Annotated in this window: 106 protein-coding genes and 2 tRNA genes (1 of these 108 running past the window's edge); 55 read left to right on the top strand and 53 right to left on the bottom strand. The window is 39.9% G+C overall.

Annotated features, from left to right (window positions below; translation table 11 throughout):
• From CBW18_RS14935 to CBW18_RS14910, 6 genes are all read right to left on the bottom strand, one after another.
• Window positions 1–1,985: the 5' portion of a hypothetical protein gene (locus CBW18_RS14935; protein WP_088302121.1), read on the bottom strand. 1,654 nt of this gene lie to the left of the window's left edge; the window shows 1,985 of its 3,639 coding nt (coding positions 1–1,985); its start codon is at window positions 1,983–1,985; its stop codon lies off the left edge, out of view.
• 6 nt (window positions 1,986–1,991) lie between these two features.
• The gene (locus tag CBW18_RS14930) at window positions 1,992–3,521 is read right to left on the bottom strand and encodes a tubulin-like doman-containing protein (protein WP_088302120.1); all 1,530 of its coding nucleotides are present in this window, start codon (window positions 3,519–3,521) and stop codon (window positions 1,992–1,994) included.
• A gap of 9 nt (window positions 3,522–3,530) precedes the next feature.
• Window positions 3,531–3,914, bottom strand: coding sequence for a hypothetical protein (locus tag CBW18_RS14925; RefSeq protein WP_088302119.1), 384 nt, complete (start codon window positions 3,912–3,914; stop codon window positions 3,531–3,533).
• A 5-nt stretch (window positions 3,915–3,919) separates the two neighbouring features.
• Window positions 3,920–5,269 carry a hypothetical protein gene (locus CBW18_RS14920; RefSeq protein WP_088302118.1) on the bottom strand — a complete coding sequence of 450 codons (1,350 nt, stop codon included), beginning with the start codon at window positions 5,267–5,269 and terminating at the stop codon, window positions 3,920–3,922.
• Between the two features lie 199 nt (window positions 5,270–5,468).
• Complete coding sequence (locus tag CBW18_RS14915; RefSeq protein WP_088302117.1) at window positions 5,469–6,533, bottom strand: type I restriction endonuclease; 1,065 nt, start codon at window positions 6,531–6,533, stop codon at window positions 5,469–5,471.
• A 277-nt stretch (window positions 6,534–6,810) separates the two neighbouring features.
• Window positions 6,811–7,086, bottom strand: coding sequence for a hypothetical protein (locus CBW18_RS14910; RefSeq protein ID WP_088302176.1), 276 nt, complete (start codon window positions 7,084–7,086; stop codon window positions 6,811–6,813).
• Between the two features lie 238 nt (window positions 7,087–7,324).
• Between CBW18_RS14910 and CBW18_RS14905 the strand changes: the two genes are divergently transcribed.
• Together CBW18_RS14905 and CBW18_RS14900 are read left to right on the top strand one after the other, a co-directional pair.
• Window positions 7,325–7,681: a response regulator transcription factor gene (locus CBW18_RS14905; RefSeq protein ID WP_088302116.1), complete on the top strand. Its 357-nt coding sequence runs from the start codon at window positions 7,325–7,327 to the stop codon at window positions 7,679–7,681.
• 173 nt (window positions 7,682–7,854) lie between these two features.
• Window positions 7,855–8,964, top strand: coding sequence for an ATP-binding protein (locus CBW18_RS14900; RefSeq protein WP_088302115.1), 1,110 nt, complete (start codon window positions 7,855–7,857; stop codon window positions 8,962–8,964).
• A 29-nt stretch (window positions 8,965–8,993) separates the two neighbouring features.
• On the opposite strand, the gene CBW18_RS14895 is transcribed toward CBW18_RS14900, so the two are convergent.
• The gene (locus CBW18_RS14895; RefSeq protein ID WP_088302114.1) at window positions 8,994–10,178 is read right to left on the bottom strand and encodes a GAF domain-containing sensor histidine kinase; all 1,185 of its coding nucleotides are present in this window, start codon (window positions 10,176–10,178) and stop codon (window positions 8,994–8,996) included.
• Between the two features lie 160 nt (window positions 10,179–10,338).
• On the opposite strand from CBW18_RS14895, the gene CBW18_RS14890 reads away from it, so the two are divergent.
• On the top strand, window positions 10,339–10,926 hold the full coding sequence (locus tag CBW18_RS14890; protein ID WP_253249051.1) for a Crp/Fnr family transcriptional regulator: 588 nt from the start codon (window positions 10,339–10,341) through the stop codon (window positions 10,924–10,926).
• 54 nt (window positions 10,927–10,980) lie between these two features.
• The gene (locus CBW18_RS14885; RefSeq protein WP_088302112.1) at window positions 10,981–11,439 is read left to right on the top strand and encodes a hypothetical protein; all 459 of its coding nucleotides are present in this window, start codon (window positions 10,981–10,983) and stop codon (window positions 11,437–11,439) included.
• A gap of 142 nt (window positions 11,440–11,581) precedes the next feature.
• Here the strand turns inward: CBW18_RS14885 and CBW18_RS14880 are convergent, their stop codons facing one another.
• From CBW18_RS14880 to CBW18_RS14850, 6 genes are all read right to left on the bottom strand, one after another.
• The gene (locus CBW18_RS14880; protein WP_088302111.1) at window positions 11,582–14,050 is read right to left on the bottom strand and encodes a PAS domain S-box protein; all 2,469 of its coding nucleotides are present in this window, start codon (window positions 14,048–14,050) and stop codon (window positions 11,582–11,584) included.
• A 131-nt stretch (window positions 14,051–14,181) separates the two neighbouring features.
• Window positions 14,182–15,516: a HAMP domain-containing sensor histidine kinase gene (locus CBW18_RS14875; protein ID WP_088302110.1), complete on the bottom strand. Its 1,335-nt coding sequence runs from the start codon at window positions 15,514–15,516 to the stop codon at window positions 14,182–14,184.
• A complete protein-coding gene (locus tag CBW18_RS14870) occupies window positions 15,513–16,196 on the bottom strand; it encodes a response regulator transcription factor (RefSeq protein ID WP_088302109.1) in 684 nt (227 codons plus the stop codon). The genes CBW18_RS14875 and CBW18_RS14870 overlap by 4 nt, the downstream gene beginning before the upstream one ends.
• A gap of 60 nt (window positions 16,197–16,256) precedes the next feature.
• Window positions 16,257–17,006, bottom strand: coding sequence for a hypothetical protein (locus CBW18_RS14865; RefSeq protein WP_088302108.1), 750 nt, complete (start codon window positions 17,004–17,006; stop codon window positions 16,257–16,259).
• 243 nt (window positions 17,007–17,249) lie between these two features.
• Window positions 17,250–18,494, bottom strand: a complete 1,245-nt coding sequence (locus CBW18_RS14855; RefSeq protein ID WP_088302106.1) for an arsenic transporter — start codon at window positions 18,492–18,494, stop codon at window positions 17,250–17,252.
• 115 nt (window positions 18,495–18,609) lie between these two features.
• A complete protein-coding gene (locus CBW18_RS14850; protein ID WP_140418688.1) occupies window positions 18,610–19,827 on the bottom strand; it encodes an MFS transporter in 1,218 nt (405 codons plus the stop codon).
• Between the two features lie 345 nt (window positions 19,828–20,172).
• On the opposite strand from CBW18_RS14850, the gene CBW18_RS14845 reads away from it, so the two are divergent.
• The 6 genes from CBW18_RS14845 to CBW18_RS14820 all read left to right on the top strand — a co-directional run bounded on the left by CBW18_RS14845 (window position 20,173) and on the right by CBW18_RS14820 (window position 28,640).
• Window positions 20,173–21,234: an efflux RND transporter periplasmic adaptor subunit gene (locus tag CBW18_RS14845; RefSeq protein WP_088302105.1), complete on the top strand. Its 1,062-nt coding sequence runs from the start codon at window positions 20,173–20,175 to the stop codon at window positions 21,232–21,234.
• Between the two features lie 4 nt (window positions 21,235–21,238).
• On the top strand, window positions 21,239–24,355 hold the full coding sequence (locus tag CBW18_RS14840; protein ID WP_088302174.1) for an efflux RND transporter permease subunit: 3,117 nt from the start codon (window positions 21,239–21,241) through the stop codon (window positions 24,353–24,355).
• On the top strand, window positions 24,348–25,694 hold the full coding sequence (locus CBW18_RS14835) for a TolC family protein (protein ID WP_088302104.1): 1,347 nt from the start codon (window positions 24,348–24,350) through the stop codon (window positions 25,692–25,694). The genes CBW18_RS14840 and CBW18_RS14835 overlap by 8 nt, the downstream gene beginning before the upstream one ends.
• A 40-nt stretch (window positions 25,695–25,734) precedes the next feature.
• Window positions 25,735–26,781 carry a sensor histidine kinase gene (locus CBW18_RS14830; protein ID WP_140418687.1) on the top strand — a complete coding sequence of 349 codons (1,047 nt, stop codon included), beginning with the start codon at window positions 25,735–25,737 and terminating at the stop codon, window positions 26,779–26,781.
• A gap of 10 nt (window positions 26,782–26,791) precedes the next feature.
• On the top strand, window positions 26,792–27,565 hold the full coding sequence (locus CBW18_RS14825; RefSeq protein WP_088302102.1) for a LytTR family DNA-binding domain-containing protein: 774 nt from the start codon (window positions 26,792–26,794) through the stop codon (window positions 27,563–27,565).
• Between the two features lie 436 nt (window positions 27,566–28,001).
• Window positions 28,002–28,640, top strand: a complete 639-nt coding sequence (locus CBW18_RS14820; protein ID WP_088302101.1) for an outer membrane beta-barrel protein — start codon at window positions 28,002–28,004, stop codon at window positions 28,638–28,640.
• Window positions 28,641–28,770: 130 nt separating this feature from the next.
• Here CBW18_RS14820 and CBW18_RS14815 read toward each other — a convergent pair whose 3' ends face one another.
• The gene (locus tag CBW18_RS14815) at window positions 28,771–31,143 is read right to left on the bottom strand and encodes a glycoside hydrolase family 3 N-terminal domain-containing protein (protein ID WP_172406541.1); all 2,373 of its coding nucleotides are present in this window, start codon (window positions 31,141–31,143) and stop codon (window positions 28,771–28,773) included.
• Window positions 31,144–31,725: 582 nt separating this feature from the next.
• Window positions 31,726–33,075 (bottom strand): glycoside hydrolase family 43 protein, encoded by a 1,350-nt coding sequence (locus tag CBW18_RS14805; protein WP_088302098.1) that lies wholly within the window; start codon window positions 33,073–33,075, stop codon window positions 31,726–31,728.
• Between the two features lie 819 nt (window positions 33,076–33,894).
• On the opposite strand from CBW18_RS14805, the gene CBW18_RS14795 reads away from it, so the two are divergent.
• Window positions 33,895–34,914 (top strand): hypothetical protein, encoded by a 1,020-nt coding sequence (locus CBW18_RS14795; RefSeq protein ID WP_088302096.1) that lies wholly within the window; start codon window positions 33,895–33,897, stop codon window positions 34,912–34,914.
• A 272-nt stretch (window positions 34,915–35,186) separates the two neighbouring features.
• Here the strand turns inward: CBW18_RS14795 and CBW18_RS14790 are convergent, their stop codons facing one another.
• On the bottom strand, window positions 35,187–36,485 hold the full coding sequence (locus tag CBW18_RS14790) for an esterase-like activity of phytase family protein (RefSeq protein WP_088302095.1): 1,299 nt from the start codon (window positions 36,483–36,485) through the stop codon (window positions 35,187–35,189).
• A 154-nt stretch (window positions 36,486–36,639) separates the two neighbouring features.
• On the opposite strand from CBW18_RS14790, the gene CBW18_RS14785 reads away from it, so the two are divergent.
• From CBW18_RS14785 to CBW18_RS14770, 4 genes are all read left to right on the top strand, one after another.
• Window positions 36,640–37,227, top strand: coding sequence for a GDSL-type esterase/lipase family protein (locus CBW18_RS14785; protein WP_088302094.1), 588 nt, complete (start codon window positions 36,640–36,642; stop codon window positions 37,225–37,227).
• A gap of 60 nt (window positions 37,228–37,287) precedes the next feature.
• Window positions 37,288–38,016 (top strand): esterase family protein, encoded by a 729-nt coding sequence (locus tag CBW18_RS14780; protein ID WP_172406540.1) that lies wholly within the window; start codon window positions 37,288–37,290, stop codon window positions 38,014–38,016.
• A 132-nt stretch (window positions 38,017–38,148) separates the two neighbouring features.
• Complete coding sequence (locus CBW18_RS14775; protein ID WP_088302093.1) at window positions 38,149–39,567, top strand: inorganic phosphate transporter; 1,419 nt, start codon at window positions 38,149–38,151, stop codon at window positions 39,565–39,567.
• Window positions 39,568–39,591: 24 nt separating this feature from the next.
• Entirely contained in the window at window positions 39,592–40,413 is an 822-nt protein-coding gene (locus CBW18_RS14770) for a universal stress protein (protein WP_088302092.1), read from the top strand.
• Window positions 40,414–40,485: 72 nt separating this feature from the next.
• On the opposite strand, the gene CBW18_RS14765 is transcribed toward CBW18_RS14770, so the two are convergent.
• Both CBW18_RS14765 and CBW18_RS14760 read right to left on the bottom strand, forming a co-directional pair.
• A complete protein-coding gene (locus CBW18_RS14765) occupies window positions 40,486–41,223 on the bottom strand; it encodes an SDR family oxidoreductase (protein ID WP_088302091.1) in 738 nt (245 codons plus the stop codon).
• Window positions 41,224–41,300: 77 nt separating this feature from the next.
• The gene (locus CBW18_RS14760; protein ID WP_088302090.1) at window positions 41,301–41,870 is read right to left on the bottom strand and encodes a Crp/Fnr family transcriptional regulator; all 570 of its coding nucleotides are present in this window, start codon (window positions 41,868–41,870) and stop codon (window positions 41,301–41,303) included.
• A 169-nt stretch (window positions 41,871–42,039) separates the two neighbouring features.
• Between CBW18_RS14760 and CBW18_RS14755 the strand changes: the two genes are divergently transcribed.
• The 3 genes from CBW18_RS14755 to CBW18_RS14745 all read left to right on the top strand — a co-directional run bounded on the left by CBW18_RS14755 (window position 42,040) and on the right by CBW18_RS14745 (window position 44,417).
• A complete protein-coding gene (locus tag CBW18_RS14755; protein WP_088302089.1) occupies window positions 42,040–42,642 on the top strand; it encodes a Crp/Fnr family transcriptional regulator in 603 nt (200 codons plus the stop codon).
• 90 nt (window positions 42,643–42,732) lie between these two features.
• Entirely contained in the window at window positions 42,733–43,539 is an 807-nt protein-coding gene (locus tag CBW18_RS14750) for a sterol desaturase family protein (RefSeq protein ID WP_088302088.1), read from the top strand.
• Between the two features lie 194 nt (window positions 43,540–43,733).
• Window positions 43,734–44,417: a phosphatase PAP2 family protein gene (locus CBW18_RS14745; protein WP_088302087.1), complete on the top strand. Its 684-nt coding sequence runs from the start codon at window positions 43,734–43,736 to the stop codon at window positions 44,415–44,417.
• A gap of 38 nt (window positions 44,418–44,455) precedes the next feature.
• On the opposite strand, the gene CBW18_RS14740 is transcribed toward CBW18_RS14745, so the two are convergent.
• From CBW18_RS14740 to CBW18_RS14730, 3 genes are all read right to left on the bottom strand, one after another.
• Window positions 44,456–44,890, bottom strand: coding sequence for a VOC family protein (locus CBW18_RS14740; RefSeq protein WP_088302086.1), 435 nt, complete (start codon window positions 44,888–44,890; stop codon window positions 44,456–44,458).
• A 242-nt stretch (window positions 44,891–45,132) separates the two neighbouring features.
• Entirely contained in the window at window positions 45,133–47,577 is a 2,445-nt protein-coding gene (locus CBW18_RS14735; RefSeq protein ID WP_216359247.1) for a TIM-barrel domain-containing protein, read from the bottom strand.
• Window positions 47,578–47,991: 414 nt separating this feature from the next.
• Window positions 47,992–48,351 (bottom strand): hypothetical protein, encoded by a 360-nt coding sequence (locus tag CBW18_RS14730; RefSeq protein WP_088302084.1) that lies wholly within the window; start codon window positions 48,349–48,351, stop codon window positions 47,992–47,994.
• A gap of 546 nt (window positions 48,352–48,897) precedes the next feature.
• Here CBW18_RS14730 and CBW18_RS14725 point away from each other — a divergent pair.
• On the top strand, window positions 48,898–50,229 hold the full coding sequence (locus CBW18_RS14725) for a Gfo/Idh/MocA family protein (protein ID WP_088302083.1): 1,332 nt from the start codon (window positions 48,898–48,900) through the stop codon (window positions 50,227–50,229).
• Between the two features lie 285 nt (window positions 50,230–50,514).
• Here CBW18_RS14725 and CBW18_RS14720 read toward each other — a convergent pair.
• The 22 genes from CBW18_RS14720 to CBW18_RS14615 form a co-directional block, all read right to left on the bottom strand.
• Window positions 50,515–50,594, bottom strand: a tRNA-Leu gene (locus CBW18_RS14720).
• A gap of 80 nt (window positions 50,595–50,674) precedes the next feature.
• Window positions 50,675–51,049 carry a DUF3817 domain-containing protein gene (locus tag CBW18_RS14715; protein WP_253249050.1) on the bottom strand — a complete coding sequence of 125 codons (375 nt, stop codon included), beginning with the start codon at window positions 51,047–51,049 and terminating at the stop codon, window positions 50,675–50,677.
• Between the two features lie 56 nt (window positions 51,050–51,105).
• Window positions 51,106–51,642: a Fe-S protein assembly co-chaperone HscB gene (gene hscB, locus CBW18_RS14710; protein ID WP_088302082.1), complete on the bottom strand. Its 537-nt coding sequence runs from the start codon at window positions 51,640–51,642 to the stop codon at window positions 51,106–51,108.
• 75 nt (window positions 51,643–51,717) lie between these two features.
• Window positions 51,718–53,106: an RIP metalloprotease RseP gene (gene rseP / locus CBW18_RS14705; protein ID WP_088302081.1), complete on the bottom strand. Its 1,389-nt coding sequence runs from the start codon at window positions 53,104–53,106 to the stop codon at window positions 51,718–51,720.
• Window positions 53,107–53,135: 29 nt separating this feature from the next.
• Complete coding sequence (locus CBW18_RS14700) at window positions 53,136–54,323, bottom strand: 1-deoxy-D-xylulose-5-phosphate reductoisomerase (RefSeq protein WP_253249049.1); 1,188 nt, start codon at window positions 54,321–54,323, stop codon at window positions 53,136–53,138.
• 94 nt (window positions 54,324–54,417) lie between these two features.
• On the bottom strand, window positions 54,418–54,795 hold the full coding sequence (locus tag CBW18_RS14695; RefSeq protein ID WP_088302080.1) for a four helix bundle protein: 378 nt from the start codon (window positions 54,793–54,795) through the stop codon (window positions 54,418–54,420).
• A 124-nt stretch (window positions 54,796–54,919) separates the two neighbouring features.
• Window positions 54,920–56,419, bottom strand: coding sequence for a GH3 auxin-responsive promoter family protein (locus CBW18_RS14690; RefSeq protein WP_088302079.1), 1,500 nt, complete (start codon window positions 56,417–56,419; stop codon window positions 54,920–54,922).
• A gap of 47 nt (window positions 56,420–56,466) precedes the next feature.
• Window positions 56,467–57,294 carry a hypothetical protein gene (locus CBW18_RS14685; RefSeq protein ID WP_088302078.1) on the bottom strand — a complete coding sequence of 276 codons (828 nt, stop codon included), beginning with the start codon at window positions 57,292–57,294 and terminating at the stop codon, window positions 56,467–56,469.
• 127 nt (window positions 57,295–57,421) lie between these two features.
• Window positions 57,422–58,390, bottom strand: a complete 969-nt coding sequence (locus CBW18_RS14680) for a glycosyltransferase family 2 protein (protein WP_088302077.1) — start codon at window positions 58,388–58,390, stop codon at window positions 57,422–57,424.
• Window positions 58,391–58,462: 72 nt separating this feature from the next.
• Window positions 58,463–59,413 carry a glycosyltransferase family 2 protein gene (locus CBW18_RS14675; RefSeq protein WP_088302076.1) on the bottom strand — a complete coding sequence of 317 codons (951 nt, stop codon included), beginning with the start codon at window positions 59,411–59,413 and terminating at the stop codon, window positions 58,463–58,465.
• 171 nt (window positions 59,414–59,584) lie between these two features.
• Complete coding sequence (locus CBW18_RS14670; RefSeq protein WP_088302075.1) at window positions 59,585–60,154, bottom strand: DUF4199 domain-containing protein; 570 nt, start codon at window positions 60,152–60,154, stop codon at window positions 59,585–59,587.
• Window positions 60,155–60,170: 16 nt separating this feature from the next.
• The gene (locus tag CBW18_RS14665; RefSeq protein WP_088302074.1) at window positions 60,171–60,839 is read right to left on the bottom strand and encodes a hypothetical protein; all 669 of its coding nucleotides are present in this window, start codon (window positions 60,837–60,839) and stop codon (window positions 60,171–60,173) included.
• A gap of 162 nt (window positions 60,840–61,001) precedes the next feature.
• A complete protein-coding gene (locus CBW18_RS14660) occupies window positions 61,002–62,258 on the bottom strand; it encodes a dihydroorotase (RefSeq protein ID WP_088302073.1) in 1,257 nt (418 codons plus the stop codon).
• Window positions 62,255–64,294 carry a BatA and WFA domain-containing protein gene (locus CBW18_RS14655; protein ID WP_088302072.1) on the bottom strand — a complete coding sequence of 680 codons (2,040 nt, stop codon included), beginning with the start codon at window positions 64,292–64,294 and terminating at the stop codon, window positions 62,255–62,257. The genes CBW18_RS14660 and CBW18_RS14655 overlap by 4 nt, the downstream gene beginning before the upstream one ends.
• Before the next feature lie 55 nt (window positions 64,295–64,349).
• Window positions 64,350–64,916, bottom strand: a complete 567-nt coding sequence (locus CBW18_RS14650; protein WP_088302071.1) for a TlpA disulfide reductase family protein — start codon at window positions 64,914–64,916, stop codon at window positions 64,350–64,352.
• 334 nt (window positions 64,917–65,250) lie between these two features.
• Window positions 65,251–65,655 (bottom strand): hypothetical protein, encoded by a 405-nt coding sequence (locus CBW18_RS14645; RefSeq protein ID WP_088302070.1) that lies wholly within the window; start codon window positions 65,653–65,655, stop codon window positions 65,251–65,253.
• Window positions 65,656–65,722: 67 nt separating this feature from the next.
• Window positions 65,723–67,180: a nicotinate phosphoribosyltransferase gene (locus CBW18_RS14640; RefSeq protein WP_088302069.1), complete on the bottom strand. Its 1,458-nt coding sequence runs from the start codon at window positions 67,178–67,180 to the stop codon at window positions 65,723–65,725.
• 33 nt (window positions 67,181–67,213) lie between these two features.
• Entirely contained in the window at window positions 67,214–67,963 is a 750-nt protein-coding gene (locus CBW18_RS14635) for a metallophosphoesterase family protein (protein ID WP_253249048.1), read from the bottom strand.
• A gap of 19 nt (window positions 67,964–67,982) precedes the next feature.
• The gene (locus tag CBW18_RS21680) at window positions 67,983–69,497 is read right to left on the bottom strand and encodes an ADP-ribosylglycohydrolase family protein (RefSeq protein ID WP_253249047.1); all 1,515 of its coding nucleotides are present in this window, start codon (window positions 69,495–69,497) and stop codon (window positions 67,983–67,985) included.
• A gap of 17 nt (window positions 69,498–69,514) precedes the next feature.
• On the bottom strand, window positions 69,515–70,357 hold the full coding sequence (gene prs, locus CBW18_RS14625; RefSeq protein ID WP_088302068.1) for a ribose-phosphate diphosphokinase: 843 nt from the start codon (window positions 70,355–70,357) through the stop codon (window positions 69,515–69,517).
• A 68-nt stretch (window positions 70,358–70,425) separates the two neighbouring features.
• A complete protein-coding gene (locus CBW18_RS14620; protein WP_172406539.1) occupies window positions 70,426–71,118 on the bottom strand; it encodes an NUDIX domain-containing protein in 693 nt (230 codons plus the stop codon).
• A 144-nt stretch (window positions 71,119–71,262) separates the two neighbouring features.
• Entirely contained in the window at window positions 71,263–72,828 is a 1,566-nt protein-coding gene (locus tag CBW18_RS14615) for a L,D-transpeptidase family protein (protein ID WP_088302067.1), read from the bottom strand.
• A 269-nt stretch (window positions 72,829–73,097) separates the two neighbouring features.
• Between CBW18_RS14615 and hisG the strand changes: the two genes are divergently transcribed.
• From hisG to CBW18_RS14565, 10 genes are all read left to right on the top strand, one after another.
• Complete coding sequence (gene hisG / locus CBW18_RS14610) at window positions 73,098–73,949, top strand: ATP phosphoribosyltransferase (RefSeq protein WP_088302066.1); 852 nt, start codon at window positions 73,098–73,100, stop codon at window positions 73,947–73,949.
• A 59-nt stretch (window positions 73,950–74,008) separates the two neighbouring features.
• Window positions 74,009–75,331, top strand: a complete 1,323-nt coding sequence (gene hisD, locus CBW18_RS14605; protein ID WP_088302065.1) for a histidinol dehydrogenase — start codon at window positions 74,009–74,011, stop codon at window positions 75,329–75,331.
• 56 nt (window positions 75,332–75,387) lie between these two features.
• Window positions 75,388–76,428, top strand: a complete 1,041-nt coding sequence (hisC, locus tag CBW18_RS14600) for a histidinol-phosphate transaminase (protein ID WP_088302064.1) — start codon at window positions 75,388–75,390, stop codon at window positions 76,426–76,428.
• A complete protein-coding gene (hisB, locus tag CBW18_RS14595; RefSeq protein WP_088302063.1) occupies window positions 76,428–77,561 on the top strand; it encodes a bifunctional histidinol-phosphatase/imidazoleglycerol-phosphate dehydratase HisB in 1,134 nt (377 codons plus the stop codon). Before hisC ends, hisB begins: the two co-directional genes overlap by 1 nt.
• Window positions 77,562–77,638: 77 nt before the next feature.
• Window positions 77,639–78,247: an imidazole glycerol phosphate synthase subunit HisH gene (hisH, locus tag CBW18_RS14590; RefSeq protein WP_088302062.1), complete on the top strand. Its 609-nt coding sequence runs from the start codon at window positions 77,639–77,641 to the stop codon at window positions 78,245–78,247.
• A 66-nt stretch (window positions 78,248–78,313) separates the two neighbouring features.
• Entirely contained in the window at window positions 78,314–79,063 is a 750-nt protein-coding gene (gene hisA / locus CBW18_RS14585) for a 1-(5-phosphoribosyl)-5-[(5-phosphoribosylamino)methylideneamino]imidazole-4-carboxamide isomerase (protein WP_088302061.1), read from the top strand.
• Window positions 79,064–79,287: 224 nt separating this feature from the next.
• Window positions 79,288–79,620, top strand: a complete 333-nt coding sequence (locus tag CBW18_RS14580; protein ID WP_216359246.1) for an endonuclease domain-containing protein — start codon at window positions 79,288–79,290, stop codon at window positions 79,618–79,620.
• A gap of 29 nt (window positions 79,621–79,649) precedes the next feature.
• The gene (hisF, locus tag CBW18_RS14575; RefSeq protein WP_088302059.1) at window positions 79,650–80,450 is read left to right on the top strand and encodes an imidazole glycerol phosphate synthase subunit HisF; all 801 of its coding nucleotides are present in this window, start codon (window positions 79,650–79,652) and stop codon (window positions 80,448–80,450) included.
• A gap of 41 nt (window positions 80,451–80,491) precedes the next feature.
• Entirely contained in the window at window positions 80,492–81,094 is a 603-nt protein-coding gene (gene hisIE, locus CBW18_RS14570; RefSeq protein WP_088302058.1) for a bifunctional phosphoribosyl-AMP cyclohydrolase/phosphoribosyl-ATP diphosphatase HisIE, read from the top strand.
• 113 nt (window positions 81,095–81,207) lie between these two features.
• A complete protein-coding gene (locus CBW18_RS14565) occupies window positions 81,208–82,107 on the top strand; it encodes a WD40 repeat domain-containing protein (protein WP_088302057.1) in 900 nt (299 codons plus the stop codon).
• A 225-nt stretch (window positions 82,108–82,332) separates the two neighbouring features.
• Here the strand turns inward: CBW18_RS14565 and CBW18_RS14560 are convergent, their stop codons facing one another.
• Complete coding sequence (locus CBW18_RS14560; RefSeq protein ID WP_088302056.1) at window positions 82,333–83,118, bottom strand: C40 family peptidase; 786 nt, start codon at window positions 83,116–83,118, stop codon at window positions 82,333–82,335.
• A 106-nt stretch (window positions 83,119–83,224) separates the two neighbouring features.
• Between CBW18_RS14560 and CBW18_RS14555 the strand changes: the two genes are divergently transcribed.
• From CBW18_RS14555 to CBW18_RS14545, 3 genes are all read left to right on the top strand, one after another.
• A complete protein-coding gene (locus tag CBW18_RS14555; RefSeq protein ID WP_088302055.1) occupies window positions 83,225–83,683 on the top strand; it encodes a universal stress protein in 459 nt (152 codons plus the stop codon).
• A 10-nt stretch (window positions 83,684–83,693) separates the two neighbouring features.
• Window positions 83,694–84,947, top strand: coding sequence for a serine hydrolase (locus CBW18_RS14550; protein WP_088302054.1), 1,254 nt, complete (start codon window positions 83,694–83,696; stop codon window positions 84,945–84,947).
• 138 nt (window positions 84,948–85,085) lie between these two features.
• Complete coding sequence (locus CBW18_RS14545) at window positions 85,086–85,628, top strand: adenylate kinase (RefSeq protein WP_088302053.1); 543 nt, start codon at window positions 85,086–85,088, stop codon at window positions 85,626–85,628.
• 51 nt (window positions 85,629–85,679) lie between these two features.
• On the opposite strand, the gene CBW18_RS14540 is transcribed toward CBW18_RS14545, so the two are convergent.
• Window positions 85,680–86,030 carry a 4Fe-4S dicluster domain-containing protein gene (locus CBW18_RS14540; RefSeq protein WP_088302052.1) on the bottom strand — a complete coding sequence of 117 codons (351 nt, stop codon included), beginning with the start codon at window positions 86,028–86,030 and terminating at the stop codon, window positions 85,680–85,682.
• Between the two features lie 78 nt (window positions 86,031–86,108).
• On the opposite strand from CBW18_RS14540, the gene CBW18_RS14535 reads away from it, so the two are divergent.
• From CBW18_RS14535 to dnaJ, 5 genes are all read left to right on the top strand, one after another.
• Window positions 86,109–87,125 carry an acyl-CoA reductase gene (locus CBW18_RS14535; protein WP_088302051.1) on the top strand — a complete coding sequence of 339 codons (1,017 nt, stop codon included), beginning with the start codon at window positions 86,109–86,111 and terminating at the stop codon, window positions 87,123–87,125.
• Window positions 87,126–87,210: 85 nt separating this feature from the next.
• Entirely contained in the window at window positions 87,211–87,414 is a 204-nt protein-coding gene (locus CBW18_RS14530) for a fructose-6-phosphate aldolase (RefSeq protein ID WP_088302050.1), read from the top strand.
• Between the two features lies 1 nt (window position 87,415).
• Window positions 87,416–88,108 (top strand): cell division ATP-binding protein FtsE, encoded by a 693-nt coding sequence (locus tag CBW18_RS14525; protein ID WP_088302049.1) that lies wholly within the window; start codon window positions 87,416–87,418, stop codon window positions 88,106–88,108.
• A 201-nt stretch (window positions 88,109–88,309) separates the two neighbouring features.
• Window positions 88,310–88,891, top strand: coding sequence for a nucleotide exchange factor GrpE (locus CBW18_RS14520; RefSeq protein WP_088302048.1), 582 nt, complete (start codon window positions 88,310–88,312; stop codon window positions 88,889–88,891).
• Window positions 88,892–88,984: 93 nt separating this feature from the next.
• Window positions 88,985–90,151, top strand: coding sequence for a molecular chaperone DnaJ (dnaJ, locus tag CBW18_RS14515; RefSeq protein ID WP_088302047.1), 1,167 nt, complete (start codon window positions 88,985–88,987; stop codon window positions 90,149–90,151).
• A gap of 143 nt (window positions 90,152–90,294) precedes the next feature.
• Here the strand turns inward: dnaJ and CBW18_RS14510 are convergent, their stop codons facing one another.
• Window positions 90,295–91,248 carry a DUF3829 domain-containing protein gene (locus tag CBW18_RS14510; protein WP_088302046.1) on the bottom strand — a complete coding sequence of 318 codons (954 nt, stop codon included), beginning with the start codon at window positions 91,246–91,248 and terminating at the stop codon, window positions 90,295–90,297.
• Between the two features lie 209 nt (window positions 91,249–91,457).
• On the opposite strand from CBW18_RS14510, the gene CBW18_RS14505 reads away from it, so the two are divergent.
• Window positions 91,458–92,033, top strand: coding sequence for a 2'-5' RNA ligase family protein (locus CBW18_RS14505; RefSeq protein ID WP_088302045.1), 576 nt, complete (start codon window positions 91,458–91,460; stop codon window positions 92,031–92,033).
• Here CBW18_RS14505 and CBW18_RS14500 read toward each other — a convergent pair whose 3' ends face one another.
• The gene (locus CBW18_RS14500; RefSeq protein WP_253249046.1) at window positions 92,034–94,454 is read right to left on the bottom strand and encodes a BamA/TamA family outer membrane protein; all 2,421 of its coding nucleotides are present in this window, start codon (window positions 94,452–94,454) and stop codon (window positions 92,034–92,036) included.
• Here CBW18_RS14500 and CBW18_RS14495 point away from each other — a divergent pair.
• The 4 genes from CBW18_RS14495 (at window position 94,439) to CBW18_RS14480 (ending at window position 96,356) form a co-directional block, all read left to right on the top strand.
• The gene (locus CBW18_RS14495) at window positions 94,439–95,185 is read left to right on the top strand and encodes an RNA methyltransferase (RefSeq protein ID WP_088302043.1); all 747 of its coding nucleotides are present in this window, start codon (window positions 94,439–94,441) and stop codon (window positions 95,183–95,185) included. The genes CBW18_RS14500 and CBW18_RS14495 overlap by 16 nt on opposite strands.
• Before the next feature lie 69 nt (window positions 95,186–95,254).
• Window positions 95,255–95,328, top strand: a tRNA-Cys gene (locus tag CBW18_RS14490).
• Between the two features lie 34 nt (window positions 95,329–95,362).
• Window positions 95,363–95,533, top strand: a complete 171-nt coding sequence (locus CBW18_RS14485) for a hypothetical protein (RefSeq protein WP_010602219.1) — start codon at window positions 95,363–95,365, stop codon at window positions 95,531–95,533.
• A gap of 106 nt (window positions 95,534–95,639) precedes the next feature.
• Window positions 95,640–96,356, top strand: coding sequence for a YoaK family protein (locus CBW18_RS14480; protein WP_088302042.1), 717 nt, complete (start codon window positions 95,640–95,642; stop codon window positions 96,354–96,356).
• 132 nt (window positions 96,357–96,488) lie between these two features.
• Here CBW18_RS14480 and CBW18_RS14475 read toward each other — a convergent pair whose 3' ends face one another.
• The 4 genes from CBW18_RS14475 to nudK form a co-directional block, all read right to left on the bottom strand.
• Window positions 96,489–97,520: a quinone-dependent dihydroorotate dehydrogenase gene (locus CBW18_RS14475; protein ID WP_088302041.1), complete on the bottom strand. Its 1,032-nt coding sequence runs from the start codon at window positions 97,518–97,520 to the stop codon at window positions 96,489–96,491.
• Between the two features lie 112 nt (window positions 97,521–97,632).
• Entirely contained in the window at window positions 97,633–98,310 is a 678-nt protein-coding gene (locus tag CBW18_RS14470; RefSeq protein WP_322974955.1) for an NAD(P)H-binding protein, read from the bottom strand.
• A 38-nt stretch (window positions 98,311–98,348) separates the two neighbouring features.
• The gene (locus CBW18_RS14465; RefSeq protein WP_088302039.1) at window positions 98,349–98,756 is read right to left on the bottom strand and encodes an Rrf2 family transcriptional regulator; all 408 of its coding nucleotides are present in this window, start codon (window positions 98,754–98,756) and stop codon (window positions 98,349–98,351) included.
• 105 nt (window positions 98,757–98,861) lie between these two features.
• Entirely contained in the window at window positions 98,862–99,446 is a 585-nt protein-coding gene (gene nudK, locus CBW18_RS14460; RefSeq protein WP_088302038.1) for a GDP-mannose pyrophosphatase NudK, read from the bottom strand.
• 286 nt (window positions 99,447–99,732) lie between these two features.
• Here nudK and CBW18_RS14455 point away from each other — a divergent pair, with 286 nt between their 5' ends.
• From CBW18_RS14455 to CBW18_RS14425, 6 genes are all read left to right on the top strand, one after another.
• Window positions 99,733–101,640 carry an ABC-F family ATP-binding cassette domain-containing protein gene (locus tag CBW18_RS14455; RefSeq protein ID WP_088302168.1) on the top strand — a complete coding sequence of 636 codons (1,908 nt, stop codon included), beginning with the start codon at window positions 99,733–99,735 and terminating at the stop codon, window positions 101,638–101,640.
• A 217-nt stretch (window positions 101,641–101,857) separates the two neighbouring features.
• Window positions 101,858–103,135, top strand: coding sequence for a DUF5103 domain-containing protein (locus CBW18_RS14445; RefSeq protein ID WP_088302036.1), 1,278 nt, complete (start codon window positions 101,858–101,860; stop codon window positions 103,133–103,135).
• Window positions 103,136–103,280: 145 nt separating this feature from the next.
• Complete coding sequence (locus CBW18_RS14440; protein WP_088302035.1) at window positions 103,281–104,243, top strand: SUMF1/EgtB/PvdO family nonheme iron enzyme; 963 nt, start codon at window positions 103,281–103,283, stop codon at window positions 104,241–104,243.
• A 31-nt stretch (window positions 104,244–104,274) separates the two neighbouring features.
• Window positions 104,275–105,594 carry a Gfo/Idh/MocA family oxidoreductase gene (locus CBW18_RS14435; RefSeq protein ID WP_088302034.1) on the top strand — a complete coding sequence of 440 codons (1,320 nt, stop codon included), beginning with the start codon at window positions 104,275–104,277 and terminating at the stop codon, window positions 105,592–105,594.
• A 6-nt stretch (window positions 105,595–105,600) separates the two neighbouring features.
• The gene (locus CBW18_RS14430) at window positions 105,601–106,593 is read left to right on the top strand and encodes an FAD:protein FMN transferase (RefSeq protein WP_088302033.1); all 993 of its coding nucleotides are present in this window, start codon (window positions 105,601–105,603) and stop codon (window positions 106,591–106,593) included.
• A gap of 30 nt (window positions 106,594–106,623) precedes the next feature.
• Window positions 106,624–107,550, top strand: coding sequence for a hydroxypyruvate isomerase family protein (locus CBW18_RS14425; RefSeq protein ID WP_088302032.1), 927 nt, complete (start codon window positions 106,624–106,626; stop codon window positions 107,548–107,550).
• Between the two features lie 310 nt (window positions 107,551–107,860).
• Here the strand turns inward: CBW18_RS14425 and amyA are convergent, their stop codons facing one another.
• Window positions 107,861–109,351, bottom strand: coding sequence for an alpha-amylase (amyA, locus tag CBW18_RS14420; RefSeq protein ID WP_088302031.1), 1,491 nt, complete (start codon window positions 109,349–109,351; stop codon window positions 107,861–107,863).
• 243 nt (window positions 109,352–109,594) lie between these two features.
• Between amyA and CBW18_RS14415 the strand changes: the two genes are divergently transcribed.
• The gene (locus CBW18_RS14415; RefSeq protein WP_029283387.1) at window positions 109,595–110,116 is read left to right on the top strand and encodes an acyl-CoA thioesterase; all 522 of its coding nucleotides are present in this window, start codon (window positions 109,595–109,597) and stop codon (window positions 110,114–110,116) included.
• A 69-nt stretch (window positions 110,117–110,185) separates the two neighbouring features.
• On the top strand, window positions 110,186–111,376 hold the full coding sequence (locus tag CBW18_RS14410; RefSeq protein ID WP_088302030.1) for a cation:proton antiporter: 1,191 nt from the start codon (window positions 110,186–110,188) through the stop codon (window positions 111,374–111,376).
• Here CBW18_RS14410 and CBW18_RS14405 read toward each other — a convergent pair.
• Window positions 111,373–111,777 (bottom strand): EVE domain-containing protein, encoded by a 405-nt coding sequence (locus CBW18_RS14405; RefSeq protein WP_088302029.1) that lies wholly within the window; start codon window positions 111,775–111,777, stop codon window positions 111,373–111,375. The genes CBW18_RS14410 and CBW18_RS14405 overlap by 4 nt on opposite strands.
• 228 nt (window positions 111,778–112,005) lie before the next feature.
• On the opposite strand from CBW18_RS14405, the gene CBW18_RS14400 reads away from it, so the two are divergent.
• From CBW18_RS14400 to CBW18_RS14380, 5 genes are all read left to right on the top strand, one after another.
• Window positions 112,006–112,335 (top strand): hypothetical protein, encoded by a 330-nt coding sequence (locus tag CBW18_RS14400; RefSeq protein WP_088302028.1) that lies wholly within the window; start codon window positions 112,006–112,008, stop codon window positions 112,333–112,335.
• Window positions 112,336–112,796: 461 nt separating this feature from the next.
• Window positions 112,797–113,510, top strand: coding sequence for a hypothetical protein (locus CBW18_RS14395; protein ID WP_088302027.1), 714 nt, complete (start codon window positions 112,797–112,799; stop codon window positions 113,508–113,510).
• 227 nt (window positions 113,511–113,737) lie between these two features.
• Entirely contained in the window at window positions 113,738–114,127 is a 390-nt protein-coding gene (locus CBW18_RS14390; protein ID WP_088302026.1) for a hypothetical protein, read from the top strand.
• 325 nt (window positions 114,128–114,452) lie between these two features.
• Entirely contained in the window at window positions 114,453–115,001 is a 549-nt protein-coding gene (locus tag CBW18_RS14385) for a transposase (protein WP_088302025.1), read from the top strand.
• A gap of 26 nt (window positions 115,002–115,027) precedes the next feature.
• The coding region (locus CBW18_RS14380) for a hypothetical protein (protein ID WP_140418686.1) at window positions 115,028–115,343 on the top strand (316 nt) is incomplete at its 3' end.

Below are 115,343 nucleotides of genomic sequence, written 5' to 3'. Positions count from 1 at the left end.
AAGTGATCGTACCTGGTCCCTAAATCTGCAGATGCCAAAGGCTCATTAAGCATGACCATTTGTTGATCGGCCTCATCAATTTCAAAAGGCAATGGGAGTGGTGAACTCTTTTCCTTGAAAGCGATGTGGGTATTGGAGGTACCAAAATCAATGGCGAAAGTGATGGCTTTATTTAGGTTAAGCTTATTAAATACTCTTCCTTCAAAGTTTGGAATGACGATCCCCGAGACTTCAAGTCCATTATCCTGGTAGCGAAGTTCCATATAATCAAAAGATTCTTTTAACTTATAAAATCTCGATTCTGTTAATGCCGCTCCATCTATATCCGCAGCGGTTGTGCGTTCAACTACAGTGGCTCTTAGGTGCTCTGGCTGACTATTATCGGGATATACCAGATGATCATAGTTGTAGAAATTTAAGGATTCGAGTTGAAGTTCATCATTTTTTTCTGCCAGCAGTATGGTAAAGTCGTTCAGGTAGTGATAGGCCGGATCTTTTTCGCTGATCTTGTAAAAAGGAAAAATCCCGATATCAGCCTTGCACATTTTGATCTGATTTCCTGAATAGGTTTTGGTAAACGTAATTTCCTTTACCCCTTTTTTATTTTTTATCGGCACTTTTAAGGTAACCACTACCTGGCCCGGGCTGGCATTGATCTCCAGGTTACGTTTCAAATCTTCAAAATCGAAGAAATTAAAATATTCCTTTTTAACCGGCAGCAGGAATTTAAAATCGCCCCCAACGCCAGTAAAAAACTTATTCCGGTTAATCTTAAAAGGCATTTCCATTAAATAATCCTCCAGAAAATCACCAGTGGTTAAGAATGGATAAGTCACCGTAAGTGAATCGCCTTGGGGCAATCTACGTTCAAATAGCGGGGTATGTTGCTGCAGGAAATAATTGATTCTGGTGGTTGCATCCCAAGCGGCACGCTCTTCCATGTAATCGCCAGGAAAGTTCATGCCTTCTACCAATACCAGTGGTGCTTCTACGCGGATTTGATTTCCATCTTTATCATGTTGCAGGGCATATTTCTGATTAGAAGCCTGGATCACGAAATCGCTTACATTTTTAATTTTTCTGCGTTTTACTTCCTCACTCTGGTGGTAGAAAAAAATCTCATTTACTTTGAGCAGTTTGGACCCGATTTCGGTTTTAAATGGAGAATATTCATCTCCCAGCTTTTTTGTTCCATTTGGTCCCCAATCTGCAAATTGATGTGTAAAATCAGGAAAATAACGTTCAACGGTTTTGTTAATGTATTGTCTGAGACCTGCACAATGAGCAAATCCTGCCGGATTACTCAATAGTAATTGATAAAGGTATTCTACGAAAGAACGGTCGCGTTCAAAAAGTGCACGGTGTTTATCTCCAAAAAATGGAACGCCATCACTTCCCTTTGGTACATTGGCAATTTGTTTATCGGCGATGTAACGATCCCAGTTGGGTGAAGTAAAAAACAAGGTTAGCGGAGAAGTTCCACCCATTAGCCTGTTTTCGTAATAAATAAGGTAAATGCTTTCCATTCCCGAAAAGCCCGAAGAAGTAGCTTGCGCATCAAATATCAGTGAAAAGGCTTTACCCAATAGCTGGTGAGGATGATCTGCAGGTTTACTTTTTAGGCGGTTCAGGCTTTCCTGCACCCGCCATTCTTTAAACCATATTTTTCTGCCTGTGCCAATATCAGATGAATTGGTATTGAAAAGTAGCTGGATCATGTCCAAACAATCGGAAACCAATTGATGATACACAGAAGAGCCATCCAGCCCATTCCTTTGGCTATCTGATGAAACCATTTGAAAGGCCGTATCAAAAAGTTCCATCCTGGCCATGGGCGATGGAATTGAGGTTCCGATTTTGGATGCACCGCGTTTAGACTGTGTATCGCTTATTTCGAAATTATCTACTCTGATCAATCCTGTTGGCGACCAGCATTTAATTTCGTTGGCATTATAGCCACTGTATTTTCTAAATGTATATGGCATATCCTTTTATTCAGTCATGGTTGGTAAGGCACCTAAAACGCTAAAGCATTCTGCTGCAATCTGGTTTAGTAATTGTAAAAATCTTCGTTCTTTTTCAGGGTCAGGGATGGTTTTTCTAAGCTCATCCTCCATTTTGCCCATTTTTTCGCTAATGAATGCCTGACTTAAGCCTGCATCACGCACAATACCCAAAATCTTTTTAATTGGAATGGGCTTCCCGGTTATAAATCCATTCAATGTTTCATCAAGTTGAACAGGTTGAAAACTGCGTTCGTTTAAGGCCATTTCTTTCAGCCATCCTTTAAAATGCGTACCAAAAAAGGAAGAAAGGGTTTGATAAAACAGGTCGGTATGAATATGATCTTTCAACAGGTCTTTATAGAATACTTCGCCTTGCAGTTGAGGGATACTATCCAGATAAATTTTCATGGCATAGGCAAAATGTGCCAAAGGCTTCATGACCTGTTGGCCAGACCAATTGTAGAAATGCCTGAAATCAACAGTGGCACTATCCTGAATAATACCATAATCGAAATATTTGGTTACACCGTTCAGGGCAAGTGTTTCATCTGGTTTGTTAATAAAATCGATAATAGCCGTTGCCCCGATCATCTCTACCAAATGTGCCGGATCTAGCTGTTGATCTCCACCTGCATGGTACTCATATTGCTTGGTTGGCTTATCCCATACATGGTATAGTGCATTAAGTTGCCCGGCCATGTGCTTGGCATAGTAACTTAAGGCAGCCTCTGTTTTGGCATCAAAGCTTTCTGAACTGATTTTTCCATCACCGCCTGCCTTTTTCTTCGCTTCTATTTTATAATAAGGCATTACGGTTAAGGCACCCAGTTTAATATTCCGAAGCCGGTCATCACCTTTAATGAGCTTGATCAGTTGAGGAAAACCAGAAGATCCAGTACCTCCAAAGATAGAGCTGACGATAAAAATACGATCCTGAGGATTGATGCTTTTCGCCACAAACTGATATTCTTTAAGTGAAGATAAACCATTGAAAACCACACATCCAATATTTGGATTTCCTTTAAAGCCTTCATCAAGGCGAAGGTTTAGTTCTGTATTTTCGTAACGTGGATGATCGGATGGGGTATCATCATAAAGTGCCCGCAGCATATCCATGGTCACATCACTCACCAGTTCTTCATGAGGATCAACGTATTTAATGAACGAAGTTTCCAGGTTATCAAATTTCAGCTGAAAGGAATCATCAATTTTTTCTGCTCCTTCGGTTTGTAATGAACTTAACGTGTTTAAATTGGTATTGAAAAAGCCATTAGAAAGGTCTGATCCATCTGCACCGCGTTGTGGTGAATAAGCTGTTTTACGGATCAACTTATAAGCTTCCAGTGCTTTCAGCGTTCTGGTGGTATCTGCATTTTTAGCATCTACATCAATAATCACCGGGATGACCTTGTTCGTATCGTTTAGCTTGGAACCTGCTGCCAAAAGCATGGTGAGTGCCCGTACTACCCTTGCACCAGTACCACCTATTCCGAATATAAATGTGTTTCTTATCATATCTAAAAATTAAAAGGGTGTTCTTTTGGAAAAAACAGACATTGGCTTAAGGACTATAGATAGCATGATGAATACAATTGCAGCAAATACGGCGTTCATTAGGCAGAAGCGATACATGTAACTGTCTATTTCGCCTATAATATCTTTAGCAGAAATAAAGGCGATGGCAAAGGCTGCACACATGGTCAGGATTAAGGTAAATATCCAGTGCCCGAATTTGTGAAAAATAGGTTTCCATCTGCCTAAGCATAAATAAAAGATGAGCACCACGGCTGAAACGACTATCAAGGTAATCTGCCCAACGGTTTGGTAAACCTCATCATCATATTCTGGAACTGCAGGATTGGCACCTGCAATGAGCTCATAAAGCCCTGAGAAAATAGTTAAAATCATCGCTATTATTGGTTAATTTGAAATTTTAGATCAACAAGGTTTTTACCTTCGTTATGATATGCCTCCATTACGCCATTAACCAGGTGTTCGAAGGCAAATGTTTTTTTGCCTAATTTTTTAACGCTCTTATCGTTCATGGTTGACCAGGCCTGGTACCAGGAATCATATGTTAAGGGTACACGGAGATTAAGCGTTGCCTGATCCAGGCGAAGCTGTGTGATATTCACTTTTATCACATGAGTTGCCCTTTCATAGTAAGCAATTTGATTTTTGCTTTTTAAGGTAACAGAAGGCAAACGCTCTGAAAGATCAACATTGGTGCTACAGCCACTGGCTTCAACAATTAAATGCTCACGGAGGTAACTTAACTTTTTAGCATATGGTGGCAGGGAACTTAGATCTACCGCGGCAGAAAATTCGATGGATTGATTTTTTTCCACTTCTACATTTTCTATTCCCGCGTCACTTACTTTTCCGGCCTTGATTAATTTATAATCGCCTTTCATGCCCAACTGCGTTAGGATATGATAGTTATTGATTTTTTGATCCAGCAATCCAAAATGAATTTCCTGCTCAGGTTTAAAATTTGGAATTTTGGCTAGTTTTGCATCAAACACTGGCAGAATGTTATTTTTAGCTATTACCCATACATAGAAAGGCCTTACTGTACCTTTGAGTGGAACTTTAACATTCTGATAGTCATAATATTTTCCAAAAAATGCGGAGCTAAAGGCATATAAACTGGCTGCTTGTTTTCTGCCTTTTAAATCAATGAATGTAGCATAAATATTATTTTTTAGTGTGCCAGACGCCGCTTGTCTATTGATTTCAGCATTCGCTTTTACCGCTGCATTTGGAAAGGACAAAATACAGTCAGAAACGAAGATGGAGATATCGCCATCTTTTGTCGCTTTTGCAATATCATTAAAAATATGGTGCAACTCTGAACTATTACTGAGTGCAATTTTAGTGGTTGCAATATCGCTGCTAAATCTGGTGGCTTCATATGGATAATCCCTGATACTATCGGTGATGAAGTGGATCTTTACCGGAGAGATTTCCTTATCAATTTTTACTGCGAGATCAGAAACAATTTGCTTAAATTCTGCAGATCCGGCAAAATATCCACCCATACTGGCAGAGGTTTCGAGATAGAGGTTAACCTGGCCAATTTTAGCCGGCAACGGGCAACCTCCGGGCTTAGGGCCTTTTACCTCTTTACATTTGTCTTTTTGATCGGGCACGCCATCTCCATCCAAATCCTTATTGCTATTGCAGCCGGTAAAGAAAGTAAGGGATAACAAGGCTATGAGCAATGCTCCAATAGCCCAAAACTGAGAACCTTTTGTTTTCATTTTCTTAATAAATGTGTTCCATAGTTTAAAGAATATGTCGTTGTTAATTGATGATGCCTTTCACAGGTGATTTGATCATCTTATTGAAATAAATTTTATCGGATGCTATACGCCATTAGCGGTTTGGAAGTTGAAAACCATACGCAAAGCGAACAGATTCACCTTTATCCCCTGGATGCATTTTACCGGTTTTAAACCATTATTGATACTGATCCAGCGTTTGGTGCAGTTGCCCCCTGTACTGGTAAATTTCATCAGGAGAATCAATCAGAACTTTTTCTCCGGCATCTTTACCTTTGGCAAAGGTTTCCAGGTATTTGTTAGCTGTGTTAAAGTGAAACCTGCATATGGGCTTCCTGTTATTATCATCCAGCAATACACCAAAGTAAGATTGGGTATCACGGGCGGCAATTCTTGAAGATGGAATGCGCTCACGAAGAATGGCTTTTACAATTTGAAATGCTTCTATCTCTTCTTCTGTGGTTATAATTTTGTTTTCAGATGGTTCATTAATCGGCACTACCTTGTTTTCTTCGGTTTTTTCTATTGTTTCATTAATGCTCAACGCAGATTTTAACCTGGAACTGATTGACTCATTGATGGAAAGTACAAGTGCTTTTTTGGCATACTCCTTAAAAGTGACCATTCTGTTCGCTGTGAGGGGCTTATCAAAGAATCTGTTGACCAATAATTTTACAAATTCATCAGAGGGATGTTCAATCTCGTTTTCAAATTCTTTACGAATGGATTTAATATATTTAAGACTTTCTGCTGAATCCAAAATACTTTCCAGGCTGTATTCCGTTTTGGTAAAACCTTCTAAAATTTTAATGGAACTGTCTTTCAGGTCTTCAATATCAATGGTAAAAAAAGGTTTCTCATCCATAATATTGGGTTTCTCCAGATCCATATAAAAATTATAGATGGTACCATTGGTTAACACGCCAAACCTGGCTTTAGAAACATGGTAGTAACGGTGGAGTTGTGAATTATGGGCATCGGCCTTTTCTTTCCAATGCTTACATTCAAAAATGAGGATAGGCTCTCCGTTTTTCTTAATGACGTAATCAATTTTCTCACCTTTCTTGGTCCCGATATCACAGATGTGCTCTGGGATCACTTCAGTTGGATTGAAAATATCGTAACCCAAAATCTGAATAAATGGCATTACAAACGCATTCTTGGTCGCTTCTTCAGTGTTGATCTGGTCTTTTAATCCATTCACACGCTGGTGTAATTGTTCGAGCTTTAATTTCAGTTCCATTCTATAGGATAAGTTTGTTTTAACTAATGGTGATTATCCAAAAGTAAACAGCTAACTCAGCCTTTTCTTACGGGAAACCGTAAAGCAACTGCAATGTTTAATTTACATTACAGGTCATGAAAACTATACAATCAATACGTCATTTCCTATAGAAATAAAAAAACCAAACCTTGTGGGTTTGGTCGATTTTAATAGCAAATAGATCTATATTTTACTGGTAGATTTAATAAGATGATGAGCTAAAGTATTAGACTATACATCTGCAGTTTACAAGCAGTTAATCGGATGGAGCATCATCATTAGCCGTGTTGGGCATATTACCTGCATGTCCCGGATTACCTTTTTCAGGATCTGCACGGGCTTCTTCTGATCCAAAATCACCCTCACCTACCTCACGACTTAAAAACTCCGCATCACTTTGTACTTCATTTACTTTACTATGCTCATTACTGCGGTGACGCGGCACCTGGTTATCAGGCATATTGGAACGATCTGCTGATTGATCTGACTTCGGGTCTTTTAAGTTTTCATTATTTCTTTCCTGGTTTTCCATATTCATAAGTATATAATCTTACAACATATTAATTTGCCGGAGGTTTTACTTAAATGCGTAGTCGTTAAGAAAGTAACCAGACACATGAAAAGAAAATTGAGGTTTTGGAAAGCCACGGCAGTTCAATTGGTTTACAACGACGCACCTATGCAGAAGCGTAATAAAATAATACTTGGAATAATTTATCATATTTCTAAACTAATCCTTATTATAGCTGTTATAATACTTTAATATACATATGGCTAAAATATTTGTCCTGGAAGATGACAGGGATATAAGGGAAGTAGTGGAGTGGATTTTAATGTCAGAGGACTATGAAGTCGTTTTATTTGAAAATGTGAATGATTTTATGGGGAGAGATCTGGAAGAATCACCTGATCTTTTTCTCCTTGATGTAATGTTGCCTGACGGATCAGGACTGGAAGTATGTAACCACCTGCGATCAGAAAGTTTACAGGGCAACGTTCCTATCATCATCATGAGTGCACATGCCAGCCTAGAGCAGGTAAGTAGTGGCTGTAAGGCAGATGCATTTATACAAAAGCCTTTTGAACTTGATTTTTTCCTGAATAAAATCCGCTCATATATTCATTAACGGACCTATTCCAGCTGTATATTTTACTAACCGTCCTGCCATAAACTGTCAGTTTTAAATCTGCTGAACATTTTATCTTATGTAATAAATCAGATAGAATAGTATAGCCAAATGGATATAAAATACATTTTTTATTATCTTGTAGCTACTATATTTACTTTAATTCTCGCTCCATGCCCAGTAAAACCCAGCAGATTAATACACTCATTGAACTGAATGATGAATTGGAAAATTACTTTCGCAATACGATTATTCCGCAGCTGTTTGTAGATGCCAATCTGATTTTACGAAAATTTACACCTCCTGCCATGAAACAATTTAAGCTTCATCAGGAGGATATCGGAGCATCTATTCATAACGTGAAGGATAATTTCCGTTTTCCAACCATCATCGAAAACATCGAACATGTCATCAGTACAGGATCACTTTTGGAAAAGGAGATTCAAACTACTGATATGCGCTGGTACCAGATGAATATATTGCCTTATCTGGTTCAGAAAGAAAATAAAAATAATGGTGTAATCATCACATTTGTAGATATCACTTTGAGGATCCGTGACCTTAAGGAACAGGAAAAACTGATCATGGAGCACGAACTTTTACTGGATACCATATCGCATGATATTAAAACACCATTAACCAGTTTAACCCTTACCATTGAAATGCTGAAAAAAGCCCCGGAAAAGAGTACAATTAAATTTCCGGTTTTGCTTGAAAAAATAGAAAACGGTCTTCTAAAAATAAAAGGTATTGTGATCGACCTGACAGATTCTAGAAGATCAGACCAGCAGTACAAAACTGCTGAGGAACTGCTGGATATAGAACAAATACTGGAAGATGTACGACTAACTTTGGCGCCGCAGATTTTAGAATCAAAAGCGACCATACATTGGGAAATAGCACAATCCGAAATTTTATTTGTCCGCCGGAAACTTAGAAGCATGCTCTACAACCTGATTAATAATTCAATCAATTACAGGGATAAGCAGCGTCTTCCTGAGATCTATATTAAAACCTTTTTAGAGGATAATTATTTTGTAATCTCAGTCGCAGATAATGGTGTCGGAATTAAAAAGGAGGATCAGGATAAAATATTTACAAAATATGAAAGACTTTCAAAAGATGTGGAAGGCACCGGGGTTGGCCTTCACCTGGTCAGGGAAATCGTAATGCTCTCCGGTGGAAAAACGGTAGTGGACAGTGAACCAGGAAAGGGAACTACTTTCAAAATTTACCTTAAGCAGCAACAGAACCATTCTGCTGATCAGTCACCAGCTTCATAAAATGCAAAAAAAACACTTATCCCCTTTTGTTAACTGGGTAGCGAAATGATAAAGGAAGTGGAATCCACATCAGATTCTACACGGATGCTGCCACCATGGGCCAATGCAATTTCCTTTGCAATATAAAGACCGAGGCCTAACCCCTCCTGTCCGGATTTTACCTTTCCCCTAGAAAATGGTTTAAAGAGATGAGGCAGGATATTCGCCGGGATTGGTGTACCTGAATTGGAAACAACCAATATTTTCTCGTGCTCAGATTCGCTCATCCTTACCCATATTGGTTTACCTGCTTCTCCGTGTGTAATGGCATTTCCCAATATATTTGAAAGTAATTGTGCAATTCGCTTATAGTCTGCCCTCGGTTCAGAAGATAAAGTAACATTTTTTATAATTTCAATTTCCGGCCATGCCATGCGCAGCTCTACAATTACCTGGTCAATGGTTTCATTCAGGCTTAACTGATTTTCATAATTGAGTTTAATGCCGCCACCCAGTCTGCCACTTGCAAAATCAAGAATATTATCGATCAGTCCTTTAGTGCGTGTGGTTGCATCATGAATAATGGCGGCCAAACGCTTATTGCGCTCGTCGAGTTCACTTCTCAGCTGCAACTGTACGGCATTGGAGATCGCATTTACCGGATTCCGGAGATCATGCCCAAGCATCGCAATAAACTGCTCACGGGTTTCCGCATTGCGCTTTTCAACCTTCAGTACACGCTTACTTTCCGCCAGTTCATCCTGCGAATCCAAATGAAACCCGATCAGTTCCGAGAAGAGACTGAAGGTCTTAATCACTTTAGAGTTATTTACCTCCTTTGGTGTACGGTCAATGGCGCAAAGGGTACCAAAAAAATCACCGTTTCTTAAAATAATAGGAACCGAGATATAACTTTGCAAGCCGTATACTTTAGGGGTATGGTGATCCTTATATGCCGGATCTTCATTAAAATCATCAACGGCAACCACCTGATGATGATACATAATCTCATTACAAATGGTGGTTTCAAGGTCAAGGGATCCGCCTGCTTCCAAACCAAATCCAATCATATCCTTGGTGGCACAGGCCACCCAGAATTTTTCACTTACACGTGCAATAGCAGCAAAACCCATTCCGGTAATTTCACAGGCTACCTCCAATATGTTTGCTACAGAGGGGATGCGCGAAACCCGCTCTATATCTAATCCAATGCTTGATTTTTCTTTTTTACTCATTCACGATCTTTAAAAGGAGACTGCTCTTTCTCCAAAAAAGTGTAGTAAAGTTAAAAAAATCCTATAAATTTTAAAGCATTTTACCAGATGCAGTTTACTGGCAGAAGAAGATTTACGTAAATTGCAATGCAAATCAGGACACTAAAAATTAAATCATCCTGTGAAACATGAGCGCGAATTGATGGAACAAATCAGAAGATACTTTGAAAGGAATTTAAAAATGACTGATCAGGACTGGAAGGCCTTTTCTTCCAGACTAAAACGTGATGAATATTCCAAAAAGCATCTCCTGTTAAAAGCCGGACAAATTGAAAAACACCTTTCTTTTGTGGAAAAAGGTATTATCCGTTTCTATGTTCCGAAAACAGAAAATGACCTGACCTTTACTTTTGTTTTTGATGATGGTTTCGTGAGTGCCTATGATTCTTTTCTCACACAACAGCCTTCCGGTTATAACATTCAAACCCTTGAGCCCACCATTCTTTGGCGAATCTCTTTTGATGATCTTCAAACCATTTACAGCGAAACAGAAGCAGGAAATATGATTGGCAGAAAAGCCAGTGAAGATTTATTTCTGAAAAAATCAAAACGGGAGCTTTCTTTGCTAAATGATACGCCTGAGCAGCGATACCTCAAATTATTTTCAGAACAGCCACAGCTTATTAAACAAATACCATTAAAATATATTGCCTCCTATATTGGCATTACCCCACAAGCACTTAGCAGAATCCGCAAACGCATTTCTTAACCTGGGTTCATTGTTTAAGGAGGTGAATACACCGACCTTTACATCAAAAAAACAATGAAACCTTTACTCATTTTACTCAGTGTATTTCTGCTATCTGCAGCTATTAATAAGATCTTCCGTGGAAATGATGAACTTGCCTTTTCTGGCAAAATGGCCATGTCTGTAATGCTCTTGTTTACCGCATCGGCACACTTTGCCTTTAATGACGGGATGGCCATGATGCTGCCGGAATTTGTGCCTTACAAACCCCAGGTGGTTTACCTTACCGGCATTATTGAAATTGCTGCAGCTATCGGCCTTTTTATTCCTGCTTTCAGTATTCTGACCGCCTGGCTGTTAATCGCCTTTTTTATCATCATTCTTCCTGCAAATGTATATGCTGCAATTAAGCACATTGACTATCAAAAAGCTACTTTTAAAGGAAGCGGATTGAATTATTTATGGTTTAGGGTACCTTTACAAATGTTATTTATAGCCTGGGTCTATTTATCCGCAATCAAAAACTGGCATTGATCAATTTGCATCGATATCAAGGAGCGGCATCTGCAAAGGCCTTTGCTGTTCGTTTAATAGCAAATGTTCTAACGGTTGGGAAGTTGGATTTCCTGACCGTTCTTTTTTATCATGACGATAGCTGATCGTGACTTACGGTATATCAGTCCATCCAATCCGCAATCGGGGCATAAGGAATACTGAAATAAAAGGCTGAACCAATGCCGACCTCACTTTCCACCCATATTTTCCCGCCGTGCCTTTCTATGATTTCTGCTGAGAGGTATAAACCAATTCCGAAACCGGCAATGGTACTGGTTTTCTCATTTTGAACCCTGTAATACCTTTCAAATAGTTTGGGTATGTCTTGTGGCTGGATACCGTTACCGGTATCTTTCACACACAGTACCACCTGCTCATCAATCAACTTACAGCTAATATATATTTCAGAGTTAAAGGCAGAATATTTTACCGCATTACTAAGCAGGTTATTAATGACATGGGCAATTTTATCTTCATCGGCAGCTACCCACATTCCACTTCCGGGGGTACAGATAAAACGATGTGTGGAAACGAAGGCGGCATATTCTTCTTCCAGGTTACTCACCAGAACAGAGAGATCAAACCTTGATCGGTTCAGCTGAATCTTTCCCGATTCCAGTCGGGATATATTGAGGAAACCATTGATCATGGTAGTCATTTTTTTGAGTTGTGTCTGAATTTTATCAACAAACAGGTTAATATCAAACGCATCTCTATTACGGGCTTTTAACTGAAGCAGCTGCACATAACCATTCACCGAAGTCAGTGGTGTTTTAAGTTCATGGCTCACCATCGCAATAAAATCATTTTTGCGCTGCTCATCTTCTTTTTGTGCGGTAACATCCATCACAATGGCATAAATCCGCTCATTGGATCCATCAGCTCCCTGGTAAACTTTCCCAACTACGCGCATCCATTTTCGCACGCCAGTCACCAAATGACGGATCGCATAGGTGCTGTCTACCGGACTTCCGTATTTTGCGGCATTCTCGAGTACGGTTTTCACCTCGTCTAAAAATTCTGGTTCAACGGCCTCCAGCACCATTTCCCAGGAAATTTCGCCCTTTAGCGGAAGTCCGAAATGATGCCGATACTGTTCAGACATTTCAGCTACATTGTTCCTGAGGTTCAGACTGCAGCTTCCCAGCTCACCCGCATTAAAAGCTGTGAGTAAATTTTCCTCGCTTTCCAGCAGCCTGATATTGGTATCACGAAGTTGCTGATTAGACCGGATAAGGGCTTTATTGACGCTTTCGATTTCCTGCAATCTTTGTTTTTCACGGGTAATGTCAGATCCTGAACAAATGTAACCCACAAATAACTGATCGCTGTTTAACCTTGGCATACCCTTAATTTTCAGCCAACGGTATTCGCCTTGCTTATTTAGCAGACGAAATTCATTGGAGAAAGGTTCATGAGCTTTCAAACTGTTTTTTATATTTTCTTCTACCAATGCCAGGTCTGAAGGATGAATATATTCCTCCCAGTTAAAGTCATGGAGATTTTCCTGTTGCCAGCCTGTCAGGTTTACCCAGGCTGTATTTAAGTATTCCAGTTTTCCTTTCTCATTCATTAGTGAAATCAGTATTTCACTTCCTTCTGCCATCGTTCGGAAACGGGCTTCACTTTCTTTAATAGATTGCTGTGCTAGAATCTGTGGGGTTACTTCTATAGCGATGCCAAGTACGCCGGTAATTTTTCCATCATTATGCAAGGCCCGGTAAAGGACATCATAATAACCAACTTCTTTTAATCCGTTGCGTTCTAAAATTACTTTTTCCGCATAAATTTCTAATGATTCTCCAGTACGGTATACCTTATAAAGGGCTTCTACAATGGGTTGACCAACAATTTCAGGTACACCTACAAATAAGGGTTTGCCGATAATATCTGCCGTTTTACCTAGGAAACGCAGCATGGATGCATTGACAATTTCGAAAGTCATGTCTTCTCCCCTGAAAACCTGCATAGCTATCGGGCTGTATTCAATCAAATTGCGGTATTTACTTTCACTTTGCTGAAGTTCCCTGGTACGGTTCAGCACTTCATTTTCAAGCGAAATATTCAGGTTTCGCAAGTTATCATAAGCGGTAAACAAATCCTGGTGCAGCGCATCTACCTGCTTCAGGCTTTCGCGTCTTTCCTCCTGACTTTTTAAGGCCTCTTCTTTGCTTAAAAATTCACTGGTCACGTTTCTAACTGATTGTATGATGTAAGAAATTGATCCGTTCTGATCCAGAATGGGTGAATGTAAAGGCTCCCAATATCTGATAATGAATTTTCCGGGAGCTGATTTATCCGGAACATCATAACGCTGTACCGGCATGATATGCGCCTGCTTATTTTTGATCACAAACTGAAGCGAGGCCATAATGTTGTTCACGCCATCAGGATCAGGCAGGTTGGGATTATCCGGAAAGGCATCAAAAATGTACTTCCCTTTAATATCTTCCCGTAGAGATTCTGTTGCCTGCAGAAAAAGGTCACTGGCGGTAAGAATATACAATTCGGGAGATAGTACCAGAAACATAGCTGGTGCAGTCTCAAGGGCACGGAGGGTATCAGCAGAGCATGAGTTTTGTAATAGCATCAAAAATTGGAATAATTTAATCCATTTTGGATAAAGATAAAGAGTTAATTCATATAAAATAATGTCTTCACAACCACAGATTGTAAGCTGGCTATCCTTTTATTATAGACATCGTTTTTATCATATCTTTCCTACATTTCCAGATCTAATTTCAGCCATACTGTAGCCTTAAAAATATAATCACCACTTTCCAGTTTAAGTATTCCACCATGGGCTTCCACAATTTCTTTACAAAGCCAAAGCCCCAAACCTGAACCTGAGGTGATGGTTCTGCCCTTGGTAAATGGCGTACCCAATGCCGATACATTTACCTTTTCCTGAACCGTCTTGTTTTGAAAACTCACCATTAAATTTTGATTGTCCTGCGCTATTGAACACAACAGTGTACCCGGTGACATATATTTCAGGGCATTTTGCAACAGGTTTTGCCACACCATTTCTATTTTTTCAGCATCTGCACTGATCTCGAAAGATTTGATGTCCTCGCTTAACCGTAAATCATATTGTATGTTGCGCATCCGGGCCTGATGGTTGTTCCGGGCAAAAACCCTGAAGAGCTGATCGGAGATGTCGGTTTTACTTTTCCTCAGCAACAAGCCATTCTGACTGAACTCGCTGATCAGCAGAAACTGCTCCACTATAGACTGCAAACGGCTGATCTCTGAAAGCTGACTACCCAACAGGTCCAAATCGGTTTTTAACTTTTTGGTTCCCAGCTCAAGTTCGGTTTGTGCACGAAGGTTGGCCAGCGGTGTACGCAGTTCATGTGAGGCGGCAGCAAAGAAGTTATTCCGGGTTTGTTGTTCATGCTCTATCCGCCCAATCATTTCATTAATGGTTTTGGCCAGTTGTTCCAGTTCATCGTGGGTTTCTGTAATGCGGATGCGCTGCCCCAAACGTTCGGTATTGATTTCTGATGCCTGCATGGCAATGGACCGGATGGGCCTGATTAACCATCCTGAAGCAAAATAGGCAGAAACCGCACTGGCCAGTAAACTGATTCCGGTGAGTGCAATCATTAATAAAGTAAACTGATTGATTTTATGCTTTAAAGAATAATCTGAAACGGTGAGCAAAAGTTCAACGGGCCGCCCATCGTAATTTTCCTTTTTCAGGTAAACCCCATATTGACCAAGACTATCAATCAAAACAGCCTGACCAGGTACCCGCAAGCGGGAAATGATTCCGGGAGACTGGAATACGAGAACTGGCTGATGCGCATTATTGTGGTAAAAAACCCGGATAGATTCGCCTGAATCAGGCAGCGCAATGACATCGGGGTTGATTTCAGTTTTGTCCAGTATGGTTTGTGCACGGGTATAAAGGTATTTATTGTAATTTTCTACATAACCATTTTTAAAATACTGAAAAATAAACCTGCTGAATACCAGATTGATCACAATAAAAACAATGCTGAACAGCAGGGTCATCCTGAAGCGGAGTCCACGGTAAAAATAGCGCTTCATTCTGCTGATTTTGAAGTTTTTAGGATATATCCCCTGTTAATTACCGTTTGAATATGCTGATGCTCAAAGCCTTCATTAATTTTTTTTCTCACCTGATACAGGTGAACTTCAATCACGTTACTGCCGGGATCAAAGCTCATATTCCAGACCTTATCCAGGATCTGTGCTTTGGTTATAATTTTATCCGGGTTGACCATCAGCATTTCGAGCAATAGAAATTCACGGTTGCTTAAAGCAATCGTTTTTTCACCGCGTTTAACCACTCTGCTCAGCAAATCAATTTCCAGATCTTCTACTTTTAATTTTGATAAACTCTTTGGCGTATGTTGACGCTGCAATACACGTACCCTGGCCAGTAATTCTTCCATTTCAAAAGGCTTTTTAAGGTAATCATTTGCACCGGCATCAAGCCCTTTAATCACCTGCTCGGTAGTACCCAGGGCACTGATGATGATCACGGGAACATAATTATCAAAACTGCGCAGGTTAGACAGGATATCAAAGCCATTCTGTGAAGGAAGCATGAGGTCCAGCAGGATCAGGTCATATTGATTCACCATGGCAGTTTGAAGGCCAATTGTGCCATCCGGTTCATGATCAACTACATAACCGGCCTGCTTAAGTGCCATTTTGATATAGCCTGCAAGCTTAATTTCATCTTCTATCAGCAATATCTTCATCGTAAATCTTTATTTAAAAAACAGATGCCACAAATAATTATTAAATGTGGCATCATCTCGTTATCTCACCAGGAAGGTTTGTCCGTTAATATTTAATGTTCTGGCCCTCACCAGCGTTGTTTTTTGACTGTACAATACGCCCGGGCGCTTAGGTTCTACAAAACCGGTTACCACTACTTTCTCACCTGATTTTAACTGACCGGAAAGCTGCTGTGCAATATGTGGCGCTATACTTACCCTTTCTCCTGAAGTTAGGGTAAATCCATTCACATTTTTTTCCAATCCATAGTTTAGCTGCTTAATACTGGCATTAAAACTTCTTTCATCCTGACTTTCGTTGAGCAATGGTGCAACCGGAGGTGTATCACTAATCAGTTTGCCATTCACTTCTATGCTATTTAAACGAAATATCTTAAGCCCTTCCGGATTAGTATCTTCATTACCGGTTATGGTTACACTGGCACCTTTTTTTGCAGCTGAGATTATTTTTTCTCCCAAATGCGGGGGGAACATTACATTAACATTTCCATTGCTGGTTTTGACCACAAGGCCATTGTATTCAAATTCCTCATTGGCTACCGGATTAACAACAGTACCTTTAATGGTGGTAAGTGTAATAAGCGGCATGTCTTCCAATGGTCTTGGGGGTTCAGCCGGTGCACCTATTGGCGGACGAGGCAGGCCACTGGCCATTGGATTGGGCGAGCCCACCGGAGGTTGAGGTGGTTTTGGAAGTTCCTGTGCCTGTAGGGCAAATGTTCCGGCTAACAACACGGCTGTTAACCAGATTCTGCTATTGTTTTTTTTCATGTCTTTAATAATTTATACTCCAAAAGTATAATTGACAAATATGCCTGGAATGAACATGAAATTAATTTTTCTTCATCTTTGAGCATGCTGATAACAGTTAAATGCCTGTTTGGTTTTTGCTGCCTACCGCAATAAAACTGCTTTAGATCTTTTTCTTTGCTTTTTCGCTCTATACCACTGAGCATCAAAATTTTGAGGTATCAAGTAAATAAGGTTATTTTTTAGAAAGACATCCTGCAGCTCTTAAATCCATAAGGAAGCTAACGTTGCGATCAATGCCAAAGTCATGACCAAGGCACCAAGCTTTAAAAATTTCCAGGCGCTTACTTCCAGCCCTTCCCGGCGCAGTGCCACCAGCCATAAAATAGTAGCTAACGATCCGGTAATGGATAAATTAGGTCCCAGATCAATGCCAATCAGCACGGCACTTTTAACCATTTCAGGAGCATGTCCGTGGTTCATTACATCACCTGCAATCAATCCCGCAGGGAGGTTATTCATCAGGTTACAGGCAAATGCCGTAAATATTCCACTCAACCACACTGCTCCTGCTGCCGATTCAGCGATACTGCTGTTAAGGAGTTCCGTGAGACTATGGATGATTCCTGTTTTATTCAAGGCCTCTACAATGACAAATAAGCCGGCCACCAGTGGAAGTACCGACCATGAAACACCTTTTATAACAGCTAACGGACTTTTTTTAATATTGATCATCACCACTAATGTGGTCATGATTCCGGTTACCGCCGTAGGTAAACCCAGGTCCATGTTCAATCCTGAAGCTAACAACAATACAATGGCGGTGATGCCAATCCCAAAAAGTGCGGTACGGCCACCTCTGGATAATTCAGGCAGTTGGATATCGGTTCTGATTTGATGACTGAAAGCACGGCGCTGGGTAAAATACAACACCAGGTAAGTAACCGTAATGGCACAAACAGATGGAATGAGATAAGTAGAGAGCCATTGATACAGCGGGGGCATATGGCTACCATAAATCACCAGGTTAGCCGGATTGGAGATGGGCAACACAAAAGAGGCGGCATTGGCAATAAATGCACAGATAAATAAATATGGAAGTGGTTTTTCTACCCTGGCCGCACTTACCGCGGCGGCTACTGCAGGTGTTAATACTACAGCTGTGGCATCGTTAGACAGGAAAGTGGTAACAGCAATGCCCACCAGGTAAATCAGCAAAAACAACCGTGACGGAGAACCCTTAGCCATCAGTGTGGCATGTGCAGCAAGCCATTCAAACAGTTTTTCTGCACGTGCGGTTTCTGCCAGGAGCATCATTCCCGTTAGAAACAGGTAAACGTCTATCCCTTTAGCCATACCGGCTACTGCCTCATGGTAATTGATCTGACGAAGAAGCAATAATAAAATTGCGCCGGTTACAGCATATACAGCTTCGGTAACTTTAAAAGGCCGGATAATTACACCTGCAATGGCCAGAAATGAAATGATCCAGGTCGAAAGATAAATCATGTGATACTGCTATAGTTAACCGGGTTTGGCATACGGACTAAACACCAGCGTGTTCAAAAATAATGTTTTTGTATGAGGTAAATATGAAGTTGTAATATTACTGATGAATTCACTCTTAATTAACCGATTTAATTGTTTTGGCAAAAATTAACCATAGCAGGATCGAACCCGCAGCGAAGCTACCCAGAATTATAAATGCCGGATTATACCCCATTCCCTCTGCTATCCAACCCCCAATGGCCGGACTTAAAGAAGCACCCAGCCCCTGAACAGTCATCACTGCGCCCTGACCAATATTCACGCGCCCTGTGCCATTTAGTATATGTGCCACCAAACCCGGAACAGCTACACTTTGTAAACCCGCACCAATTCCATCCAATACCTGTACCGGGTAAATACCGATGTGGCTATGGAGATAAGCAGCAATAAAACCACGTATAGGCAGAGAAATAAAGGAAATTAACAACACCAGCCAAAAACCACTTTTTTCAGCCATCCGCATGGCGATTAATGAGGTTCCAATCATGACAAGTTGCGCAATGATAATGGTCATCGCCACAAACATAGAAGCATTTTCCTGATCTTTTGAAGCGGCGGCAAGCCCATAGAGCGGTAACATGGCACCATTGCCCAAATGAAATAAAGCCAGGGCAGCGGCAAGAATTAATAAAGGCTTGCATTTAAAGAGCACCTTAAATCCACTAGCCTGCTCATCCGAATTCCCCTCTTTCATCCCCCTTGCGGCATTGTTGTCAATGGCCTTTGCCGGAATCATCAGCACTGCTATTACTGATAATATACCGAAAAGTGCTGCAAGTAAAAAAATGGCAGGCATACCGAATTTATAACCCAGATAGCCGGAAAGTGCAGAACCCACTACATTACCCGCATGGTTAAAAGCCTGGTTATGTCCATTCTGCCTGTTAAATCCTTTTTGCTTTGCAATCCCCAGGGTAATGGCAATAATAGCCGGAGCAATAACAGAACCTGCAATAGCCGTAGCCACCTGTGAGATGCTCACCAACCAGAATTCTTGCGTAAATAATACGATGCAGGAAGCCAGGATGGTGAAAACTGCAGAGAGCACAACGTAAAACCGTTTTCTTTTAGTGGCATCAATTAAGGCACCTGCAGGTATCGTCATAATCATGCCCGCCACCCCGCCAATAGTCATCACAGAACCAATGAGTCCGCTTTTCCAGCCATGCGCCAGGAGAAAGATACCCAGGAACGGCCCTACACCTGCTTGTAGGTCTGCCATAAAAAAATTGAGGGATTGTAGCGGCCAGATAATCTTTTTATCTACCGGGGCAGTGGTTTGTAGTTCGCTCATACGGCATGATGAACAGATTACCAGGTTAAATTGTTCATCAATGTTTTTCACCAAACGCAACAAACAGCTGAAATTCAGTTACTTAATATTATTTATCAAGCATTAATTTTTCTTCATATGGAATTGAATTGCATTTATACAACCGGAAGTGCTAAAAGGCATTTCAGAAATGTAAAAAACCATTGTTAAAATGGCAGGCAGATTTCATCAATGCCTGGCTAAGCAAAGCGATACAAACAGGTAAGGCACAGATCGTGCAACTTCAGTTATCATTTTTGTCAGTTCAGTCAGTATAGCGCCTAAATCAAATGGCTGTCTATCATCTTTGTGATAAATACAGGCAAAATGAAACTTATTAGCAGCATAAAAAAGGCTGGAAGAAATGTGCTGACCATTTCTATGGTCTCCCTTCTTCTGGTGGCATGTGGTAATCAGGAAGAGAAATCTAAGCACTTATCCGAACAAGCGACCAGGGTTAAAACCGAAAAACTGGTAACCACTAAAACAGAGCAAGATCTTGTACTTAGCGGAAATATTGAAGGAAACGCTACCGTTAAACTCGGATTCATGGTACCAGGTAAAATCAATCAGATCAACTTTTTACCCGGGCAAGCCGTTCCAAAGGGAAGTTTGATCGCCAGCCTCGAATCAACCAACTATATACTGAACAAGCAAATGGCTGATGTGGAATTAAGTGAAGCTCAGGATCAGTTTAACCGTTTAAAAATCATGCATGCTAAATCCAGCATCAGTGAACTTGACTTTACCAAAGGAAACTTTGCTTTGCAAAAAGCCGGCACACAGCAAAAAATAGCGGTTAAGGACCTTCAGGATACCCGGCTTTATGCATCGATTTCCGGCATTTTACTGCGCAAAGATGCAGAAGCAGGGGAAATTATCAATGCTGGTACACCATTGTTTGTATTGGCAGACATTAAAAAAGTAAAGGTATCTGCCTCAGTGCCTGAAGGAGAATTGAAAGGCTTGAAAAAAGGCCAGTCGGCGGATGTAGAGATTGAAGCATTGGGCAGGCACTTTAAAGGAACAATAGTAGAAGTTGGTGCACTGGCTGATGCGACTACAAGGGCTTTTACTTTGAAAATTGAAATCAACAATCACGATCTCACCATCAAGCCTGGCATGATTGCCCAAACCAGAATCTCTTCCGGACATTTTAAAAACGGCATTAACATCGTTCCGGAATGTATTGTAAATGAACCAGGCAATCAAAGCTATGTGTATGTGGCAGACCTCAAAAGCCACCGGGCCTTTAAACGAAAAATAAGCCTCGGAAAAATGTCTGCAAATCGCGTAGAAATCCTTTCCGGTTTATCAGCAGGTGAAACCATAGTGATTTCAGGGCAAACTGCTTTAAATGATGGTTCCCCTATTAAAACAGATCAGTAATCATATGAATTTTATAGAAGCTGCACTTAAATATAAGCACCTCACGCTGGCGGTTTTGCTTGCGCTATTTGCTGTAGGCATCAACTCGTTGGTTAATATGCCCCGCCGGGAAGATCCAAAAATTACCATCCGGCAGGGACTTGTTCTGGCCGAATTTCCCGGAGCTTCATCTGCACAGGTAGAGGAGCAACTAACCAAGAAACTGGAACAGCAACTTTTCCAATATGATGAAGTAGATAAAACAAAAACATATTCCACCTCTAAAGATGGCATGGTCGTGATTAATGTTGAACTTACGGAATCAGTAAAACAGCCTGACATTTTTTGGAGTAAACTCCGCCACCAGTTGCTGGTAACCAAAGCTTCAGAACTGCCACAAGGTATTCAGGGCCCGATCGTTGATTCTGATTTTGGCGATACGGAAGCAGTGGTGATTGCTTTGGAAAGCAACCAGGCAAGTTATAAAGAATTAAGTGGATATGCCCAAAAGGTAGAAGACCTGATTCGTACGCTAAAGCAAACTTCAAAAGTGAAGCGCATTGGAGATCAGAAAGAAGAAATAGTGGTTTCTTCCACCTCCGGTAAACTGGCGCAGTATGGTCTCAACTTCAGGCAGGTAGAACAGGTATTACAATCACAGAATACCATTGCGGCCACCGGAGAAATAAAAACTTTAGCCAGCAAGACTCCGCTTTATACCAATGGCTATTTCCATACGGAAACAGACCTGGCCAACCAGGTTTTAGGGCTTTCTCCTGCCGGTATCCCGGTAAAACTGGGCGACATCGCCAGTTTGAAAAGAACAGATGCGGAGCCTGAAAGTATCATCAGTGTAAATGGAAATAAAGCCATACTGTTATCCATTCAAATGCATGAGGGTAACAATATCGTCGCCTTCGGAAAATTAGCAGACAGTATGATTGCCTTGGCGAAGCAACGTATACCAAGCAATATAAAGGTGACCACATTAATCTCTCAACCTGCTTTGGTAGACGATCATATCTCCCATTTTATAAAAGAGTTTTTTCTGGCCATACTTTCGGTAATTGTGGTGGTTATTCTGCTGTTACCTTTCCGGATTGCATCCGTTGCTGCTTTGGCTATTCCAATGACGGTGGCGCTGACATTCGCCATTCTGAATGCATTGGGAATTGAACTGCACCAGGTATCACTTGCCGGATTGATACTGGTTCTGGGCATGGTGGTAGATGATGCAATTGTGATCGCAGACAATTATGTTGAACTTTTAGATGAAGGTATTGACCGCTGGACAGCAGCCTGGCGCAGCGCACACGATTTGCTGATCCCGGTTCTGGCAGCCACTATCACCATCATCGCTTCCTTTTTACCCATGGTGCTGATTAAGGGTTCTACCGGAGAATTTATTTTCACCCTCCCCATTACAGTGGCTGTGGCACTAATTGCCTCCTATTTTGTAGCACTGTTCCTCACCCCTTTGCTGTGTTATACCTTTATCAAGAAAGGATTAAACCATTCTTCTATGCCTGATGAACAGCAAGACGACCAGAAAATAAAGGTTTCTGTGCTCATAAGGATGCAAAATACCTATAATAAAGCGCTTGATTGGTGTATCAAACATCCCAAACTGACCATATTAACCAGTATTATTTTTGTACTGCTCACCGGAATCGTAATGAAGCTTGGTGTGCGTGAGTTATTCTTTCCGCCTGCAGAACGCAACCAGTTTATAGTAGAACTCTGGATGCCTACGGGTACTAAACTTGAGAAAACACATGCGGCAATAAATCAGGCAGCAAATCTGATTAAAAAAGATAAACGCGTTATTTCCTATGCGGCATTTTCCGGAACATCGGCACCCAGGTTTTATTACAACTTTGCTCCTGAAGTTCCGACAAGCAATTACGGGTTAATATTGATTACCACAACCAATAATGAAACCACGGAACAAATGGCTGAAGAACTTACCACAAAAGTGAAAGCCCTTATACCTGACGGAACTTTTTACGTGAAACAGATGCAGCAGGGTAACGACCTAAAAGCACCTGTAGAAGTAAGGATTATTGGAGACGATATCAATACCTTAAAGGAATACGGTACACAGGTGGCAAATATCATCAAAAAGGCCAAGGGCAGCAGGCTGGTGCGTAATGATTTTGCATCAGATTACTATGGCATACAGATTACACCAAATGAGGATGCCGGACAACTTGGCTTTACCACAGGTGATATCGCCAGTGCAGTTTTTACAGGTTTTAGCGGTGCCCCCATCTCTACCATTTATGAAGGAAACAACCCGGTGGATATCCGGTTGCGGTTAGATCAGCGGGTGCGAAGAAATACAGATGACCTGGAAAACACCTACCTCTCTTCCCCTCTAAATAATGCACAAATACCACTCAGGCAAATTGCAACCTTAACACCGCAGTGGCAAAGCGGAAACATCATGCACCGAAATGGCATCCGTACGCTTACGGTTCAAAGCGAAACGGAGGCACATATACTGCCAGCAGAACTGCTTGAACAGATCAAACCGGCAATAAACACACTAAAGCTTCCGGCAGGATACCATATTGAATACGGCGGTGAAGAAGGTGGAAAGGAAGAAGTGGAAGCAGATATGTACACTGCGCTTGGAACCAGTCTGGTACTCATTTTTTTCATCCTGATGTTCCAGTTTAAAAATTTTAAAGAGGTGCTGATCATTATGGCAACCATCCCGTTAAGTCTGTTCGGTGCCATACTGGGGCTGGCCATTACGGGAAATAATTTCAGCTTTACCGCATTTATCGGCTTAATTGCCCTTTCAGGGATTGTAGTTCGCAATGCCATCATTCTGGTTGATTATACCAATATCCTGATTCAGCATGGTATGGATATCCGAACCGCGGCGATTGAGTCTGCCAAAAGGAGACTACGCCCGATTTTCCTCACGGCCATGGCGGCAGCGGTTGGTGTACTGCCGATGATCATATCAGGTTCGCCCATGTGGGCACCCCTTGCGAGTGTACTTGCTTTTGGCGTCATCTGGAGCATGATGATGGCCTTACTTACCGTACCAGTGATGTACATCGGCTGGATAAACCCTGGCAACAAACAAGAAATCCGTAGTCAACATCAAAATACAATTCAACATGATTAGTAAAATCAAAAACAGTTGGCGGGTGATACTATTGTGCTTCATCTGTTACTATAGCAAGGCACAAACGGCATATTCAGTTGATCAGCTGATCCATGCGGCAAAAAAAAACAGCCATCAGCTTAACATCAGGCAATACCAGATGTTAGAAAAAACCAGCAAACTGCATGAAGATGGAATTAAAAGATATCCTTCCCTTACAATAGATGGAAGTTATCAATATAATTTCAAGTTGCCAGACATTTCTATTCCGGCCGGCACGATAGGTATGATTAATACCGGAAACGGTGCGGCACAACTTTTACCTGCACAGGATACAAGGTTTAAAATCGGCGAAAAAGGCAATTATAATGTGGGCTTTAACCTTTATCAACCCATCACGCAACAAGCCAAACTGGCTACCGCAATGGCCATTGATCAGACTGACATTCAGATTGGCAGGCAGGAAAGTGTACAAACGGCGCTGCAACTGACACTACAGGTAGAACAACTTTTTTATAGTGCCTTAATTTTGCGTAAAACATCCGAATCAGGAAAGCTCCGCATTGAACTGGCAAAAGCAAAACTTACTGACGGCGAAACATCCCGTATGGCAGGTACCGTTACCGCTGCCAGCCTGGCCGGGCTTCGGGCTGATATCGCCAATGAGGAACAGGCTTTGGTGAAAACCGACCTGCAGCTTCAGGACTATCTTGCTGAGATGAGTAGTCTGACAGGCATTGATCTGAAAAAACTAAACCTACAGGAACCAGTATGGAATGAAAAAGGTATAGTAATCAGTGATTACCGTAGCAATGCCATGCTTAATCCAGATTTGGAAATAGCCAGATTGAATAAGGAAAAGGCCATATTAGGGATAAAAGCAATTAAACAGGCCAACCTGCCTGATTTCGGCATTGTGGCTGGATATTACAGGCAACAAGGAAGCCCAATACTACCGGTAAGCAGTCCATATGTTGGCATCAGCCTGAAATGGAATCTTCAGGATCTTTTTGCAAACTGTGAAGTAAAAAATCAGCGGCAGGCACAGTTAAAACAAGCGGAAGAAAATATGGCATACACCCAGCAGCAAATCGGTTTAACGGTTGACCGGTTATCCAGGAAAGTGGTGCAATGCAATGCCTTAATTACCGCAGCAGGCAAAGCGGTATCCTTTCGTCAGGATGAATTAAAAGAACAGCAGGACCGTTTAACTGCCGGATTTGAAATCAAGACTGCGCTATTGGAAACAAAAGTGAAGCTTGCACAAGCAGAGGCTGACCTGTACACGGCAAAACTGCAACAGGCCATAACCATTGCTGAGCTGGAAAACATATCCGGAAAGAACAAATTTGAGAATTGACTCATTTTCTGATAAAAGAGATTTAACTTTACTGGAAAAGATGTACAAACAGAATTATAACATATTCCGGCGCTATGGTTACCCAGGATTCGGGATGCTGTTGTATCTGGTCATTTTTTTAATTAATCCATATGAACCAGATCACTCCGGTCTGCAATATTTCTTCAGTATGGATTTTGTACTGGAGCTTGTACTGGCCATAGCTTATGCTGCTGCATTATTTGAAACCGGGATGCAGCTTACCAGTTTTATCAATCGATTTTATAGCTGGGAAGGGCATATTGCCATGAGGTTTCTGATCCAGTTCCTGCTGCACATCGGTGTGATCTACCTCATTTTGAATTTGTTTTTTATCATCAGGCTACCGGTTCGCTTTCTTTATGATGAACTGATGTTCAGGCAGGCACTCATCGTAGGTACCATTTTTTCTCTGCTTACCACTGTTGTATTTGCCGCAGCCTATTTTTTTCATCGATGGAATGATGCCAGTTTAAAATCTCTTGAGCTACAGCAACATACCACACAGGCACAGCTAGAAGCACTAAAGCTTCAGCTTGATCCTCATTTTCTTTTTAATAACCTGAGTATTGTTACTGCACTTATTGAGGATGAACCACAAACCGCAACAGCTTATCTGGCCAATCTTTCTTCCATCTACCGGTATATGCTGGCAAACAGGTTAAAAGACCTTATTTCCTTAAGAGAAGAACTGGAATTTATAGCGGCCTACCTGTATCTTTATCAAATCCGTTATGGTGATGGGATCATTGTTGAAATCGCCGGACACGAAGATATTGATACACTTGGTTTACCCCCTCTTACACTCCAGTTGCTGATAGAAAATGCCATTAAACACAACGTTTTTAGTACCAGGTTACCCTTAAAAATAAACATCTATTTCACTGCAGATCGCCATATCATCGTCGAAAACAATAAAATGCTCAAAAATAAGAATACCTACAGCAGCGAGATCGGTTTAAAGAATATTAATGAGCGATACCGCCTGATGGGACAAGAACAACTATTGGTGACCGAAACCCAGGAAACCTTCACCGTTTCTATACCATTGATTACGTTACAACCCTAATCACCATTGTATGCCAAGTGTTTTGATCATTGAAGATGAGTTGCCAAATGTGTTGAGGCTCGAAAAAATGCTCCGTCAGCTGGATAGCAGCATGATGGTGGTAGATCGCTTACAAACTGTTCAGGACAGTATCATTTGGTTTCAGGGCCACGCACAACCAGACCTTATTTTTATGGATATCAGGCTTACAGATGGGTTAAGCTTTGAAATATTTAATCATGTTGAAATTACCGCACCAGTGGTTTTCATTACCGCTTATGATGAATATGCCTTAAAAGCATTCGAGGTAAATGGAATTGATTACCTGTTAAAACCTCTTGATGCAGATAAACTTGCTAAAAGTTTAAAAAAGGCGGCACCAAAAGACCGGCATACCAATGATTTATTGTTGCAAACCTTAAGGGAGCTGCAAACCAGAGAAATATCTTACCGCAACAGGTTTCTGGTTTTTTATCGGGATACCTATGTACTGGTGATGACCAGTGAAATTGCCTATTTTTCATCTGAAAATAAAACTACTTTTCTGCATACTTTCGACAATAAGCGCTATGTGATCGAGCAAACGTTAGAAAACCTGGAAAAGGAGCTTGATCCCGATGTATTTTTCAGGGCAAGCAGACAATATATCGTCTCATTAAAATCAATACACAAAATACACCTTTTCTTTAACAGTCAGCTCAAGATTGAGTTATCGCCAGCTGAGGGCGAAGCAATTACCCTTAGCAGGGAAAAATCTTCCCAGTTAAAAAAATGGCTGAACCAGTTCCCCTCAAATAAGCTTTAGCCTTACATATATCGTTGCGAGGCACGAAGCAATCTACCTTGTGAAATCTATAAAGGAGATTGCTTCAGCAAATGAAGAATTTGCTTCGCAATGACGGATTTTCAAGGGATTTTTGAGTGGACTCCTCCACCCACCCGTCATGCTGACCTGTAGCGCAGCGGAAAGCTACGAAGTAAATTTAGCTCAGCACCTTTCTTGATAAGATCCTGAATCAAGTTCAGGAGGACGGTCCCTTAAGCAGTATCGTCATAGGAGGAGGTACAAAAGCCTGTCCCAAACTTTTGGAAAAACAATCTATTATATAGAATTTTCAATAGTGCGCTCAGACTATCCGTTCTGTAAGGTGAGTGCCGGATTTTGTCACTTCAGTAACTATCATCAAAACACCTCACCTATTGTGTCACATCTTTGACATACAGCAGTAATATAAAACACGATGAATTTCAGCATTTTTAAAAAAGTAACAATTATCGCTCTGGTTTTTTCGGGCATTTATTATACGGTAAAAGCGCAGGTTTCAGATCCGGCAAAAGAACGCAAATGGCGGATAGATTTTGGCGGGGCAATTGGTTTGTTTGCCCCATTTGATCAGGTTGCCGGTGAACCCATGCTCCTGGGTACTACTTCTCAAACCACCGTCCAGTTCAATTACAAGAAACAATTTTTCGGGCGGGTACAATTGGGTGAAACCAGTGTGGGCTACAAAAGTAACACGGCATCAAATGGAATAAATTCTATGATAGATGCCAATTCCAATAGCATCAACCTGGGTTTGGGCTTTGGTTATCACAGGGGCCTGGGTAATTGGGTACCTTTTATTGTAGCAGGCTTAGGTCCGTCTTTGGTTCGCCACCCACAAGCTGATATAGATGCGATAAGCAACACCGTTAATTATTCTAATGATTCCAAATTATACCTGTATGGTAATGTCGGATTGGGCGTGAACTACAATTTATCAAAATCCATTATGCTTTTATTTGAATGCCAGGCCACTAAAATAGCCAACCTCCCCAAAACACCGAGCACCCATCTGAGTGGAATCAGCGCATTGATTAATGTGAAGTTTGCTTTATAAAATTGCATTTTTTCTACAGGTTGGTGCCTCACCAACCAGCGTAAAAACAAGGTAATATAGATTAATTACTAACCCGTCTTGCAGCCCCCCCGGTGGAGGGGAATGGCAAAACGCCAAAAACTTCGAAAAACTACTTTTCTATTTTAAACTTTCCTTCCAACCTCACCTGATCTGAAGAGGAGGAAACCATTACCGAGTATTCTCCAGCTTCAACCGCCCATTTCATTTGGGCATTATAAATTTCCAGGTCATCCTTATTCAATACAAAAGTTAAATGCTTTTGTTCGCCAGCTTTTAAGGCAATTCTTTTAAACTGCTTTAACTGTTTAGCTGGTAACACGACAGAAGCCGTTTTCATTTTCAAATACAGTTGAACCACCTCTTCCCCATCTACACTTCCGGTATTTTTTAAATCAAAATTGACTGTAGCCGATCCGTTCTCATATTTAACTTTAAGGTTTTGATAATCGAAAGTGGTATAACTTAAGCCATAACCGAAACTGTACAAGGGTTTTGCATCCATTTCAATATAATCGTGTTTCTCCGGGTAGCGGGCATTGTAGTAAACAGGTAACTGTCCGACAGATTTAGGAACAGAAATTGGCAAACGTCCGGCAGGATTATAATCACCAAAAAGCACATCAGCAATGGCATTCCCCCCTTCCTGACCAGGATACCAGGCATCCAGAATAGCAGGAACGTGCTCGGCAGCCCAGTTTAAATTTAAAGGCCGGCCTTTAATCAGCACCAGTACCACTGGTTTGCCCGTCTTAACGACAGCTTTTAATAGCTTAAGCTGGTCGCCGAGTAAATCTAAAGTAGCCCTGTCGTAACCTTCTCCACTTTCCATGTCGCTAAGCTGATTGCCGCCTGCCTGGATTTTTGCGGCTCCGGTTTCAATGTATTCCGTTTTAAAATCCCTGGCACTGGATCCACCCAAAACAATGACCACCGCATCAGCTTTTTTTGCAGCACTCACCGCTTCTTCAATATTGCTGGAAGAAGTATCGCGGATGGCGCAACCTTTCACAGCAGTAATTTTAGTATTGTTGCCCAGTTTATTTTTGATTCCCTGCAAAACCGTCACTACATTTCCTTCGCTTTGTGGCGCAGAATAATCACCAATCTGGTTATAAAGCTGATCAGCATTCGGGCCAATTACAGCAATGCTTTGAAGTGATTTACTTAGTGGAAGCAGCTTCTCCTGATTTTTTAACAGAATGATGGATTCACGAGCGATCTGCCTGGCCAAAGCTACCTTTTCTGTACTTCTTACCTGCTGTTTTGCCCGCTCAGGTTTAACATAAGGGTTTTCAAAAAGTCCCATATTAAATTTGATACGCAATACCCGGCTCACGGCAGTATCTAAAACCTCGGAAGTAACTTTTCCGGATTTAATGGCGGCCAGCAAAGCTTTACCATAGCCAAAGCCACTCAAATCGGCATCCAGGCCAGCATTAATAGACATTTCAGCGGCTTCAGCCGCATTTTCAGCCATGTGGTGATTGGCTTTCAATCCGGAAATGCTGTTTAAATCAGAAACCACAAATCCTTTAAAGCCCCAGTCTTTTCTTAATATATCCTTCAGCAGCATTTCATTAGAAGAACACGGAATGCCGTCAATAGAATTGTAGGCCGTCATTACAGACAACGCACCTGCTTTTACAGCTGCTTTGAAAGGTGGCAAATAAAACTGATGTAAGCTACGCAAGCCCACATTAATGCTGCTCCCGTTATGGCCACCTTCGGGTGCACCATAAGCAGCAAAATGTTTTAAAGTAGCGATAACATTTACACCACTGCTGATATTGTTTCCCTGGAAACCTTTCACCATGGCCTCACCCATCCGGCTGTTGAGTACCTGATCTTCGCCATAAGTTTCTTCCACTCTTGACCACCGCGGTTCACGGGCCAAATCCAATACCGGACCATAACCCACATGGCCACCCTGTAAGCGGGTTTCTTCGGCAATTGCAGCAGCCATTTTCTGAATCAGTTCCGGATCAAAGGTACTGCCCTGCCCGATTGATGTTGGAAAAACCGTTGTACCAATCGCCATATGGCCATGCGGTGCTTCTTCGGAAAGCAAAACCGGAATACCTAACCGGGTATTTTCTATTGCATATTTTTGAATGGCATTGGTGGCTTTGGCAGCCAGCTCAGGATTTAAACCATTGGCTAAAGTCTTTTTTGTCCAGGGATCAGCGCGAAGGGTTGCCCAAAGCATACCTGTATATTCTTCTTTCAATGATTTTTTGAAGGCTTCACTTACTTCCACCTCATTGCCTTTTTTGATGTACATGGGCCAACCCAGTGGCATGGAAATCTGCCCGACTTTTTCTTCAACAGTCATCCTGGAAAGTAAATCATTAATCCTGCGTTCTACAGGTACTTTCGCATTTTTATACAAGGGAAGCTTTGCTGCGTTTTGCGCAAAAGCAGTACTATTCATCATGACAAAACCCAGGATAAGGCTCCGGGTCCATCGTGTATCTATGTTCATATCCATTAAAATTATGCCTATACTTTCATCAGGAAATGCAACCAGTTGCCATGCATCAGGTTCCAGGCATCAGTATCATTAATTATCTCTTTTATTCAGGAACTTTTTATAATCGGCAATGATTTCCTGATTCTACGGAAATTGCTTTCTTCCAAAATCACGATCCAGATCAGAACCAATACATACCAGAACTTTGATTTGATCCATTCTCAGAAAAGTTGATCGCAGTAGCTGTTCCACGATTTGAAATTGTACTATAAATGCGGCGAAAAGCTTCATGGCTCCCACTTTAAAGGGATTCCATTCGATATAACAGGGTTTATCAAGAAGGCTTTTTCCAGCACGCATAGCAATATTTCGTTCTACTAACATAATAAAAATATGCTAGTAAAACGTATTACCAAATCATTTTAATCAATCAGCCCCCTAAAAAATTAAACAGGTAAATGTTAACACATTATAATAGCAGGAAAAGACATTGAGGATCATGTTATTGAAATCTATTCAGCAGATTTACTCAGGTACCCCAGCTGGTAAATCAGAAATACATTAATAAAACGCAACATTTAGAGGATATATTTTTTAATTTGCTTTCATCTTCCACCAATCCAGGTTGAAGCGACCTCCTTTAAAAACCAAATAAAGATCGTGCTTGCCTTTGACGGTTTTGATACTGCTGGAAATAGTTTCCCATTTTGGAGATTTAACATTCAGCGTACCCAATAAAGTGCCTGCCTTGTCGTCAATTCTAATTTCAAGACTTCCGGCAGTTATAGCGGCCACACAGGCTTCAATTTTTCTAGCGCCTTTTCCAAAATCAACACTCCGTACCTTGATATATGCTCCGGTATTTTTATTACACACAAAAAATTGGCCGGTTTTAATATCTTTTGCCGTAGTCATACCTTCTGCCCAATTGATCGTTTCAGCTGCTGTACGTTTAAAAGGATTAAGATTTCCGATCTGCTCAACCCCGGTTTCAGACCACCAGGGCAGCTCCGGAATGGTACCATCCGGGTTATATTTAAATTCTTCCACACAAACCGAACGCCGTTCATGGTGTTGCTCCGTAAGCATAAAATTCAACCTGTAATTAAAACCAAATACATACGACTTCCCCTTATAATCAATAATTCCGGGATGGTTACCGGATGATTTTGCGTTTGGCTTCATAATATAGCCCTTATATTCCCAGGGCCCGGTGGCACTATTGCTCATGGCATACCCAATCCCCTCCGGACAACAGGTAGAGGCATAAGCCATATAATAATAACCATTGCGCTTGTATGCCCAGGGTCCTTCCTGATAGTGATAGGTATCTTCCGTAGTCTGTCCCTTCTCTTTACCTACATTTGGTATTTTCGTGACCTCGCCAGCATGTGAAATCATATCTTCATTCAGCTTAACATACCAAAGGCTTGGATTGCCCCAATACAAATAGGCTTGTCTGTTATCATCAATAAATACTGAAGGATCTATATCATTCCATTTGTGGTCAGTATCCACCAGGCTTTTACCAATAGGATCTTTAAATGGCCCGTAAGGACTGTCTGCTACCAATACACCAATTCCGCTTCCCTGTACAGCACAATAGAGGTAAAACTTTCCGTTTCGTTCAATGCACTGGTGTGCCCATGCACCGTTATCCTGCCTTCCCCATACAAAATCTTTTAATGATGCCACCACACCATGATCTGTCCAGTTCACCATGTCAGTTGAGGTATAAAGCAACCATTCTTTCATCAGGAATTTTCCCATGCCCGGACCTGCAGTATTCTCATCGTGAGTGGTGTATAAATATACGGTATCTTTATAAACCAGCGGCGCCGGATCAGCGGTGAACCGGGTTTGAATAACTGGATTTTGAGCAATGGATCTCAAAGCGATCACGCCCACAAAAAAGAGAATAAGTACGCTAAATTTCTTTATCATTTTTATCAATATGTTAACCTTATGATATCTTTTTGCATCTACTCAATCAGGAGATAATTTTACAACATGTGCCTGCAGCCTGGTGAAAGTACATTCAGGTGTTTTACATTATTTGGGTTGGGCAATTCAAAAAAACAGGTATTAAAACCGGGTCGCAATGTATTAAAAAACAAGTTTCTATCCTGCTGATTAAACATATGTGCCAGCATTACATCAAAAATTATAAATCCTGATGATGCTTTGTATCTCAGCCTGCCAATTAAATTGCAAACCATCTCCTGCTTCTCTAAGATTATTTGGCTTTTCCCTCGTAGCTATATAATTTGATCATGTTATCATTAAAAGAAAACATCATTTTATTTCAGCTGCTCATTAAAAATTTACCATACGCCAGGGATTTTTGCGCTAAAAAATGGTCTGGATTTCAATATACCTGAGATCTAAAACCTGCTAAAACTTCCGTTTACAACCCTAAGAACATCAACAATAATAAATATATACACTTACATACCAACAGCTTACACCATAAAACCCATCTTTTAAAGCTTTATGCCTACGTTAATTTTCAGAAACTGGTTTTTAAAAAAGACAAAACCAAAGGTTGTAACATTTACGATACAAAAAACAAACATTTTATTGACGTTCCCGTTCTCTATCGAAACAAAAATAATCAGTATGAAAATAAAAATTACAAAATCAAACGGGGATGAATGCATGGATTCATCATTCAAAAGCATCAGTTTTGAAACATTGTTTTTGTAGGTAATAAAAATAGTACGGCTTATTAAAATCAATTTTATCAACCTAAAAAAACAAAAAATGTCACAAACAATTCACACAGTAAGGGATAAATCTGCTATTGGATTTATCAGCCGCCTATCATGGAGCGCAATTATTTCAGGTGTTTTTATCGCCATCGCCATTCAACTTTTACTCAGTTTACTGGGATTAAGCATTGGTATGGGCAGCATAGATCCCCTTGAAGAAGCAAAACCCTTTAGTGGTCTTGGAACCGGAGCATTAATCTGGTGGATAGTAACCATGCTGATATCTTTATTCACAGGTGGCTGGGTAGCAGGCTGGTTTTCCAATCATGTTCAAAAAACAGATTTGGTACTACATGGCATATTGACCTGGTGTTTATTAACCTTTTTAAACCTATACCTGATCACTTCATCAGTGGGTAAAGTGGTAGGCGGCGTTGGTTCTGTAATTACAAAAGGCTTTTCTATGGCTGGAGAAGGCATTAAGGCTGCCGCTCCTGAAGCCGGAAATATGATTAAAGATCAGCTAGGCGTAGATGAAAACACTTTTGGTAAAATGAAACAGGAGGCTGAGCTGTTGTTAAAACAATCTGGTAAAAAAGAATTACAACCAGGCGCCTTAAAAGAAAAAGCCAATGAGGCTACCGGAGCAGGTGAATCAACAGGAAAAGATATTCTGGAAAATCCCCAGGATGCACAGCAAAAACTGGATGCACTTTTTTCTAAATTGTTTTCAGCGAGCGACTCTACCTTTAATGCGGTAGATCAGGAAGCCTTGGTTAATATTGTTCAGAAAAGAACCGGCAAAAGCCGTGTAGAATCTCAACAGATTGTAGAGAACTGGGTAAGCACCTTAAATACAGCTAAAGTAAAATTAAAAGAAGTGAAGGCAGAAGCAGAACAGAAAGCCAGAAAAGTTGGTGATGAAATGGCCTCAGCAATTTCTAAATTCGCTATTTTCTCCTTCATCGGAATGATTTTAGGTGCCTTTAGTGCCAGTATGGGAGCCATTTTTGCCTCACGCAAAAGGGTCACTGTTGTAGCTCATGCTGATGTTGCGGAAGATACTTTGTAAAAGTTAACATTCATTTCAGGCATGATTAAAATGCCAATACAATAAAGCGGGGAAATCTTAAAATCTTGGTTAATTAATTATTTACTGTTTACACCCTGGCCTTCTACCACCCTCCGATACATCGGAGGGTGACCAAAGGGCGAAATGGTTAAAAATAAAATACGCTATATTTAACCAAACTCAAGTTTAAAATATTTCCTCGCTTTAATATTTACATCCTGTGCAAATACTTACATCAGCCTGATACGATAACATACAGGTAGTAGCACGGATTAAAGTTTAACCTTTACAAAGTATAAACGGTTCCGATCTACGGTTTTAGTTAAGGGTAAAATCTTTTGGGCAAAGCCACTGGCTCCATTATCTACCACACCAAAATCGTCATCATTAGAAATCACAAGGATGTTTCCGGGCAAAAGCGCAAGTCCTTCTGCCTTATCATGCGGGTAAATTGATGGCAAATCTTTTAACAGATCCAAGACCAGTGTTTTTGATACTGGCGTAATCCCCGCAGCAGTAAGCCCTGCCTGATTATTTAGTTCTTCTACCGTTTTTCCACCGTAAAGTTTTCCTGTTGAGCCATCAGCTGGATCAGAAATATCTGTAGCATTGCTGATATCAATCTTAAATACCTTTTTAAAGGCGGCAGGATTAGTGGTATCACCACCAAACAGGCCATCTCTTTCTATGGTTAAAAAGGTAGTCGCATTTACAGCTACAATATCGCTCACGCCGGTAAGCGTGGTATTATCCATTAAATAAGCGTATTGTTTGGTTGCGCCAGTTGCAATATCAAAGGTTAATATCCGCAGTACTGTTGAATTGGCTACCGCATTTTTTGAAGGATTGTACATTGGTGACTGCATCATACCCACCAGCGTTTTGCCATCAGGTGTAATAGCTAATCCTTCCATCCCACGGTTTGCCCTTCTTTTGGTAAAAACCGCCGGAATTTTTCGGCCTCCGGTTCCGGTACCAAATGGATTAATGCGTTCAATGGTTTTTCCATTGGCATCAAAATGAGCCAGGTGTGGCCCGTATTCATCGCTGATCCAAAAAGTTCCATCTGCTGCCCTCACCAATCCCTCTGAATCAATACCATCGGCATTCGGCGCAATCACCTGCCCGTTTAAATCATACGCTGTCTCTCCTGAAGCGCCCATACCTGCTGGATTTGGAATCCCGTTTAACTTTCCACCCGCTGCATTTTTCAGCTCAATGGTTTGCTCCAATATCAGCTTTCCATCCTTCAACCTAAACTTTCCAATTTGTGGATCGAAATCAGGTTTTCCGATAATAATGGAATTGGCCAGCTGCCCGGCCACATTTGCACCTCTATCCGTTAACATATAAAATACGGCTGCATCATTTGGATCTGCTGCAACAGCCGAACCGAAACCACCATTGTAAACCTTAACACCACTTGCCGTGGTAAATAAGATGGCCGGATCAGCAACTTCCGCCATATCAGGATAGGTAATAACATGTGGTTCATCGTTGCCTGGAGTCTTTTTACAAGATACCATCCCCAAAAATACCATCAGCCCTAATAAAATTAATTCTTTCTTCATTTCTTAATTTGAATAGTTATCCCGCAAATCAACTACCCGCATATGAATTTCATGTTAATCCAGTAACAAGTAATTTCCCTGATTTTTATTGATGGATTAAAATTTAACATTCTGATCATACAAAATCGCTGATATATCTTTTATATTCACAGGCATGTATTGGTATGAAGATGAAGTGAAGCGCTTAGAACAGGTTTCTCCGGAGAAAAGAAAAAATTATTCCACCATATTTTACGGAAGTTCATCCATTCGTCTCTGGCAGCGTCTTGAAGATGATTTTTCTGCAAAAAGAGTTATCAATCTTGGGTTTGGAGGTTCAACACTAGCGGCATGTGCCTGGTTCTTTGATCGGATTATGACTGGCTATCAGCCAGATGAGCTGATCTTTTATGCAGGCGACAATGATCTGGGTGATGGCCGAAACCCTGAAGAGATATTCTTATTTTTTCTTCAGCTGATGGCAAAGGCCGATGAACACTTTGGTGCTATCCCTTGTTATTTCATCTCGCTAAAACCAAGCCTTTCCAGGTGGCATATGGCCGATCAGTTTAAGTATACCAATAACCTGATTGAGCGTGAGCTAATTAAAAGGAATGGAAACTGGCAATTCATAGATGTTTTTAAACGAATGCTGGATAAGGATGGAAATCCAAATCCGGGTTATTATGATCATGACGGACTTCATTTAAGCAAAGAAGGGTATGATTTGTGGAAAATGATTATTCATAAAAAATTAGGATAATATGATCATTTGTTAATGTTGAAATAATACCGCTGATGTAATTTCCACAAACAATCAGACATGCATAGGGAATATCATAAATGGTACAGTAAACACCTGGAACGCAACATGGAACTTTTGGTTTTTGGGCATTCGGGAAGGGCGGTATTAATGTTCCCAACCAGAATGGCCAGGTTTTACGATTACGAAAACTGGGGAATTGTACACGCCTTATCCGGCAAGATTGAAAAAGGTGAATTACAGCTTTTTTGTGTGGATAGTGTAGATGCAGAAAGTTTTTATAATCAGTCGGTTTTCCCATCGGTACGTATGGCGAGGCACCTGCAATATGAAAGATACCTGCTGGATGAAGTAATTCCATTAATGTACCAAAAAGGCACCCCTAACGGAATTGAAACTGTTGGCTTTAGCATGGGGGCCTATCATGCCATCAACCTTTCCTTAAAATATCCGCAGCTTTTTAAAAAGACCGTTGGCATTAGTGGCAGGTATGATCTTACCCAGGCACCCAATCCTTTTATCGATCTGATGGGTGGCTTTCGTGATGAACTTGTTTACTTTAATATGCCAGAGCAATACCTGTCAAACCTTCAGGATAGCAATCTCATCGCCAGTTTAAAATCTATGGAAATCATCCTGGCCGTTGGAGAAACCGATCCCTTTTATGAGAGCAATAACAGGCTAAGCCAGCTGCTTTGGGAAAGGGACATTACCCATCAGTTATATACCTGGGACAATGATGCGCACCGCCCGCATTACTGGCGGCGGATGGCACCACTTTATATCTAATCACTTACATGGTAGCCGCTTAACGCTAAACATAGCGCAATACGACAATTATTTAACATAGAAGATATATACACATCACTTCTATTGTGGTACTTTGATGGCGTTGCCTACCCTTAATCTTTACTTTATTCTATGTCTTCTTTAAGCGTTATACTTCCCTTTGTGGGCGATACCCATTTAAGCACTCCCCTTTTATTGATATTCCTGTTATGCCTGCTGGCGGTTGTGGCCTTTGAATTTGTTAACGGATTTCACGATACCGCCAATGCAGTGGCTACCGTAATTTATACCAAAGCATTAAAACCGGTTGTCGCCATTCCATGGTCTGGATTCTGGAATTTTATGGGCGTTTTTACCGGAGGGATTGCGGTTGCCATGGGGATTCTCAAACTCGTTCCGCTTGATGCACTCATGAACTTACCCATTGGTGTGGGTGCCTGTATGGTGCTGTCTGTACTCCTGGCCTCTATTGCCTGGAATTTAGGTACCTGGTATCTGGGCATTCCCTGTTCCAGTTCGCATACTATGATTGGTGCCATGATTGGTGCCGGATTAGGTTTTACCTGGTATTATGGCGGAGCAGGCGTAAACTGGGGAAAAGCAGAGGAGATTGGTTTATCACTGATCTTATCACCCGTTATCGGTTTTGGTCTGGCCATATTGCTCATGTATTTTCTTAAACATGTGATTAAGTACCATGCGCTCTTTCATATCCCTCAGGGTGAAAATGACAGACCGCCGCTGTTAATAAGGGGTTTGCTGATTATGACCTGCACCCTAGTGAGTTTCTTTCACGGCAGCAATGATGGCCAAAAAGGAGTTGGCCTTTTAATGCTGATCCTCATTGCCTTTTTACCTGCTAAATTTGCAGTGAACCATCATATTGCCAAAGAAAAAGTGCTTACCGAACTCAACGGCAGTGAAGTATTGCTGAAAAAGATCGCTGTATTAAACCACAACAAAGGAATTAATATGGCAGAATTTATCATGCGAACCCGTCAAACCAAAATTCACCTGGCTAAAAAAAATGAAACTGATAAGGAAAACACCTATCAGTTTAGGAAGCAGATTGAAGGCATCATTGCGATGATGGGTAAAGTGGAAGCCGATCAGCATTTACAGATAAGCGTTTCAGACAAGCAACAACTCTCAGAATTAAAGCACGAACTTTCAAAACTGGTTGACTTTGCGCCGCTTTGGGTAATTTTAACCATCTCCATTTCCTTAGGACTCGGAACCATGATTGGCTGGAAACGGATTGTAGTGACTATAGGGGAGAAAATTGGCAATGAACACCTTAACTATGCACAAGGTGCTACTTCTGAAATTGTTGCCGCCTCCACTATTGGTTTAAGCACTGCATTTGGCCTCCCGGTAAGCACCACGCATGTATTATCCAGCGGCATTGCCGGTGCCATGGTGGCTTCAGGCGGTAAGGATAACTTAAATAATAATACATTAAAGAGCATTGGTTTGGCCTGGGTACTGACCTTGCCGGTGTCGATCATTCTGGCGATATTGCTTTTTATGCTGTTCCACTTATTCGTATAGCCTCAAACTTTAAATTACCTCAACATGAAACAGATACTGGTTGCCACAGATTTTTCAAAAAGTGCTGCAAATGCATTTGCTTATGCATTGGCAATGGCAAAGGTTTTGCAAATGGAAGTAGCCGCAATTCACGCCATTCACCCTACAGAAGGGATTAACAACAGCACCTATAATGCCATTTTCATTGAATCTTATTATCAGAATAAAAAAACGGCACTTGAGCAATGGGCAAATCACATTCGTGAAGAGCAAAAGTTGGAAAACATCAAGATTTCCACAGTCTGTGATGTTGGTTTCTTAAGGACAGTCATTAACAAATATACCAAGACCCATCCAATTGAACTGTTGATTATGGGCATTACCGGGGCAACCGGAATAAGCGGCATTGTGGGTAGCAATGCGAGTATGGTGGTTACCAAGATGCGGATTCCAACTTTAATTGTTCCGCTGGAGAGTAATTTTCCTGCAAGTCCGATTATTACGCTGGCTACAGATTATGAAACCAAACTTTCTCAAAAAGATGTATTGGCATTGGTAGAGATGCTGAAGGCTTCTGGCTCACAAAAAATGCAGGTATTATATGTGGCAGAAAACTCAGACCAACAGCATATTGAAACTGGTGAAAAAAGCATCAGGGAACTTTTACCCGGTACACAAATCGAATTTAATTATATTAAACACAATAGCGCACCGAACGGGATCATGGATTTTATTGAACAAAACCATACCGATATTCTGTGCCTGGTTAAACATCACCATAACATTATTTACCGCCTGTTTACCAGCAGTACCGTGAATCAGGTGATTAATAAAACAGTAAAGGCTATTTTGGTGCTCCACGAATAATTGGTAGCCGGATAAAGATAGTCTTAAAACAATATTCATCCGGCGCCTAAGAAATTTATTGCTCACAGATTATTACCACGGACTAATGCCTGTTTCATCTTCGATATCATGACTATAGAACTGTCCTGAAGGCGCATCGTCATCAGTTAAGGTATGTTTGATAATAAACGAGGCTGCACTTTCTACCGTACCCGGGCCACTGTGCTGGTTAAAATCAGTTGCCGTATAACCCGGATCAATCACATTCACTTTAAAAGGAAGGTCTTTCAATTCATAGGCCAGTACAATGGTATAAGCGTTTAGCGCAGCCTTTGATGTTCCATACGCAGCCGTTTTAACCTGGTAATATTTCCATGATGGATCACTGTGAAGTGTTAAGGATCCAAGTCCGGATGTGATGTTGCTGATTCTAGGACAATCAGATCTTTTAAGCAAATCAAGAAAGGCCTGTGTTACACTGATCACCCCGAAAAAATTGGTATCAAACACTTCCTGAATGTGAGGTACAGGCGTATCAACAGCCATTTGCGGACTATCACCAAGAATACCGGCATTATTAATCAGGATATCAAGTTTCCCTTGCTCTCTTTCGATGCGATCTTTAGCTGCAGATATCGATTCGGGATGCGTTACATCAATTTCAATCGCTTTAATATGCTCAAACCCCTGTTTCAAAAGCTCAGCCACAACGGCTTCTCCTTTTTCCAGGTTACGGCTTCCTAAATATACGAACAATCCTTTTTCAGACAGCTGTTTTGCAACTTCCAGGCCAATGCTTCTGTTGGCTCCTGTTATGAGTACTGATTTCATTTTCTTTTGGTTTTAATTGATGTTGTAAAGTTGCATCAACAGATCGGTGAATTATTTGCCATTTGGCAAAAAGCATTTTACCTGATATTTTTTCTGATCCTGCTTAATGAAGATTGTGTAACACCCAAATAGGAAGCAATATAAGACAGTGGAATCCGGTTGACCACCGTAGGGTAAATTTCCAGAAATTTCAGGTATCGGGTAGTGGCATCTTCTGTTACCAGCGGACTTCTTCGCGCTACTTTTTGCATCAGTGCCCTTGAAATGATTTTATGCACCATGGTTTCAAAGCCAACAATAGTTTGTAACAGCTCCTGCCAGTCTTTTTTAGAGAATACAATTAAGGTACAATCGGTAACGGCTTGCACATAGGCACTTGAGCAGATTTCCAGATCGAAGCTTTCCAGGTCGACCACCAGATTATTTTCTTCAATAAAATATTTGGTAATTTCTTCGCCTTTATTGCTGTAATAGCATACCCGCACGATTCCTTCTACCACGAAACCTACCTGCCGGGCAATTTTTCCGGCTTCTGAAAAGTATGCCAGATGAGGAAGCTGCATTTTAACAGCTTTGCCGGATATGAAATCCATTTGCTGCTGATTGAGGTTCCCAAACCTCAGCATAAATTCGAATAATTCTTTCATAAGTGCAAGTTAGGCAAAGTAAGCCTGAGCACATTTGCCATTTGGCAAAAATTATCGTCCCAAAAAGCATATACTTACTGCATTAATATTTATGGCAGACCATAATTTTGCAGGCTTGCCAGGATATTTCTAATTTAGCAATTGCTCATGGGCATTTTTTCTTTTTAATATGGCAACTTCAATAGATACCTTACAGGAATTATTGTTTGATTTAGCGGGCGTACTGCCTGCCGATACCACACCATTATTTGCCATGACGACCCCGGTATTGCTGGAAACCAATGAAACCTACATCCGTGAAGGAGAAAACAGCCGTCGACTGGCTTTTATTGAACAAGGCGTTATCCGGGCATACACCATTAAGGAAAATGGAGATGAAGCGACATTGCTCCTCCGCTGGGAGGGCCAATTTATTGCCTCACACGATACCATTATTAACCGCCAACCTTCCCGGTTTATTTACCGTGCGCTTGAACCGGTAAAGTTGCTGCAGATCGATTATGATGTGCTGGAGGAGATCCTGAAGACCCACCCGGAGTATGAACCACTCCGTAATTTTTTCCTGATGAAAATGCTGGCGGAATCTTTAAAAATGCTGGAATCTTTTGTCACGCAATCACCTGAAGAGCGTTATCGCGAACTCCTGTCCGAACGTTTCGACCTGGTAAACCGTGTGCCTGACAAATACATTGCTTCCATGCTTGGTATAACCCCCGTATCCCTGAGCAGAATCCGCAAAAGGATGCATACAAAAGGAAAAACAGCAACATAAATTATCCTTTGTTAAGCTGCTAAATTATCTTTTGTTAACGAGGCAAAATCTATCTGCTTTATACTTTTGGTATATAAAAATGAGATAGATATGGAAAAGATAATAGAAGCCACCATTCGTATTTTTAGTGTTTCGGCTATCCGGTATTTTTTACTTGCCGGAATTCCTTTTACACTGTTTTATCTGCTGATACCTGCTAAGCTGGGTAAATTCAAGATCCAGCAAAAACTAGCCACCAGAAAAGACTTCATCCGTGAGGTATGGCATTCCATGCAGAGTACACTGGTCTTTTCAATCATCGCAGTTGGATTGGTTTTCACGCCTCTGCGTCAATACACCCGAATTTATGAAAACATTCATGATTTCCCGATATGGTATATGGGTGTTGCGCTGGTACTCAGCCTGATTATACATGATACCTATTTTTATTGGATGCACCGGTTATTACACCATAAAAAATTGTTCAAACTTACCCACCTGGTTCACCATAAAAGTACCAATCCCTCGCCCTGGACATCCTATAGTTTTCATATACTGGAAGCCATTACCGAAGGACTTGTTTTAGTGCCAATTGTACTGCTGCTGCCGATGCATCCCTTAACGATATTACTCTTTACCGTAACGGGCTTCATCATCAATGTGTACGGACACCTGGGCTATGAAATTATGCCTAAATGGTTCCGCTTTACCTGGGCATTTGAAATCCTGAATACTTCGGTACACCATAACCTGCACCATAGCAAATTCAAGGGAAATTATGGCTTGTATTTCAGAATCTGGGACCGGGTAATGGGCACGGAACATCCGGATTATGTAAAGGAATATGATCGCTTGCAAGATCAGCGTTTTAATCAAATCGCTCCGGAAGAAAAAAATCAAGAGGTACAGGCCGTATAAAAATACGATCATTCCCCCTTCTTGAAAAAAGAAGGGGGCCTGCTCTGCTGGGCAGTGGTGGTTAATACCAGTTCACAATTATTTATTAATCAAAAAACATAAAAACAGTCACAGGTCTGTTACAGAAAGCATGACCTAAGCTTAACGTTCAGGTTATTTCAGGTTCATAATTTCGGCAAGAAATTTCCAGACACATGATCAAACGACTACAAAAATTACCCTGTTATTTTCTTACCCTTTTTATTCTGCTAATCGCAACAGTAATTTTTGTTAGCCTGTTTCCGAAAATGCAAGGATTCTTATGGCTAAATCAATATCATACCAACTCGCTTGATTTTACTTTTAAAGTCATGACCAATCTAGGCGATGGTTTTTTCATCATTTTTGCAGCCATATTACTATTATCCATTAAAAAAAAGAAGAAGGCTATAGCCGTTTTACTGGCCTATGCCTATTCCGGCGTGTTCGTACAACTATCTAAAAGATTGTACAATCAACCCAGGCCAAAATTACTGATGCAGCAGCTCCACATTCCTTACACACATTTTGTTGAAGGCTTAAATGTGCACAACCATTCTTCCTTCCCATCAGGTCATACGGCATCGGCTTTTGCACTATCAACAATTATGGTACTGGTTTTTAAAAAGAAAAAAATATCATGGCCATGTATCATGTTTGCTGTAGCTGTAGGTTATTCGAGAATTTACCTCGCACAACATTTCCCTATTGATGTTCTTTTTGGCGCTTTGACCGGTGTGCTATGTGGCTGTTTAAGTTATCACCAAACTTATACCCTTAAATTATTCAGACCAGTAAAAGTGGCAAAACGACTGAAACGTTTGAGAATGGCTAACGCTCAATTAATTACCAATGGCTGATTGGAGGTATAACATACCAATGATTTACCTCCCTAACGCTACAAATTCGGATCAAATTCTACCGTCCATTGAACGCCAAACTGATCCACAAGCATCCCGAAGTAAGAACTCCATGGACTATCTGCAATAGGCATTTCTATTTTTCCACCAGCTGAAAGTCCTTTAAATAAATACGCTGCTTCTTCTTTATTTTCAGCACTAATGGCAATGTGAAAATTATCTCCGAAAGTAAATTTCCGCCCTTCCATTTCCAGCATCGCATCAGAACCCATCAGCATATTATTTTTCCCGAGAGGCAAAGCGATGTACATGATTTTATCCAGGTAGGTTTCAGGTATTGCATATTCAGCAGTGGGTGTCAAATCTTTATAACGAACCAACTTCGTAAATTCCCCACCAAGCACGGATTGATAAAAGTTAAATGCTTCTTCGGTATTACCGGTGAAATGTAAATAAGGATTAAATAGTGCCATAATTTTAATTTTATCATATTAGGGATTTAGCGCAGCCTGATTTTCGTATCGATTATGGTTAGTTGGGGACTGGCAAAACGACTGTATCTCAAATATAAGCACAAATTTATAACTTTCAGCTGTTGTTAAATCTCCCGCCTGATGAGATGTGATCCAACCAAAGCGCAAATAAAAATAGCAGCAAATCTCAAATCAGATTTCTGCTGCTATCAAGCATAAAGTCAATAAATCAACCTATTGAATTAAAATTTCACTTCCAGTTTTTTACCTGTATAAGTCACGTTTTTATTTGCTCCTGAAGGCAATACAATGGTAAACTTTCTATTTTGAAGCATCCCTTTATAACTCCCTTTCCGATTGGCAATAGTTAGTTTTTTGGCGGCATCGTTCCAGTTAAATTCGATTTCAGTATAGGCACCTTTTTCATAATTGTAGTTATCCAGCTCATCTTCATACAATACAAAAGAGCCATTTGCTCCAGGATATACTTTTACTTCAAGATTATCCCATTTTTGTTGCGTAGCATATTGCACTTTTGGCCCCATTGGTAAAATTGAACCAGCCTTAATATAAAGGGGAATCATATCAATAGTTGTTTTTTTGATCAGCTCCTGTCCGCCTTTCAACTGCTCATTGGTCCAGAAATCGTACCATAGCGTACCAGCCGGAAGATATACGGGTGATGATTTTTCAGCAGTAAAATCAATTGCAGCTTTCTGATCATTCTCTTTACCCTCTTTTTTATTCCAGCCACTGTTTTCATTCACCTTCACAATCGTTTCAGGTGTGTATTGCGCTTTAACAACGGGTGCCACCAGGATCGATTGCCCAAACATGTATTCATTGTTAATGTCCCAAACTCTTTTATCCTCTACAAAATCCATGAAAAGGGCACGCATAAAGCTGGATTGCTTTGCGGTAACTGCCCATGAGGTAGAATAGATATAAGGTAAAAGGGTGTAACGGAGGTTGATAAATTTATCTATGGCATCATAGATGGGTTCGCCTTTTTTTCCAAACTGATAGATTTCTCTGGGCACATCCGTTCCATGCGAACGCATCATGGGATTAAACGTACCAAACTGGAGCCACCTCACGTACAGTTCCTGGTATAATGGGTTTTTACTTCCCGAGCCACCGTTCGAAGATTTGTTATATGCACCAGCGAAAAAACCACCGATATCTGAATTCCAGTGGGGGATGCCGGTAAGCGAAAAATTTAATCCGGCAGGGATCTGCTTGCGGAAAGTATCCCAGCTGGAACCCGTATCTCCAGACCAGGTATTGGCACCGTAACGTTGCTGCCCGGCAAAGGCCGACCTTGTTAAAATAAAGACTCTTTTATCTGACGTGGTTTTACGCTGATGATCATATACTCCTCCTACAGCCATTAGCGGATAGGCATTGCGCACTTTACGGAATGATCCTAAATATGTTTTGGTATCATAATCAGCTGGTTTAATCTGCAGGTGGTCAGGTTCAGTAGAATCCATCCACCAGCCATCGATCCCTTTAGCTAACAAGCCATTACTGGCATATTTCCAGTAAATATCGCGGGCTTCAGGATTGTAGGCATCATACACCCTTACACCAGAGGGATAATCCAGATTAGGAGGCCATTTCTCTGAACCTGATTCCGGCCAGGTTGTAATGTTGTAGAGCATCCCTTTTTTATCCAATTCCTGGTACGGCTTGGTTTGCGGACCAAAAGAAGACCAGATGGAAATAATCAGGTGCGCATGTTGGGCATGTACATCATCAGCCATTTTTTTCCCGTCAGGAAAATCTACATTCAGGAAATCCATGGCATTCCACAGGTAGTTATTCCCCCAATATTGCCAATCCTGAATAATGCCATCAAGGGGTACATTCAGTTCGCGGTATGTTTTTACCACATTCAATAATTCCTGCTGGCTTTTATAACGCTCCTTACTTTGCCAGAAGCCGTATGTCCATAAAGGGAACATGGGCACCTTACCTGTAAGCGTACGCATGTTGGCGATAACACCATCGGCATTGCCCCCATACATAAAATAATAATCTACACCATCACCTACCTGCGATTTAAAAGAGGTTTCATCCGCATCATCCTGAAATTCGGTTGGAGAATAATTATCCCAAAACAGGCCATAACCTTTTACAGATTGGAAGAAAGGGACAGCATCTTCTACATTGCCCTGCTCAAGATGATATTGCTGATTTCTTTGATTAAGCTTTCCACGCTGATGTTGGCCAAGCCCGTAAATAGGTTCTTCCTTCTCTAAGGCAAAAGCCTGATAAACATGATAACTATCTGCACCTGTATCATTGAACGATGTAAACCTGGTACCTTTATTTTTTTCTTTCAATAATGCTTTCCCGGAGGCTGAAGAAAATTCAACATTGCCGGTGGTCAGATCTAACCTGGCATTTATTTTTTCTGATTTTAACCATACAACCTTGCCGGTTTGCTGTGCCTGGAAAATGGTTTTTCCAGGTAATAAGGTTACCGAAAGACTTTGTTTAACAAATGATTTGCCTGCAGGTATTTTAATTACCCGTACAATGGATGGTGTGTAAAACTGTATTTCTACCTGATTACCGTTGGCTATGGCTTTTATCCCCAGATTAGTTTTTTCAAAAGATTGTGCAAATGCATTTAAAACAGATAAGAAGAGCACTAGCATTAAACAGGTTCGTTTCATCATTGGTTTATACTGGTTATAATTAAAAAATTAGCAGCAATTTTAAATAAACTGCTCTTTTCAGTGCGCTAAAAATAATTAAAATTTCCGGAGATAGTGCTGGCGCATTACTAGACATTAATTAACTCACGGCGCGCATAGTGCCACGCGTGCCGCGTGTGCACTTTATATCATCTTTGCAATATCCATCTAAATCTATCACTCATTTGTCTCCGCTGTAATTTATTGCGCTATCGTGTTGTTAAAACCAAACTTTATTTCAAAGCTTACAACAATAAAATTATGACTCAAACAACATGAAAAAGCATTGGTCTTTTAACTAAAAAAGGTTGTAACTAAAGGCTACGACCTAATATTAAATGGCTGGCTTTATTTTGCACACGCGACACGCGTGCGCCAGCGGGGTGATTATTTTATCTAATAGGTTTGGCATGGTTTAAACTGTTGAAGAATTTGGCAAAAAGGTGTAGCATTTTGATAATAAGGATGATCTTCCCATTTAAAAAGTGGTCTTATCAATAAGTTATTTAATATGTTTTCATTATCAGTTATCCTATAATTATCATCTTCAAAACTAGGCAGATTGATTTCGACAATTGTTAAATCCTCTTTATAATAAAAGCTTAATTGACCAAAATCAGGTAATCCATCTGCATCAATAAATTCATCACATATTGTTAAATAAAATTTCTTTTCAATGGACTTTATTTGAGAACTATTAATATCTAAAAATTCTGTAGCAACTCCCTCGCTAGCGCACGCGTGCCGCGTGTGCATTTCTGTTGTTCCTGCAGTTTATCTAAATCTATCAATCCTTTGTCTTCGCAATAATTCATTACGCTATAGCGTTGCAAAAACTAATCTTTATTTATAAAGCCTGCAACATAAAATTATGATTCAACAACATACAAAAGCACTACTCTATTAATTAAAAAAGGTTGTAACTAATGGCTACGACCTAATATTTCAATTGCATAGCTGGCTTTATTTTGCACACGCGGCATGCGTGCATTAGCGGGGCTAACCATTTACCACAGGCAAACCACTTACCAAAGCTAATCAGGCATTCCATACAGGTAATCTTAATCGTAGGCCTGTATATATGTAAAAAAAGTGCGTTCCAAAGCCAGTAAAAAATGGGGGTTGGCACTTCACTGGATGCAGATTTTTTTTGATACCTCCATTTTCTAAAAGCCACCCGCCCTTCCACTCTGCTATAAAAGACCCGGATATGGGTAACATTCTTATTAATTTTAACGATATATCTTGGATGCGCCACTTATTTTGTAATTTACTTTCAGTATGAACCGTAAACCAAATTAAATGTTAAACCGTAGAAAATTCCTCAACTACGCTGCAACCGCAGTGGGAACCACTGCCATGCTTTCTGCCTTAGACAATCCAGCCTATGCTCTTTTCAATAAGACTATCGGCGCAAACGACCAGATCAATATTGGTGTAATAGGAATCAAAGGCATGGGATGGTCAGACCTCAAAGCGGCCCTCAAAGTACCGGGGGTAAACCTGATCGCCCTGTGTGACAGTGATGCCAATGTGCTTGATGAAAGGATGGCCGAATTAAAGTCGATGAATGTTGACGCCGCAAAAGTAAAGAGATATAAAGATTATCGTGCGCTGCTTGATAATAAAGATGTCGATGCTGTAATTATCGGGACACCCGATCACTGGCATGCACTGATGATGATTCATGCCGTACAGGCAGGTAAGGATGTATATGTTGAAAAGCCGGTGGGCAACTCTATTGTCGAATGCAGTACCATGGTCAAGGCGCAGGAAAGATACAATAAGGTTGTACAGGCAGGTCAATGGCAGCGCAGTCAGCAACATTTTAAAGATGCTGTTGATTTTGTAAAGAGCGGCCAGCTGGGAAATATCAGAACGGTAAAAGTATGGTGTTACCAGGGCTGGATGAAACCTGCACCCGTAGTACCGGATACCTTACCCCCTGCAGGCGTTGATTATGCCATGTGGCTTGGGCCGGCGAATAAACGAGCATTTAATGCCAGCAGATATCACTTCAATTTCCGCTGGTTCTGGGATTATGCCGGTGGGTTAATGACCGACTGGGGCGTGCATTTACTGGATTATGGCCTGCTGGGCATGAATTCACCTGTACCAAAAACCATATCTGCATTAGGAGGCCGTTTTGCCTATCCTGACCTGTATGAAGAAACTCCTGATACGCTGACTACCTTATACGAGTTTGACAAGTTCAACATGGTATGGGATTCTGCCATGGGCATCGATAATGGCTCTTATAACCGCAACCATGGGATTGCCTATATCGGGAACAACGGCACGCTGATCCTCAACAGAGAAGGCTGGGAAGTCATTGAAGAAAAGGCAAGCGGCAATAAAGTGAGCAAGCCCTTTGTTAAATCCTCAGATAACGGACTGAATAATCATATGGTCAATTTCTTTAGTGTGGTCAGATCCAGAAAAAAAGAAGAACTGAATTGTTCTATACAGGATGCTGCGCATGTAGCTACCGTTGCCCAAATGGGAAACATTGCCTTCAGAAGCGGACAAAAATTATCATGGGACAATGCCAAACACCAGTTTACAAACCAACAGATCAATGATAAATACCTTTTGGCACCGTATCACAACGGCTACAGCTTACCCAAAGTTTAACGCTAGAGTTTAAGAAGATCAGGATGCATTCACCTCCTGATGATATACCGCGGCTGCCTGAATCTGAATCAGGCAGCCGCGTTTTTTTTAAGTATCGCAAGTCATTCTCTCTGACATACATGATAGAAACAGTCCCTTTCCACCATATATCAGTTGAGTAATTAAGTCTGAGATATACCTCATTCATTACTTATCGACCACTGCCCTACCTGATCACCTACTCAATAAAAAAGGACTGCTTTTTGAGTAGCAGTCCTTCGTCAATTCGGGCTTAAGCCCACTTTGTACCCGGAGCCGGAGTCGAACCGGCACGGTTTCCCACAGGTGTTTGAGACCAGCGCGTCTACCAATTCCGCCATCCGGGCATGTGTTGGACGGGGATGCAAATGTAGATATCCGAAACTTAAATTACAACATTATTTGAAAATAATTCGTAACCCATTTACTAAATGCCACTTGCAGATTCAGCACGCTCATCTTTTAACTTTCTATCAACGATAAATGGTGCAAATGGCAATAGTGAAGCAAAGAAAATAAGCACTGCTTTGCCGAATGTCCATTTTTGTTCTTGCCAAGCCATAATTAAGGTGGCTGCATACATTACAAATAGCAATCCATGTGCCCATCCCGTGTATTTCACATATAAAGGCAGGTGAGCCCAGTATTTCAGGGGCATGGCGACAAATAATAGAAGCAAATAGGAAATCCCCTCGGCTACAGCAACTTTTCTAAAAACGGATAGTAAACTCATGGAATCTGATTTTTGTCCGAAAGTAATATAAACACCCTGACGATCAAAAACTAAAAAATGATTTGACATTAAGGTGTTTAGCAGGCCTACCGATATCTCATAAACTGCCTGTTTATTTACGATTTCTACGCTTTCAGCTTTTCCCTTAACCTGGAAATGTATTTCTGGCGGTAAAAAATATCTTTTATAGTCGCCAGCAGTTGCGCTGAATCTTCAGGGTCTTCATCATACTTTAAGGTTAACTGGTCAAGTTCTCCTGCCAGCTGTTCTTCCAGCTGATCAACCTCACGACTTACCTGGGCCAGTTTTTCAGCATCAGGCTCAAACTCCAGATCCATCAGGGCTTCGTTTATGTCCATCATTTCCATCAGAAAAGCTGGCGGCAACTGGTAGCCCTCGTCTGTTTTTACAATCCCCTTAAGCTCAAGCACATATTTTAACCGCCTTTTAGCATGACTAAGCGTTTGGTATGCTTTATTGTTTAAGGTTGATAGGTCCAGTACCTCCTGTTGTTTTTCATCTTCTTCGTTGGCATAAAAATCCGGATGATACTGCTTGCTTAAAGCATAGAACTTCGCTTTCACAGCCTGCTGATCTGGATTAAATTGAACCGGTAATTCGTAAAATTCAAAATAGTTGGGTTGCTGTATGGTCTTGCTCATGATAGGGGTATAAATAAAAAGCCGCAGCTGTTCAGGTTAAATCTATCCAGCTGCGGCAATAATATCAATTTGGTTTTACTTCCCGAAGGATTTTAAAATATCATTACCAAAAGCAAACACCATCAGGCAAATTAAAATCACGAAACCCACAATTTGCGCTTTCTCCAGCACTTTTTCACTTACGGGTTTGCGTTGTACCATCTCAATCAGTAAGAACACCACATGGCCACCATCTAAACCGGGAATAGGCAATAAATTCATAAAGGCCAGTGCCATAGAAATCAGGCCTGTTAACGTCCAGAATTTTACCCAATCAAAAGTGCTGCCGTAAACCTTTGCAATCCCTATCGGACTGCTGATGTTCCTGGCACTGAGTTTACCGGTAATCATTTTACCAATGCCTTTTGCATTATCAACAAAAGTGCTCCAGGCCATTCCTGCTCCAACCGGAAGGGATTCTGCAAAACCGAAATCAACGTGTGCTGTTTCAGGCATTTTGAAATTTGGTGCAATACCAATGGTTCCTTCCGCTCCAACTTTTAAATTGAAATCAATCGGTTTGCCATTACGCAAGGCCTGAATGGAAATATTCTTATTTTTATTGGATGATACCTCTTCCTTAAACTGATCAAAGAAAGTAATGGGCTTTCCGTTTACGGCCAGGATGCTGTCGCCGGGTTTAATACCTGCCGCATATGCCGGATAAACCGGCTTCACATATTTGCGACCAAAAATCCGGTCCAGAAAAGATTGCTGATCAGCTTTTTCGTCAGGCGCAAGTACAGTGGCTACACTTGCCATGCGGTACCGCGGACTAATAAAATTCTCCTTATCGTTTTTAGACAGCTTATTTAAAATCGTATCCGGAACCGAAACATATAAAGTTTGATTGCCTCTTAAAATGGTTAGTTGTGCGCCATCAAACAATACTTTACTTGAAATGGCATCTTCAAATTTGATCAGTTTATTGCCATTAATCGCTAAAATGCGGTCGCCGTTTTTTAATCCAATTTCTTTACCCAGCGTGCCAACCGAAATACCATCGTTTAATTTTCCATTTACGGTATAGTTTTGACCAACGTTAAAGGTGAGCATCCAGAAAATAAAAATTCCCACGATCACGTTCACGATAATCCCTCCCAGCATCACGATTAAACGTTGCCAGGCAGGCTTGGAACGAAATTCCCAGGGTTGAGCTGGCTGAGCCATTTGCTCGGTGTCCATACTTTCATCAATCATACCAGCGATTTTAACATAGCCACCCAGCGGTAACCACCCCACACCGTATTCTACATCTCCCTTTTTGAAACTGAAAAGTTTAAATCCCCAGGCATCAAAAAACAGATAAAACTTTTCTACCTTAATACCAAATGCCCTGGCTGCCAGAAAATGCCCTAATTCGTGTAATATTACCAATAGAGACAATCCGAGCAGCAGCTGCCCCGCCATAATCAATCCGTTCATATGCTATACTAATATTTTTATTTTAGATGTTAAATTTTAATTTTTGTTACTAATTCCCCGGCTAAGATACGGCTATGTTTGTCAGTTTCTAAATAATCGGTCAATTGTGGTTTTTCTATGAGGCGGATTTCTGCCATACACTGTTCAATTACTTCACTCATTTCAAGGAAACCAATTTTATCTTTTAAAAATGCCTCCACCACAATTTCATTGGCCGCATTTAAGATACAGGGCATGTTTCCACCTTTTCTTAAGGCTTTAAAAGCCAAATCCAGGTTTCTGAATGTTTCCCGGTCTGCCTGCTGAAAGCTAAAGTTTGGATAGTCCAGAAAATTAAAACGTTTAAAATTGTTTTTTAGCCTGTCGGGATAATTAATAGCATATTGTATAGGAAGTTTCATGTCTGGCACGCCCATTTGCGCCTTCATAGAACCATCTGTAAATTGGACAATAGAATGAATAACAGATTGCGGATGAACGATCACATCAATCTGATCCACATCAAGATCAAACAACCATTTTGCTTCGATCACTTCAAGGCCCTTATTCATTAACGTGGCAGAATCAATGGTGATTTTTGCACCCATTACCCAATTGGGATGTTTTAAGGCCTGCTCCTTTTTAATGGCAGATAAGAAATCTTTTCCCTTTCCCAGAAAAGGACCGCCGGATGCAGTTAGGTAAATCTTTTCGATTTCGTTTTGCTCCTCGCCTACCAGACACTGAAAAATGGCTGAATGCTCCGAATCGACCGGTAGAATTTTCACCTGATATTCAGCTGCTAATGCGGTGATGTATTCACCCGCAACCACTAAAGTCTCCTTATTCGCCAAAGCGATATTTTTACCAGCTTTAATGGCGGCTATGGTGGGTTTTAAACCTACTGACCCCATTAAAGCGGTAAGTACAATATCACTTTTTGGATAAGCCGCTACTTCTGAAAGTGCCGCTTCACCTGCCAGCACCTTAATGGGTAAAGCGGATAAAGCTTCTTTCACAGGTAAATACTGAGTTTCATCGCAAATCACGACAAGTTCCGGCCTGAATTCCATGGTCTGCTGAATCAGCAATTCCGAATTTTTTAAGGCAGATAATACAGCAACTTTAAAGATGCCGGGATTATCCCTGACAACCTCGAGGGCTTGCGTACCAATGCTTCCTGTAGAGCCTAATATCGTTATGTATTTTACAGATTGTTTTATGGTAATATTGTTCAATTGTTATTTTCCTCTCTTGTTAAAAGAATGCTTCTGTTGTTATATGAAACGAGTATTTAGCTTTCTTTTATATTAAAAACCTTACTACAACGGATTAAATTTTCAGCCTTTCGTTAGTAAATTTTATAAGTTGATGAATCTCTTTAGGCAAAGTTTCCAAAGTTGCAAAAATCTTTATGTATGTTTCCTCATTAATTAATTTTCTAACCTTTGCTTTTTCATTCCAGTCTAAACATTCTTTAACCGAACCAAAACTATAGTAATAAAATTTAATCTTATCTTTTTTATGATATCGACCAAAACCTTCCGCTAGATTTGCAGATATGGAATCAACGGCATCTACAAATTGTTGCCCAACAGTATATTTTGCAAAGCTATCCCAATTAGCAACTAAATTCCATACCAAATTGCTTAAATGAAAAGCTTTCGTATAGGCTGTTATTTGATTTAATTGTAAATAATTCTTTTCCATCGCTTAGCCATTATGTAAATAACAATTTAGCAATTATTCTCATTACCAGCCAAATCCGGCAACAATTCAGCAATTAGCAATTTTCATTAGCGCAATGCCATATGGCAATTTAGCCATTTAACAATTAAACAATATATTTCTCCAACCCATCCGCCAATTTCCGGTCATTACTTAATCTTGGCACTTTATTTTGTCCGCCGAGTTTGCCTTCACTTTTCATATAATTAACAAAGGCATCTTTTTGTAACGTACGTATGATTAGGGGCTGAAGGATGTTACCCTCAATTAAATCAAAATAGTAAATATTTTTCTTTTGCAAAGCCTGATCTACTTTTTTACTAAAGGCAGGCATATTTTGTGGTGCAGTTGAAAACTCTACAAACCATTCGTGATAAGGTAAGGCACCGCCTTCAGGGTTTACCTGTGGTGCTACTGTAAATTCTGTAATTTCTACTTTTTCGTCATTGGCCACACTTAATAAGGCCTGCTCCACTTCCTCGCCAATCACATGCTCACCAAATGCAGATATAAAATGCTTAATCCGCCCGGTGACCACTATTTTATAAGGATTTTTAGAAACAAATTTTACCGTATCGCCAATACTATAGCCCCATAAACCTGCATTAGTGTTCAAAATCAAAGCATAATTCACATCCAGTTCTATTTCTCCCAGCGATAGCCTGGTTGGGTACTCATTATAATATTCATCTGCCGGAATAAATTCATAAAAAATTCCCGCATCAGCCAAAAGTAACAGGCCTTTGTCGTTTTGAGCATCCTGATAGGCAATAAAGCCTTCTGATGCCGGATAGGTTTCTATCGCATCTATTTTACGACCAATACTTTGCTCAATTTTTGCCCGATAAGGTTCAAAATTTACCCCTCCATAAATAAACAGACTAAAGTTTTTGAAAATCTCGCTTATCTTTTTCCCATTTGTTTTTTCGGTGAGCTTATCGAAATACATTTGCACCCAGGGTGGAATCCCGGAAATCAGTGTCATGTCTTCGTGAAGGGTTTCCTCCACAATTGCATCCACCTTCTCTTCCCAATCTTCAATAATATTAGTATCATACGAAGGCAATCGATTCTTTTGCAAATAGGCAGGAACATGATGGGCTACAATTCCGGATAAACGCCCTACATTAATTCCATTTTTTACATTCAATACAGGGCTTCCTTGCAAAAAAATCATTTTTCCGTTCACAAAATCGGTCTTTCCTGTTTCATGAATATAGGTAAGGATGGCATTCCGGGCAGCCTTAATGTGCTCTGGCATCGATTCTTTAGAAAGCGGAATGTATTTCACACCAGATGTGGTACCGGATGTTTTAGCGAAATAAAGTGGTTTGCCTTTCCAAAGCACATCTGCCTCACCGTTTACCACACGATCTACATAAGGTTTGAGCCCTTCATAATCCTGTACGGGTACACGTTGTTTAAAATCACTATAGTCTTTAATTTCAGCAAAATGATGGTCCTTGCCAAAAGCTGTTCCCCTGGCTTCAAAGACGAGCTCTTTAAGAATTTTATCCTGGGCAACAACGGCATTCTTCTTCCACTTGTTGATCTGCCATACTGCAAATGCCGCAAATGGTTTACTTAATGCTGCTTTTAATCCCATAATTAATGATTGATTTTTGGATGATTAAACAATTGAATGCTTTTCCGTTAAACGATGTTATGTAAGATATCAGGATGCTCATCTCCTTCATACTCTCCTGCAATTTTGCGATAGGCTACCGTTAAGGCAACACTGGATAAAGGAACAATAATAAATGAACTTAAAATATTAACGACAAAAGCAACGAATGGCCAGTGTAACAGATTAAATAATAAATAAATCAGGTAGCCCCCACCCAAAACCAACAGCAATAATAAAATCTTTGTAAAATTACCTTTGGTAATGGCCAGACTAAGTTTGATGGACTCAAACGGCGGGGCATTTTTATCAATAATAAAAAAGGGGAAAAAGGAAATCCTCAGCCAGGTGATAAACAAAGCCAGGATGGCAATACCTACAGCAATTTGTGTGATGATAACACCGGTGGTTTGGAAGCTTTCTACCCAGCCAATCTTCACCAGATAACGTAATACCGGATCAAGCACATATAAAACCGGGAAAAGGATCAGTCCGATAAATAAAATACAGCCAATAAAATAAAGCGTAGCAATTAAAAACCTGATAATCTGTTGCCTGGTTGGGAGTGTACCAACAATCGTAACATCTTCATCTTCATTATCAATAAGGTGAAAAATATACTTAAAAAGCGAAAGATTGATGGTAAAGTACAACATGATGAAAATAACCACCATGAAAAAACTAAGCACCTTACTCACATCCTTAATAAAAAAAGCCATCAGGCTGGATGCGCTCGCCGTAATAAACATCAGAAAACATAGCGTGGCAATAGAAAAATAATGCTTTGTCATAATGCTCCAGGCCTTACGGATGACATCATTTACTGCAAATGTACTTTCTTTTAGATAGTTGATCATGTTAATTTCTGATTCTTATTTTTTGTTGCAAGGTGTTCGAATTGGGTATCATTCATTCATTTCCCACTAAACGTCTCCTTTCCTCTATTCCCTATTTCCTCTTCTCTACTTCCTATTCCTCTGACTTTTATTTCCCTGAAAAAATCACTCTTTTAAATAAATCCTGTATAAATCCTAAACCATAGGCCGTTAACTGGATGAATGAAGATATCATGCTCAAAAATGCAACTTTTATAGATTTATTTACAGACCAGGAGTGAAAAAATATCAACATAAAATACAATAACACCATGAAATCCAAAATATACGCTAAAGGCGAATAGATTACATTCATGAGCAATGTTATGATCATACCGATTGTAGCCACTGCCGGAAAAAAATGAATCAGCTTTAACTCCCTTGGAAAGTGTTTATAAATATTAATTCTTGCTCTGCCAAAAAAGTGCAATTGTTTATAAAACTGCCTGAAGCTGGTCCGCCGCTTGTGGTATACTTTAGCCTCCGGAATTAAGCCAATTTTAAAACCATTTTCATGAATGCGGATACTGTATTCAATATCTTCGCCTAATCTGGTTAAAATAAATCCGCCAACCTTTTCCCATGCCTCACGGGAAACGCCCATATTGAAACTCCTTGGATGAAACTGCCCTACATGCTTTTTATTTCCCCTGATTCCTCCTGTGGTAAATGGAGAGGTCATGGCGTAACTGATGGCCTTTTGTACCGGCGTAAAACTTTCATGTGCTGCATCCGGACCGCCGTAGGCATCCAGCTGGTGTTCGTAAAGATAATTTTTTACGATTTCCAGGTAATCCGGCGGAACCAGGATATCTGAATCAAAGATAATGAAATAATCTCCTTCAGCCCTTTCAAAAGCATAATTGCGGGCAAAACCTTGTCCACCGTTTTCTTTAAAATAATATTTAATATCAAGCTGGTGGGCATAACTGTTTACAATTGCTTTTGCATCGTGAACAGAACCATCTTCAATAACCAGTACCTCAAACTGTAAATACGTCTGTTTGGTTAAAGTATATAAAAGTTCATCAATTTCTTGTGGACGATTGTAGAGCGGAATAATGATAGAGAAAAACATTTTGCAGAGGTTGAAGGTTGAGGGTATAAAGGTTGAACGTGTAGGCGGATTAAACTTCCGCCTTCAATCCTTCTACCTTAATTCCTTTTCAATCAGGTACTGGTTTCTTTCTGGTGCGTTTCGCGACAAAAGTTCGGCAATAAAACCAGCCAGAAACATTTGAGAACCCACTACTATAGCCACTAATGACAAGTAAAATAGCGGTTGTTGGGTTACATCACGATAGGCCAAACCATTCCAGATGAGGTATTGTTTTTCGATTAAGGTGTAAAGCGACATTACTATGCCGACTAAGAAACTCAATACACCCAGAGAGCCAAAAAAGTGCATCGGCCGTTTGCCAAATTTGCCAACAAAGAAAATAGACAGCAAATCTAAAAAGCCATTAATAAACCGGCTGAAACCAAATTTCGTCGTGCCATACTTACGGGCCCTGTGTTCTACCACTTGTTCAGCAATTTTGCTGAATCCTGCCCACTTAGCAATGACAGGAATATAACGGTGCATTTCACCATAAACCTCGATGGTTTTGATAACATCGCTGCGATAGGCTTTTAAACCACAGTTAAAGTCATTTAACTCAATGCCACTCATTTTCCGGGTGGCGGCATTAAATAATTTAGTAGGCACGGTTTTGGTAATGGGATCGTAACGTTTCTTTTTCCAACCGGAAATCAGATCTAACTTTTCTTCTTTTATGCGACGGTATAATTCGGGAATTTCATCCGGGCTGTCTTGTAAATCGGCATCCATGGTAATCACCACATCACCTTGTGTAGCTTCAAAACCAACATTAAGTGCTGCTGATTTACCGTAATTCCTCCTGAACTTTATTCCTTTAATGGCTGGATTTTGTCCCCTTAATGTTTCAATAACTTCCCATGATTTATCGGTACTGCCATCATCAATTAAAACAATTTCATAACTGAAATTATTTTCCACCATCACTTTATCAATCCATGCCGTTAATTCTGGCAGGGACTCATCTTCATTGAATAAGGGTACTACAACTGATATATCCATTTATTGGGTCTTTTCGTCATTGCGAGGAGGTACAACGAAGCAATCTGCTAAAATAAGATTGCCGCACGCGTTGCTCATCCCTACGCTTCGTTCGCAATGATGCATTATTGAAAAACGTGCAAATCTCATCAAATTAAATGATAAAACCTGCACGTTCAAAATTTTATAAAATTAACCTTCTGTTGGGAAGGTATTAAAAGTAACTGGTGGTTTTTTCTTCAAAATCGCAGCTAAAATTAATGAGATCACGCCATATGATGCGATTGAAACGCCGAAACTGGTAAAAGTATTTTTGAAACTAGGCTCTAGTTTTTCCTGCATGTTACCTGCTTTCGCCATTGCTTCATCAATTTCATCATTACCTAAACCAAATTTTTCCATCATTGCCCTTTGCGCATCTTCAATGGCAGCAGCAGCTTTCGCCGGAAGATCAGGATCAATAAGCTTCATTAATACAAAATTATATAAGGTTGCGGTAATGGCTAATATTAAAGAAATGACTAAAAAGGCTTTAAATGCTTCTCCAAAAGTCCAGAAGCCACCAATTTCTTTACGGATATTAATTCCGGAAACAACCAATAAGGTAATAAATAAAATAAAAATACCAATTGATACCATGACATTGGTATATACCAAAACCGGGTTAATGAAATGCATGGTCAGTGATAATGCTATAGAAACAGCAGCCAGCATGAAACCATACTTAAGGGATAATTGGGAAATTTGAGCACTTTTGTCCATTGTAATGAAGTTTAATTTAGTTATTAATTGTTGTAATTAATATATAAGTAGCAGAATTGAACGATTTGTTACTGCTAAATTGAATTATTTCTTTGGTGGTGGTTGCGCTTCCTTCTACATCAAGGAAAAATACCATAAAGGGAACAAACAATTCCTGCATTTCTTCGCTGATACTTAAGGTTGGTGCTGTTTTGCAAATTTCCTCCACGCTCCCTTCAGCCAATTGCTGGTTACTGATCATTTCTTCGTAAATTTCAAATTCATCCTGAAACTCATCATCCTCCACTAATAAAAACTCTTTCAGGAAATCACCTAATTCAGGGTCAATATCTTCATCCTTACATTCTTTAATGTAAAGTAAAAGATTCAATAATTCTGTTCCCCTGTCAATGGTTTCTTCCTCAATTTTTGCCCATTCATCGCTTTCCAGATAATCATCTTCGAGTTTCTGTACATCACTGCTGAAGAAATTCACCATTAATAAATCGAAAAATACTTCCCTTAATTCTTCAAATTTTGGGTGAGTATCGAAAACGGCATCAAATGCAGTTACTTTATCCAAAAATTTAGCATCAAGTTCAAACGCAGCGAGTAACTCCGTTTCAAAACCTTCAACATTGATTGCTGCAACTTCAGCATATTTATTTAGTGAAGCGACCAGCGCTTTTTTTACCCTGTTATCCATCTTTTTTAAATTTAAAGGAGTAAAGATAAAAGAGCAAAGATGAAAGCCCATGAGCCTAAACAAATCTTATCCCTATCAACTTTAATCCCTAATTTTTTTATTAGTTTCTAATCCTTGTTATTGCTGCTTAATCTTTGTTTTTTGCTCCTTGTTCTGACCTCCTTAATACTTAAGGAATTGCTTATTATTATACACTAAAGTCACTTTTCCTCTAAGCTCGGCACCTAATAAAGGACTATTTGCCGATTTAGAAAAATTATTCGATGAATTGTACAACCATTTTTCATTCATGTTAAAAATCGTAAAGTTTGCCTTCTCTCCTTCTGCAATCACCGGAGCGGCTAAATTTAATAATTTACGTGGATTAATGGCTAATTTCTCTGCAATTAGCCCTACGTCCAAACCAGCCTTTAATAATAAGGGAAGCACCGTTTGCAAAGCAATAATGCCATAATGAGCAATTTCGAATTCGACATTTTTAAACTCAATCTCTTCCGGACGGTGTTGTGAGGTAATGGCATCAATGGTTCCATCCTTCAAACCTGCAATAAGTGCTTTCACATCAGCTTTACCACGCAAAGGTGGCTTCACTTTGTAATTGCTGTCAAAGTCGGCTAAAAGTTCTTCGGTAAACACCAGATGGTGTGCCGTCACATCACAGGAAACCTGAACCCCCTCTTTTTTAGCTTTTCTAATCAAAGCTACGGCACCAGCGGTAGAAATATTACTCATGTGAATTTTCGTTTCATTATAGGTAGCGAGAAAAATATCGCGGGCAATGTGCATTTCTTCGGCTAATGCGGGTAACCCCTTCATGCCCAACAGCACTGAATTCTTACTTTCGTTAATCTGTGATTTCCCGGCAATGGATTTGTTTTCCGGATAAACCATTAATAAGGCATCAAACCCTTTCGCATATTGAAGCGCACGACTCATAAAGCCATCATCCTGTAAGGCTTTGTCGCCGTCGGAGAAAGCCACGGCTCCCGCCTGCTGCATATCAAACAGTTCAGCAAGTTCCTTTGCCTCCCTGTTCTGACTGATGGCCCCAACAGGTAACACATCAACCAGGTTGTTTTTGGCTTTATTAATAATATATTCTACCTGCGATTTAGATTGCACCACCGGATTTGCCTGTGGCAATAAAGCAAGGCCAGTAAATCCACCTGCTGTAGCAGCGGCGGTAAGGGTTTGAATGTCTTCTTTAGTTTCGAAACCGGGATCTCCGGCTACACAATTCAGGTCAAAAAAACCTGGTGTGAGGAATGCACCCGACGCATCAAAAATAGTTTCGTCCAGATGGGCTGTTAATTTACCTATGTTTTTAATTTGACCATCAACTACCCTGACATCACATTCTTGTTTGTTGAATTGACTTTGCGGGTCGGCAATGATTACATTCTTAACCAGGAGATTCATATTGTTCTTTTTGTGTTGTTAAAAAATCGGATAAGGAGTATTTCTGCTGCAATAAAAATCAGTGACAAAATTAAACAAAGTTTCCATAAAGTTTGTCCGATTTTATTGGCTCCGGCAGTGAGCTTTATGGCATCCTGATCGGTATCAAATATTTTTAAGCGACTATCTGCCGTCAGGTTCTTCAGTTCCGTTTTACTCAGGTAGTGCAGATCAGATTCTTTCCTATCGCTGTTGAAAGCATATACAGCAAGAATGGAATCGGCCAGACTAAGGTTGTAAAAACCAGCATCCCGAACCTGATCAGCCGTATAAATTAGTGTTTTACCATCTACCTGCCGGATTTCAGGAATGGTTTCGAAGTCATTTGCCTTTAGCTTGAGGGTTTGATTTTTCCCCATAACGATCTTCTTTCCTGACAGCACATGATCAATCCCAAGATAATGATAAAGCGCACCTTCTGCACCACCACTTAAGGCGACACGATACATTAATGGCACAAAAACCGGATGACGGGCTAAATTACCGTCTGCAACATTTAAACCTGTTGACGAAAGGTATACAGATCCATTCCCCATCCCATATTTGGCAAAGAACAGCTTCTTGCCGGGTAGGGATAAAATATTTTCCTTATTGACGGCATTCCTTTCTGCAAAGGAAAAATATCGGTTTGACACTGGTAAATCAAGATTTTTTGGAATTTCTTCAAAAACAGTTTTGAAAATGGGATGCTGAAGATCAATCTGATCTACCCTGGTTTCAGTTTTCTCCAGTTTTTGAATGGCCGGTAAGGATAGGGCTGTTAGAAAAGTATTGTACGTTTGAATATCTGCATCAAGATCCGGAAAGATAACTACCAGACCTCCGGCATTTAAATAAGTTTTTAACTGCTGGGCTAAGCCTGTAGATGGATTTTGCAACCCATTCAGTACAATTAGACTATAATTGGTAAAGCCATTATAATTGACGTTCCGCTCATCATTTTCTGTAAGCTTATAATAATCATCGGCACCAAAAAGTGCCTTAATATAGTTTCCGGCGCGGGCACCGTTAATGCTTAACACCGGCAAGCTTTTATCCACTTTAAAACTAAAAGACAGTGCATCATCAAAAGTGACCGGGAAATCTTTAATACTCACTATCCCCTTTTGCCAGCCGGCACTTAACCCCGAAAAGTTTAGGGTATCTCGCATGGTTTGTTCTGCCGGAATAGTGACTGAGCCTAAACCTTTTTGCTGATTGTTAATGCTTAATTTGAGCGGGATATTTTTAGCTGTTTCCGGCGAATAGTTTTTTAATTGAACCACCAATCTTTCATTTGCACCAGGCTGATGATTGGGCGACAACATCCACACGCTATCCACAGCAACATTAGGCAATGTGCTGGCATTTAACTTAACAAATGCATATTGGATATCAGGATTTGTGTTGAGTCTTTTAGTTGCTGTAATGCTTTTCTGAAAATCGGATAGCACAAAAATATACGGATTGGCCGCACCGCTAAATACATTTTCCTGCCTGTTTAAAATTTGTTGAAGATTACGGGTAGTGGCCGAAATTTTCACTTCATCAAGAGCCTTAAGAAATTCTTCCTGATTTAACAACCGCTGATGCTTACCTTCAAAATCATTGGTTAGTAACTGAAAACGATCATTTATACCAAAGCCTTTTACGATTTCTTTTGCCCTTCGCCTCGCTTCATCAAACAGGTTACCATCTTTATTAATGGCTTCCATGCTGTAAGAATTATCAATATAAATGCTGACAATATTATTGTGCATCCCCCTTTTTTGCTGATTTACCGGGATAAAAGGCTGTGCAAAGGCCAATACCAAAAAGATTATGGCTAAAATCCGGGATAAAAGGATTAATACATTTTTTAGCTTTTCTTTAGATGAACGTTGCTGCTCTACCGTTTTCAGGAATTGGACATTGGAGAAATAAACTTTTTTAAATTTCCTGAAATTGAATAAATGAATGATAACCGGAATGGCAACCGATAATAGTGCGAAAAGAAAGCCCGGATACAGGAAATTCATTAAAAACCAAAGATAGAAAAATTATGTTAAGTGGCGAATTTCAATTGTAATAAACTCATTGAACTGCCAGCTGTTCCAGTACTTCTGAAATTGCGGTTTCGGTGTTGACTGTCTTAACCAGAATGCCATTTTTATCCATCAAAAAGTGAGTTGGATAAGCAGCAACCTTTAATTTCTCTGTCATGTATTTATCCTGGCCAGGAACAGTTGCATATTCAAACTTTGTTTTGGTTAAAAATTCCTGAAGTGGCTTTTTATCATCAATTGCCAGACTCACAAATAATATATCTTTTCGATTGTTATATTTTTCGACCATCTTATTTAATTCTGGCATTTCTTTTACACAAGTGCTACAACCGATAAACCAGCACTTAAATAAGACAATCTTTCCTTTGGTATTTGCTGATGAGTATTCAACACCATTTATGTCCTTAAAATTAAATGCCGGAATGGGTTTTCCTTCCATTTTAAAATAACGAAGTTCAGTTTTAGCATTAGCAGCAATAACGGCGCAACCATCTTTTGCGATATGAGCAGGAATTTTAACCAGCTTATAACTGCCACCTGAATTTTCAGTATGGATCAGAAGTGGTAAGAACTTCCCTGAAGTAAGTTTTCTCAAAAACGCTTCCTTTTTTATGGTTTTACCATCTTCATCAATAGCCGAAAAATCCCGATATAGCTTGACATACCGATCATGGTAGTTCCAATAATGTGCAAAGTCAGAAGTTATTGAAGCTAAAGCATATTCGGGTTCTCCGTCTTCAGGCGTATTTTGTTTTACAGATAAAACTCAAGCGGATTCAGTTTTAGGTTTGTCGGATTTTGAATTTTGCGAGCACGACGCAAGGAAAAATGCAAATGAAATAAAAATGGTGATTAGGTTTCTCATAATTATAGCTGGTTGATCAAGAAACAAGCTACAAATAATATTATAAACGAAGAAACCAGTTAGCCTAATATGAAAACCCTGGAAATTCAATATTAACAATTTTCCATCGGCCGTTTTGCAATGCGAAATATAACTTAAACGGACCACTGATAATTTTGGATTCTTTTTTCAGTACCGCCCTGAAGCCGGCAACCCCTTCTACAAAACCCATTCCTTTACCACCATCAAGCAATTCATAATGGGTATCAATGATGTCATATCTTCCGCCAACATATTCATCAGATTGACCAAAAATACCTTTAAGCCGGGCTATGATCACCTGTTTATCCATCACTTTATTACCCGGAAGAATAAAAAAATCACTCAGCTCTTCCGTAATCGTTTTGGATTGTTTAAACCATGCGTTCGTAAATCTGATCGCACTGTTTACGATATCGGCTCCATGATTGAAAGTTGATTTTTCTTGCATTTTTTAAGGTATCTTTCATATAATAACCGACCAACATTTTTGCCGGTCGGTTAAAAACTTGGCGAAGTTAACTATTCTTTAGCCTTTCTCTAATTTCAGCGAGAGAATAATCGATCAATAAATGACCATCTCTAAAAACTTCCTTTAATTCGCCCTGTGCTTCTTCTTCCCAGGTACATTGATCTTTTAACTCATATTCGCCTGCTGCATTTTTAAAAATCTGGAGTAAACCTTTTGCTGATTTTTTAGTACCATCATCGGTAATCGGATCTTTAAAAATTTCACGTCCAATGCCTGCTACTTCTCCATAGGTGGCTTTCATGGCAAAACCAAAAGTATCGCGGGTATTGTATTGGTAAGTGAACGAACCGATGCCGAAAACGACATTGGTAGAAGCAAAACCTTTTGCTTTTAACCGTTCACAAATTTGGGTGGCACGCTCGGTTGTAATGCTATCACCATAAATAGCACCAATTTGCGGAACCAATTCCTTGTAGCCTTTATCATTGGTTTTTCCACCGAAAACATCCCAAAGTAATTCAATTACGCCTTTTTTCTCATTTTCATTTTTACCATTCGGATTCCCGCAGATGATATCTACCGGATCTCCAGAATCTGGCCTGATTACCACTTTTCCGTCTCTACTGATGATATCTTCTTTTAAAGCAGGCAAATATTCAGTAAGTACCTTCCATAAATCCCAGGTATCAGATACGATCGATACAATTCCTTTTGGATACACCTCTAGAATTAATCGTTTAAAAGTTTCCAACTCACCGGTATTTGTACCCATGCACATTACAGAATGCTCTGTAGCAGCAACAGAGCCACCAATTAATTCATGATCTGAATCTGCATTATAATATGTTTCCAGAAAATCAATTGCTGGGATAGTATCTGTTCCGGTAAAACTTAATAAGTGCCCGGCTGCAGAAGTTACTGCAGCTTCTATCCCACCCATACCACGCATAGAAAAATCGTGTCCCTGCCAATCAACAAATTCTGGCACTGATGAAGTTTCAGTTGCATATTGATCCATAATTGCCCGGTATTGTTTGGCAATCGTAGCAGAATTACAAGGCAACCACACCACAGCCGATAGCAAGGTTTCAAAATAATTGGTTAGCCAAAAGAATTCGGGCAAGGTGTTGTACATGGTAAACATCGGCACCCGAAGTGGCACCTCAGCACCTTCTGGCAGTGATTTGAAAACCATTGGGATGTAACCCAGATCGTGCAAATCAGCTATGTGCTGTGTTCCAACCAGGTTTTCACCAAGATAGTTATTAATCCTTCTGGAGTATTTTTTTAAAATTTCGTCTTTAGGCTGTTTAAAGAAATTTTGATTAAAATCTTCGATGATATATTTTTTGATAAAATACTGTAAGCCAAAAAGAACAACGTGGCTTACCTGCTCCAGCCTGCTTTTTCTTGGTGTCCAGTTTGAATAAACCAGTGTAGTGTTATCAGGGTATTGCCTGCGGTGATCTACTTTGTATCCGTCTGTTAATAATAATGGGTTCATGATATTTGATATTTATGGTTTCTGTTAAATTGGTTAATTTTTATTTCGTCCTGTTTCATTCGGATAAAGACTTGGCAATACATCACTTTGCCAGACCTTTTTCGTTTGAAGATCGAGGCAGCTGAGTTTACCTGTAAAAGCGGCGCCGGTATCGATATTCCAGACATTGCAGCCTTGCATCGGTACATTTACTCCGTAGTATAGGGTTGGCGTATGGCCGATATAGATTTCATGATAAAGCAGTAATCTTTTCGGATAGCGTGGCGAGTCCTGATCAATTTTGCTGTCTACCGTCAATGCCATTTCCCAAAGTGTTCTGTCCCAGGAATAATTGGAAGAATAACGTTCTTTTTCCGGACCATGCATAGAGGAAAATCCGGCATGAATAAAAAGATTATTTTGTTCATCAACATGGTAATCTTTCATCTTTCTAAAAAACTTAAGATGCGCTTGCTTTACTGAATCTGGCAGCTGTTGATAGCTTTCCATGGTTGATTTTCCGCCATGTGCAAACCAAACTTCATCAATAATCCCCTCCGAAAGCCAATCGATACACCAGGCATCGTGATTGCCTTTGATAAAAATGCAGGAATGTGTTTGCGCTAACTGGATGAGATAGTCAATTACCTGAGCGGATTCACTCCATCCATCTACATAGTCCCCTAAAAAAATTAACCGGTCATTTGTTGATACTTCAACACGTTCAAATAACTGGGTTAGGGCTTTCAGGCCGCCATGAATATCTCCTATTACCAATGTTCTGTTCATATTTGCTTTTTCCATATCCTCAACACTTAGCTACTTACTCAAACTTTTTTATTTGTTTTGGAAGGATTGATGATTTAAGATTTATTTGGTCCCGAACCTCCATCAATGCGAAACCCAGAAGGTTTAATCCCTTCCACTGCGCAACATGTTGCGCATCAGGATTTTCTTCCGCCAGGCCAATCCCCCAAATTAAATCCACCGGACTGGCTTCTGCTAAAATCTTTTCCCCTGTATTGATCAAAAAGTCTTTCAGTTCTTTATGCTGGCTAAATTTATGAAAATTGCCTTCTCTTACGATTTCATATCTGTTTTCAGACCAGATGGCATCGTCATAATTACTTACTTGCCTGCCCAGGTTTTTAACTTCTTCCGGCGAGTTCGCCGCTAAAATTTTGGTTAATGTAATTTGATCATTAAACAATGCTGCTTTCTTGCTCATCATCCAATGTTCAGCGGTTTTATATTCAACTTGATCCACTAGAAAAGGAGCATCCCACCATTGGGTTAAACAGGATTTGGTGAGCATTCCATCATTCGACACCTGATGTTCCCAAAAGAAAAAGAATTCATCAGTCTCTTTAATGGCAGAAACGGTATACTTCTGACTTTTCATCAACTTCATTTCCAGTTCCTTGCAAAGGTTCTGAATACCTGATCGCTTTACCAAAACATTTATCCACTCTTCCGGAATACCGTCAAAACCATAGATTAAACCTGCCATTCCGCCGGCAATTGCAGCCGTGGTATCGCTATCTTCACCCAAGTTAACTGCTTTCAGAACTGCGTCTTCGTAAGATTGTGTGGTAAGAATACACCATAAACTGGCTTCCAAACTGTGCAAAACATAACCAGATGAAGAAATTTCAGCCATAGCAATTGTTGAAATATCACCATCTAAAACCCGTTTAAAAAGATCAATTTCTTTGGGTTCAAAAGCATTTTTTTCAACAAACCGCTTAACTGCCGCCTGCATATTCTGGTAAGCCACTTTTTTATCACAGCCTTTTAATAATTCCAAACCATAAACCACATAAATAAAGCAGGCAAAAACAGAGCGGAAATGTGCATGAGTAATAGCAGACACTTCTTTAACCCGTTCATAGATCCTTTGAAGATCAGCTTCATGGCGGAAATAAAATACCATGGGTAAGATCCGCATTAAAGCACCATTTCCATTATCTGCTTCGCGATTTCCGCCACACAAAACCGGATCGGTGCCTTTGGCAATTTCATTGATGGCCTTACTGGTTGCAATGCCAATATCAAATACTTCACCATGTGGTGTCCAGATCTCCGCACGATACCACTGAAGGAATTTCAGGGCCATATTCTGCAAGTTGTAACCAGAGCAAAGGCTCTCTGCCAGGCAAAAGGTTAGCGAACTGTCATCACTCCAGGTTCCAGCAGGTTGGTTATGGGTTCCAAAGCCTTCCATTCCGTTTACCGGATGTTCTGCTAAATAAGTTCTTGATTTAAACTCTGCGGGTACACCGAGTGCATCGCCAACCGCTAAACCAAATAGTGCGCCGTGAATAACCTTGCTTTTCATGTGATAGGATTTAATGTTTACTGATTTTGGCCAAGATCTTGCAACTTGATTTGTGTTACGCCAGCATGTTCCACGCTTTTGATTGAATCCGTTGTAAAAATTTGTTCAAAGTATTTGCTCAGGTCATCAAAGCCTTTGCTAAAGATACCATGACTTATGGCCAGGTAAAGCTTGCCTGCATTTTTTGCCTGAAGTGCTTCAGCCAAGCCATTGAATGTTCCGCCACCATCACAAATATCATCTACGATTAAACAATCAGCACCGCCAAGGTCATCGGTATATACTTTAAAACCAGAAAGTCTTCCCGTTTTAACATCCCTGCTTTTTGAACATTCTACCACCTCGGCACCGCCAAGAAACTCAGAGACTTTATAGATTTTCTTCAAAGCACCTCCATCAGGCGAAATTAACTTAACGCCGGTTCCAATTTCTTTAATCACTTTTTCAATAAATTTATGATTGGAAATGGTAATGCAGTTGTTAAGCAATGCAGGGGTTACTTCACTGTGCGGATCAAAAACCGTAACGCTTGCCAATGCCAGCGCATTAATGATATCTGCATACACTTTTACCGAAAGCGGCTCACCTGGAATCATCACCCGATCTTGTCTGGCTGCAGGAAAATATGGAATATAAAGGTGAATTTCTTTCACACCCATTCGCTTCAAGGCATCTACAGTGATGCAGATTAAACCTAAATCGTTAAAAGAATTTATTCTTTGTGTGATGGTAACAGCTTCGTTCTGATTGAAATCACCAGAGATTTTAATGTGTGGTTCGCCACCTGCAAACAGGAAAGATTTGTAGCTTATGGCGTTGTTTTCGCCAAGCGGAGTAAAATCCGGATCTAAATTTATCATATATTTGCGTATTATTTACACAAATATAGAAATCATTTTCAGAATACAAAAAATAATTTGCGTTTATTTTACGCAAACCTAATATCAAACTGAAAATTCTCCTTTGAAAGTTGATTGTATTTTGCCTTATCAAATACAAAAAGCTTGCCTGGCCGGCCACTATTACCTATTTTAACAACTTTGCCTGTTTCTTTTACAATTCCGAAACTCAGAATTTTTTTTCTGAAGTTTCTTCTTTCGATACTCCTTTCGAGGATAGAACAATACAAATTTTCAAGGTCTGAGAATAAAAATTCCTGATCCAGGAGGTCGAATCCGATAGGCTGATAAGTTAATTTACTTTTTAAGCGCTGATGCGCCAGCCTAACCATTTCATCATGGTCGTATCCCAATTGCGGTAGCTGGTTTAAGGGAAACCATTTCGCATCTTTTGCATCTGTATCTGCTTTTAAAACAAAGTTCTGAGGATTTACCAAAGCAAAATAAGCGACAGAAACCACCCTGAACCGATCATCGCGATTGATGTCATCTCCAAAGGTACCCAACTGTTCAAGGTAATTTACATTTATCCCTGCTTCTTCTTTAAGCTCTCGCTCCACAGCTGCCAGTAAAGGCTCCTCATCTTTAACAAAACCGCCGGGCAATACCCATTTATCTGCCAGTTCACCAAAACGCTGCTGTACCGTCAGAACATAAAGTGTCCCCTTCTCATAGCCAAAAACAATGGCATCAACAGCGATTTTAATATTTTGATCGATCATCCCTTATTTGTGTAAAAACAACACAAAGTTAAGAAATTTCATAATTCAGAGAACTGCCCTGGTCATTAATATAAATCAGCCAAACTAAGCGTACTCATAAAACAGATCAATAAAGTTAAAATAACTGCAAATACGTCGATTAGCTTATAACCTAAACTTTTTCATCGCTCCCCAAAGTTTCATATCCATCTGATAAACATCCGGACGATATTCAATTTTATTATTTTGCGGCCAGGCAGTGATATAAGTAATCAAAATTGGAACTTGTTTTTTTGGCCCGAACCATGCTGGTTTTAATTGAAATGCCTTTGAAGTATCAGCTTTTGCGGCCATCCTCTTTTTATACCATTTGATGTGACTACTGTCTACGGGTGGCAAATCTACTTCTGCCCTTAATTTATCATAAGTATAAGTATCACCTACTAATTTTTCAGCAAATTCTAACGGTTTTTCTACCCGCACACAACCGTGGCTAATAGCCCGGTTACTAAGGTTAAAACCATTTTTATTATTCGTATCATGAAGGTAAATACTGGAACTGTTATCAAAGATAAATTTAAACTTTCCCAGGGCATTTCCACCACCTGATCCCTGCTTAAATTTAAAGGGTAATTTATCCCTTGAATACCGGCTCCAGTTGATCGTATCAGGCTCACCAATCAGCTTATCTTTATAGTAAACTTTGATGTTACTATTCGACAAATAATAAGGGTCTTTTCTAGCCATCCAATAAATCTCGCTCTGCGCAATACTTACCGGAATATTCCATACCGGATTAGCTTGAATAGAGTTAATTTTACTGAACAATAATGGGGTCTCATGATTCTTCGGTTTATCATCTAAATTGCCCGATTTAGCGAAGGCTTTCTGCTTATCTTCATACCCATTTTCGCGCTTGCCGCCCACACAAACTTTCATACTAATAACTGTATCTGTTTTATCAAACCAGGTAAGCCTGAAATCAGGAATATTAACCTGTACATAGTTGGATCCGGTTTCAGGCATTTTCCAGCGAAAACGCTCCATATTCACCAGCAATATCCGCTTTTCAGCCTCATCACTTGTATTTAGATAAGCTTTTTGAAGCCCCTTATATTGTATAGATGAAGGTTGCACTTCCCTTAAGGTATCGAGCATGTTCTTAGAAGAAAGCAGCCTGATCATGCCTGCGCTATCTGGTCGTTTCACTTTAATATAATACCTGGAAAAGATACTCCGCGGATTTACCACACCATACTTGAGGAAATTGTTATAGTTTAAATATGCATTTGCAGAAAGTAACTCCAAACGGGCAATCACAGGGTAACTTTCGTCCACTTTCTTAAACTTGTTGTCAGAAAGCTGCTTCAGCAGCGCCTTAATCTGGCTAACTTTAAAAAGTTCAGGATTAAAACCATGCACTTTGCTGTTGTCTAAATAAGCGGTCAGCGAATCCAATTCCCCGTTAGTGTAGAATTTTGTAACCAATTCCGGCGACCCATGGTGTTCCAGGTAAAAAGCTCTAACAGTCTTTGGATTGATGAAACCCTGATCAAGACTATCCATCGTTTTAACAAAAACGCTATCATATGCTATGGTATCAAAATCTTTGTAAATCTTGTTTTTAAAGTGTTCAGATAACACTTTTCCAATTTCAGGTGGCGATTTAAACCAGTTACAGGCCGAAACAGATATGATAAAGGGAATGATTAGAAAGCGAAAGTTTTTCAACACGTAATAAGTTAGTTCAACAGATTTAATTATCTAAAGGCTAAATGGCAAATTAAGTGCCATTATTTTTTGATTTACAGATGCAAACGTTATATTTGCCAGCGCTAGTCAGCTAAAGCATTGATATTGGCAGAAATATATTTATGAACTTAACTTTGAACCATCACTTACATTTGCACCATCGCCGTTAGGCGATATGATATGTTTGTTTTGTACTTCAAAACTTTTTTTCCGTAAAATTATTTCTTGTTCACTCTATATTCAATACTTTGAAAACACTTAAAATTGCTATCCAGAAATCGGGTAGACTAAACGAAAAATCCGTAGAAATATTAAAAAATTGTGGCCTGTCATTCGAAAACTACAAAAGCTCCCTGATATCTACTGTTACCAACTTCCCTTTAGAAATACTTTTCCTTCGTGATGATGATATTCCGGAATACGTACAGGATGGCATTGCCGATCTGGGCATTGTTGGCGAAAATGTTATCGTAGAAACCAAAGCTGAAGTAAGTTATTTACAAAAATTAGGCTTTGGAAAATGTACTTTAAAAATTGCAGTTCAAGCCACCAGTAACATTCAAAATCTGGAAGAATTAAATGGCAAAGCAATCGCTACTTCTTACCCGGTGATTCTCGAAAAATTCTTACAGGAAAAAGGAATAAAATCTGATATCAGAACTATTTCCGGTTCGGTAGAAATTGGTCCGGGTTTAGGATTAAGCGATGCCATTTTTGATATCGTTTCTACAGGCGGAACATTGAAAAGCAACGGTCTAAAACCCTTCGCAGATGTGATGCAATCGGAAGCCGTTTTAATCGGAAATAAATCAATTGCCGACAACCCTGAAGTAGCAGAATTGCTTCAGAGAATCCGCTCGGTATTAAGTGCAAAATCAAACAAATATGTTGTACTTAATGTATCAAAAGATAACCTTCAAAAAGTGGTCGATTTATTACCAGGTGTTAAAAGTCCAACGGTCGTTCCGCTCTTTGAACCGAATTGGGTTGCTGTTCATTCTGTAATTGCTGAAGAAGATTTCTGGGATAAAATTAACAGCCTGAAAGCTGCAGGCGCAGAAGGAATTTTAGTGATGCCAATTGAGAAAATCATCACTTAAAACAGGTCAAAACCACACCAAAAACAATTAACTAATAGTTAATTTAAAAACATAATCAATTGAAAATCTATAATTATACAGATTTATCTAAATCAAAAATTGAGGAATTGTGTTCCAGACAAATTGAGGACGATAAATTGATTGAAGAGCGCGTTGCAACCATCGTTGAAACGGTAAAAAAAGATGGTGATCAAGCACTGATTAATTTTGCAGAAACCTTTGACCGGGTTGTGCTTGAAAAACTTTTTTTAGGCGCTGAAGAATTGGAATTGATTGCTTCTACTATTCCGGATGAAGCTAAAAAAGCAATTAATATTGCCTATCAAAATATTAAGGTGTTTCATGAGTCACAATTGAAAACTGAAGATAAGGTGGCAACCATGCCTGGCGTGGTTTGCTGGCGTGAAGCCAGGGCCATTGAAAAGGTTGGCCTTTATATTCCAGGGGGAACGGCTGTTTTACCCAGTACTTTTTTAATGCTTGCCACACCAGCAATTATTGCAGGATGTAAGGAGATTATTGTTTGCTCACCACCCCAAAGCGATGGCAAAACCAATTGCTATCTGGCCTACTGTGCAGTACTTTTAGGTATTGACAAAATACACCTTGTTGGAGGTGCTCAGGCAGTAGCTGCAATGGCATTTGGAACGGAAAGCATTCCACAGGTATATAAGATTTTCGGACCAGGTAACCGCTATGTAACTACTGCTAAAACCATGGTTCAAAATAGGGTAGCTATTGATATGCCAGCCGGCCCTTCTGAGGTTTTAGTACTTGCTGACGAGACTGCCAATCCGTCATTTGTTGCCGCAGACCTACTTGCACAAGCTGAGCATGGTATTGATAGTCAGGCAATTTTAGTTTCTACCTCAAATGAAATCATAACTAAAACATTAAAAGAAATTGAAAATCAGCTAGCTGCATTACCTAGAAAAGCAATTGCAATGAAAGCAATAGCCAACTCTTATGCTATACTTACCGCTGATTTACAGACAGCTATGGATTTTTCCAATCAATATGCGCCGGAACATTTAATTCTGGCTACTGTTCAATTCGAAAGCCTTATTCCATCTATTATCAATGCCGGATCAGTATTCTTAGGAAACCTTACACCAGAAAGCGCAGGTGATTATGCTTCCGGAACCAACCATACTCTACCTACCAGCGGCTTTGCAAAGGCTTATTCGGGTGTTTCACTCGATGCCTTCGTTAAAAAAATAACCTTTCAGCATTTATCAAACCAGGGTTTAAACAGCATTGGTACTACTGTTGAAACACTGGCAGCTGCAGAAGGCCTGGATGCGCATAAGAATGCCGTAAGTATTAGATTGAATTTTGAGTCCGGAGTCGGAAGTAAAAAGTCTGAAGCCAACAAAGCATAATAAAAAATCTGTGTAATCACATCATCAGTGTAATCAAACCGAAGTAAACCACTAACATGGACATTAACGAATTAGTAAGAGAAAATATAAAAAACCTTAAGCCATACGCTACAGCCAGAGATGAGTTTAAAGGACAGGCATCCGTATTTTTAGATGCCAACGAGAACAGTTACGGTTCTCCCCTACCCGCCAATTACAACCGCTACCCAGATCCTTTGCAGCTGGATCTAAAGGACGCCATCAGTAAAATTAAAGGTGTACCGATAGAAAACACCTTTTTAGGAAATGGTAGTGATGAGGCCATTGATTTATTGTTTCGTGCCTTTTGTAACCCGGGAAAAGACAATGTGATTATACTTCCACCAACCTATGGGATGTATGAAGTTTCTGCAAATATAAATGATGTGGAAATCCGTAAAGTAAGCCTGCTTCCGAACTTTCAGTTGGACATGGAAAAAATTGCAGAAACGATTGATCAAAACACAAAATTAATCTTCATTTGTTCGCCCAATAATCCAACAGGAAATTCAATCAATCGCGAAGATATTGAAACCATTTTAACCAACTTTAAGGGCTTGGTTGTAGTGGATGAAGCATACATTAATTACGCCCGTCAAAAGACCTTTATTCAGGAATTAACGGAGTACGCAAACCTGGTCATTTTACAAACTTTTTCAAAGGCATGGGGACTCGCAGCTTTGCGTTTGGGCATGGCATTTTCTTCCAGAAAAGTGATCGATGTTTTGAACAAAATCAAACCACCTTACAACATCAATCAGGCTACTCAGGATTTAGCTTTTGAAGCACTAAAAAACATCAGTCAGGTGAACGATTGGATCAAAGTTTCTGTTGCCGAAAGAGAGCGACTTTCTGCTGATCTGAATGCACTAAAAATTGTCACAAAAGTTTACCCATCCGATGCTAATTTTATCCTGGCAGAAGTTACTGAAGCAAAGAAAATTTACGACACTTTAGTTGACCAGGGAATCATCGTTCGCGACCGATCAAAAGTGACCTTATGCGAAGGGTGTTTAAGGATTACGGTGGGCACAAAAGAGGAGAATGATAAATTGTTAAATGTGCTAAAAAATCTATAATGAAAAAGGTATTATTTATTGACCGGGATGGGACGTTAAACATTGAACCGGATGATGAACAGGTAGACAGTTTTGCAAAGTTAAAATTTTATCCGCGCTCGCTTTATTACTTGTCGAAAATAGCCAGTGAAATGGATTATGAACTGGTGATGGTAACGAACCAGGATGGACTGGGAACACCATCAAATCCGGAAGAGAATTTCTGGCCGATCCATCATTTCATGTTGGACACTTTCGCCGGCGAAGGTGTGAACTTTAGTGAGATTGTGATCGACAGAACATTTGCCAAAGACAATGCACCTACCCGGAAGCCAGGTACCGCTTTGTTAACAAAATATTTTAGTGAAGATTACGACTTAAAAAATTCTTATGTTATCGGAGATCGTTTAAATGATGTGGTGCTGGCGAAGAATCTTGGCGCAAAAGCAATTTTTCTCCGTCAAAATGATGCGTTAGGATCTACCGAGGCCCTGGACAAACATGAAACTTTGCTTGATATTATCGTACTGGAAACCAAAAAATGGGAAGATATCTATAACCTGTTGAAGGCAGGAAGCAGAAAAATTAATCACATACGGAAAACAAATGAAACGGATATCGTAATTAATTTGGATTTAGATGGGACTGGAAAAGCCAAAATTGAAACTGGCCTGAACTTTTTCGACCACATGCTGGATCAGATTGCCAGACATGGAAGTGTGGATATGGAAGTGATTGCCAAAGGCGACCTGCACATTGACGAACATCATACCATTGAAGATACCGGAATAGCACTTGGTGAAGCTTTCGCCAAAGGTTTGGGCAATAAGCTTGGCATTGAACGCTACGGCTTCTGCCTGCCAATGGATGATTGCCTGGCACAGGTAGCCATTGATTTTGGTGGCCGTAACTGGATCGTCTGGGATGCAGCGTTTAAAAGAGAAAAAGTGGGCGACATGCCTACAGAAATGTTTTATCACTTCTTTAAGTCGTTCAGCGATGCGGCAAAATGTAATTTAAATATTAAAGCTGAAGGAGATAACGAACATCATAAAATTGAAGCTATCTTTAAAGCCTTTGCTAAGGCGATTAAAATGGCCATTAAACGTGATGCCGAAAAAATGGTGTTACCAAGTACAAAGGGGCTTTTGTAAACGAACAAGGAGAAATGAACAAGGAACAATGACTGATTGTCTTTATTCTTTGTTCCTTACTCTTTAATCCTAAGAATATGATTGGAATAGTAAACTACGGTGCCGGGAATATTTTCTCTCTTACTGCTGCATTAGACCGCTTAAATGTGAACTACGGCATGGTAAATACAGAAACCGACCTTGAAAAATATAGCCACATTATTATCCCTGGCGTTGGTCACGCTGGTGCGGCGATGGAAAAATTGAAGCATACCGGATTAATCAAAGCGATAAAAGCATTGGCTAAACCTGTTTTAGGGATTTGCGTAGGCATGCAGCTGATTACCGAACATTCTGAAGAAGGTGACGTTGCCTTGTTGGACATTGTCCCGGTAAAAACCAGAAAGTTTGATAAGTCGCTGAATATCAAAATTCCACATATGGGTTGGAATGCTGTGCAGCATAAAAACAATTCCCTGTTTGAGGGGATTGAAGATAATGCACAATTTTACTTCGTTCATTCGTACTTTATTGAATATAACCCTATTTTTGACATCGCCTCCGCAAATTATGGATTAAAATTTTCGGCAGCAGTACAAAAAAATAACTTTTATGGCGTTCAGTTTCATCCCGAAAAGTCGGGTAAAGCTGGCGAACAGATATTAAAAAATTTTTCAAACTTGAGTGGAGGAGACTTTTATATTTAGATTTGAGTTTGTAAAACCTGAATATTAGTTTTTTACTTTCAACCTTTAACTTTTAACATTAAGAAAATGTACATAATTCCTGCTATTGATATTCTGGATGGAAAAGTTGTTCGCCTTCGTGAAGGTGATTACAATCAGAAAACTGAGTATGATGTTTCTATTGCCGACATGATAGAAAAATACCGTTCAAACGGAACAGATTTCATTCATATTATTGATTTAAATGGTGCTAAGGGTGATTTTAGCAATCAGAAATCACTATTTGAAATCATTAAGAAAACCGAAATGAAGGTACAGTATGGTGGTGGTATCCGTACCATTGAGCAGGTTACCAATTTGCTCGACGCCGGAATTCACCGGGTAATTGTAGGTACACAGGCCATTACCAATCCCGATTTTTTACAGCAGTTAAGTGAAGCTTTCGCCAAGAAAGATGATTATGCCAACCGCATTGTAATCGCTATCGATGTGCTGGACGAAGTGATTAAGTATTCGGGCTGGATGGAAAGTTCGCCAATCAAGCTAATGGATTATGTAGATAAATGCCTGGCATTGGGTTTCTTCCGTTTTCTTTGTACGGATATCAGCAAAGACGGGAAATTAGGTGGTGCCGCTGTTGAATTGTATAAAAAACTGCTGGAACATTCTCCAATGATTAAATTAATTGCTTCAGGTGGTGTAAGTGCTATGGAAGATATTTATGAATTGGCTAAATATCCGATTAGAAGTGTGGTGGTTGGAAAAGCCATTTATGAGGATCGGATTACTATTGAAGAGATTAAAGAATGGAATTTGAAAGCATTGAGTAGTATATAACCTCCTAGCCCTAAAGGGGGAGCTAATAGCATGGTGGAAAGGCGAGTAGATAGTACCATAACATTTGGTGCGATAGAACTTAAGGAAATTAAGAGTTACAAACGATTTGGAATGTAAGGTTAAAATGTCTGTTCGCATAATAGTTGTATTTAATAAAATATGAGCAACGAAAAGACAAAGCCTAATTTAAAAATTGGGGTTTAATTGATGATGATCTTGATTTTTTGCAAGTCAATGAACCAAAAATGTTTTATGGTGCTTCGAGCATCATTTTTGAAAACGCCAAGAAGTTAAGAAATAAGGTTACAGATGCTGAAAAAATATTATGGGAACATCTCAAAGAAAAGAAACTAGGTGTAAAATTTAGACGTCAGCATCCAATTTCTTCCTTTATTGCTGATTTCTATTGTCATGAGAAAAAATTAATCATTGAATTAGATGGCAGCATCCACAATATAAAAGAAATTTTTGAGAATGATTTAGAAAGACAGGCAGCAATTGAAGCTTTTGGAATAAAGGTTATTAGATTTAAAAACCAAGAAATTTATAAAACATAGACATTGTTTTGAACAAAATAAATAAAGCCATGCAGGCTGAGCAATTTACAGTTCCCCCTTTAGGGGGCGGAGGGGGTTTAAGTAAAAGAATAATTCCTTGTTTAGATGTTAAAGATGGCCGCACAGTAAAAGGTGTCAACTTTGTTGATTTGCGCGATGCAGGCGACCCTGTAGAATTAGCGGCTCAATATGCACAACAAGGTGCTGATGAGTTGGTTTTCTTAGACATTACCGCCACTCACGAACGTAGGAAAACGATGATTGAAATGGTAAAATCTGTTGCACGCCAGCTCAATATTCCTTTCACCATCGGCGGCGGTATTACTGAAATTGCAGATGCAGAGGCTTTACTAAATGCTGGTGCTGATAAGATCAGCATCAATTCTGCAGCAGTAAGAAATCCAAAACTTATTGAAGAGCTGGCGAAAGCTTTTGGCGTTCAGTTTGTGGTTTTGGCAGTAGACACCAAATATGTGGAGGGCAGAAATATGGTTCACCTCAATGGCGGAAGATTAATCACAGAACTGGAAACTGAAAACTGGATTAAGCAGGCGGAAGATTTGGGTGCAGGAGAAATTTTGCTTACATCCATGGATCATGATGGCACAAAAGCTGGATTTGATTGTGGATTACTTGGTAAAATTAACCAAATGATTAACATCCCGATCATTGCCTCAGGTGGCGCAGGCAGTATGGAACACTTTACAGAGGTTTTCCAAAAGGCCAACGTAGATGCAGCGTTAGCAGCATCCGTATTTCACTACGGCGAAATTTTAATACCTAATTTAAAGAAAGAGTTGCGAGGACATGGAATCCCCGTAAGATTATAAATTATAAAATACACTCGTCATTGCGAGGCAACATCATAAAAATGAACATCGATATACAATCTCTTGATTGGGATAAAACAGTTGGCTTACTTCCTGTCATTATTCAGGATTATAAAACGCTTGAAGTTTTAATGCTAGGCTATATGAATGCTGAAGCTTTGGAAAAAACACAAACCGAAGGCAAAGTCACTTTCTTCTCGCGCGCTAAAAACCGCCTTTGGACTAAAGGTGAAACCAGTAATAATTTTCTTTATGTAAAGGAACTTTACGTTGATTGCGATAACGATACCATCCTTATTAAGGCCGATGCCGTTGGCCCCACTTGCCACACTGGCAGCCGCAGCTGTTTTAAAACAGATTTTAATCAGAATTTTATTTTTGAACTTGAAAACATCATAACTGACCGATACGAAAATCCTGTTGAGGGCTCTTATATTAATAAGATGCGCAGCAAAGGTTTAAACAAAATTGCACAGAAAGTTGGCGAAGAAGGGGTAGAAACCGTTATTGCCGCATTGGCAGAAAGCGAAGAAGAATTGATTGGCGAAGCATCTGATTTAGTTTTTCACCTGTTATTTTTGTTGAAAGAAAAAGGTTTGTCTATTCAGGATATTGCAAAGAATTTAGAAAAGAGACATCAATAGTTACATGTTGCGGGTTATAAGTTAACAGTAACTAGCTTAAGAAATAAGCATACTAAATTTAGTAACCTATCTACATTTTGACCTAAAACTTTTAACCTGTAACCTATAACATAGTGCTTAAACAAATAAAAAACCTTTCCGGCCATCAAAATCCTGTTTATGCGCTGGCAAATTCAGATCAGAATGAAACATTCTTTAGCGCAGGTAATGATAAAGGTGTTGTAGAATGGTCGTTAGCGGAAATGGCGTTTGTAAAGGTGAAAATGCCTGTCCAAAGCTCTGTTTATTACCTCCATTATTACAACAACCAGCTTTTTGTTGGCGAACGCAGCGGCGCCTTCAGTGTTTACGATTTGAAGGAAGAAAAAGTGATCGCCAGAATTAATGGCCACACCAAGCCCATCTTCAATATTCAAACGGTTAAAAGTAAAAACGAACTGCTCACTACAGGTGAAGATGGATCAGTAGCCGTTTGGTCGCTTAATGATTTTAAAGAAGTTTACCGTTTTCAGGCCGCATATGATACTGTCAGGGCAATTGCCATCTCGCCTGATGAAACTGAAATTGCTTTTGGTTGCAAAGACCATTTAATTAAAATCTACAATCTTGCTGATTATAGTTTAAAACAGAATCTGGAAGGTCATGCTTTACCGGTAACATCCTTGGCTTATCATCCAGACAAAAAATATTTAATTTCTGGCAGCAGAGATGCACAATTGAAAATTTGGACCTTACCTGGCTATGAATTGATTAACACCATTCCGGCGCATATGTTTACCGTATATGATATTGCTTTTCATCCTACCCTACCCTATTTCGCAACCAGTAGTCAGGATAAAAGCATTAAGCTTTGGGATGCTAAAAACTTTAAACTATACAAAATTTTAAGTCAAGAAAAAGCCGGGGTTGGTCATACGCATTCCATCAATAAAATCATCTGGAGCAATGATGGAAAGTTTTTGATTTCAACTGGTGATGACAGGCAGGTAATGGTTTGGGAGATGGAGAATTAAGATTATCCAATGTATCTTTCTGAATTTTGTTTTATCCATTTTTTGCCCTGGGTTTAAAGTTTGATTAAAAATAAGTCATGGCCGAAATCCTTTCTAAAGGGGATTTAGAATGCCAATAATTAAATCATCAGCGGCCTGATCATGCTCATACATGTTAAATTTATGCATAACCATTGCCATTTTTCTAACCTTAGGCTCCATAATTTAAATTTCAGACGCAGAAAGCTATTCCACAAATCGTTTAATAATCCTTAATTTGTGGCTGTATATACCTAATTCCCGATTAAAAATTCCCTGGTCATCTATCGGATCAATTTTTACTTTGGCAGAGGAATGGATGATTTCATTCGGGCTTAACATAATCCCAACGTGTGTAATCTTTCCTTCTGCATTATCAAAAAAAGCCACATCGCCGGCCCTGCATTCTGCTAAAAAACCAACCAGTTCACCTTGCTCTGCCTGCTGGGCAGCATCTCTGTTTAATTTGATATTCAACATTTTAAAAACCGTTTGCACAAAGCCAGAGCAATCCATGCCAAATAAATGCCGCCCGCCCCATAAGTATGGAATGTTTTGGAAAAACTTCGCAGTTGATTCAACATCTTTCTTAAAATCTACATTGTGGGCATTATGTGCTTCAAATTTCAACTGGTATTTTTCCTTTCCGGCAAAGCAAAAGCCATCCTTCAGATAAGGCAGATTACTCGCAGGGCTTAGGTGATACAAACTTCCGTCCATGGCCGTTAATACATTATCAAAACTTAATGGAGCCAGCCATTGGCATTCGTGCATTTCGACAAACTGATCCTGAGTAATGAACGCTAACTGCCTGAAATCCAGCCAGCCCTGATAACCGTCATAACCATTTTGAATCAGCCACCAGCGCTCATCTTTTTGAAGAATTTCTACATGATCACCAAACAAAAGCTGCGAAACAATTTCTGCTCGATCTGAAGGTTCAGCTCTTAAAGGTGCTACGGCAACCCTGCAAATTCCATATTGATTTTCCATCTGATTCTGATCGGTAAAGATATCTGTAAAACTAATAAATTAATCAATTGTCTAACATTTCGCCTCTAAATTTGTTATTTTATGATGATTATTTAATCTTTCCGATATGAATTTTAAAAAAATATTAATTGCTGTGGACAACAGCACCTGTTCAGAAAAAGCGGCTAAAACTGGTTATGATATGGCTGAAAAATTTCAGGCTGAAGTGGCGTTGGTTAATATTATAGAACCCGTTCCTGCAAATGTAAATCCCGATTTAACGCTGGCGCCGGTATTTTTGGAAACTTACGACAACAGTGAAGAGAATAGCCACATCCTACTTAAGGAGATTGAAAATAAATATGGCAATGGTATCCAAACAACCTATCTAAGTGTGATAGATACTGCTGCCCATGGCATTATTCAACAATCGGATGAATGGGGATCAGACCTGATTGTTATCGGAACTTATGGCAGAACAGGTTTATATCACTTTTTAATGGGAAGTGTAGCAGAGCATGTGGCCAGAAAATCTGCCTGTCCGGTGTTGATTATTCCGAATAAATGGGATTTAACTGCTGAATAATTAAGAATCAATGAAAAAGCTCCTTTATCTTCCGCTCCTTTTTGTATTATTCACCTGCCAGTTTACACAGGCACAAACCAATAACACATCCTTTTCCGTTTCTGAAAAAAAAATCCATCAGATCGACCAGCTCTTTAAACAATACCTGGATAGCGGCTGGATAAAGGGCATTACTGCGAACATCTCCGTGGATGGAAAAACAGTTTACAGCAAAGCTTTTGGCAATCAGATAGGCAGGCCATTTAAAACCGATGATATTTTAAGAATTGCTTCACAAACAAAAGCAATTACCAGTGTTGCGGTAATGATGCTGCTGGAAGAAGGCAAATTTTCACTGGATGATCCCATTTCCAAATATCTTCCAACTTTTAAAAATCCGCAGATTTTAGATAAATTCAATCCAAAGGATACCACTTACACCACCAAACCTGCAAAAGGAGAAATCACCATCCGCGAATTGCTTACCCACACCTCCGGACTTGGCTATGCACAAATCGGCTCACCAGAAATGCAGGCCATTTACGCTAAGGCAGATATATCAGCAGGATTTGTAAATCATAAAAAACTGTTGGAAACCGATATTGATAAATTAGGTAAACTTCCCCTTTCTTTTGAGCCAGGCCAAAAATGGCAATATAGTTTGGGCATGGATGTTTTGGGTAGGTTGGTTGAAGTAACGTCAGGATTAAACCTTGATCAATTTTTCAGAGCAAGAATTTTCATTCCGCTGGGCATGAACGACACCTATTTCGCTTTACCTAAAAATAAACAGCCAAAATTATCATCCGTTTATACCGAAGATCCAAAAACTAAAGCCGTTATACCCTGGAAGGATGGTGCGGTTAACGGATCAACGATCAATTACCCCATTAATGAAAATGGTTATTTTGCGGGTGGTGCGGGCTTAGTATCTACCGCTAAAGATTATGGAATCTTTTTACAAATGCTTTTAAATGGTGGTGAATACAAAGGCAAAAGAATGCTATCAAAAAACAGCGTAGCCTTAATGACCCAAAATCAAATGGGTAAGATTCCGTTTGGAGCCAATTATTTTGGCTTAGGTTTTGAAGTTGTCTCAAATAAAGGAAGTAAAAAATTAGGTCAAACAGCAGGTTCTTATGGCTGGGGAGGATTTTTTGGTTCAACCTACTGGGTAGACCCTCAAAAGAAAATGACGGCACAGATCTATGTTCAGCAATCACCATTATCTCACGGGCAACTGCCTAACCAATTTAAAGCAATAATTTATCAGGATGCTAAATAAATGGTATAATCCTTAAACCAAAAGTGATGGTATGGAATCTTTAGCAATGCCTTATTCCTTTGCGTGAAAATTAGTTTTACCAATTTGAAATGTCCCGAATAAATGCGATGTTTGAGATGAGTTCTTCAATCAAACAAAATGAAAATTCATTTATTCGGGGCTTCTGCTTCGGGTGTTACCACGCTTGGACATGCACTCGCAAAGAAATTACACATTCCCTACTTTGATAGTGACCAGTATTTCTGGCTTCCATCTGAAGTACCATTCGCCTTAAAACGCAATCCTGAGGAAAGAAACCAATTGATCAGAACAGCTTTAACAACACATGAACACTGGATTTTTGGTGGATCAAGTGTAAGCTGGGGTGATGATGTATTTCCTGAATTTGATTTGATTGTATTTCTCTGGATTCCGCCTGAAATAAGATTAAAAAGACTCAAAGAAAGAGAGCTGGAGCGGTATGGAACGGCCATTTACGATGATCCAGATCGAAACATAAGATACCGGGAATTTATAGAATGGGCAGCTCAATATGATATTGACCCGAATGAATCAGGCTTTACCGGCCGGTCTTTAAAGGTACACGAAGACTGGATAAAATCCTTAAACAGGGAAGTACTGGAAATCAGAGGTGATTTTAGTGTAGAAGAAAGATTGGAGCGAATTATGAAATATCTTTAAAATAAAAAGGCGCTAATTTTTAGCGCCTTCAATTGTCATATCTTTCAGAGCTTATCCTTCCTGATGTAACCAGGCTTTTTTCGCTAATAATTCATCTTCTGTTTCGCGGATATCTTCATCATCCACGCAACAATCTACCGGACAAACCGCTGCGCATTGAGGTTCATCATGAAATCCTTTACATTCTGTACATTTATCCGATACAATGTAATAAACTTCATCAGAAACTGCTTCCTGAGCAGAATCAGCCTCGATCTGCTGATTACCAAAATCAATGATTCCTTCCAAATTTGTACCGTCTGAAAATCGCCATGCAGTACCGGCATCGTAAATTGCGTTATTAGGGCATTCCGGTTCACAAGCCCCACAATTTATACACTCATCTGTTATTTTAATTGCCATGTCTTCGTCTAATTCTTTTGCTTAGGTTACCTTTGCGCTGCAAATATAAGATATAATCAATTAATAATAATTCTAAATATGTCAGCATTAACTCAGGAAAAAGCAATTATTGCATTCAAAACACTAGGCAAAAAACTTGCACATCCTACTGACTTTTTAGGAGATGCCATTTATCAGGTCCAAAACAGCAATGCCTGGTTTACTGGAGAGAATATAGAAAAAGCAATTCTATCATTTTCTGAAATGTTAAATGATGCGGATATAAATCAATGGTTTAAAACTGTTCAGTTTACTTCATCATCAAAAAAAATAGGTTTAATCCTCGCCGGGAATATTCCTATGGTTGGTTTTCATGATGTGTTATGTGTACTGGCCACGGGAAATATAGCCTTAATCAAATTATCTTCATCAGATGACAAACTGATCAAAATGGTGATTACAGCACTGATCAGGATTGAACCTGCGTTTAATGACAAAATTGAATATGTGGAAAGGCTGAAGGATTTTGATGCCGTAATTGCGACCGGTAGTAACAATTCATCCCGATACTTCGATTACTATTTCAGTAAAGTGCCCAACATCATCAGAAAAAACAGAAATAGTGTAGCTGTGCTTGATGGAACTGAAAGCCCTGAAGACATTGATAATCTGGGTGCCGATATTTTTGATTATTTTGGTTTGGGTTGCAGAAACGTTTCTAAACTTTACTATCCCAAAGGTTATGATATTGCGCGTTTTTATGAAGGCATTGAGCGTTATCAAAACATCATCAATCACTTTAAATATCAGAATAACTACGATTACAATAAGTCGATTTACCTGGTGAATATGGCCAAACATTTTGATAACGGCTTTTTATTACTAAAAGAAGATGAGCAGCTAACCTCTCCGCTGGCGGTTTTATTTTACCAGGAATATAAAAGTCTTACCGAGGTTGAAGCTGAATTGAGTGTGCAATCGGACAACATTCAATGCATCATTTCAAAGGCTGATTTAAAATGCCCTAAATTTAACTTCGGAGAAAGCCAGCACCCCAAGCTCTGGGATTATGCTGATAATGTTAACACGGTTGAATTTTTAAATCGCCTGGCTTAAATATTTTAAACAGGTTTGCTTTGAACCAGGGCAGCTTCGTCTTTTGCCTTTCAGCTTTCAGCTTAATTAGCTATTTTTGGACACCATGTATATCGTTAAAGTAAAAGGCATCGCCAAAATCCCGGATTACGTACAGTTAAGGGATGATAAGTTTACACTTTTGGCTTATTTCAGGGTAGACCGGCCAGATAAATCGCTGGAAAAACTCGGTTTGGCTGAGAAACAAGATTACATTATGGAAATGATCAAAGATTTGCCTTTCGGGCAGATTGCTAAATTAGAAATATAAAATGGCAGGAAACGCAGTAATTCACTTGAGCAATGTTGATGTTTTTCAACAGAAACACTTAGTACTTTCTAACGTAAATTTACATATCGAAAAAGATGAATTCATTTTTTTAATCGGCCAGACCGGTTCAGGCAAAAGTAGCTTACTGAAAATATTATATGGCGATTTACACATTGGTAATGGCGAAGGAAATATTGCAGGTTTTGATCTGAAAAATTTAAAGGAAAGCCAGGTGCCGTTTTTACGCCGCAAACTGGGTGTAGTTTTTCAGGATTTTCAACTGCTTACAGATAGGACAATTGAAAAAAACCTCGAGTTTGTTCTAAAAGCCACCGGATGGAATGATGCCAAACTAATTAGTGAACGGATTAAAGATGTGCTGGATAAAGTAGGCTTACGTTCAAAAATCAGGAAAATGCCACACGAAATTTCAGGTGGTGAGCAACAGCGGATTGTAATTGCCAGGGCGCTGTTAAATGATCCTGAAATTATCCTCGCTGATGAGCCAACAGGAAATCTAGATCCTGAAACATCAGCAGAAATTGTAACCCTTTTAAAACAAATCAGTCAGGCCGGAACAGCTGTTTTAATGGCAACACACGATTATCACATCATTCGTACCTTTCCTTCCCGCATTATTAAATGCGAAAATGGCGTAGTATTGGAAGGTGCGCAGGGGATTTTAGATTTGTAGAATTAGATTTTAGATAGGAATCTTGTCAAAATCGTAAATCAGTAACCCTAATTCATTCTGCCAAAATCGTAAATCAGAAGTATGCAAACTTATGTCTGCTGTCAATCTGTTCAGATTATTCCAAATAAATCTGCCAGCTTGGCTGATTTACGTTAATGGCAAAATAGTTGACACTAACACAAAAAATTCAGCCTGTATATTATGTTTAATAAGAAGAAAAATAACGATAAAGACGAAAATATAGTAAATCCTGAAAATACATCAGAAAACCCTGTAGAAAATGCAGAACCAACTGATGCAACGGTAAATGATACCGAACAAGCTCCTGAATTATCGGCAGAAGAAAAATTACAAGCTGAAGTTCAACAGCTTAATGATAAATATTTAAGATTATATGCCGAATTTGATAACTATAAACGCCGTACCCAAAAAGAGCGTGTAGAGTTATTGCAAACGGCAGGAAAAGATGTAATCGTATCGCTATTACCCGTTCTGGATGATTTCGACCGCGCCTTAAAAGCGATGGAAACTGCAGCTGACGTAGCCCCCGTTAAAGAGGGTATCCTATTGGTTAGCACCAAATTAAAAAACACACTTGCACAAAAAGGCCTAAAAGATGTATCAAGCATCAATGAGCCTTTTAATACCGATTTCCATGAGGCCATTACAAATATTCCTGCTCCTAGCGAGGATTTAAAAGGAAAAGTAATTGATGAAGTGGAAAAAGGCTATACCTTAAATGATAATGTGATCCGCTTTGCTAAAGTGGTGGTAGGAGCATAAATTAATTATTGAATGCCAGAATGATCGAGTGATTGAATGGTTTATACATTCTCTAATTCAATCCTTCAATAATTCAATCATTTTAAAAAGAAGATGAGTAAAAGAGATTATTACGATGTATTAGGCGTTAGCAAAAGTGCCGCAGCTGATGAGATAAAGAAAGCCTATCGGAAAATGGCCATTAAATATCACCCGGATAAAAACCCTGGTGATAAAGCCGCAGAAGATAAATTTAAGGAGGCAGCAGAAGCTTACGAAGTTTTAAGCAGTCCTGAAAAAAAACAACGTTATGATCAGTTTGGTCATGCCGGAGTAGGCAGCAGTGCATCAGGCGGCTATGGCGGTGGTAATATGAACATGGATGATATCTTCAGTAATTTTGGAGATATTTTTGGCGGACATAATCCGTTTGAAAGCTTTTTTGGCGGTGGAGGAGGCGGTGGTCAGCAACGTGGTGGCCGCAGAGTAGCCAAAGGTTCTAATCTTCGCATTAAAGTTAAATTAACGCTGGAAGAAATTGCGCATGGCGCAGAAAAGAAGATAAAGGTAAACAAACTGGTTGTTTGTAAAACCTGCGATGGCACTGGTGCTAAAGACCAGTCTTCTGTAAGTACTTGTGGTACCTGTGGTGGTAGCGGACAGGTGAGACGTGTAACAAATACCATTCTAGGTCAGATGCAAACAGCATCTACCTGCCCTACCTGTAATGGTAGCGGACAGCAGATAACCGCTAAATGTAATGTTTGCCACGGCGACGGTGTAGTGCGCGGAGAAGAAACCATTACCATAAACATTCCCGCCGGTGTAAGCGAAGGCATGCAGTTAAGCATGAGTGGAAAAGGAAATGCGGCTCCAAATGGTGGTATCCCTGGGGATTTAATTATTTTAATTGAAGAAACCTCACATGAAACCCTAAAGCGTGAGGGAAATAACATTGTTTATGACCTTCATTTAAGTTTTGTTGATGCGGCATTAGGTTTAAGCATAGAAGTGCCAACGATTGACGGAAAGGCTAAAATAAAAATCGAGCCGGGCACGCAAAGTGGCAAGTTATTGCGCCTTAAAGGTAAAGGCTTACCTGAAGTGAATTCATACCACAGAGGCGATGAAATCATTCACATTAATATCTGGACACCAAAAGCACTAAGCAGCGAAGAGCGTAATGTTTTAGAAAAACTACGTGAATCACCTAACTTTAAGCCTCAGCCAGGTAAAAATGATAAAAGCTTCTTCGAAAGAATGAAAGAATATTTTGAGTAATTCCTTTTCTAAAAGAATATAACAAAAAACCCGATGGCAAAGCTACCGGGTTTTTTATTATATTAAAATTCTAGCACTGAAAGTAAAAAAAATCTTCATTGCAACGCAGCTTTTCAGCTGGCAATACAATTTTCTTCTACCAACTAACCTACAAAGTAGTTATAAGTAGTACGCATATATTCATGCTTCCGCACTAAATCTTCTATATCGCTTTCAGTTAATTTTCCTGAAGCAGAAGCATCTCTGATTGTTTTTTTTGCCTCGATCAGGTAATCTTTGAAACTTTCATTAAAGCGTTTAAAAGATCCGTCTTTACTTGGGAATTTTGTAGCATCAGGGGCATCCATTTCGGTATGTTTTTTATTTTGTGCATCCAGCGCTTCATAAGCTGATTTTATTTTAGACTCATCCACCTTAAAATTCTTAGAGCCAATTAGCAGCTTGTTAAACTCCCCTACAGCCTTTCTATCATCTTTCATCGCAAAAATATATTCTTTTAAAGGATGTGTTTTTAAAATAGTCCTTTCTGCATCATCTCCAATAGCTTCAAGTTTGGCCAAAACATTCTCGTCATATTGATAGTAAGCTTTACTCATCGAATAAATAGAATCAATCAGCTTTTTACCTTTAACACTTTTGTCGTCCTTCCAATCTTCAGCCTTTAGATAATCATCTAAAGATTTATAAGTATCCTTTATTTTTGTAAATGTTTGATTCAAACCAGCCACATTTTCTTTAAAGTATTTCTGGTCGTCACTGCTTAAAGCAGATGGTGGTGTTTCTGGTTTAAGTTTTGAATGGCTAAAAGCAGATGAAGAATAAGGTGAAACAATACCGATAAAGGCAAACCGATCATTGGGATTGTTTAGCCCTTTTGCTATCTTCTGCAAATTCTCATCAAGTCTTTTTAAGTATTCATTGTTTTTATCGGTTAAACCTACCAAAACATTATTATACTCTACAATTTGATTGGCATCATCATTGTCGGCATCCGCATATTCCGTTTTTGCTCCATCTTCCTTCTTTTTATCTCCACTTTTGCAGGCTGCAAATGAAATGGCAACTGCCACCACTAATAGTTTAATTGTTAATTTCATTTTTTTAGTTATTAATTTATCTGATATGAATTGAAAGCTTGCCCTCAGGCGAAAGCTTAAACAATTACAACCTTAAGTTGTTTGACCGGAAGATAGATGATTTCTGAATATGAAATTAAACTCTGGCAGGCATTAAAAACTTTAAACAATTAACCACTGTTCTATCAGCAGAAAATGAATCGTTTGATTTAAATACTGATCCTTAATATATGGAAAATTTATACTTAGTTTGTCTGGTTCCGCCTCCTTCAATTGTGGAAGATATCGATGAAATCAGAACTTATATTTCTTCAGCATTTAAGGTTTATGAATCCCTGAAGCGTCCTGCACACATTACGCTTTATAACCCAGTGAAAATTACGTCTTCACAGATGGAAGACCGTTTTTTCAATGCGCTGTCTACTACGATCTTTCAGGATGCTTTTATTCAGGTGCTCTATAATTTCAGTTCATTTCCACCACACACCTTCTATCTGGATGTGGCACAAAATGAAGGCATTATGTTTCTTCAGGCGCAGATTAAAGCTGCTTTAAAACCTTTAAAGTTATTGATGGAAAAGGATAACTTTAAATTTACGCCACATTTAACATTGGCCTTCAAAGATGTAAAGCCTGCTGTTTTTGAAGAGATCGTTAAAACATTTAAAGACCGGAAGTTTAAAAGAGAATTTTTAGTAACCGGATTTTCCGTTTATAAGCATATAAATAAAAGATGGCAGCCATACAGAGAATTTCTGTTTAAAAACCCCAGAGATAATCCAAATAACTTTGATCTTTTCAGTTAATTAAAACGGCATTCCGATTCCAAAATTATATTGAACAAAACGATAAGTATCTGGCGAGTGGGTAGCATTATAACTATCCTTAAATTCTTTTGTTCCTGAAAATAACTTACCAATTACCCATTGATCGTTACCTGAAAACTGAGGATCTTTTAGCTTTATGCCAACATCAAAACGAAAAACAAAATACTGCACATCGTACCTGAAACCAATACCTGTTCCAATGGCTACCTGTTGAGCTAATTTACTTAGTTTAAACAAGGTCTTTTCCCGCTCTGCCTCATCAACATTAAATATAAAGCTTGAATTATTGAGGTTCCAAACGTTACCTGCATCAACAAAAGCGGCTCCTTTTAGTTTGGCTCCCAAAAAATTCCTCACCAGGGTACAGCGATACTCAAAATTGGTTTCAATTTTCATCTCTCCCAATTGATCCAGACCAAAAAAAGCTTTACGTGCTTCCGGAGTGGAAATGACTTCACGGTTGTAATTACCGGGCCCTAAAGTTCTGGCCTGCCATGCCCTGATCCCGCTTGATCCTCCGGCAAAAAACAGCTTTTCAAACGGAATTCCATAATTGATGGCATTACCGTAAGCATATCCGACCCCTGCATTTAACCTGGCAATAAATTGTTTTTCTCCGCCCAGGTGCTTGTACCATCTCAAATCAACTTCAGGTCTTACATATTGATTAAAGGGCAAACCAAAAATTTTGGCTGTATTGCTCCTGTTGGGGTCACGTTCTGCGCCTGTAATACTGGTTATGGCCTGTAGTAAATTACCTGCAATATCAATTCCCCCTCTTAAATAAACAAACGTGCGGTATTGATTTAGCTTGTCGTTGTTTAAAGTGTAAACGTATTTCATTCCCAGCGTAAAATCTTTCCGGTTCAGTAATGCAGCGTAATAAATATTGTTATTTAAAGTAACAGAATCTACACCCGGCTCAATATTTCCAAACCGGTATTCAAAATTCAATGGCGTAAAAGAGTGAAGCTTTGATTTGGTTTCGAACCAGTCATAAGTTACGGAATTAATAAATATATTTCTGACAGAAATGTCCTTTTGCAGGGCATAGATATAACTTGACGAAAAAGTCGTATGTGGCATTCCGTTCCCGCCCAGTTCAGGATTATAGAAAGGAATGATTAACCTGGGTACGGAAATACTGGCACTTACTGAAAAATCGCGCTGATAAATATCTTTAAAAGGCTTCGAGCCATTTCCTATACGTGATTGCAAGCCACCTTTAACCTGTAGTTCGAAACGTTCAGCCCCCCTAAACAGGTTATTATTAGTGTAGGTATTACTGAGGTTAAAGCCCACTGTACCGCCATTAAAGGGCACCTCCCCTTCTACCCGATTACTCATTACCTTTTGTGGTGTGAGTAATATAATCGGAATAATTTTATTGGATGTGCTGTCGCGGTTATAATAATCGATTTTTACATTTTTAAAAATGTTCAATTCATAAAGACGATCATAAGTTAAGTTTTCATTCCGGATATCAAACATATCACCCTTTTTCAGAAAATCATATCTTACAATTGGATTTCTTCTGTATCTTTTAGAAAAATCAGTAAAAATAATACCCCCAACAGTATCTTTACTCAATTTACTTCTTACCGAATCGGGAAAGCCATCCGGACTGGGTGCAATAATCATATGCGTATAATCGATATTATACTGTTTATGAGGTCCTTTAGGCGGATCGGTAATGTTTAATCTTAAATCAACTTTTTCAGGTTTTTCAGTTTCGATCACATCAAAATTTACATATGGACGAAGGAAATAAAAATAGCCGTTTTCTTTCATTACCCGATAAATCTGCTCACGCTCATAGGTAAGTGAATCTACATCATATTGCATGCCCTCGTGCAAACGTGAAAAAGAAGGCTTGGTGCTATGGTAAACACTTTTTACACTCGGAGTAAATATTGAGTCTGATATTTTATCAATATAGGAGGGTTTCCCCTGGCTGGCCTTAAATCTGATTTCAGCTTTTTTATTTTTCACCGCTACATCTGCGGTAACCTTTGCTGAAAAATAACCTTTACCTGCTAAAAACTTTTCAATCTGATTTCTGGAAATTTCAACCAGCGTGCTATCTAAAATGGCTGGCGGTGTACCAAATGGTTTTATATTATTGGTTTTATAACGTCCGTCCTTCGTGTTAAAAAGATTATACAGGGGTACATTGATGCTAAAGGCAGAAAGCGGCCTGATATCCTTCTGTACATAATTGTATGCCTGCTCTTCAAATCTTTTATCCACACTATCAATGGTTACCTTTTTAACAATGGACTGATCATCGGCAATGTATTTTGTGGAGGAACAGGCCTGTATTAAAACAATAAATAATAGTAATATTGCAGGACTTTTCAGTTTAGAATATATAGAGGATTGATATGCTTTCAAAATCACAGATTAGTTTTATTAAATCATTACATCAAAAAAAGTATCGTAAAGAAAATGGGCTGTTCCTGGTTGAAGGCATAAAATCGATCAAAGAATTTATATCATCAGATTACCGGATTGACACCATTTACTACATTGGTGAGCAATATCAACATTTACCCAAATTACCTGCAAATATAAACTTATTTGAAGTAAACAACGCTGAATTAAGCAAGATTAGTACTTTACAAACCCCGCAAGGTTTTTTAGCCTTAGTTAAAATACCCGAAACTAAAACAGCCACTCAAAAAGACCTTAAAAATAAATTCACACTGGTACTGGATGGCATTCAGGACCCTGGAAATATGGGCACCATTATCCGAACGGCAGATTGGTTTGGTTTTGAAAATATCATTTGCTCAATAGATACAGTTGAGGCTTATAATCCTAAAACGGTACAAGCCACCATGGGCTCCCTGGCTCGCGTTAACTTATTTTATGAAGACCTGCCCGTTTTACTGGCGAACAATGATATTCCGGTTTTTGGTGCCCTGCTGGAGGGAAATTCCATTTACAAAACGAATTGGGGCCAGGAAGGATTGGTGGTACTCGGCAATGAAGGGAAAGGAATTTCAGCTGATGTGATCAAAAAAATCAATTATCCTGTAACCATCCCCCGGATTGGGGCGGCAGAATCATTGAATGTTGCCGTAAGCGCGGCTATTTTTTGCACTGAAATCGTGAGGATTAAAAATTAAATAGATATTTATTGCGATATTATTTGCGGACTTAGTAATAATTGCTATTTTTGCAACCTTGAATTTAAAGGTCGAGTGGCCGAGTGGCTAGGCAGAGGTCTGCAAAACCTTCTACAGCGGTTCGAATCCGCTCTCGACCTCCATTTGTACAAATAAAATAATTAAAAGGTTATTACCATGGCAGTTACCAGATTAAAAAGAAAAGACAGAAGAAATAAAAATACAGCTCACCAAGAGGTAGCATTTTTAAAAAGAGCAACTAATATCGAGTTAGGAAGCCGTTCTGCTCAACCTAAAAACGATCAATTGGCTAAAAACAATGCTGTTTTAGCTGGTTTAGCAAAGTAGTTTTTAGAAAGAAATTCTTCTTAAAGATTTAAAGCGTCCTTCTGATCAAAGGATGCTTTTTTATTGGTTAAAATTTGATGTAAATTTATAGCATCAATAAAATTAAATGTTTACGCATCACGGAAAATCAAGAACATTAAGTCATAACCTAAAAATTGCTTCTCTCTTGTCTTTCGTTGCCGGTGTGGTAAATGTTTCCGGTTTTTTAGCCGTCCAAAAATTAACCACAAATGTTACTGGTCATTTTGCATTTTTTGTAGATGAGGTTTTTAAACTTCATTTTGGCGCGAGCATGGCGTATTTTCTTTATATCTTCTTTTTCTTTTTAGGTTCATTTACATCCAGTTTTTTGATAGAAATCATATCCAGAAAGAACATGCGCTATGTTTTTGTTATACCTACCATCATAGAATGTATTATCTTATTTCTTGTTGCCTTATTCGGCAAAACGTTAATTACAGAAAACCCGAATTTAATTGCCTGCAGTTTATTGTTTGCCATGGGGTTACAAAATTCATTAGTCACAAGAATTTCTGGCGCACTTATTCGCACTACCCACTTAACTGGCTTATTTACAGATCTCGGCATTGAACTTTCACAATTATTTTTTCGCAAAACTGAAGAGCAAAGAAGAAAATTAATCACAAACACGCAATTACGATTAAGAATAATCTGCTTCTTTTTTATGGGTGGTGTTATTGGTGGCCTCACTTACCCTTCTCTTGGCCTGCACAATTTATTCATACCAACCATAATTTTAGTATTAGGCTTATTTTACGATACGCTAAAGTTTAAAATCATTCATTGGAAAAGAAATCATTAACAGGAGAAACTGTTTTTAAGATGAACAAACAACCTTAGAGATTTTACATTTAAATTGATCTGCTGACTTAAAATTCTAGATGCGTCAGTAAACGATGTATACTGAAGGCAACCTAAGGATAAACAGAAAACTTTATTTTATCAGCGACTTGCAGATGGATTTAATTAATCCCGGTCCTTCATAAATAAAGCCAGTATACAGTTGAATCAGACAAGCGCCAGCATCCAGTTTTTCTTTCGCATCTTCAGGAGAATGAATGCCACCCACGCCAATAATCGGGAAAGCTTTATTTGATTTTTCGGAGAGGTATCTGATCACTTCTGTAGACCGCTCTTTTACCGGTTTACCACTTAAACCACCCGTTTCCCCTGCCAAAACTTTTTCTGTAGCTAAATTCGCTCTGCTGATGGTGGTGTTGGTGGCGATAATACCGGCAATATTGGTTTCTGCAACAATCTCAATAATATCATCCAATTGGGCATCCGTCAAATCAGGTGCTATCTTTAATAAAATCGGACGTGAAATATCATTTTTGCGATTACGTTGCTGGAGGGTATTCAGAATGTTTTTTAGTGGCTCCTTTTCCTGCAATTCGCGAAGACCAGGTGTATTGGGAGAACTCACATTCACGACAAAATAGTCTACTACATCAAAAAGCCGATCAAAGCATTTAATATAGTCACTTACCGCATCTTCATTTGGTGTAGCCTTGTTTTTACCAATGTTTCCGCCAACCACAATATCAGGATGCCTGTCTTTAAGCAAGCGCAAACGCTCAGCCATCACATCCACACCTTTATTGTTAAACCCCATACGGTTGATCAGTGCCTCATCATTAGGTAAGCGGAACATCCTGGGTTTATCATTGCCCGGCTGTGGCATTGGGGTAACGGTACCTACTTCCACGAAACCAAATCCAAGGTTACTCAATGCTTCTACATATTCACCATTCTTATCAAAACCAGCGGCCAATCCAACCGGATTTCTGAATTTAATGCCGAAAACCTCTTTTTCCAGACCTTTGATGTTAATATCAAAACTGCTCCGGATGATGGTTTTGCCTAAAGGAAACTTATCATTAAACCATTTGAGCCGCTTAACCACAAAGTAATGCACATTCTCAGGGTCAAATTTGAAGAAGATTGGTTTAATCAGGCGATACATGCCACGAAGATAAATAAAATATGGAAAAAAGGGATGATGTAATACGGAAATCGGACAATCGCTTACCCTAATCCCGACACCACATCACCACTTTTCAGGCATCCTGTATTTTTTAGTATGCTGCTGTAAATTGTTCTTGATGATGTGCATTTTTTTCCAGCTCATCGGCAATTACGATGGATAAATCCTCAACAGATAATATCGAACGACCTTCTTCATTAAAAACCGGGGAAGTTTTGCCTAAACGGTACTTACCCGTGCGGCCAATGGTAATCCCAGGATGCATTTCAATAGCCGGACTAAAAAATACCCAGTCCAGATCTGTTTCTTTTTTTAATGTGTTAAAGTAATCCCTAACCGCTGTGGCACCAGGTTTAATATCTGCAGGAAAATCAGGTCCATCTACCAACTGGTGACCATCGATTTGTAAAGTACCGGCACCCCCAATAAAAATATAACGTTTAACACCTGAAGCTTTAACACCTGCCTGAATAGCCTCAGCTCCTGCAACCGTATCGTGATAAAGGTTTGGATTGGTCCAGCCTGGATTAAATGCACTTACCACTGCATCTGCACCCTTTAAAGCCGCAGCTAATGCATCAGTATTTAATACATCAGCGGCAACTTTTGTTACTTTTTCATCTGTACTTTCAATTTTATCGGTGTCACGGGCAATGGCGATTACCTCGTTTCCGCGACTTACCAGTTCATTCAAAAGGGCTTTACCTACAAAACCCGATGCGCCAATCAATGCTACTTTCATGTTTTTAAAATTTAATTGTGATTTAATATTGTAATAATTTTTATTACAGTTAAGGTTAAAAAATTTTAATTGAAATTCAAGGCAAAATCTGCCAGTGTTTGTTTAGACAGGTTTTCAATCAGAGCCTGTTCAGCCTGCGTATACAAATCTGTTAAATGCTGATTGATCTGTCTTCCAATCGGGCATTTCGGATTGGGATCCTTTTTATGCTGCCCCAAAATATGATCTGATTTTACAGCAGTATACACTTCCCCTAGATTAATATCTGCTGCATTCTTCGCTAAAAAAGAACCGCCGCCTTTCCCCTCTTTGCTATCGACAAAGCCATGCTTGCGCAGGTTCATAATTTCTTTGCGCACCAGCACCGGATTAATGTTAATGCTTCCAGCCAGGTATTCCGAACTCATCACCTGCCCTTTCGCATCATGGAGCAAAGTGAGGATATGCAGGGAAACTGGAAACCGGCTGTTCATCTGTAATATTTTTTGTTACAGTACAAAGATAAGCAGTTTCCCTGCTTTTCAAAATTTATTTATTCTTTTGCTAAAAGGAATCATAGCCTTTGTTATCTGGCATCCTTAATCCAATAAATGATGAAGCTGCGCATATTGTAAAAGCATTATGGTTTTTCCATCTTTAATTTCGCCTGTTGCAATCATGCTAACCGCATCATCAAAAGACATTTCCAACACCTCAATATTTTCCTGTTCTTCATGGTGTCCGCCGCCATCACCCACTTTCATTTCTTTTGAATATTCAGCCACAAAAAAATACAGGATTTCCGTCACAGAACCCGGCGACATGTAGGCTTCGAACACTTTTTTTACATCTGTAATTTTATAACCCGTTTCTTCTTCTGTTTCGCGTTTAATGGCAGTTTCAGCATTGTCCTGGTCCAGCAAGCCGGCACAGGTTTCAATCAGCATGCCGTTTTCATTCCCGTTTACATAGGTGGGAAGGCGAAACTGACGGGTCAAAACAACGGTTTTTGCCTGTTTATTATAAAGTAAAATGGTTGCACCGTTGCCCCTGTCGTAGGTTTCGCGACTCTGGGTCTCCACTGATCCATCCTTTTTATGGTATTCGAAAGTGACTTTATTTAAAGTATACCAGTTATCTGACAACAGTTCAGTGTCAATGATCTTAATGTTTTCGTTTTTCATATCAATTGCTTTGCGCCCAAATATATTACTAATCTTGAGTTCACTTCACTCAAATGGTACATAATTTAACTGATCAATCATTTCCATCAGCAATCGCGTCACTATTTAAAAAGAAGGGTAATGACTACAAGTTAGGGTACAATCGTAAACCAGATGCAGTTAATTGCAGGCAAGACACAGCCTGATCTTATTCCATTTACTTATAAAATGGACTGAAATTCTTTTCATTTCCAATTTCATTTTGAAACTAAAAAAAGCCTTTAAAATTCGTACTTTTGCAGCCGAAATGATTTCAATAAATAATTTAACATTCCTGATTGGCTCCAGAGCCTTATATGATGAGGCCAACTGGCACATTAAACCAGGAGACAGGGCTGGCTTAATTGGTGCAAACGGAACGGGAAAATCCACACTTCTAAAAATAATTGTGGGCGAATACGCACCGAGTTCGGGTACAGTTTCCATGTCTAAAGACCTGAAAATCGGTTACCTTAACCAGGATTTACTCTCTTACGATTCACACCATAGCATTTTGCACGTGGCCATGGAAGCTTTTGAGCGCCAGAACAAGCTGCATGATGAAATTGAAGAGCTGCTTAAAAAAATAGAGACAGATTACAGTGAGGAAGTTTTATATAAACTGAGTGATAAACAGCAGGAATTTGAGGCACTTGATGGTTACAACATCGAATACAGGGCCAATGAAATTCTGGCTGGTCTGGGTTTCAGTACAGCCGATCAGTTACGTCCGCTAAATACCTTTTCAGGAGGTTGGCGCATGCGGGTAATGCTGGCCAAAATTCTTTTGCAAAACCCTGATATCCTCCTGCTGGATGAGCCTACCAACCACATGGATTTACCTTCCATTAAATGGCTGGAAAACTATTTAATGGGTTTTGAAGGTGCCATCGTCATTGTATCACACGATAGGTACTTCTTAGATAAAATCGTAAACCGCACCGTTGAATCACGTAAAGGTAAGTTAACGGTATATGCCGGTAATTACAGCTTTTATGTAGAAGAAAAAGCATTACGCGGAGAGATCCAGAAAGGCGAATTTAAAAACCAGCAGGCGAAGATTAAACAGGAAGAGCGTTTAATTGAGCGTTTTAAAGCCAAAGCTTCAAAGGCGAAAATGGCTCAATCACGCATGAAAGCCCTGGATAAAATGGAGCGTGTGGATGATGTAGATGATGATAACCCAACGGTAAATTTCAGCTTTAAATTCACCAAGCCATCCGGCCGCCATGTGGTTCGGATTGAACATGCCACCAAGCATTACCCTAATGTTCATATTTTAGAAGATGCAGAGGCTGTGATTGAAAAAGGCGATAAAATAGCCTTAATCGGTGCCAACGGAAAGGGTAAATCCACTTTACTGAGGATGATTGCAGGCACGGAGAAATCTGAAGGTTTTTGCGAAACCGGGCATAATGTAACTACCACTTTCTTTGCACAGCACCAGCTGGAATCCTTACACCTTGAAAATTCCATCCTGGAAGAATTACAGGCATTTGCGCCAAAACACAGTGATACCGAATTGCGCAGTATTTTAGGCTGTTTCCTGTTTACAGGTGATGATGTGTTCAAAAAAATAAAGGTACTGTCGGGTGGAGAGAAATCACGTGTGGCCTTGGCCAAATCCCTAACCACAGATTCGAACTTCCTGATTCTGGATGAGCCGACCAACCACCTGGACATTCAGTCGGTGAACATCCTGATTCAGGCATTGGAACAGTTTGAGGGTACTTTCATTGCGGTATCTCACGACAGGTATTTCCTGGATAATGTGGCCAATAAAATCTGGTTTATTGAAGGCGAAAAAATTAAGCAATATCCGGGCACGTATGAGGAATATGAAGAATGGAACAGCAAACGTGAAATTCCGGTTTCAAAACCGATACCGGTAAAGATGCCTGAAAAGCAAAAGGAAGAACCTAAACCTGCTACACCAAATACCGCCAGTCAGCTAAAAAAACTGAATGATGAATTGAAGAAAACAGAAACTTCCATTGCTGAACTGGAAACATCCGTAAAAAATATTGAGGCAGAACTGGCTGATGAAAATGTTTATGGCAAAGCGGATAAACTGGCGGAAGCAAATAAGCGTTATTTAGCTACCAAAAAAGATCTGGATCAGCATCAGGCTAAATGGGAAACCTTAGCTGCTGAAATTATGGAGCTGGAAGGTTAAATAATTTTTAATATTGACGGAAGCCACAGGAGTATTTCTGTGGCTTTTTTTTATCAAGTTTAGTAAGTCAATTCTACCAGCCAAATCATCCTTGAGAAGAGGCTTCTCAGTCGACGAAGCCATCTCTTTTGCAGGCCCATCAAAGGGAAATCGCTTCAGCAGATGAAAGATCTGCTTCTCAAAGACGACTTTACGATGAATCTCACTACATTTACTTATGCAAAAACTGATCGTCATCCTTTTATTTTTTATCTCTTCCCTGGCCTTTGCGCAAAACAAGCAAACTTTCAGCAACGAGAACAAAATATACCTGCCCAACATCAAAACGGTAATTTGCTATAACCATTTAAAAGAGCAAAGCATCCCGGTAATTACGTTGAATTCGGCAGAAAAAATCATGCTGACTTTTGATGACCTGCTGGGTGGAACCAAAAATTATTGGTACACGATTGAGCATTGTACTTCCGACTGGCAATCTTCCAGAATCTCCACCACAGATTATCTGGATGGTTTCAATGATGACCGCGTCATTGATTACCGCTATTCCTCAAACACCGTCAGAAAATATACCCATTACGAAATCAGCCTGCCAAATACACAAATCCAACCGAAAATCAGCGGCAATTATATGCTTAAAGTTTACCTGGACAACGATAAAAGTAAGCCTGTTATTTCACAGCGTTTTTATATTCTGGATAGCCAGGTAGCCGTTGCGGGCGAGATCACCAATCCCTTACAGGTGGCAGACCGGAACGCACGGCAGAAAATTAATTTCAGCATCAATTATACCATGCAGATTGCAAATCCTTACCAGGACATCAAAGCAGTGGTGATGCAAAATTTTGATCCGAATACGGCAGTGGTTAATACCCGTCCGGCTTTTATCCGTCCGAATCAGCTGGTTTACAACGATATCAACACCAATGATTTTCCGGGAAATAACGAATTCAGAAAATTTGATACCAGAAGCCTGCGGTACAAAGCAGAAAATGTAAAAGATATTTACCGCGACAACCAGACTGTGAATGTAATGCTTTTCAGAGATGCACCCCGAAACACCGGTGCTTTCGGTAATCAGTTTGATGAAAACGGCAACTTCTTTATCCGCAACACCGATGGCAGGGATGATAAAACAGAATCAGAATACATCGATGTACTTTTTACCCTGAATGCTGCCGCACCAGGTGCCAATGGCGAGGCTTACGTGATCGGCCGTTTTAACAATTATGCACTGAACAAAGAAAATCAGCTGATTTATGATGCTGACCGAAAGCAGTTTTATGCAACCATCTTAATGAAACAGGGCTTATATGATTATGAATACACCTGGCTGAATAAAGATACCAAAACAGTAGAAACCCAGCCATTTGAAGGATCATTCTTTCAAACAGAAAACAGTTACCAGATTTTTGTTTATTATCGCCGCCCGGGTGCACGCTGGGATACCCTAGTGGGTTACACCAGTTTAAGCAATAAGATTCCGGAAGGCAGATAAAACCTTTTAGCATAAATAATAATTGTCATTTACACCTTTATTGTTACATAAATTTTCTTCATTTTAAAATGGGATAATTACTTTAGTCATCAGATTATTGAGTAATTTAAAAACACCTGTTAAAAGGTGTGTCTAACCAATCTATATGTTGAAGAGAATTTTTGCACTGGCATTAATCATCACTGTACACGGGCAAAACTTTGCCCAGGATTCAAAGTCATACACCCAATCCATCAACGGAACCAAATTAAGCTTTGATATGCAGTCCATCCCGGCCGGCACTTTTAAAATGGGCAGTAAAAACGGCAAGCCAGATGAACAACCCCTTCATGAGGTTAAGCTGGATGCTTTCTGGATGGGTAAACATGAAGTAACCTGGGATATTTTTGAACCCTTCCTTTACCGGGATTACGAGAAACAAGCCAGTATCGGTACCATTCCTGCAGAAGTAGATGCCGTTACCCGCCCTACTAAACCCTATTTAGACATGACTTTTGGCATGGGCAAGGAACATCAGCCTGCTGTAGCCATGACCCAGTACAACGCCATTCAATTCTGCAAATGGCTTTATGTACGTACCGGTGTGTTTTACCGCCTGCCCACCGAGGCAGAGTGGGAATATGCCTGCCGGGCCGGTACCACCACTGATTATTCTTTTGGTAACGACCAGGCCAACCTGAAAGATTATGCTTGGTATAAAGCCAACAGCGACAATAAAACGCATCCCGTGGGACAAAAAAAAGCCAATGCCTGGGGGCTGTTTGATATGCACGGCAACGTTAGCGAATGGACATACGACCAGTATATTGCTGATTTTTATGCCAGAGATCAAGCAAAAGTGGCGGTTAATCCCGTGGCCATCCCCAATCAGCTTTACCCGAATGCTGTTCGCGGTGGTTCGTATGATGAAACGCCGGAAAACCTCACCTCTGCTGTACGGCTGGCTTCAGATCCCTCCTGGAAACAACTGGACCCGCAAATCCCTAAAAGCAACTGGTGGTTTCCTGAAGCACCCTTTGTCGGCATCCGTTTAGTTCGCCCGGCCAAAACACCGTCAAAAGCTGAAATTGATGCCTATTACAATAAACAACCGATTAAAGATTTATAATACCAATTGACCAAACCAATATAAACCAAGCATGAAAAAAGAACCAAACGTACACGAAAGACGCGATTTTTTAAAAGCCTCTGCCCTGCTGGCCGGTGGCGCCATTTTAAGCAGCATCCCCCTTGCAGGTGCTTATGCAGCGGGTAGCGATACCATCAAAATTGCACTGATCGGTTGTGGCGACCGCGGAACAGGTGCCGCATTCCAGGCGTTAAGCACCAAATTCAATTTAAAATTAGTGGCCATGGCCGATGCTTTTCAGGATCGGCTGGATAGCAGTTACCAATCGTTAAGCAGCAAGTTTGCCGCCAAAATGGATGTCCCGAAAGAACGCCAGTTTGTGGGTTTTGATGCCTATCAGAAAGCCATCCCCCTGGCAGATGTCGTTTTGCTGGTTACGCCTCCGGGTTTCAGGCCCATTCACTTTGAAGAAGCGGTAAAACAAGGTAAACATGTATTCATGGAAAAACCGGTTGCCGTAGATGCACCAGGCATCAGAAAAGTATTGGCCGCGGCAGAAGAAGCCAAAAAGAAAAAGCTTAACGTGGTGGTGGGTTTACAGAGAAGATACCAGAGTAATTACCGTGAAGCCATGAAACGCATTCAGGATGGTGCCATCGGAGACATCGTTTCCGGCCAGGTATACTGGAACAGTGGCGGGGTTTGGGTTCGTCCACGTACGGCGAACCAAACAGAGATGGAGTATCAGATGCGCAACTGGTATTATTTTAACTGGTTATGTGGCGATCACATCGTAGAACAACATGTACATAACATTGATATCGCCAACTGGATCACCGGGCAGCACCCCATTTCAGTAGAAGGTACAGGAAGCAGGGCCTGGCGCACCGGAAAAGACTATGGTGAAATTTATGATAACCATGCCAATGAATTTACCTATGCCAATGGGGTAAAGATTTACAGCCAGTGCAGGCATTTTGAAGGCACCCGAAACCGGGTTGATGAAAGCTTCCAGGGGACAAAAGGAAAAGTTTACCTATCGGCAGGTAACCAGGCCATTATCTGGGATGCCAGCGGAAAGGAAATTTATAACCACAATACCAAAGGGAACGCCAACCCCTATCAAACCGAACATGATGAACTTTTTGATGCCATATCAAAAGGAGAATATAAATTTACCAATGCCGACTATGGTGCCACAACCACCTTTTCAGGCATCATGGGGCGTTATGCAACCTATTCGGGTCAAACCATTAAGTGGGATGAAGCCCTGGCGGCAAACAATAGTTTAATGCCCGAGCGTTTTGCCTGGGATGCCAACCCGAAATTAATGCCTGATGAGAATGGCCTCTATCCTATTCCTATGCCGGGAAAAACCAAAGTTTTATAAGGTCCTATGTATAAAATCCTGTTCTTGTGTTTACCTGTACTTTTTGCTTTATTTTCTGTAGATGAAATGAAAGCATACAAAATCAGCGGACTGGCACAGGGAACAGATTATACCATCTTATATTATGCAAAGGATAGTGTGGCAACCAAAAGTGGTATTGATAGTTTATTAAAAGTGATTGATCAGTCGATGTCTTTATATCAGAAAGGTTCGCTGATCAATCAGTTTAATGCTGCAGAGAAACAAATCCGAACAGATCGTTTTTTAAATGCGGTGTTGCAAAGAAGTTTTGAAATCAATGCCGATACGAAAGGGATATTTGACATTACTGTTGCGCCGCTGGTGCAGGTCTGGGGTTTTGGACCCAAGCAGGTCAGCACGGTGCCGGATACCGCAGAGATCAAATCCATCCTCCAATGTGTGGGCATGCAAAATCTTAAACTGGAAAAGGGTATACTCACAAAAACAAAGCCCTGTATCCAGATTGACTTAAACGGCATTGCCCAGGGTTACAGTGTTGATTTAATTGCCGCTTACCTGGATCAGAAAGGAATTAAAAGTTATGTCGCTGAATTGGGCGGAGAAATCAGGGTTGCAGGCCCAAAGCCAGATGGTTCGCCTATGAGAATCGGGATTGAAGGTCCCGATCAGAACGATGCACCATCCATCAGGCATATTGCGGTTTTAAATCAGGGCGCCATTACCACTTCGGGTAACTACAGGAAATTTCACCAGAGCGGGAAGAAAAAGATTTCTCACCTGATCAATGCCCAAACCGGCTATCCTTTGGAAAATGAAATGATCAGTGTAACGGTTTATGCGGCAGATGCCATAACCGCTGATGGCTATGACAATGCCTTAATGGGCATGCAACTTCAGGAAGCCCTGAAATTTGTGGAAGAACGCCCAAATCTGGAAGCTTACTTTGTGTACCACCAGCCAGATGGTGCGATTGCCGATACCTTAAGTACAGGATTTAAAAGAATATTAAAACATTAAAACCGGCTTTTACATTTTAACCATCCCTAAATGAAAAGAAGTGAATTTATAAAAAGCAGCCTGCTTACAGCGGGCGCACTTACTGCCGGCGCAGGCATTACCAATACCTTTGCCGCCGGGAAATCCGATCCATCCGCAGCAGATAAAGTGTTCAATATGGATTATGCCCCGCACCAGGGCATGTTTGAAAACCATGCCGGCAAAAGTTTCCTGGATCAGATCCAGTTTATGTATGATAAAGGCTTCCGTTCCATTGAAGATAACGGTTACCTGAACCGACCGGTAGAAGAACAGGAAAAAATCGGAAAACTGCTGACTAAACTCGGTATGCGAATGGGGGTTTTTGTGGTAGATGGCGGCGACAACTGGAAAACATCGCTCACCACCGGTAAAAAAGAGTTTAAAGATAAATTTATTGCCACCTGCAAAAAATCGGTTGAAGCGGCCAAACGCTGCAATGCCAAATGGCTTACGGTGGTTCCGGGATTTTACGAACGCAATTTACCCTACGGCAATCAGTTCGCCAATGTGATTGATGCCATGCGTGCCGGAGCAGAAATTTTTGAACCGCATGGCTTAGTCATGGTGCTTGAAACCTTAAGTGATACGCCTGAGTTATTCCTGCAGAAAACCAATGAAACCTATGCCGTTTGCAAGGCTGTGCAAAGTCCGTCGTGTAAAATTCTGTACGACATTTACCATATGCAGCGCACCGAGGGTGATTTAATTAAAACCATCGATCGTTGCTGGGATGAGATTGCCTATATCCAGATTGGCGATAATCCGGGCAGGAAAGAACCAACCACCGGAGAGATTAATTATAAAAACCTGTTTAAGCACCTGCATGCCAAAGGCTATAAAGGGGTAATGGGCATGGAGCATGGCAATTCAAAAGGTGGGAAGGAAGGCGAATTAGCCGTTATAGCCGCATACCGGGCGGAAGATAATTTCCTGTAGGGTTCGGCATGGTCAACTTAAAGCGTCGTTGCCATGACGAATTTAACGTAAATCGTCATGGCGAACCGAAGTATGGGCTGAGCGATGGTGTGAAGCAATCTTTATAGTGAGCCGTACCAGACAGATGGCTTCGCCTGCTGAAAAAGTCGTCTCGCCTGACGAATTTAACGTAAATTGTCATGGCAAACCGAAGTATGGCTGAGTGATGGTGTGAAGCAATCTTTATAGTGAGCCGTACCAGACAGATGGCTTCGCCGAAGGATCGGGGCAGGCTGTTTTACCTCCACACCACGACGAGTTTGGGAGCAACTTACCCCATTTTCAATACCCATACCGACACACTTCCGGCATTGCAATGAAATTCGGCACAGCCTTTTTCATCAATAACTACTTCCTGCGGCCGGTGACCTAAGGCATCGACAAAGGTTTTACCAGCGAAACGCGTTCCTATCTCCATGGTTTTGTATCCTTCCTCACTGTTGCTCAACACCACTGCAAGGCCACTATTTTCGTGATCATCATCTCCACCCCGGGTCCAGCCCACACAGTTTCCATGGTCGAAATAATCATGTTGTTCACCATAGGCAAGCGCAGCCCTGATTTTACTCATCACCTCCACTTCAGGCAAAATGGCCAGTTCGATATGTACCTCATCCCCTTCCTTGTCTTCATCATCATAAATTCCGCCATATATATCCGGAAAGAATAAACATGGAATACCCTGTAAACGCAACAGAATAATGGCATAGGCCATAGGCCTGAACCAAAAATCAATATAACTTTCCAGGGCCTGCAGCGGTTGAGAATCGTGGTTATCCACAAAAGTAACTGCTGATTCAGGTGCCACCTGCACCAGGGTATTGTCAAAAATAGTCCGCATGTCAAAGGTATTCCCCTCTTTGCTCGCCATGAAAAAGTTATGGTGCAGTAAAGAATCAAAAATCTGCGTCCGCCCTTCCATCAGTTTGATATATTCCAGCTGCGATTCATAATTATCGACGTTCCAGTCTTCTGCCACAATAAAAAACTGCTTATTAAAGGTTGTATCCAGGTGTGCAATCCATTCTTTAATAAAATCAGGGTTGATGTGTTTCACGGCATCCAGCCTGAAACCATCAATGTTGGTCGTGTTAACCACCCATTCCCCCCAATATTTCAATTCTTCAACCACCGCCCGGTTACGGAAATCAATATCACTGAACATCAGGTAATCATAATTTCCAAGCTCTGTAGAAGGCACCTCTTCAAAGCCCTCACCCACAAAATTCTGGATGGAATAAATGGCAGTTTCTTTACGGTCTTCTGCCCAGTCTACCCCACTGAAACATTGATGATCCCAAATAAAAGCAGAATACCTGCCCTTCCTATTGGGAAAGGTAAACTTCGTCCAGGCTTCAATTTCAAAAACATCACTGGTAAATTCGTTCCGGTTTTCAGGGTTTACCGTTCTTACCTTTACTTTCTCCACCTCATCTGCCCCTGCCTTGTGGTTAAAAACAATGTCAGCAATGGCAGTGATGCCCTGCTGCTGCAAAGCCCGGATGGCGGCCAAATATTCTTCCTTTGATCCATATTTGGTATTGATGCTTCCCTTTTGGTCAAACTCCCCTAAATCGAACAGGTCATAAATGTCATAACCAACAGAATACCCACCAGTACTGGCCTTATAGGCCGGAGGCAACCAAACACCCGTTACACCGATTCCTTTCAGGTAAGCAGCCTCTTTCGCCACTTTGATCCATAAGTTTTCTGATTCATTGTAATACCAATGGAAATATTGAATGAGCGTTTGATTCTGCATGTACGGCTGTTATTTTCAGGGTAAATATACGTTTGTTTGGCGATAGTCAGAGAGAGCGTGATGCAGGATTAGTGCCGGGTATTTTGGGTTAGAAGTTTAGCAGTTAAGCAGGTGGCAGGCCGGTAGCTTAGCACGAAAAAAATGCACTCATCAGCAACATGTTCCCCTAGCCCATACTAAACCGCTAACCAATGCTCACCCAACCAAACAACTAACCGTCTTTTTGATTACTTTTGCTGGATTATGAGTCTGAAAAATAAATTTGCCAGAGAGAGTTTTACCATCATGAATGAACTGGTATTACCCAATGATACCAATACGCTGAATAACCTGATGGGTGGTCGGTTACTGCATTGGATGGATATTGCGGCAGCCATTTCTGCGCAGAAACACTGCAACCGGATTGTGGTAACCGCCTCTGTTGATAATGTATCTTTCAAACACCCCATTAAACTGGGTGATGTCATTACCATTGAGGCGAAAGTTACCCGGGCTTTTAATACTTCTGTAGAAGTGCGTTTAGATGTGTGGGCAGAAAATATCCCAAGCGGTGCACGCCAGAAAAGCAATGAGGCTTATTATACTTTTGTAGCGCTTGATCAGAGTGCCCGGACCATTCCTGTACCCGAGCTGATTCCGGAAACGCCCGAAGAGCTGGAACTTTTTAACGGTGCCTTGCGCCGCAGGCAATTGCGACTGGTTTTGGGTGGAAAAATGAACCCTGATGATGCCAGCGAACTGAAAGCCCTCTTCTTTAAAGCCTAAATTTTACATCAAACTTCTTTCTGCTTCATCTGTTTGTCTTATTTTAGCAGCTTATCATTCGCAAAAAATATGACAACCTATACCATACTGATTATTTTAAGCGGATTGGTCATCTTCTCCTATCTGTTTGACTTAGTGGCCAGTAAAACCAAAGTACCGTCGGTTTTACTGTTGCTTTTACTGGGTATTGGCCTCCGCTTCCTGGTTGATTACCTGAACATCCATACCTTTAATTTCCTCTCTATTTTACCTACACTCGGCACCGTAGGCTTAATCCTCATTGTTTTTGAGGGTTCACTTGAGCTGAAATATGACCGCGAAAAAAATAAAATCATCAAAAGTGCTTTCTTCTCTGCCTTAACCATTTTGCTGGGCACCGTTACCATCATTACGCTGATTATTTACCAGATTACCCATAAAGATTTATATACCTGTATTGCCAATGCCATTCCGTTCAGCGTAATCAGTTCGGCCATTGCCATCCCCTCTGCGGCCGCCCTGGGGAAACAAGACCGGGAATTTGTGATTTATGAATCTTCCTTTTCTGATATTCTCGGCATCATCCTGTTTAATTTCGCCATCACCAACCATTCCATTACCACGTCGGCTTTTATTGGCCTGGGCCTGAGTACCTTTTTGATTATTCTCTTATCGGCAATTGCCTGCGTGGTGCTGCTTTATATTATGGGTAAACTGATGCACCATATTAAGTTTTTCCTGATCATTTCCATTCTGATCCTGGTTTACGCCATCGGGCAATCGTACCATTTATCGTCATTGGTGTTAATTCTGAGTACCGGATTGTTTCTGAACAATGCTGATACCATTCAGAATGCCTGGTTCAGGGGGGTATTTTTGTATAAGAATCTTACCGCCGATTTATCTCAGCTTTATCAGCTTTCTGCTGAAAGTGCCTTTATTTTGCGCACGTTTTTCTTCGTGATTTTCGGCTTCACCATGAACATCAGTGAGCTGAACGATAAACCCGTACTGGCCAACGGACTTTTTATCCTGATCACCATTTATGCCGTCCGTTTTTTCTTCCTGAAGGTTTTCAAAAAGGGTGGGCTAACCCCTATCGCCTATATTGCGCCCCGCGGACTGATCAGTATTTTACTTTATTTTAACCTGCCCGCTTCACTGAAGATTCCGGAGGTAGGTACATCCTTTTTATTCCTGGTGGTTTTGGGTACCAGCATTGTCATGACGCTGGGCATTACCTTAAGTAAAACCAGAACGGAAGAAATCCCGGCAGCTTAGCTGCCCATTTCTAAAATTTTATCAAATTCCGCAGCTTTTAAAGGCATGACCGATAAACGCCCCTGGCGCACCAATGAGATATCAGAAAGGCTGGGCTCTGCTTTAATCTGCTCCAGTGTTACCGGGTTTTTTAATGATTCTACGGGTACCAAATCGACCACCACCCAGTTTTTATCATCCGTGGTAGGGTCCTGGTAAGATTCTTTCACCACCTTCGCTACGCCCACTACATTTTTGCCTTCATTGCTGTGGTAATACAGCACCAAATCGCCTTCTTTCATGTCCCTAAGATTGTTTCTGGCCTGGTAATTCCGAACGCCATCCCAAAAGGTACGGCCATCTTCATTAAATTTTTCCCAACTGTATTTAAAAGGCTCTGATTTTACTAACCAATGGTTCATATTGTATTTGATTTTAAAGGGGCTTTAATCTAAGTTTCAAAACTAATAAAATGGAATGGATTAGGAAATAGGTTGAGAAATAAGCGATAACGTTGATAGGTTGATATACTTACTTATGTGTAATTATGGTTTACCACATTTTATTCTTCATAAATGATTTACATTTATAAGTTCAACAGGGAGGCCGAAAACTGCATTTTGAAAGAGTAGGCAATTAATTACTTGAAAATGAAAAAATTATTGCTTTTAGTACTAGTTGCATTTGGATTCACATCATATGCACAAACTATAAAATCTACATCGGGATATTACAAACCCAGCACTCAAACTTATGTAAAGCCTTATATAAGTACTTCGCCGAATAATACTAATATTGATAACTTTTCGACAACTGGAAACACAAATCCTTATACTGGAACATCTGGCACACGTGCACAAGATTATTCACCTGCCGCTAACAATTATGGAGAGGGAAAATCAATTCAAACTGGTTCACGTGGCGGTCAATACTATATTAATAAAAGTGGAAATAAAACTTATGTTCCGAAACGCTATTAATTTTAATAGTATAGCGGAAGTTTAAACGAAATTTCCTCCGCTGGCGCACGCGTGCCGCGTGTGAAAGCCCCTCGTTATGTTCTAAAAAACTCTTGTGGGCAAATATTACTCTTTTTGATGCTTAATATAATAAAGCACACGCGACACGCGTGCGCCAGCAAAGAGCTAAACCTTTATCACTTGATTTAAAAGTTCATATAATGGAGTTTGATCGTGATATGGCTGACACCATGCCTATAATTGAATATGCTTTTGCAAAGCAACTTAAACCACTAGCGGGGAAACACAGATAGGAGAAGTCGATTTGATGGTATATAAAATTTATATACTTTTAATCCTAATTGATAAATACGCTACTTTCATTCGCCAATCTGCCCAATCCTGGGGTAACTAAGCGCTACAGTATAGCGTTTATATCTTACTTTTAGAAAATAAACAAACCAATTCTATTGATAACGATTATGAAAAAAACAATTACCTTTTTAATTTTACTATTGTCAGGCATCAATATTTATGCCCAGGAAAATATTGATTTATTGACATACGAAAACACCCAAGACATTAATTTTTTTAACTCCATTAAAAATGGTGCGCAGGTAAAAGAGTATGTAACGGTTAGTAAGAATAGTGTAAAGATAGGTGACACTTTAATGCTAGGAACGCCTACTTCTCAAGAAATGAACACCAGGACTTACTCAGGCAGTTATGGCACCAAAGCAAGAGGAGGCGTAGCACAATCGAGAAGTACTTCTAAAAAAACTTACGAATTCTTACAAATGGGCAGGCCTGCTGGGTTTGGAAGTATTATGGCTGCTATGAATGGGGATGCGCAGAGTATGGCAGATAATAGTTTAAAAAACACCTCTGTAGTGGTCAATGAAATAAAAACATATCACAGAGGCAGTAAAAATAAACCTTTGTATGTTGTTATGGTTTTAGGTGAAATAAACGGTAGAGCTTTTGGCATAAATAAGTATTTGAGTGTAATGGATACAGAGTTAGCTATTGAGTCTGGTGAAATTTTATTAAAAAATAGAAAGATGACTAGAGATGAGGCTATTACGAAACTAAAAGAGGCAAAAGAATTAATGGAAATTGATATGATGAGCAAGGAGGATTTTGAAAAACTAAAAAAAGAACTTGCTCCTATTATTACTGCTAAACTCCAAAACTAGTACTTACTGTATAAGATTTGCCAAAAAAGGTTTTTTCTCTCGCTAGCGCATGCGTGCCGCGTGTGAAAGCTCATCGTTATGTTGAGTTCTATTAACCCCCCCTAGCTAGCGCACGCGTGTCGTGTGTGATATAAATAATTAATATCCAAGAGTATAAAAGGCACACGCGGCACGCGTGCCCAGCAATAAGAAAATTTTAAATAAATAGTTCGCAACTTCGCCAAACCATGAAGAAGAATACTTACGACATATTTCTAGACGATCTTAAAATAGGAACAACTGAACTTGAAAAAGCAGATGCTCCAATGGGTGTTGTTTTTGGGAACATGAAACTATTTGAAATTTCATCAGGTTATGAATTTTTTAAAAGGTACTGCATTAAAAATGGAATTGAAATCCTTGCTGATTTCCCAGATGACAAACTTATTGCAACATCAAATATCCAGTCTTTAAAAATCATTAATGCAAATGGAATTGAGATTAAAGGTCAGGCAGCAAATATAAATGGTATGGATAGCGACGTTTTTGAGATTACGGTCTTGGCCATACCTTATCCTTTCTTCGAAGAGCAATTTCATCACCACGTTAAAGCATATAAAAACCAAAAAATCTTTTAAAAAAGACCGATGAAATTGACCGACAAACAAATAGAATTTGGTTTCAATTACTACTTTAAAGAAGAACATGATCTGATCTAATCGGTTGTGGAAGTTTCAGAATATAATGAGGAAGAAAAACTCCCTCGCTAGCGCACGCGTGCCGCGTGTGAAGATTTAATTGCTATATTTTTTCCGACTATTTATATTATCTTTAACACACAATCACCTCTATAAATAGAACGATCATCTACTGTCATTCCCTTAGCTGATCAGTTTAACTCATCCTTTTTATAAAAAAGAAAATGCCTTCTTACCAGCACAGGTATGAACTAAACTTAATTGAATGAGCCGTAAATATAAATTCTATAATAAAGAAGGACTATATTTTGTAAGTTTTGCAACAGTTTATTGGATAGATGTATTTGTACGCCATATATATTGTGATATTTTTGTAGACAGTTTATCTTATTGCAGGAAAAACCTTGGTTTAGAACTCTATTGCTGGTGCATTATGCCCAGCCATGTACATTTGATATTTAGTGCAAAAAACAATAATCCAGCTATTTTATTGGGAAGAATAAAAGAGCATACTTCTAAGGAAATTGTTAGAACAATTATCGAAAACAGTCAGGAAAGCAGAAAAGATTGGCTACTCTGGATGTTTAAACGGGCTGCGTCAAAAAGCAGCAATGTGAAAGGCTATCAATTTTGGCAACACCATAATAAACCAATTGAATTATGGAGTACGCCCGTTATTGAGCAAAAGGCAGATTATTTACATGAAAATCCTGTTGTAGCTGGTTACGTTAACGAGGCATGGCATTGGAAATATAGTAGTGCAATCGATTATAGTGGCGGCAAAGGACTGATAGATTTGGAGGAATTGGGGTAGGCACACGCGGCATGCGTGCGCCAGCAATGAGCAGACTGCAACGTCTGAACTATCAACTGCAACGTCTGAACTATCGACCGCAACGTCTGAACTATCGACCGCAACGTCTGAACTATCGACCGCAACGCCTGAACTACCGTGGCAAAAGGGTAAATCTGTATGGTACAAATGCTTATATTATTGGTGTTTTTGACGATTATGTTTGGGATTCGCCTTATAAATCTAATAACCCACAGGTTGTATTTTTAAATCCAAAGCAAACAGGTACCATTACAATGCGACTGAATAACGCAAACAGTTTGCAAAGTAATATTGAAACCATCAGCAGAATTGCAAAGGTTT

The organism is Pedobacter sp. AJM (assembly GCF_002197755.1).
GTDB lineage: Bacteria > Bacteroidota > Bacteroidia > Sphingobacteriales > Sphingobacteriaceae > Pedobacter.
The sequence above is the reverse complement of the archived record's forward strand: the minus strand, read 5'-3'. Positions and strand labels throughout refer to the sequence as shown.

What these genes read in the sequence shown, in the direction of transcription:
- CBW18_RS14825 (WP_088302102.1), top strand. Translation starts at nt 26,792, where the DNA reads ATGCCAAGTGTTTTGATCATTGAAGATGAGTTGCCAAATGTGTTGAGG.
- CBW18_RS14670 (WP_088302075.1), bottom strand. Translation starts at nt 60,154, where the DNA reads ATGGACAAAAGTGCTCAAATTTCCCAATTATCCCTTAAGTATGGTTTC.
- CBW18_RS14870 (WP_088302109.1), bottom strand. Translation starts at nt 16,196, where the DNA reads ATGAAGATATTGCTGATAGAAGATGAAATTAAGCTTGCAGGCTATATC.
- CBW18_RS14480 (WP_088302042.1), top strand. Translation starts at nt 95,640, where the DNA reads ATGTTTACGCATCACGGAAAATCAAGAACATTAAGTCATAACCTAAAA.
- CBW18_RS14640 (WP_088302069.1), bottom strand. Translation starts at nt 67,180, where the DNA reads ATGAACCCATTATTATTAACAGACGGATACAAAGTAGATCACCGCAGG.
- CBW18_RS14865 (WP_088302108.1), bottom strand. Translation starts at nt 17,006, where the DNA reads ATGAAAAAAAACAATAGCAGAATCTGGTTAACAGCCGTGTTGTTAGCC.
- CBW18_RS14555 (WP_088302055.1), top strand. Translation starts at nt 83,225, where the DNA reads ATGAATTTTAAAAAAATATTAATTGCTGTGGACAACAGCACCTGTTCA.
- CBW18_RS14875 (WP_088302110.1), bottom strand. Translation starts at nt 15,516, where the DNA reads ATGAAGCGCTATTTTTACCGTGGACTCCGCTTCAGGATGACCCTGCTG.
- CBW18_RS14830 (WP_140418687.1), top strand. Translation starts at nt 25,735, where the DNA reads ATGTACAAACAGAATTATAACATATTCCGGCGCTATGGTTACCCAGGA.
- CBW18_RS14900 (WP_088302115.1), top strand. Translation starts at nt 7,855, where the DNA reads ATGCCCAGTAAAACCCAGCAGATTAATACACTCATTGAACTGAATGAT.
- CBW18_RS14540 (WP_088302052.1), bottom strand. Translation starts at nt 86,030, where the DNA reads ATGGCAATTAAAATAACAGATGAGTGTATAAATTGTGGGGCTTGTGAA.
- CBW18_RS14520 (WP_088302048.1), top strand. Translation starts at nt 88,310, where the DNA reads ATGTTTAATAAGAAGAAAAATAACGATAAAGACGAAAATATAGTAAAT.
- CBW18_RS14430 (WP_088302033.1), top strand. Translation starts at nt 105,601, where the DNA reads ATGTATAAAATCCTGTTCTTGTGTTTACCTGTACTTTTTGCTTTATTT.
- CBW18_RS14435 (WP_088302034.1), top strand. Translation starts at nt 104,275, where the DNA reads ATGAAAAAAGAACCAAACGTACACGAAAGACGCGATTTTTTAAAAGCC.
- CBW18_RS14805 (WP_088302098.1), bottom strand. Translation starts at nt 33,075, where the DNA reads ATGATAAAGAAATTTAGCGTACTTATTCTCTTTTTTGTGGGCGTGATC.
- CBW18_RS14740 (WP_088302086.1), bottom strand. Translation starts at nt 44,890, where the DNA reads ATGGCACTATTTAATCCTTATTTACATTTCACCGGTAATACCGAAGAA.
- CBW18_RS14660 (WP_088302073.1), bottom strand. Translation starts at nt 62,258, where the DNA reads ATGAATCTCCTGGTTAAGAATGTAATCATTGCCGACCCGCAAAGTCAA.
- amyA (WP_088302031.1), bottom strand. Translation starts at nt 109,351, where the DNA reads ATGCAGAATCAAACGCTCATTCAATATTTCCATTGGTATTACAATGAA.
- CBW18_RS14770 (WP_088302092.1), top strand. Translation starts at nt 39,592, where the DNA reads ATGAAACAGATACTGGTTGCCACAGATTTTTCAAAAAGTGCTGCAAAT.
- CBW18_RS14560 (WP_088302056.1), bottom strand. Translation starts at nt 83,118, where the DNA reads ATGGAAAATCAATATGGAATTTGCAGGGTTGCCGTAGCACCTTTAAGA.
- CBW18_RS14635 (WP_253249048.1), bottom strand. Translation starts at nt 67,963, where the DNA reads ATGGAAAAAGCAAATATGAACAGAACATTGGTAATAGGAGATATTCAT.
- CBW18_RS14680 (WP_088302077.1), bottom strand. Translation starts at nt 58,390, where the DNA reads ATGTTTTTCTCTATCATTATTCCGCTCTACAATCGTCCACAAGAAATT.
- CBW18_RS14745 (WP_088302087.1), top strand. Translation starts at nt 43,734, where the DNA reads ATGATCAAACGACTACAAAAATTACCCTGTTATTTTCTTACCCTTTTT.
- CBW18_RS14820 (WP_088302101.1), top strand. Translation starts at nt 28,002, where the DNA reads ATGAATTTCAGCATTTTTAAAAAAGTAACAATTATCGCTCTGGTTTTT.
- CBW18_RS14390 (WP_088302026.1), top strand. Translation starts at nt 113,738, where the DNA reads ATGAAGAAGAATACTTACGACATATTTCTAGACGATCTTAAAATAGGA.
- CBW18_RS14880 (WP_088302111.1), bottom strand. Translation starts at nt 14,050, where the DNA reads ATGCTATTACAAAACTCATGCTCTGCTGATACCCTCCGTGCCCTTGAG.
- CBW18_RS14895 (WP_088302114.1), bottom strand. Translation starts at nt 10,178, where the DNA reads ATGAGTAAAAAAGAAAAATCAAGCATTGGATTAGATATAGAGCGGGTT.
- CBW18_RS14510 (WP_088302046.1), bottom strand. Translation starts at nt 91,248, where the DNA reads ATGAAATTAACAATTAAACTATTAGTGGTGGCAGTTGCCATTTCATTT.
- CBW18_RS14695 (WP_088302080.1), bottom strand. Translation starts at nt 54,795, where the DNA reads ATGGAAAAGAATTATTTACAATTAAATCAAATAACAGCCTATACGAAA.
- hisF (WP_088302059.1), top strand. Translation starts at nt 79,650, where the DNA reads ATGCAGGCTGAGCAATTTACAGTTCCCCCTTTAGGGGGCGGAGGGGGT.
- CBW18_RS14485 (WP_010602219.1), top strand. Translation starts at nt 95,363, where the DNA reads ATGGCAGTTACCAGATTAAAAAGAAAAGACAGAAGAAATAAAAATACA.
- CBW18_RS14475 (WP_088302041.1), bottom strand. Translation starts at nt 97,520, where the DNA reads ATGTATCGCCTGATTAAACCAATCTTCTTCAAATTTGACCCTGAGAAT.
- CBW18_RS14835 (WP_088302104.1), top strand. Translation starts at nt 24,348, where the DNA reads ATGATTAGTAAAATCAAAAACAGTTGGCGGGTGATACTATTGTGCTTC.
- hisIE (WP_088302058.1), top strand. Translation starts at nt 80,492, where the DNA reads ATGAACATCGATATACAATCTCTTGATTGGGATAAAACAGTTGGCTTA.
- CBW18_RS14620 (WP_172406539.1), bottom strand. Translation starts at nt 71,118, where the DNA reads ATGATCGATCAAAATATTAAAATCGCTGTTGATGCCATTGTTTTTGGC.
- CBW18_RS14735 (WP_216359247.1), bottom strand. Translation starts at nt 47,577, where the DNA reads ATGATGAAACGAACCTGTTTAATGCTAGTGCTCTTCTTATCTGTTTTA.
- CBW18_RS14655 (WP_088302072.1), bottom strand. Translation starts at nt 64,294, where the DNA reads ATGAATTTCCTGTATCCGGGCTTTCTTTTCGCACTATTATCGGTTGCC.
- CBW18_RS14715 (WP_253249050.1), bottom strand. Translation starts at nt 51,049, where the DNA reads ATGTCAAATCATTTTTTAGTTTTTGATCGTCAGGGTGTTTATATTACT.
- CBW18_RS14495 (WP_088302043.1), top strand. Translation starts at nt 94,439, where the DNA reads ATGCTTTCAAAATCACAGATTAGTTTTATTAAATCATTACATCAAAAA.
- CBW18_RS14425 (WP_088302032.1), top strand. Translation starts at nt 106,624, where the DNA reads ATGAAAAGAAGTGAATTTATAAAAAGCAGCCTGCTTACAGCGGGCGCA.
- dnaJ (WP_088302047.1), top strand. Translation starts at nt 88,985, where the DNA reads ATGAGTAAAAGAGATTATTACGATGTATTAGGCGTTAGCAAAAGTGCC.
- CBW18_RS14920 (WP_088302118.1), bottom strand. Translation starts at nt 5,269, where the DNA reads ATGAAAACAAAAGGTTCTCAGTTTTGGGCTATTGGAGCATTGCTCATA.
- CBW18_RS14465 (WP_088302039.1), bottom strand. Translation starts at nt 98,756, where the DNA reads ATGAACAGCCGGTTTCCAGTTTCCCTGCATATCCTCACTTTGCTCCAT.
- CBW18_RS14535 (WP_088302051.1), top strand. Translation starts at nt 86,109, where the DNA reads ATGTCAGCATTAACTCAGGAAAAAGCAATTATTGCATTCAAAACACTA.
- CBW18_RS14440 (WP_088302035.1), top strand. Translation starts at nt 103,281, where the DNA reads ATGTTGAAGAGAATTTTTGCACTGGCATTAATCATCACTGTACACGGG.
- CBW18_RS14550 (WP_088302054.1), top strand. Translation starts at nt 83,694, where the DNA reads ATGAAAAAGCTCCTTTATCTTCCGCTCCTTTTTGTATTATTCACCTGC.
- CBW18_RS14755 (WP_088302089.1), top strand. Translation starts at nt 42,040, where the DNA reads ATGGCAACTTCAATAGATACCTTACAGGAATTATTGTTTGATTTAGCG.
- CBW18_RS14645 (WP_088302070.1), bottom strand. Translation starts at nt 65,655, where the DNA reads ATGCAAGAAAAATCAACTTTCAATCATGGAGCCGATATCGTAAACAGT.
- CBW18_RS14665 (WP_088302074.1), bottom strand. Translation starts at nt 60,839, where the DNA reads ATGGATAACAGGGTAAAAAAAGCGCTGGTCGCTTCACTAAATAAATAT.
- CBW18_RS14915 (WP_088302117.1), bottom strand. Translation starts at nt 6,533, where the DNA reads ATGGAACTGAAATTAAAGCTCGAACAATTACACCAGCGTGTGAATGGA.
- hscB (WP_088302082.1), bottom strand. Translation starts at nt 51,642, where the DNA reads ATGAGCAAGACCATACAGCAACCCAACTATTTTGAATTTTACGAATTA.
- CBW18_RS14725 (WP_088302083.1), top strand. Translation starts at nt 48,898, where the DNA reads ATGTTAAACCGTAGAAAATTCCTCAACTACGCTGCAACCGCAGTGGGA.
- prs (WP_088302068.1), bottom strand. Translation starts at nt 70,357, where the DNA reads ATGATAAATTTAGATCCGGATTTTACTCCGCTTGGCGAAAACAACGCC.
- CBW18_RS14385 (WP_088302025.1), top strand. Translation starts at nt 114,453, where the DNA reads ATGAGCCGTAAATATAAATTCTATAATAAAGAAGGACTATATTTTGTA.
- CBW18_RS14840 (WP_088302174.1), top strand. Translation starts at nt 21,239, where the DNA reads ATGAATTTTATAGAAGCTGCACTTAAATATAAGCACCTCACGCTGGCG.
- CBW18_RS14690 (WP_088302079.1), bottom strand. Translation starts at nt 56,419, where the DNA reads ATGGGATTAAAAGCAGCATTAAGTAAACCATTTGCGGCATTTGCAGTA.
- CBW18_RS14750 (WP_088302088.1), top strand. Translation starts at nt 42,733, where the DNA reads ATGGAAAAGATAATAGAAGCCACCATTCGTATTTTTAGTGTTTCGGCT.
- CBW18_RS14525 (WP_088302049.1), top strand. Translation starts at nt 87,416, where the DNA reads ATGGCAGGAAACGCAGTAATTCACTTGAGCAATGTTGATGTTTTTCAA.
- hisH (WP_088302062.1), top strand. Translation starts at nt 77,639, where the DNA reads ATGATTGGAATAGTAAACTACGGTGCCGGGAATATTTTCTCTCTTACT.
- CBW18_RS14910 (WP_088302176.1), bottom strand. Translation starts at nt 7,086, where the DNA reads ATGGAAAACCAGGAAAGAAATAATGAAAACTTAAAAGACCCGAAGTCA.
- CBW18_RS14850 (WP_140418688.1), bottom strand. Translation starts at nt 19,827, where the DNA reads ATGAGCGAACTACAAACCACTGCCCCGGTAGATAAAAAGATTATCTGG.
- CBW18_RS14395 (WP_088302027.1), top strand. Translation starts at nt 112,797, where the DNA reads ATGAAAAAAACAATTACCTTTTTAATTTTACTATTGTCAGGCATCAAT.
- hisC (WP_088302064.1), top strand. Translation starts at nt 75,388, where the DNA reads ATGGACATTAACGAATTAGTAAGAGAAAATATAAAAAACCTTAAGCCA.
- CBW18_RS14760 (WP_088302090.1), bottom strand. Translation starts at nt 41,870, where the DNA reads ATGAAAGAATTATTCGAATTTATGCTGAGGTTTGGGAACCTCAATCAG.
- CBW18_RS14675 (WP_088302076.1), bottom strand. Translation starts at nt 59,413, where the DNA reads ATGGATATATCAGTTGTAGTACCCTTATTCAATGAAGATGAGTCCCTG.
- CBW18_RS14925 (WP_088302119.1), bottom strand. Translation starts at nt 3,914, where the DNA reads ATGATTTTAACTATTTTCTCAGGGCTTTATGAGCTCATTGCAGGTGCC.
- hisB (WP_088302063.1), top strand. Translation starts at nt 76,428, where the DNA reads ATGAAAAAGGTATTATTTATTGACCGGGATGGGACGTTAAACATTGAA.
- CBW18_RS14845 (WP_088302105.1), top strand. Translation starts at nt 20,173, where the DNA reads ATGAAACTTATTAGCAGCATAAAAAAGGCTGGAAGAAATGTGCTGACC.
- nudK (WP_088302038.1), bottom strand. Translation starts at nt 99,446, where the DNA reads ATGAAAAACGAAAACATTAAGATCATTGACACTGAACTGTTGTCAGAT.
- CBW18_RS14505 (WP_088302045.1), top strand. Translation starts at nt 91,458, where the DNA reads ATGGAAAATTTATACTTAGTTTGTCTGGTTCCGCCTCCTTCAATTGTG.
- CBW18_RS14775 (WP_088302093.1), top strand. Translation starts at nt 38,149, where the DNA reads ATGTCTTCTTTAAGCGTTATACTTCCCTTTGTGGGCGATACCCATTTA.
- CBW18_RS14885 (WP_088302112.1), top strand. Translation starts at nt 10,981, where the DNA reads ATGAAACCTTTACTCATTTTACTCAGTGTATTTCTGCTATCTGCAGCT.
- CBW18_RS14530 (WP_088302050.1), top strand. Translation starts at nt 87,211, where the DNA reads ATGTATATCGTTAAAGTAAAAGGCATCGCCAAAATCCCGGATTACGTA.
- CBW18_RS14780 (WP_172406540.1), top strand. Translation starts at nt 37,288, where the DNA reads ATGCATAGGGAATATCATAAATGGTACAGTAAACACCTGGAACGCAAC.
- CBW18_RS14905 (WP_088302116.1), top strand. Translation starts at nt 7,325, where the DNA reads ATGGCTAAAATATTTGTCCTGGAAGATGACAGGGATATAAGGGAAGTA.
- CBW18_RS14930 (WP_088302120.1), bottom strand. Translation starts at nt 3,521, where the DNA reads ATGATAAGAAACACATTTATATTCGGAATAGGTGGTACTGGTGCAAGG.
- CBW18_RS14765 (WP_088302091.1), bottom strand. Translation starts at nt 41,223, where the DNA reads ATGAAATCAGTACTCATAACAGGAGCCAACAGAAGCATTGGCCTGGAA.
- CBW18_RS14815 (WP_172406541.1), bottom strand. Translation starts at nt 31,143, where the DNA reads ATGAACATAGATACACGATGGACCCGGAGCCTTATCCTGGGTTTTGTC.
- CBW18_RS21680 (WP_253249047.1), bottom strand. Translation starts at nt 69,497, where the DNA reads ATGAAAAGCAAGGTTATTCACGGCGCACTATTTGGTTTAGCGGTTGGC.
- CBW18_RS14400 (WP_088302028.1), top strand. Translation starts at nt 112,006, where the DNA reads ATGAAAAAATTATTGCTTTTAGTACTAGTTGCATTTGGATTCACATCA.
- hisA (WP_088302061.1), top strand. Translation starts at nt 78,314, where the DNA reads ATGTACATAATTCCTGCTATTGATATTCTGGATGGAAAAGTTGTTCGC.
- CBW18_RS14790 (WP_088302095.1), bottom strand. Translation starts at nt 36,485, where the DNA reads ATGAAGAAAGAATTAATTTTATTAGGGCTGATGGTATTTTTGGGGATG.
- CBW18_RS14685 (WP_088302078.1), bottom strand. Translation starts at nt 57,294, where the DNA reads ATGATCAACTATCTAAAAGAAAGTACATTTGCAGTAAATGATGTCATC.
- CBW18_RS14795 (WP_088302096.1), top strand. Translation starts at nt 33,895, where the DNA reads ATGTCACAAACAATTCACACAGTAAGGGATAAATCTGCTATTGGATTT.
- CBW18_RS14545 (WP_088302053.1), top strand. Translation starts at nt 85,086, where the DNA reads ATGAAAATTCATTTATTCGGGGCTTCTGCTTCGGGTGTTACCACGCTT.
- CBW18_RS14445 (WP_088302036.1), top strand. Translation starts at nt 101,858, where the DNA reads ATGCAAAAACTGATCGTCATCCTTTTATTTTTTATCTCTTCCCTGGCC.
- CBW18_RS14785 (WP_088302094.1), top strand. Translation starts at nt 36,640, where the DNA reads ATGTATTGGTATGAAGATGAAGTGAAGCGCTTAGAACAGGTTTCTCCG.
- CBW18_RS14455 (WP_088302168.1), top strand. Translation starts at nt 99,733, where the DNA reads ATGATTTCAATAAATAATTTAACATTCCTGATTGGCTCCAGAGCCTTA.
- rseP (WP_088302081.1), bottom strand. Translation starts at nt 53,106, where the DNA reads ATGAACGGATTGATTATGGCGGGGCAGCTGCTGCTCGGATTGTCTCTA.
- CBW18_RS14855 (WP_088302106.1), bottom strand. Translation starts at nt 18,494, where the DNA reads ATGATTTATCTTTCGACCTGGATCATTTCATTTCTGGCCATTGCAGGT.
- CBW18_RS14410 (WP_088302030.1), top strand. Translation starts at nt 110,186, where the DNA reads ATGACAACCTATACCATACTGATTATTTTAAGCGGATTGGTCATCTTC.
- CBW18_RS14730 (WP_088302084.1), bottom strand. Translation starts at nt 48,351, where the DNA reads ATGCACACGCGGCACGCGTGCGCTAGCGAGGGAGTTGCTACAGAATTT.
- CBW18_RS14415 (WP_029283387.1), top strand. Translation starts at nt 109,595, where the DNA reads ATGAGTCTGAAAAATAAATTTGCCAGAGAGAGTTTTACCATCATGAAT.
- CBW18_RS14405 (WP_088302029.1), bottom strand. Translation starts at nt 111,777, where the DNA reads ATGAACCATTGGTTAGTAAAATCAGAGCCTTTTAAATACAGTTGGGAA.